The sequence below is a fragment of the Pseudomonas sp. Z003-0.4C(8344-21) genome (genome assembly GCF_900104975.1).
In the GTDB taxonomy this organism is placed as follows: Bacteria; Pseudomonadota; Gammaproteobacteria; order Pseudomonadales; family Pseudomonadaceae; genus Aquipseudomonas; species Aquipseudomonas granadensis.
This window is the reverse complement of sequence record NZ_LT629756.1, coordinates 4,043,587-4,156,449: the sequence shown is the minus strand read 5'-3', so window position 1 is coordinate 4,156,449 and position 112,863 is coordinate 4,043,587. Positions and strand designations below refer to the sequence as shown.

Sequence of the window (112,863 nt, the reverse complement as noted above, 5' to 3'; positions counted from 1 at the left end):
AGCGGTACCGCCAGCAGCAACAGCCAAGCCAGCAACCCGAGTTGCATCGTGACATCGAGTTCGCTGCCGAATTCCCGCGCCAGCGCCACCACCAGCAACGTCAGCAGCCCGGCCAGGAGACAGCCGAACACCAACACCTGAGCGAGCAACAAGCCCATCGGCCGCTGATTGGCCGCTTGATAACCGACCGCCGAATTCAGGCCGCCGCTGGTGGCCGCACTGATCAGATCCGGCAGGGTGCTGAGCAGGGCAAACAAGCCGCGTTCACTCGGCCCGAGAATCCGCGCCAGCAACACATTGCGCAGCAGGCGCAAGGCGATCATTGCCAGTTTGGTGCCCATGCTCAGGGCGAGGTGCTTGAGGTAGCTGCTGCGACTCATGGCCGTGCCCCGCGAAAGATCCGTAACGACAGCAGTTCCGGATTGCGCGCGGTGCGCTGGCTGACGCCGAAGCGTGGCAGGTTCAGCGGATCGCCGGCGCCGCGATAGAGTCCTGTGGTGGTGCCCAGAGCAAACGGATAGTCGTGATTGGCAACCTGCTCACGCACGCGCTCGTCGTTGTCGCCGTTGGGGTAGCAATACACCGGCAATGGCCGATTGCAGCCGTTTTGCAAGGCGCCACGGCTGCGGCTGATTTCTTCGTGCAGACGCACGTCGTCCAGCCCGGTGAGGATCGAGTGACTGGCGCCGTGCGGGCCGAAACGCACCAGGCCGGAGGCTTCCATGGCGCGCACCTGATGCCAGTCCAGCGCTTGCGGCAAGGAATCCGGCGGACACTCGTTGGTAAGACGTTCAAGTTCCTGCGGATCGAGGCTCTTCAACCCTTGCAAATAATGCAGCAGCGCCACGCTGCGCCGGTCGACATCGATATCGTCGAGCAGCACCGGCAACGGATGACCGGTGATGCGCAGGTGTTCAATCAGGTGCATGCGGGCCTTTTCGCCATGGCTGCCCCACAGCGTTTCGCCCACGCTTTCCCACCAGAAGCGTTGCCGGCTGCCAATGAAATCGGTGGAGAGAAAAATGCTCGCCGGCACCTGATGTTTTTGCAGCAGCGGATAGGCGTTCACCGCGTTGTCACGCCAGCCATCATCAAAGGTCAGCGCCACTCGCGGACGCTCGGTGCGCAGGGCGTTGGGCTGCAGTAACTCCATCAGCGGCACGCAATCGAAATGCTTGCGCAGCCATATCAGCAAGTGTTCGAACGCCTGCGGGCCGACGCACAGTTCATTGCGGTGCGGCAGGTTGGCGGCACGGTCGTTGCCCAGCACCCGGTGGAGCATCAGGATGACCCCGGCCCCGTGCAACTGGTTACGCCCCACTGACGAGTTGAGATAAAGCCAGCCGCTGGTGCGTTTGAGCAATTGTTTGATCGCCATGGCGTGCGTCCTCTCAACGATTCTGGTCAGGGTTCCACTGCGCGTACCGTTGCCCGCGCAGGAACTGCCACAGGCCGGCGCTCATGCCGGCCAGCGTCACCAGCAGGAATGCCGCGAGGCGGAACGGTTTCGGCAAACGGTGTTGCGAATCCAGCAGGCCGGCGATGGCAATCGAGTAACCGATCAGTTGCGCGACCAGACTCAGGCGATAGAAACCGTGTTCGTTCCACAGCCAGAAATTGCTCAGCAGCAGCGGCAGCAATAGCACCGGCGCCAGTCGCCGGATCAGTTTGTGGCTGATCAAAGCGATGGAATACAGCCCGTGCTTGAACGGATTGAGCAGTTCGCGGCGTTGCGCCAGGCTCTGCAGCCCACCGACCGTGACCCGCTGGCGGCGACGCCATTGCTTGTCCGCTTCGTCGACGCCCTGGTCGATCACCTGGGCCTCGGGCACGTAGACAATGCGTTTGCGCGCCACCGGTGCGCAGGTACTGATGAAGAAATCATCATTGACCTCGGCCGGCACGGGCTGGAACAACTCGCGGCGCAGCGCAAGCAGCGCGCCGTCGGCGGAGACCATGCAGCCGGTGCGATTCTCGACCCGACGCAACCAGCCTTCGTAATGCCGATAGAGGCTGTCGCCGAAGCTCAGGCCGCCACCGGTGACCGGGATCACCATGTGCCCGGCGCAGGCCCCGACTTGTAGATCGTTCAACGGCGCGAGCAAGTGGCCAAGGGTGTCGCGCGACCATTGGTTGTCGGCGTCGGTGAACACCAGAATCTCACCATTGCTCACGGCAACCCCGGCATTCAGCGTGGCGGCTTTGCCCTGGCGCGGCAGGTCGAGCACGGTAATGCGCGCATCCGTCACTTTGTGCGCGCAGGCCACGGTGTCATCGGTCGAACCGTCGCTGGCGAGAATGATCTGCAGCGTGGCCGGCTGATAATCCTGGGCCAGCAGCGTGCGCAACTTGTGCTCGATATGCCGCGCCTCATTGTGCGCGGCAATGACGATGCTGATGTTCAGCGGCGGCGCCGGGGCATGCCGCGAGGCCGGGAACAGCGGCGCCAGCAAGGTCAGCAGCAGCGGATAACCGATGTAGGCGTACACCGGCAGCAACAGGCACAGGCAAAAAATGAGTTCAGCCACGGGCGGGCCTCCTGGCGTTCCAATGACACAGACCGAGAATCAATGCCGCGCTGGCCAGGTGCAGGCGCACCCAGTGCAGGCCCCAGAGTTGCAACGTCAGGCCGAGGTTTTGCTGGCGAATGCTTTGTCGCACGCTGAGCAGCAGACTCGGTAGCAGGCCCAGCATCAGCAGCAGCAAGGCCTGATTCGCGTACCCCGTGAGCAACGCCAGGATCGCCAACGCATCGAGCAACCACACCAGCCCTGACAGCAACGGAAAACGCAGCAGGCGCAGGCTCATGCCATGGGCGCGGAGCAATTGCAGGTGACTGCCCTGACGCCACAGTTCCTTGCCGATCCATTCGCGCCAGGTCATTTCATAGCCCCAGTGCAGGGCGACGCTGCTACTGACCGACAGCAATCGCGCACCGTGTCTGTGCAGACGCAGGGTGTATTCCTTGTCCTCACCGGTGCGCAGGGTTTCGTTGAAACCGCCGGCATTATCGAACCACTGCTTGCGCATCAGCAGGTTGGCACTGGGCAGCCAGTGCACGGTGCGAGTGGCGCGGCCCGATGCAGACAAAGAGCGGCGCTGCCAGGCTGCGGCGAACCATGGCGCGGCGGCAGGGGTGTGCAGGTCCAGGCCGAAGACGTCGCCCTGGTCGCTCGCAGCCAGGGTAAACATCTGCTTGAGCCAGTCTTCGGGCATTTCGATATCGGCGTCGATGAACGCCAGCCAGTCGCCGCTGGCAACCGCTGCGCCACGGTTGCGCAAGGCGCCGATCAGCAGGCCGGGCAGCACCAGAACCCGTGCGTCGAATGCGCGGGCGATCTGTGGCCCGTCGTCGGTGGAGCCGTTGTCGACCACGATCAGTTCACAGTCGATGTCGGCGGCGTGCGCCGCCTTGCGTGCGGCCAGCAGGGTGCGGCCGATGTGGCGGGCCTCGTTGAACATCGGCATGACAATGCTGATCCGGCTCATGTTCTGGCCTCCGTCAGCGGTGCCTGCTCGGCTTTCAGGCGCAGTACCCAGGTCAGCGCCAGCATGATCCACAGGTATTTCAGGTTCGGCGCGCTGAGGAACATCAGGAACAACGTCAACGACAGAAAACTCATGCCCAGGTGGGTGACCAGATCCGCGTGCTGCCACTCGCGCCGCTCAAGCCACGCGCCCCGTGCGCGAATCAGGTTAAAGAAACCTTGCACGAGCATGCCGACAAACAGCAGGCCGGCGGGAATACCCAGTTCGCTGAAAATCTCCAGATAGGTATTGTGCGCCCGCCGATACAGGTCGCCGATCTTGCGGTTGGCCGAAAACGCCTTGGCATAACCGGTGGTTGCGTAGTGCAACGGGAAGGTGCCGGGGCCGGAGCCGAGCAGCGGATGCTCGCGGATGATCTGGCTGCCGACGACAATGTACGAGGCGCGACGGCCGAGGGACTCGTCCTGAGCCTTGGCGCCGGCGCTGAGGATACTCAGCGACTGAATGCGTGCCAGGTAACCGGCCGGCATCGCGTAGATCGCCAAGGGCAGAATGATCGCGGCGCCGAGCATGGCGAAGCCGAAGTGCCGTGGGCGAATGCGTGTCAGTTGCTGGCGGTAATGCCAGACACCGATTGCCAGACTCAAGGCCAGTACCACCAGGCCTGAGCGCGACTCGGTTTTGGTCATGCCGCCCAACAGCAGGAGGCAGCAGCCCGCCCAGAACAAACGGTGCAGCAGTTGCGGGCTGCGGATCACCAGCAGCAGACCCAGCGGCACGGCGAAGGCGATCAGCAAGGCAAAGGCGTTCGGGTCTTCGAGCAGGCCGGCGGCGCGGCCCTTGTCCTGGAATCTGCTGGAAAACATCGCCATGGCGCAGGTCGCGCTGACACTGAGCGTGACCAGCCGGGCAAACAGATCCAGATTCAGTTCGCGGCCGATCAACAAGGTGATCACAAACAGGAGCAGGCCCACGCTCAGCTCGCGCAGATGACTCTGTGACATGCCCATATTGTCGGTGGCGAGCAGGCTCAGCAGGTACAGCGCCATAAAGCCGATCAGGTAGCGCCACAGATTGCTGCGCAGGCGTTGCGATGGAATCTGATGCAGCGCCAGTTGCAGCATCACGATCACCGCCAGCGAAGCACCGAGCAACTTGCTGCCGGAAACTGAACTGTCCTTGAAGAAACCTTCGAACGGTACCAGCGCGGCAATGCCGAGCAGGCCCCAGGTCGGCTTGCGGTACAGGACGGTGAAGCCGACCAGGCCAATGACTGCCCCCGGTGCCAGATAGGGCCAGGGACTGGCCAGCAAACCCAGGCTGACCAGTGCGAACAGACTGACGATCGAGAGCGGGAAAATCATGCGCGTGCCTCCCGTGCCGTGTGGATGTACAGCTGCGACCAGCGTTCGGCCAGGGCCTTGAGGTCGTAGCGCTCCTGTTGTGTGCGTCTGGCGTTGTCGCGCAGCTGCGCGGCCAGTTTCGGTTCGGCCAGCAAGGTGTCGAGCTGGCGGGTGAGGGCGGCGGTATCGGTTGGCGGCGCGAGTAGCCCGTTCACGCCGTGCTGCAAGACATCGGGAATACCGCCGACCGCGAACGCTACCACCGGTACGCCGGCCTGCATCGCTTCAAGCAGAATCATCGGCGTGCCCTCGGTGCGCGAACTGATCACCAGCGCATCGAGTTGTTGCCACCAGCCTTGCATCGCCGTCTGATAGCCCGGCAGGCGAATCCGCCGCGGCAAACCGGCAGCGTTGATGCGCGCCTGCAAGCTCTCCCGTTCCGGGCCATCACCGAGCATCACGGCGTCCAGTTGCGGGTGCTGATGACACAAGGGAATCAGCGCATCGAGAAACAGATCCGGGCCTTTTTCACTGCTCAACCGACCGACGTAACCGGCCAGCCAGCGTTGCCGGTCTGCCACCGGCGGCATGGCGGGCGCCGCTGGCAAACCGTTGGGAATCACTTGTAATTTCTCCGCCCGCACGCGGGCCTCGAGGTGCAACTCGGCAATGCTTTGCGCCACGCAAACCACCCGTTTCACCGCTGCGGTGCGGCACAGTTGCAGGCTCAGCCAGGTGTAGAACTTTTGCTTGCGACTGCGCGGCGTGAACCCGTGCTGAGTGATCACCAGCGGCAGGCGCAACAGCGTTGCGCCGACCCAGCCGAACAACAGCCCTTTGAAGTTGTGCGTGTTGAGCAACGGCTTGTCGCTCCGGCGCTGCCGCAGGTGCCGCAACAATTCGCCCAGCCCGGCGCAGTAGCAAGCGTCCACCCCAGCCTCACGAAAGCGCGCGATCAGCTCTGGCGGCGCATCGAGAAACAGCACCTGATGCTGCCCCGGCGTGGCCAGGCAATGATCCAGCAACATTCGCTCGGCCCCATAGAAGCCGCCGCTGCTGAGCAAATGAATGATCGGCAGGGCGACGTAAGGGGTGGACACCGCGTTCAATTGCGCACCCAGTGAACCAGGCTTGGCATGGTCCAGTTCTTGTGCGGATTGCCCGCCTGTGGCGTTTCTTCGTTGAGCACCAACAGCACCGGAAGGCCCAGTTCGTGACTGATTTGCGCCGGATGCTTGAAGCGATGGTCGAAGAACTCACGTACGTAGACGAACGCGATTGCCAGCAACAGACCGGTGAACAGCCCGAACGGGATGATCAGCATCGGCTTGGGAAAAGCCGCCTCGGTCGGTTCATACGGCGGGCTGAGGACACGAGCGTTGGACAAGTCGTTGTCCAGCGCGCGGGTCGTGCTGCTTTCAGCAAAGCGTTGCGCATACGTAGAAAACGCTGCGTGCAACGCGCCGATCTCGGTGTCCATCTGGCGCAGCTTGCTTTGGGTTTGCTGCAATTGATGGATGCGATTCTTGAACTCGGCAATGCGCGCGGTTTTCTGCTCGATGACCTGGCTGACCACCGACAAGTCGATCGTGCGTTCCTGGATGCGGTTGTTGACCACTTTGAGGAACTGCTGGCGCGTGCGGGCAATCTGCTCGCGGGCCAGCAACATCGGCTCGCTGCCGGGCTGGAATACCGCCAGGTCATTCATATAGCGGCTGACTTGAGTGGTCAGCGCCTCGCCCATCTGGCGGATCTCGCGGTCCTCGAACGCGATGTTGTCCACCGTCGTGGTGAAGGTGAACGGAAAGGTGTAGTCATTGAGTTTGTTGGTGTTGGCGGCGGCCAGGCTGGTTTTCAGGTAATCGAGCCAGCGCTGGCTTTGCAGCAAGCGATCGCGATACAGGTTGAGTGCCTGCTCTTCGGTGTTGATCGCGTTGAGGCGGAAGGTGATTTCTTCTTTCGGATCGGACGAACCGACGCTCTCCAGCAGGCCCAGCCTCGCGCCTTCGAGGCCATCGAGCCGCACCTGATATTGATGCTTCTTGGTCTCGTAGAACGAGTGCGGCAGCTCGATCGATTGCAACGCCTGACGATCGACCAGATAGTTTTGCAGCAACGCGGCGACGAAAGTCGTGCCTTGGGCAGGATCAGGGAAGCTGTAGACGATCGAGATGACATTGGAACCCGGCAGGGTTTCGATCTTCAGATTGTCGATGGCTTCCTGGGTCAAGCCGTCCAGCGCCGTGTCGCGCACCGGATCGGTTTCCATGCCCAGTGCATCACGCAGCGGATTGATCACGTACTCGCGCAGTGGCGTGCTGACGTAACGCTTGAACGGCTCGCCGGCCAGCTTGCTGAGCATCCCCGGCGGCGGGTTGTACTGGCCGTTGTCGCGCAGTTCGCTGATGGTCTGACGGATCAGCGCCGGCGAACGGAGGATATTGCTCTCGGTTTCCATGTCCGCCAGCGATGGCGGAATGAAGGTGGCGTTGTCCTGGGTCAGCGAGGTGGTCGCATCGCCCTGAGAGAGTTTTTTCGACTGCACGATCACCTGCGCGGTGATATCGAAGCTCTGTTTGAGCAGCAATGGCAGGAGCAGGGCGATCACTGCAAAGGTCAGGAAGATGCGCTTCACCAGTTGCTTGTTGGCGAAGAAAATCCTGAAGAACTCGTGCAGGTAATTTTCTTTTGGGTTCATGTCGGTCACCTGAGAGTCAGTTGTCACTGCCTTTGTTGTCGACGCGGTAGCCGAAGCTGAAACCGACGCCCTGGAACAGCACCACATCGGCCAGTTGGCGGGCGAGTTCGCCGGCGCTGGCCAGTTTGGTTTTTGGCACGTAGAGCATGTCGTCCGGCTGCAGATAGGCGATTTGTGGGGCGTCGCCAGACAAGGCCTTTTCGACGTCGTAGTTCATCGCCTGCACCTGGTTGCCGTTGCGCCGCATGATCACGACCGAATCGAGCCGCGCCTTGACGTTGGTGCCCCGCGCCAGGGTCAGTGCCTCGAGTACCGACACCGGTCGCCGGATGGGGTAGGAGCCTGGCTGCGCGACTTCGCCGAGCACGTAGATCTCGTTGCCGGCGGTGGATTTGAGCAGCACGTCGACGGTCATTCGCCCCGGCAGTTGCGCGTACCTTTGATTGAGGAAGGTTTCGAGCTGGTTGACTGTCATGCCTTGCAGTGGCACGGCGCCGATTTCCGGGAAACTCGCATAGCCGTCGGTGCCGACGGTGATCTCGCGACTCATGCCGGTAGCCGGGTGGTTCAACGCGCTTTTAAGGTTCTGCTCGTTGCTCAGCGGGCTGAGAATCTGTACCGCGAGCTGATTGCGGTTGGGCTGGAACAGTTGCTTGCGCTCATACGCACGCTGGATTTCCTGACGCGCTTCTTCGCTGGTCAGCCCGGCGATTTTCACCGAAGTGTTGGCGCCCGGCAGTTCAATGGTGCCGTCGGGCAGCACCAGCTGCGTGCCGTTGAGCTGGCTGGCGGCGGTGAAGTTCAGGCCGATCTGGTCACCCGACTGCACGCGGTAAGCATCCGAGCCACTGGTGCTGATGTGAAAAATCACATCGAGCACGTCTTTCGGGCGCAGGGTCTGCTCGACTCGCGGCATGTCGGTGGCCTGGGCATTGGCCGGTGTGGCGGTGAGGATATTCACCGGCATGTTGCGGGTCTCGGAAGTGCTGGAGCAGCCCGCAAGCGGCAGCATCAGCAGGACAAGCATTTTGGCGTTCATGGCGTCATCCTTCGCGTTCGCTTACAGGTTTTTGTAAAGCCATTTGGGCATGTAGTACTTGCGCCGGTTGAACACGCTACCGACCACTTTCGCTCCGGCCTGGGTCAGGCGTTGCACGGCAGCCTGGGCGACTTCCCAGCGGGTGTCTTCGGCGCGGACGACAAACACCACGCCATCCACTTGCGTACTGATGACCAGCGTGTCGGCGGCGGAATACACCGCGTCGCCATCGATCACCACAAAGCGGTACTGGCTGCCCAACTGGTCGAGCAACGGGCTCAGGCGTTCGGCGGTCAGGTGTTCCAGCGTGCGGATCGGCCGGCCGTTGGGCAGCACATGGAAGGGCAGGCTGGAGGTGTGCACCACACAGTCCTGCAGCAGCGGCGGGTTGCCCGAGCTGAACAACAAGTCACGCAGGCCGCGTTCCTTGCTCAGGTTCAACTGCTGGGTGAGGTTGCTCGCCGACTGGCTGGCATCGACCAGCAGCACCTGGCCGCTGCTCATTTGTGCCAGTTGGCTGGCCAGCGCCATCGCACTGGTAGTGGTGCCCGCGCCGGGGTTGGCAGCGGTCAGCAACAGGATCCGCAGATCGAGATCCAGCACGGTCGACGTCAGGTTCGATTCGCTGGGATTGGCGATGCTCAGGCTTGTATTGGTTGAACCGTCCATTAGCTTGCTCCGTGGCCGCTGAATACTTTGAAGGGGGTTTTCAACAGAATCTTCAGATCAAGCAGAAGGCTCTGCTCGGCGATGTAGCTGAGGTCCAACTCAACGCGCTGGTCGAAGTCGATATTGCTGCGTCCGGAGATCTGCCACAGACCGGTCATGCCGGGGTAGATGCTCAGACGTGCGAGGTGATTGTCCTTGTAGCGATAGGCGTTGAACGAGGTCGGGCGAGGGCCGACCAGGCGCATGTCACCGGTCACCACGTTGATCAGGTTGGGCAGCTCGTCGAGGCTGGTGCGCCGCAGAAATGCGCCGATGCCGGTGACGCGCGGGTCCTTGTCGATCTTGAAATCGATGGCGTCGGCCCCGTGTTTGTTCAGGTGGCGTAGCGATTCCTTGAGTTCTTCGGCGTTGCTGACCATGGTGCGGAATTTGTACATGCCGAACTTGCGACCGCGATAACCCGTGCGCTTTTGCACGAACATCACCGGGCCCGGGCTGGTGAACTTGATCGCCAGCGCCAGGCCGAGCAGCAATGGCGAAATCAACAGCAGAATCAGCAGCGCGCCGAAGCACGCGACCACCCGATTGGTCCGCGACAATTGCCACGGTCGACCGCCGTCACGGCCGCTTAACCAGCCACGGCCCTGACGGTGAATCGCCGCGTCGAGGCGCATGCGATGTTCCGGGTCGACGCGCTTGTCAGGACGCATCTGCGCAATCGCCACACTTTTTTCATGTCCAGTCATGAGGTCCTCCGCATTCATTCAGCCGCAAGCGGCGCACGAGCCGTGGGGTAGTAGCCGCGAAACCAGGCGATGAATCGCCCCAGCCCTTCGTCCAGCTCGATCCGGGGCTGGAACCCGGTGGCCTGGGCCAGATCGCTGGCCTCGGCGCAGGTGTTGAGCACGTCGCCCGGTTGCAGTGGCAGCAGCTCGACAATGGCTTGTTGGCCGAGGTGTTTTTCCATCAGGGCCAGGTAGGTTTTCAGCGCGACCGGCTGCTGCCCGCCGATGTTGAACAGCCGCCACGGCGCCATGCTGCTGGCCGGGTCGGGCTGTTCGCGATCCCACTGCGGATTGGCCTGCGGGGGCTGATCGATGAGGCGCGCGATGCTCTCGATGATGTCGTCGATGTAGGTGAAGTCGCGCTGGTGCTCGCCGTAGTTGAACAACTTCAGCGGCGTACCTTCGCTGATCGCTTTGGCGAACTGGATCGGCGACATGTCCGGCCGTCCCCAAGGCCCGTAAACCGTGAAAAAGCGCAGGCCGGTGCAGGGAATGCCGAACAGATGGCTGTAGCTGTGCGCCATCAGCTCGTTGGCTTTCTTGGTCGCGGCGTACAGCGACAGCGGATGATTGACGCCGTCCTTCACCGAGTAGGGCGTGTGCTGGTTGGCGCCGTACACCGAACTCGACGAGGCGTAGATCAGATGCTCGACCGGGTGATGCCGGCAGCTCTCCAGAATGTTCAGAAAACCATTGAGGTTGCTGTCCAGATAGGCCCGTGGGTTGTCCAGCGAATAACGCACCCCGGCCTGCGCCGCCAGGTGAATCACCACTTGCGGTTGTTCGCGGGCGAACAGTGCATCGATCGCCGAGGCGTGCGCCAGATCGACCGTGGCCAGTTGGAAATCGCCAACTTCCTCGCGCACCCACTGCACGCGATCCTGTTTGAGCTGCGGATCGTAGTAGTGGTTGAAATTGTCCAGACCAACCACCGTGTGCCCGTCGCGCAGCAGGCGCAGCACGCAGTGGGCACCGATGAAACCGGCCGCGCCGGTGACCAGCACCTTCATGGCCGCAGCCCTTCAGGAGCGATGTGGCGCAGACCGATGCCGCTGTAATGCAGACCGGCAGCCGCCACCTGTTCCGGGTTGTACAGGTTGCGCCCGTCGATGATCACCTTGGAACGCAGCTTCTCGGCGAGCAGGTCGAAGTCGACCACACGGAAGTTTTTCCACTCGGTGCAGATCACCAGCGCGTCGGCGTCTTCCAGGGTGTCGTCGCGGGTCGCACACAGGTGCAGATCGTTGCGATAACCATAGAGGCGACGGCATTCGGACATCGCTTCCGGGTCGTAGGCCTGCACGCTGGCGCCCTCGGCCCACAGCGCGTCCATCAGGTAACGGCTGGGTGCCTCACGCATGTCATCGGTGTTCGGCTTGAATGCCAGGCCCCATACCGCGATCGACTTGCCGGCCAGACCTTGAGGAAATTGCGCCTGTAGTTTGCTGAAGAGAATGTGTCGCTGACTGTCGTTGACGTCGGTGACGCTGCGCAGCAGTTTCAGCGGCATGCCGTTGTGTTCGGCGGTGTGCAGCAGGGCGCGCAGGTCCTTGGGAAAACACGAACCGCCAAAGCCGCAACCGGGATAAATGAAGTGGTAGCCGATGCGCGGATCGGAGCCGATGCCTTTGCGCACCGCTTCGATGTCGGCGCCGAGCAGTTCGGTGAGGTTGGCCAGCTCGTTCATGAAGCTGATGCGCGTGGCGAGCATCGCATTGGCTGCGTACTTGGTCAGCTCGGCGCTGCGGTTGTCCATGAACATCAGTTTTTCGTGGTTGCGGCAGAACGGCGCGTACAGCTCGCTCATCTGCTCGCGGGCCGCGTCATCGTGGGTGCCAACGATGATCCGGTCGGGGCGCATGCAGTCGGCGAGAGCGCTGCCTTCCTTGAGAAATTCAGGATTGGACACCACGTGCACCGTCAGCTCGGTCTTGCCGCGGCGCAGCAACTCGCTATTGGCCGCGGCCAGGACCTGATCCGCCGTGCCGACCGGCACCGTCGACTTGATGATCAGGGTGCGATCGGCCTCCATGAAACCGGCGATCTGCCGAGCGACGTTGAGCACGTGGCTGAGATCGGCGGAACCGTCTTCATCGGCCGGGGTGCCGACGGCAATGAAAATCAGCTCGGCGTGCGCCACCGCATCGCTGGCCTGGGTGCTGAACAGCAGGCGCCCGGCCTTGATGTTCTCTTCCAGGGTGGCGGACAGCCCAGGCTCGCTGATAGGCGGCACCGCTTGTTGCAGTTGTCTGATCTTGTTGGGGTCAATATCGATGCATAAAACCCGATGACCCACATCTGCAAGAGCGGCGGCTTGTATAAGTCCAACATAGCCTGTGCCAAATACGCTCACGTCCATCTGCGCACCTCGATAAAACCAAAAAGTTAACTACGGAAAGAGATCGTTAAAGGGGTATAGCGCAGCGTTTGAAAAACGTGTCAGCAAAATGACATGTTGCAGTGATATAACACTTAAGTGTTTTTTGGCGATTGGCCATCAAGTCATTGCTGCGCTTGAAATTGTTGCGTTAGTGCAGATTTGTTCAGATTTCAAATAAGCGATAAACGGTCGTAAGCCGCTAATTTAAAGGTCTGTAGCGCCTCTCCTGTGTCAGATTTGAGTCACCGTTTTTTTGACACTAAATCCGGCTATCAGTCATTTCTTGCGCTTTTATGGTCGGGTGCTAGTGTCAGCTTCTGACTGACAAACCTTTGACTCCTAGCCGTTTCGTACGACCGGTATCGCCATGTTCCGATTTGCCAAAGAACTACTGTTAATTGCCTGGCTGTTACTTTTCTCCGGTTATTACATTGATCGGTTAAATGCTATCGGGTGGAGTTTTAATGTACTTATTTTTGGCGCGATGTTTTTGGCGCTGACATTTGCGTTGTATTTAACAGCCTATATACGACAGGCACTCATCCGCCATGCATTCGCATTGACGATGTTTGTTTCGGCGGTTTTCTTTGATGTGTATACCCGCGTCACCGCTGACTACCTGAGGTACAGCGATTTCGTCTCGCTGGTGTATTCCGGTGGCTTCATTCAGGAAGCGGCGTACCAGTATCGAGAGGCGATCCTGCGTAGCGTGCTCGGCGGGTTGTTGCTGCTGTTCGGCATCGGGCTCAAGCCACGGCATGCGCTGGTCATACCGAACGCCTGGCGAGTGACGGCGCCGTTCGCGGGTGTGCTGATGCTCAGTGCGCTGCTGTTTCTGCGTGCGGGTGAGGGCGCCCGCGGCTTGCCGATCATGTACACGCCGCTGGCCTACCTGAACCTGTTTGCCTACGAGGCGCTGCACAACAGCGTCGGCCCGCGTGAGCCGGTCACCCTTGCGCGCAGCGCGCCTGGCGTCGGCCATGACATCGTGCTGATCATCGACGAAAGCATTTCCGGCAATTACCTGGACATCAATGCGCCGTTCGGCGTGCACAGCAATCTGAAGCAGGCACCGGCCGGGGTCGACATTTTCAATTACGGTTACGCCGCCTCCATTGCCAATTGCAGCGCCGACACCAATGTCACCCTGCGCTACGGCGGCACCCGCAACGATTACATGCGCATCAACAGCACGCTGCCGTCGATCTGGCAGTACGCGAAAAGTGCCGGGCTGCGCACGGTGTATATCGACAGCCAACGCACCGGCGGCAGCCTGCAGAACCTGATGACAGCGAGCGAAAAAAACGACATCGATCTGTTCGTGCAGTTCGACCAGACCAGCGTGCGCGACCGCGACATGGCGGCGGCGGCGAAGCTCATTGAATTGCTCAACGATGACACGCCAGAGCTGGTGGTGATCAACAAGGTTGGTGCGCATTTTCCCGTGCATGACAAATACCCCGACGCGTTCATGGCTTACCGGCCGACATTGCCACGCGGGCAGTTCACCGAAGTCGCCGACACCGGAGAGCGCGCCGGTTTCAACGGTCAGCCGGACGACTGGGTGCTGTACCGCAACGCCTACAAGAACACGGTGCTGTGGAATGTCGGTGAGTTCTTTGCCCGAGTGTTTGCCCAGGCGAAGCTCGACAATGCGCTGCTGATCTATACGTCCGATCATGGCCAGGATCTGCACGAACGTGGCAATCCGGGACTGAACACCCATTGCGGCGGTGACCCGGTGGAAGAAGAGGGGCTGGTGCCGCTGGTGGTGATCTCCGGCAGCCAGCTGAAGACCCTCGATTGGTCGGCGCAACTGGCGGCGAACAAGGATCGCTCCAGCCACTACAACATCTTCCCGACGCTCTTGCAGTTGATGGGGTATGACCTGGCGGGGATCGAGGCGGTGTATGGCAAACCGCTGAGTGTACCGACGGCGGATGAATTCACCTTCAACTACCGGTTCAATGCGCGGTTGGGGGCTAAACCCGAGTGGAAACATATTGATCTGGGGAGCATTGTCACTCCGGCGCAGGCGCCTGCGAGTGTGGCGGTTGGGCAATGAGTTTTGGGTTGGCTGGGCTGGCCTCATCGCTTGCAGGCAAGCTCGTACAGGTAACGCGTGGACTACTGGGCCGGGAGTAGATGCCGCTTGGATTGCCAGGTGCGAATATCAAAAGCCCCTCACCCTAGCCCTCTCCCGGAGGGAGAGGGAACTGACCTAGGTGGATGCGAAAGGTGCGCCGACCTGAAATATCGAGTCGTACGCAGTTTCCGAAAAGCCCACAAATCGGCTCCCTCTCCCTCGGGAGAGGGCTGGGGTGAGGGGCGAATTCCCCGCAAATCCCAAGCCATGCGTCGCTTTACACCACTCAACAATGAGCGTTAGCTCGCGTGCTCTTGATCTTGCCTAACCAGCGACATCGGAAGGCTGAGTGGAGGGATTGATCCGGGCGTGGGAGCGCAGCGACCGTACGACGAAGTCGTACACAGCGGAAGGAGGTGCAGCGAAGCAAACCGTAGCCGCTGCGCCCGGATCGATCCCGCAGCGAAGGGACCCGAGCCTGCGAGGGCCGTACGTAGGAGCAAGCCTTTTGGGTTACCTTTTTGGCGTTTGAAAAAGGTGACCCGCTGTAAGAGCGGAACCGTAAGCAGCCGTTACCGCAGCAACGGATATGCACACAAACTCAGCGCCTACCCCACCGAGTACGATAAACCCCCGGCGCACACCCGAACCAGCGCAAACAGGCGCGGTTGAACCCCTGCACATCGCTGTACCCCAACCGATCCGACACCTCGACCAGCTCCAGCTCCCCGGCCCGTAACAAATCTTCAGCCCGATAGCTTCGGTAATCATCGAGCAATTCTGCAAATCCCCAGCCCAACGCCTTCAAACGCCGCGCCGCCGTGCGCTCAAGCAAATGCTGCGTCGCGCAGAACTGCTTCCAGTCGGCCGTCGCCAGGTTGTCGATCAGGTAGTCGCTGACTTGCTCCAGCAGCGTCGATTCGCTGTTGCGCAGGGTCTGTTCGAGCACCTCGACCAAGGTGTTTTCCAATGCGGGATGCTTGGGCGTCAGCAGCGTCTCGAACAGCTGCGCGTCGAGATGGATCGCGGCGTTCGGCTGTTTCCCGCGCACGGGTGAATTGAAAGCGCGTTGATGTTCATCACTGCCGGCTGAAGTCAGTGCCACGCCAACAATCGGATCAAGCTTGATGCCGCTGACGAGCAACTTGCGGCGTAGCATGCCGCAGAGGCTCACCAGAATGAAATCGGCGACGGGTACTGCGGCACGTAGTGCTCCGCGCTCGACCAGACGCAATTGCACACCACCGTTTTCGCGCACGACCTGCACATTGAAATGGCCGCTGAAGCGGCTGAAGAAACGCGCGAAATGATCACACGCACTTTCCAGAGACACCGCAACATCGAACAAATAAGTCAGGCCATTGCGGGTAGTGGACACGAAGCGTTGACCGGCCGCCAGACCGATCAGCGGATCACCGCTCTGCTCCACGGCAAACGCCCAGAAACTTCGCGACACCACCAGCGGCAGGCGCATGAACGGTGTGCGCAGGTCTGAAAGCTTTTTGTGAAATTGCGCTTCGAGAGCATCCTGCGCGATGCCTCGGGCCAGCAATTCTTCAATGACCGGCAGCACGGTCGCGGCATAAAAAGTATTGCCGGATTGCGCAGCGAAGGTGTTCATACAGGGCTTGTCACGGGGTTGCTGGCCGCCAGCAGTTGTTGGTCGACGCTCAGGATGGCCTCGATCATCGCCCGCGCTGCCGGGCTCAACGAATAGCCGGCGCGACTGACAATGCCGTAACTCAGTTGCAAGGCCGAATCGTTGCGCGGCACATCGATGAAATCGAGCAGATGGATCAGCCCTTGATCAATCTGTTCGCGCAAGGCTTCAAGAGTGGCCAGGCCTATCGCATCGGAACGCAGCACCACTCGCTGTATCGCATCGAATTGTGCGCATTCGACACTTGGATTGAAATCCGCCTCGCCCAGCAGATCGGCGAGCACCTTGCGAATCATCGGCGGAATGCGCGTGCCCACTACCGGATAGTCGAGCAGCGCGCGCAATTGCAGGCGTTGTTGCCCGGCCAATGGATGGCCGGCGCGGCAGAAGAAACCGCCTGGTCGGGTGCGCAGCAATTGCACTTCATATTGCGGATCGCTGACGAAATAGCGGGCGTCCGCAATCAGGAACTCAATCTGCTGTTCACGCAACCACAGCGCCAGTTGCTGCCAGTCGCCCTGATGAAACCGCGTGCGAACCGCCGGGTGCGCCTGAATGAATCGCGCCAGCGCGTCCGGTACCAGCACTTGCGCCGGGTACGGCCCGCAGCCGAATTGCAGTTCGCCGCCGGTGAGGCCGTTGTATTGCGTCAGTTCGTTGTGCAGCGCCTGACTGCCGGCGAGCAGACGCCGCGCATGTTGCAGCACCAGATCGCCCTGGCCGGTGAGGCGAAATTCGCGGCTGCTGCGTTCGACCAGTTCGCAATCGAGGTCACGTTCCAGCGTCTGGATACTGCGACTGAACGCCGGTTGGCTGAGACTGACCGCTTCGGCAGCGCGGCCGAAATTGCGGCAGTCGGCGAGGGCGACGAGGTGGCGAAGCTGGCGAAGATCCATCATGCGTCTCCTGCATTTTGCGGATACTTTTAATGCATTGGATCGATAGCACGTCGGCTGGCATAAGTACACGCCTGTCCTTCAGAAACTTCCGTCATGTCCCAGTCTTTATTCGTTTGCAGCGCTTACACCCGCGCCATCGTGGGCCATGCCGAACAGTCTGGCCTGGACTCGAAGCGGCTGTTGGCACGGGCGGGAATCTGTCCGTCCAGCCTGGTTGATCCGGCCCGGCGAATCGCTGCGCAAGCGGTTGAACGACTGTGGCGTGAATGCGAGCTGGCCGGTGCAGCGCCGACGTTTGGGTGTGAACTGGTCGACGGCCTGGCAACCACCAGCCTGCAAGGTCTGAATATCCTGCTGGACTCCGCCGCGACCTTGCGCGTGAGTCTCGACTGCTTTGTCAGCTTCGTGCCACGAATCAGCAATCATGTGCAGGTCGAATTGCTCGAGGCAGGGGATTTCGCGCGGTTGCAGTTGCGTCCGTTGCAGGGCCCGGTGCATTACTTCGGTCTCGACGCCGTCACCTCTACGCTGGTACGTAACATTGCTCGAAGGCTGGGCAACCCGGCGGACGCGGTTTTTGCCAACGTCACGTTGTGCCCGTCACAGTTTGCAAGGCGCTGGTTGCGCAATGCGGGCGTCGCTGTTGAACGGGGCGAATATCCGCAACTGACCTTGCACCGCGCCATGCTCGACGAGGCGCTGCCCGGTGCCAATCCGTTTTTGCATCAGAGCATGCTGCGGCACTGGCTGAGCGAAAGCGGCGAGCGCAATGACAGTCTGGCGCTGGCACGACACTGGCTGACCGCGGGCGATCAACCGATCGAGCGCATTGCCCGGCGCCTTGGCTATGGCCAGCCGAGCAATTTCATTCGCGCGTTTCGCAAACGGTTCGGGATCACGCCGAAGCAGTTACGGCTGCATTCGGGGCAGGGTTGTTGAGGATGGCTGGATTGGGGTGATTGATCGTTGTGTGGTGTGTGCGCGAGATTTCCCCCTCACCCCAGCCCTCTCCCGAGGGAGAGGGAGCCGAGTTGTGGACTGTTCAGAACTTGCGTTCGACTCCAAATTCCATGTCGGCGTGTCTCGCGCAAACAACCCGGTCAGTTCCCTCTCCCTCTCGGAGAGGGTGAGGGTAGGGCTTTCGTCTCAAGGCGTGACGATATTGAACTGTGGCCCGAACGTGTCGAGGCTGCCCATCAACTCGCCGAACTTCTTGCCGTTGCCCTGCAACTTGATCAAGCCCTGTTGCATCGCCGTCGGGAAATCCAGTTGCTTGAGGCTGATCTTTTCCAGGGTATCGCGGCTCAGGGTGACACCGGCATCCGCCGCAGGATTAAGCCCGGCGCGGTGGGTCAGCACGCCGTTGCGCAGCGTCAGATTGAAATCCTTCTGCACATCGTCGAACGTCCAGTTCAGCGTCAGGTCATGGGCCACGGCTTTTTCGCTGTCCAGACGTACCGCCAGATAGTCGAAGAACATCTCCGGGCTCATCGCCCGCACCATGTCCACTGACACAGTGTTGGCCGATTGCGGCGGCACACCGTTGCGCAGTTCCATGGCGCCGGTCAGGTACATGTTGCGCCAGGTGGCGTTCTCGCTTTGGTAACCCAGTTGTTCCAGGGTTTCGGCCTGCGCCTTGCGCGCGTCGGCGTTGTCCGGTTCGGCGAATAACAGTTGATTGCCCAGTTGTGCAGCCCAGCGATAATCCGCGCTGGCCATGGCCGTATGCATTTTTTCCAGCACCGCCGCCGCGCCGCCCATGGCTTCGACGCTGCGTTTGGCGGCGTCCACCGGCGGCAGCGGATTGAGGTTGGCCGGGTTGCCGTCATAAAAACCCATGTAGCGCTGATACACCGCGCGGGTGTTGAAGCTCAGCGAACCGTAGTAACCGCGGGTGTACCACTTCTGATCGAGCGAACCCGGGAGTTTCTTGATCGCTTCGGCGATCTCCAGCGGCGTCAGGCCCTGGTTGAGCAAGTGCAGGGTGCGGTCGTTGATAAAGGCATACATGTCGCGCTGGTCGGCGAGCAACGTGCGGATGCGTTCACCGCCCCAGGTCGGCCAGTTGTGTTGGGCAAACATCACTTCGGCCTTGTCGCCATAACGCGCCAGACTGTCGTCGAGGTACTGCGACCATGCCTTGGCGTCCCGCACTTGCGCGCCGCGCGGGGTGAGGATGTTGTGCATCATCTGCGTGGCGTTTTCGGCCATGCACAAGGCTTTCAGTTGCGGCAGATAAAGGTTCATTTCCGCCGGCGCTTCGGTGCCCGGCGTCAGCTGAAACTCGACTTGCAGCCCGGCGATGGTATGGCTTTGCAGAGGCTCGGTGATCAGGTCGGTGGGCGGGATCAGCGTGACCGTGCCACCACTGGGTGTGCTCTTGCCCAGGCCCGCATCGATCTGACCCTTTTCGCCGCGCGGCAACAGACTGCCGAACTGGTATTGCGCGCGACGGCTCATGGCGTTGCCGGCCATGACGTTTTCACTCATCACGTGTTCCATGAAGCCGGACGGTGCGTAAACTTTGACCTTGCCGGCCTTGACGTCGGCCTCATCGATCACCCCGCGCACGCCGCCGAAGTGATCGACGTGGGTGTGACTGTAGATCACCGCCACCACCGGTTTGCGCGGGCGGTTGGCGTAATACAGATCCAGCGCAGTCCTGGCGGTTTCGGCCATGGTCAGCGGGTCGATGATGATCAGCCCGTCATCGCCTTCGATGATGGTCATGTTGGCGAGGTCGAGGCCGCGCACCTGATACAGCCTTGGGCTGACTTCGAACAGACCGGCGTGGGCGTTGAGTTGCGCCAGCCGCCACAGGCTCGGGTTGACCGATTCCGGCGCTTTTTCATGGTCGAGAAAATTGTAGGCATTGGCGTTCCAGATAACCTTGCCGGCGGCGTCCTTGATCTGACCTTTGAAGGGCGCGATCAAGCCTTTGCTGACAGATTCGAAATCAGTGCGGTCGCTGAAGGGCAGCTGTTGCAGGACGGCGGCGTTGCTGGCGCGGGTCTGTGCGCTGGGCGCAGACGGGGTGTCGGCGGCAAACAGAGTCTGGCTGATGGCGGCGCTGATCAGGCAGGCCAGCAGGCCGCGCTTGCTGAAAATGAAACGTTGCATGGTGACTCCGGTTCTTATCGTTATCGGTGGACTGTCACGCAGGGTAGGGCGGACCGCTGCCACAGCGATGATCATCAACGGACAAAAACCATTCAGGGCCGCTATCCTTGGCCCAGACTCATTGATCAGGTTCAGCCATGCTTGAGGTTCGCAACGTCCACAAAAGTTACCCCACGCCACAGGGTTCGCTGCCGGTATTGCAGGGCGTCGACCTGACGCTGGCGGCCGGCAGCAGTCTGGCGCTGATGGGCGAATCGGGCAGCGGCAAAAGCACGTTGCTGCATCTGGTCGCCGGCCTCGACAAGGTCGACCGCGGCAGCATTCACAGCGGTGAACATCGGCTGGAGTCGATGAGCGAGGCGCAACTGGCTAACTGGCGGCGTACGGAAATCGGTCTGGTGTTCCAGCAGTTCAACCTGATCGGCAGTTTGCGCGTTGAGGACAATCTGGCGTTTCAGGCGCGGCTGGCCGGGCGCCATGAGCCGCGCTGGCAGGCGCATCTGGTGCAGCGTCTGGGCCTGGGCGATTTGCTCAAGCGTTATCCCGAACAACTTTCCGGTGGTCAGCAGCAGCGGGTCGCGCTGGGCCGGGCGCTGGCGTCGCAGCCGAAATTACTGCTGGCCGACGAACCCACCGGCAGCCTCGATGAAGCCACCAGCGATGAAGTGCTGCGCCTGCTGCTGGAACTGCTTGATGACACGCCGACCACGCTGTTGATGGTCACGCACAGTCCACGAGTCGCGGCGCGTCTGGCGCAGCAAGTGGTGCTGTCCAGCGGGCGCTTGACGTGATGGTTTTCCGGCAGACGCTGCGCGCACTGCTCAGCCATTGGCGGCGCCATCCGGTGCAGTTTTTCAGCGTGCTCACCGGCCTGTGGCTGGCGACCAGCCTGCTGACCGGCGTCGAGGCGCTGAACAGTCAGGCGCGCGACAGCTACGCGCGGGCCAGTCAACTGATCGGCGGCGAACCGCAGGCCAGCCTGAGCACACCCGGCGGGGCGACTTTTTCTCAGCAATGGTTCGTGGATTTGCGCCGCCAGGGCTGGCCGGTCTCGCCGCTGTTGCAGGGGCGCTTGTTGCTCAAGGGGCACGAAGACCAACGCCTGCAATTGATGGGCATCGAACCGGTTTCCTTGCCCGCCGATTCGGCCGTGGCCGGGCAGGCGCTGCCCATTGAACGGGTTGTCGAATTCTTCACGCCGCCGGGCAGCACGTGGATTTCCGCCGATACCTTGCAGGCGCTGAAACTGCGCGAAGGTGCTACGCCGCAAACAGTAAACGGCCAGGTTTTGCCACCGCTCGTGGTCCAGAAAGACATGGCGCCCGGCGTGTTGCTGGTGGACATCGGCGTGGCGCAAACCGTGCTCGAACAACCGGGGCAACTGTCACGAATGCTGCTGCCCAAGGATTTTCACGCTGAGTTGCCAGACTCGTTCAAAGGCCAGTTGCAACTCAAAAGCAGTGGCGAAGAAAACAACCTCGCGCGGCTGACCGAGAGCTTTCACCTGAATCTCGATGCCTTGGGCTTTCTGTCGTTTGTGGTCGGATTGTTCATCGTGCACGCGGCCATCGGTCTGGCGCTTGAACAGCGTCGTGGCCTGCTGCGCACGTTGCGCGCTTGCGGGGTCAGTGCGCGAATGCTGATCACCTGTCTGATCGTCGAGCTTGGTGTGCTGGCATTGCTCGGCGGCGTATTTGGCGTGATCAGCGGCTACTGGTTGGCCAGCGTATTGCTGCCGGATGTCGCCGCCAGCCTGCGCGGGCTGTATGGCGCGGAAGTGGCGGGGCAGTTGCGGTTAAGTCCCTGGTGGTGGTTCAGCGGCATCGGTTTGAGCCTGCTCGGCGCCTTGCTCGCTGGCGCCAGCAGCCTGTTGCGGGCGGCGCGTCTGCCATTGCTCGCGGTCGCCGATCCGCAGGCCTGGCACGAGCAATATTCCCGCTGGTTGCGTCGGCAAGGTTGGTTGGCGGCGGGCTTGCTGGCGATTGCGCTGGCGGCGCTGGTCTGGGGCGACAGCCTGAGCAGCGGCTTCGTCTTGATGGCCGGGCTGCTGCTCGGCGCGGCGCTGGCCTTGCCGGTGCTGCTCAGCGCACTGTTGACGCCGTTGCTGGGGCGCAGTCGTTCGGTGCTGGGGCAGTGGTTTCTCGCCGATTGCCGGCAGCAATTGCCAGCATTGAGTCTGGCGCTGATGGCGCTGCTGCTGGCGCTGGCCGCCAACATCGGCGCGGGCAGCATGACCGCCGGGTTTCGCCAGACCTTCAACGACTGGCTCGAACAACGCCTGAGCGCCGAGTTGTACATCAACCCAAGCAATCCGGCGCAGTCGCGGGAAATGTACAGTTGGCTCAAGCAGCAGCCGAATGTCCGCGCGGTGCTGCCCAACTGGGAGGTCACGGTGACACTGCAAGGCTGGCCGGCGGAGCTGTTCGGCATCGTCGATCATGCGCATTATCGCCAGCACTGGCCGCTGCTCGACAGCAATGGCAGCGACCCTTGGGCGCATCTGGCAACGGACGATGCGGTGATGCTCAGCGAGCAACTGGCGCGCCGGCTCAAGGTGCGCGCGGGCGATCGACTGACGATTCCCGCGCCGAATGGCACATGGTCGCCGCGCATCGTCGGCATCTACGCCGATTACGGCAATCCCAAGGGCCACTTGCTGGTCAACAGCAATCATCTGCTGCGCGGCTGGCCGCAACTGACGCCGAACCGTTTCAATTTGCGTATCGATCCGCAGCAGATCCCGTCGTTTCTGCATGCCTTGCAGACACGTTTTCAACTGGACGATAGCCGCATCATCGATCAGGCCCGACTCAAGGGCTGGTCGATGCAGGTTTTCGAACGCACCTTTGCCGCGACGGCGGCGTTGAACAGCCTGACCCTGGCGGTCGCGGGTGTCGCGTTGTTTATCAGCCTGCTGACGCAGAGCCAAAGCCGTCTCGGCCAGCTCGCGCCGTTGTGGGCGCTGGGCGTCACGCGGCGGCAACTGATGCTGCTCAACCTTGGCCAGACCTGGCTGCTGGCGGTGTTGACGCTGATTTTGGCGTTGCCGCTGGGCATCGCACTGGCGTGGTGCCTCGATGCGGTGATCAACGTGCAGGCGTTCGGCTGGCGCCTGCCGTTGCGCGTGTTCCCGTGGCAACTGCTGCAGCTGATGGGGTTGGCGCTGCTGGCGACCTTGCTCGCCTCGGCGTGGCCGCTGTATTCGCTGTACCGCACGCAACCGGCGGACCTGCTGAGGACGTTTGCCCATGAGGATTAAGCTCGTTGCGCTGCTGGCCGCGCTGTTGCTCACCGCTTGCGATCCGTCCGTGTCGGAACAGAAGGGCTTTGCCGGCATGGGCGCGCAGGCGCAGGCGTTCACCCCGGTAGTGCCGGGGCGGGTGTTCAGTTTTCCAGCCGATCACGGCGCGCATGATGGCTTTCGCATCGAATGGTGGTACGTCACGGCGAATCTCAAGGACCCGCAAGGCAGCGATTTCGGCGTGCAATGGACGTTGTTTCGCAGCGCCTTGAAACCTGAGGCGGAGCAGGCAGGGTGGGGCAACCAGACGGTGTGGCTGGGGCATGCGGCGGTGACATCAAGCACGGTGCATCACGCGGCCGAGCGCTACGCGCGCGGTGGCGTCGGGCAGGCCGGTGTGCGCCTGGCGCCGTTCGAGGCGTGGATCGATGACTGGATGTTTGCCGGCAAGGCGGCTGATCCGTTGAGCGACATGCAGCTGCGCGCTCGCGATAAAAATTTCGCTTACGACCTGCGGCTGACGTCCAGCCGGCCGCTGGTGCTGCAGGGTGACAAGGGGTTCAGTCAAAAGTCGGAGCAGGGGCAGGCGTCGTATTACTACAGTCAGCCGTTTTTTCAGGCCAGCGGGACGCTGCAGATCGATGGCCAGACTTACACGGTCAGCGGGCCGGCGTGGCTGGATCGGGAATGGAGCAGCCAGCCGCTGACAGCCAATCAGACCGGTTGGGACTGGTTTTCCCTGCATCTGGACAGCGGTGAGCATGTGATGCTTTATCGGATGCGGCAGAAGGAGGGGGCGGCTTATCTGACCGGTACGTGGATTGCTGCGGATGGGCAGATTCAGACGTTGCGTCGCGAGCAGATCAGTCTGGAGCCGCAGGACACGGCCGAGGTCGCTGGGCGGTCGATGCCGGTGAAGTGGTGGGTCCGCATTCCGGACAAGCACCTCGATATCAGTGTCGATGCGCTTAATCGCGATGCCTGGATGGATCTGCGTATTCCTTATTGGGAGGGACCGGTGGGGATTGGGGGGAGTCATGCTGGTCGGGGGTATCTGGAGATGACCGGGTATTGATCGGGTGTGATTTTTTGCAGGCAGCTTGATATCCCGTGTAGGCGTGAGCCTGCTCGCGATGGCTTTCTTTCAGGCGCTGAGTTTTGGGTACATATCCGTTGCTGCGGTAACGGCTGCTTAGGGTTCCGCCCTTACGGCGGGTCACCTTTTTCAAACGCCAAAAAGGTAACCGAAAAGGCTTGCTCCTACGTACGGCCCTCGCAGGCTCGGGTCCCTTCGCTCCGGGATCGATCCGGGCGCAGCGGCTACGGTTTGCTGCGCTGCACCTCCTTCCGCTGTGTCTGGCTGCGCCAGACGGTCGCTGCGCTCCCACGCCCGGATCGATCCCTCCACTCAGCCTTCCGATGTCGCCGGTGACGCAAGATCAAGAGCACTCGAGCTTGCGCTCATTGTTGAGTGGTGAGAAGCGGCGCTTGGCTTGGGATTTGTTTTGGATTCGCCCCTCACCCCCGCCCTCTCCCCTTGGAGAGGGAGCCGATTTGTGGGCTGTTCAAAAGCTGCATACGACGCGGTATCGCACGTCGGTGTAGCTCTCGCATCCACCACGGTCAGTTCCCTCTCCCTCCGGGAGAGGGCTAGGCGGGCGGCGTTCCGATGAGGGGCTTTTGATTTTCAGGCTGTTTCAAGCCTCAACAGCAATCACGATCCGCGCCCAGGCAAACTGCCCGGAACTCTCCCCGCTACTCGCCGCTCTACCCAGAAACCCGCAAATTTCCGGACTCACCATGAGCGACGACTTGCAACCTCCAGACCTCAATACCTGGCAACGCCTGTACGACGATCAGTCCTATTGGCAAAACTCCCCGGACGCTCACTACCTCGACCTGCAGCGCATCGCCGATGATTTGCTCGGTCAGGGTGCCATCGACCTGGAACAGTGGCAGCTGCTGCGTGCCAAGGCCGATGATATGCACAAGGACTCACCCGCGGTGAATGTCGCCCGCGAACTCGACGACCCCGAAGCCTGAGGACTCGCCCCATGAACACTACCGTCAGCCAGAACGACAATCCCGATGAGCCGCGCCCGGCCGGTGAAACCGAGCGTGACAATGATGCCCTGCGACCCACCGATCCCAAGCAACGGCAGAGCAGCAAAGGCACTCCGAGCGGCGAATCCACCGCTCAGGAGACCGCGAAGCCGCACACGCGTGGGCCACAAACGCAGGTCAAGCCCTGAACAGCGTCTATGCTCACTGGCACGCCCGCCGCTGAAGTCGATTCAGCGACGGGCGTCGCCATTTCATAACAGGGAAAGTCATGCATATGAAGCTCGACGCACTGGCCAAGGCCATTACTCTCGCAACGCTCCTGTCTGCCACCAGTTTCGGCGCCTGGGCTGCCGATATTCCGTTATCCGCCGTCGTCGAGGCCGATACCGTTACTACCAAAGTGCTCGCAGTTGACGCTGCCAACCACCAGGTAGTACTGGAAGGGCCCGAGGGCGCCAAGGTCCACGTTCAGCTCAGCGACAAAGCAAAAAATCTTGCCAACCTCAAGGTGGGCGATCTGGTGAAGATCGAGGTGCAGCGCTCGGTCGCCGCTTATCTCGACACCGATGTGGATAAAGGTCTGCCGGGCACCACCGAGCGTACCGGCGAATTGCGCAAGGCGCCGGGCAGCGATAACCCCGGTGGCGAGGCTTACCGGCAGGTACAGGTGCAGTTGAAAATCAGCAAAATTGATTTGAAGTCCAATCAGGTCACCCTCCAGAACCCGTCCGGACAATCGAAGACGCTTGATGTGAAAAAGCCGGAGATTCAAGCGAAACTCAAGGATTTGAAAGTAGGGCAGAGCGTTATTGTCACTTACACCGATATCCTGAAAGTGACCAGTCAGCACGATAGTTGAGTATTAACTCTACAAAATGATTGTTCTTGTACAGCTTTGTGTATGAGAACAATCATATAAAAACCGGATGTAGGAAGTTTCCCGGTAAATATCGACGAGACACAATTTTTAACTTACCAGTACAAAAATTTCATGTTTAAGCCTGACGACATATCCGCCGTCTTCAATTAAAATCCTCTCGGTTCGCCCAGTGTCAGGGCTCTTTACCGGTGCATGGATTGCCAGGCCATTACACTGGGCGGACACCTCTTTGGAGAGCTGTATACAATTTTCTGCAACAAAAAAGGGCGACTGCCAAGTCGCCCTTTTTTTGTTGCTTCGAATTACGCTGAGGCTCGAATATCCGTTTTGCCTTGCTGTCCCTGAAAGCGCTTCAGAGTGGCCTGATACATCTTTGTCCGTCGGTGGTTTTCCCCGTAGATACCTGCCGCAGCGACCGTGCCGGCCTGGATGTGATCCAGATAGCGGAAGATCTTGCGCGGCGAGAGGAATTTGATGCCATAGCCCAAGCCACTCATTCGATCTTGCAGGGCATAACCCGGAACTTGCTCGTCCATGCAGAAGTGCAGTCCCAACGTTTTCATTAGACGCGCATTCCACAGTGTGCAGAAGCTTTTCAAATGCGTTTCTTTATAAGGCCGCGGCTGTTTCGAACGCATGCCCAGATGCAGTTTTACCCGACGAACATGGTGCTTGCAGAATCGCGAAGTTAAACGCCACGTATCACGCAGTAGCCCGCGATTGAGTTGTTCGACACAACCCACTGCTGCCATATCCGGCGACCTGGCGCATTCGCGCATCATCATCGCAAACACTTCCTTGTCGTAGACGAAAGTGTCTGTGTGCAGCAGAAACAAATAATCGGTTTCAACTTTTTCCAAAGCCAGATCCAGCGCCTTGCCATGCGCAATATGCCCCGCTTCCTTGCCCGGCGACGGACGCTCGATCAGGTTGATCCAGTCCAGCGAGCGTAAATAATCGAGGCTGGCATCCGCTGAATCGTTATCCACCACCCACACCGGAATGCGCTGCGCCTGGACGTGCTCGCGCAGCAGCTCAAGGCACATCCGGGTGATGTCCGGGGTTTTGTAATTGACCAGGACAAGGCTGAAATTCGCTGGCGGCTGGCTGGGTAAATCAAAGGCTTTCATGTCGGAAGGATTCATTCACGGCTCATGACGACAGGGTTCATGAGCGCGATGCTAGCGAGGGAAGCTTAGGTGAAGCTTAATTTGCGGGTGGGACGGTTTTTGTGCGGTGCGGAGTAGGGCGCTGGGCGTCGAACGTGCGAGCGCTGACAATAGAAATGCATTGAGTGCTGCTGATGAATACCGGATAAAATGCGCGCCCTCTCATCCTGTCGTCATCTGGATATCGTCAAGCCACAAGGAAGTAACAATGAGTAAGCGTTTCAAAACTAGAGCTGTGAGTACTGCTTTTTTTTCATTGCTGATCACTTGCAATGCTTGGGCACAGGGACCGCGCGAGCTGTATGACGCCATGAAAGCCGGGAAATGCGTACCCAATTCTGAACAGCTTCATGAGCAAGCTGTCGCAGGCGATCCAGACGCGCAGACGCAATTTGGCAAAGCGATTCAGGAGAACCTCTGCGGCATCGTTGAACAGTGGTCCCCAGGTATGCCCGAAGAGTGGTTTCGCAAGCCTGCGGAACTAGGTAATGCCGAAGCGCAAGTCGGATTGGCTGAGGAACTTAGTTGGGATCGAAGTATTGAAGGGGAGGAGGCCGGTGTTTATTGGGACCTGAAAGCTGCAGAACAAGGGAACGCCAAAGCTCAATTCAGTCTGGCGCAGATTTACCATCGAGGCGGTCGCTCCATTAAGAACCTGAAGGATATGGAGAAGGCCTTGGCGTATTACAACCAGGCGGCTGAAGGCGGATATATCATGGCCTATATGTCGCTGGCGGACATCTACGACAAGGGTGACGAAGTCCCGAAGAATGATGAAGTCGCTGCGAAGTGGTTTCGAAAGGCCGCGGAGTCTGGGGATGCTTACGGTCAAAACAATTTTGCCGAAATGCTGGCTACCGGACGCGGTGTTGGAAAGGATGAGGGGCGTGCTGTTATGTGGTATCGCAAATCGGCCGAACAAGGGAACCAGTACTCTCAATATGAACTGGCAAAAATGTTGGAACAGGGACGTGGAGTTGCGCGCGACGAACGTGAAGCGGCCAGACTTTACCAGCAGTCAGCAGATGCAGACTTTGGTAACGCGCAGTTGGCATTAGGCAAAATGTACGCACAGGGCCGAGGCGGGCTGCCAAAGAGCAAATCCAAAGCTGAGTTCTGGATGCTCAAAGCTGTGGGGCGCTATGCGCCAGGGGCAAAAGAAGAACTGGAGAAGCTCTGATAAAAAACAAAATCCGAGATCGCTTTTTTGTGCTCAGGCGAGTCATCGGCGACTGATACACTGCTATCGCCAGCAGGCTGGCTCCCACAATGGATTTGTGTGCTGCCGCAGAGCTTGCGTCCAGCGCGAAACATGGGAGCGAGCTTGCTCGCGAAGGCGTCGGGTCAGGAAAATCCTTGGTGGCTGATACACCGCTATCGCGAGCAGGCTCACTCCTACAGGGGATTTGCGTGCTGCCGCAGAGTCTGTGTTCCCCGCGAGACCTGTAGGAGTGAGCCTGCTCGCGATGGCGTCGCTTCAGGCGAATCCTCGTTTACTGACCCACCGCTATCGCGAGCAGGCTCGCTCCACAGTGGATTTGTGGATTGCCTCAGAAGTCAGCGCAATTTGATCCGCAACACCGCGGCGCACTTCTCGATCGAGCGCTGTTGCGTCGCGGCATACAAACCCAGTTCGTCGATGGTCGCGCGCCCGAGCGCTTGTTCGAAGGCCTGGCGATTGGAATGTTCGCCATAGTGCGTCTGCGCCGCGTCGCCGAGGTTTGACTGAAAAATTCCCGCCGCACTCACCGGCAGGAAATCTTCGTACACCAGTGGCTCAGCTTTCACATAGCCCCTACGCAACAAATCTTCCAGCGACGACTCTCTGAGACCACTCGCCGCCATACCATTTTCCGTAGCGAAATAGCGAAAATACGCCAGCCCCTGTTCGTGCATGCCCTCGACGTTGTCAGGGAATTCGCCAAAATGCTGAGTCATCAGTGCGTTGTAGCGTACGGCGTTGCCTTCGTTGGGAAAATCGCCCAGCTCATCCCGCGCCGCATTCAGCAATCGGTCATACAGCGCTCGGCCTTTGGGTGTCAGCGCCGCACCGCGTTGTTCGATTTCGCCGAAGCGCGCGCTGTGACTGCCGCGGGTCTGCTGCTGATCGGTGAAGGCGACCGGCTCGTCCAGTGCCTTGAAACTGGTCTGGCGCAGCAGGATCGGACATTGCCGGCGCGGTGGGCCTTCAATCACTGCTTTGGGGGTGATGCCATGCTTCGGCATCTGTTCCTGCACGCGGTCGATGTCCAGCGTACGCGGGGTAAGGTGGTTGATATGCGGACCTTTGAAGGCGACGACGTCGGCGATCAAACGGTGCTGCGCGCTCAGCGTCTGGTATTGCGCGGCGGTGACGGTGGCGCTGTGGTGCCAGCGAAAGGTTTCCAGTGCCTGTAAGACGAATGCCTCGGCCTCGCTTTCATTCAGCCCGCCCGCCGTTTCAGCATGGGCGATCAGGCGCAATGCTTGCGGGGTAAAAATAGATCGCCGAGCCAGCACCGATTCGGCAAAGGCGCGCACGTCGGCATCTTCGATCAGCTCCAGGCGTAACAGCGAAGTGAACACTCGAAACGGGCTGACCTGTAAGGCGTCTTCATGCACCGCGCGAAACGCCGTGGAATGTACCGGCACCCCCGCCGGGGTCAGGTCGTAATAGCCCACCGGCTGCATGCCCATCACCGCAAACAGGCGGGCGAGGGTGGCCAGTTCGGTAGCGGTGCCGACGCGGATGGCGCCGTGGCGCTCCATGTCCAGGCGTTCGATTTCACCGCTGCTGTGCAGTTGCCGGGCGATGTCCGGTTGGCGAGCAAGCACGTCACGGTTGGTCTGCTCCACCAACTCCATCAATGCGCCGTACAGCGGCACTTCTTCGCGGTACATGTCCGACATCGCTTTGGAGAAGCGTTGGCGGATCAGGTCGGGGCTGACAAACGGCTGCACGGTCATGAAAAAAAATCCTGCCACGGTCACGGAATGGATAGCGGAAAAGATCGCAGCCTTCGCCCACCCGGGCAAACGAAGAATCCTACGAACTTCATTCTGCCAACGACTGATCCACCAGTTCGATCCAGTGCACCACGCGGGTACGCCCGGCGCTGGCCAGATGGCTTTGGCAACCGACGTTGGAGGTGACGATCAACTGCGGCCGGCCACTCTCCAGCGCGTTGAGGCGGTTATCGCGCAACTGCCGGGCCAGCAGCGGTTGCGTCAGCGAATAAGTGCCTGCCGAGCCGCAACACAAATGGCCGTCCGGCACGGCGGTGAGATTGAAACCGAGACGGGTCAACACCGACTCCACCGCGCCGCCGAGTTTCAGCGCGTGTTGCAAGGTGCACGGGCAATGCACGGCGATTCGTTGTTCGCTGGCAGCGCACACCTGTTCCAGCGGTTCCTGCGCGAGGATCTGCACCAGATCCAGCGTCCGCTCGCTGATATGCCGTGCCTTGGCCGCATAAGCCGGATCGTTTTCCAGCAAATGCCCATAATCCTTGATAAATGCGCCGCAGCCGCTGGCGGTTTGCACGATCGCTTCGGCGCCGTTCTGCAGGTGAGGCCACCACGCATCGATATTTTTCCGGGCTCGATCGAGGCCTTTGGCTTGGGCGTCGAGGTGATAATCCAGCGCGCCGCAACAACCGGCCTCCGCAACCGGGGTGACACTGATGCCGAGTCGATCCAGCACTCGCGCCGTCGCATCGTTGGTGTTCGGCGACAGCCCCGGTTGCACGCAGCCTTCCAGTAGCAACACGCGGCGCGCATGCCGAGGAGCGGGGCGCGAATCGTTGCCTGACACCGCGTGCGGCAGTTTGCTTTCCAGCAAACGCGGCAACAGCGGCCTGAATGTCGCGCCTACCCGCAACAAGCTTTTGAACACGCGTGGATTCGGCGCCAGGGCCCGCAGGCCCTCACGCAACAGCCGCTGAGCCGGTGTACGCGGCACGGCCTGATCGACCACCGCACGGCCAATGTCGAGCAGGTTGTGATAGTCGACGCCGGACGGACAGGTGGTTTCGCAATTGCGGCAGGACAGGCAACGATCCAGATGCAGTTGCGTCTGCGCGGTCGCCGGTGCGCCTTCGAGCACTTGCTTGATCAGATAGATGCGCCCACGCGGGCCATCGAGCTCATCGCCGAGCAGTTGATAGGTCGGGCAGGTCGCGTTGCAGAAGCCGCAATGCACGCAGGTGCGCAGAATCTTTTCCGCCTCGGCGGCTCGGGGCAGCTGTCGCGCTTGTTCGCTGAGCGTGGTTTGCATGGCTAGAACTCCGCGTACATCCGCCCGGGGTTGAACAGCCCTTGCGGATCGAGTTGCGCCTTGAGCTGGCGGTGATAGCGCAACAGCGTCGGCGCCAACGGCTGGAACGGTGTGTCACTGGCACCGTGGCTGAAACAAGTGGCATGGCCGCCAAGCGACTGGGCGAGGGCGTGAATCCCGGTGCTGTCGGACTTCAGCCAGCGTTGCGCGCCGGCCCAGTCGATCAATTGCTCGCCAGGCAGCTCCAGCGGGCTGAGATTGTTGGGTAGCGACAGGCGCCACAGCGGCAGGCCTTCATCGAAAAAGGCCAGGCGATGCTCGTTCAGATCGCTCCAGAAAATCGAGTCCAACGGTTCACCACCGAGGCGTTGATGCGCCGCGGTCACCGAACCTTCGCCGCCCTCAACGCGCAAATAAAGACTTGTGCCATCGTGACACGCCGCACTGATCGGCAGCGGTTGCTGACCCCACTCGGCAAGTTTGCTCAAGGCGCGGGTGCAGTCGATATCCAGGCGAATGCTCAGGCACTGGCGCGGTTTGGGCAGGACCTTCAGCGAGACTTCGGTGAGCACGCCAAGGCAACCAAAACTGCCGGCCATCAGCCGTGACAGGTCGTACCCGGCGACGTTTTTCATCACTTCGCCGCCAAAACGCAAGTGCTGACCGAGACCGGTGATGACTCGCGTGCCGAGCACGAAGTCGCGCACCGAGCCTGACCACGGCCGCCGCGGGCCCGATAAACCTGTCGCGGTCATGCCGCCGACAGTGGCGCTGTCGGTGAATGCCGGCGGTTCGCACGGCAGCATTTGCCCGGCGCTGTCCAGTGCTGAAAGCAGCTCTGATAACGGCGTCCCCGCGCGCGCGGTGATCACCAGTTCGGTCGGTTCATAGCGCACGATGCCACAGTGCGCACGAGTGTCGAGTATTTCGCCCGCCACCTCGCGACCGAGAAACGCCTTGCTGTTGCCCCCCTGGATTTTCAACGGTGTGCGATTGGCGCGGGCGGCGTTGACCTGATCGAGCAGGGCGCTGGCGCCGTCGAAATCGGCCATCAGAAACGCTCCAGCTCGGGGAATGGCAGTTGCCCAGCGTGAATGTGCATGGCACCAAATTCGGCGCAGCGGTGCAGGGTCGGGATGTTCTTGCCGGGATTGAGCAGGCCTTTGGGATCGAACGCCGCTTTTACTGCATGGAACAGGCTCAGTTCGTCACTGTTGAATTGCGCGCACATCTGATTGATTTTCTCGCGGCCGACACCGTGCTCGCCGGTAATGCTGCCGCCGACTTGCACACACAGTTCGAGGATCTTGCCGCCCAACGCTTCCGCGCGCTGCAGTTCGCCCGCTTGGTTGGCGTCGAACAGGATCAGCGGGTGCATGTTGCCGTCGCCGGCATGAAACACGTTGGCAACGCGCAAACCGTACTCTTCGGCAAGCATTGCGATGCCTTGCAGGACTCCGGGCAATTCCCGGCGGGGGATGGTGCCGTCCATGCAGTAATAGTCCGGCGACAAACGGCCAATCGCCGGGAAGGCATTCTTGCGTCCGGCCCAGAAACGCACGCGCTCGGCTTCGTCCTGCGCCTGACGCACTTCAGTCGCCCCCGCGGCGAGCATGACCTCGCGCACACGCTGGCAATCGTCATGCACATCGGCTTCGACGCCATCCAGTTCGCACAGCAGAATGGCTTCGGCCTCGACCGGGTAACCGGCGTGGATGAAGTCTTCGGCGGCGCGGATGGCGAGGTTGTCCATCATTTCCAGTCCGCCGGGAATGATCCCCGCCGCGATGATTTCGGCTACCGCGCGGCCAGCCTTTTCCACCGAATCGAAACTCGCCAGCAGGACTTTCGCCACTTGCGGTCTGGGCAGCAACTTGACCGTGACTTCGGTAATGATCCCCAGCAAGCCTTCGGAACCGGTGAACAGCGCGAGCAAATCGAAACCCGCCGAATCCAGCGCGTCGCAGCCCAGGGTCAGGCGTTCGCCTTCGATGGTCAGCACTTCGATTTTCAGCAGGTTGTGCACGGTCAGACCGTACTTGAGGCAATGCACGCCGCCAGCGTTTTCGGCGACATTGCCGCCGATCGAACAGGCGATCTGCGAGGAGGGATCCGGCGCGTAGTACAGACCAAACGGCGCAGCTGCCTGGGAAATCGCCAGATTGCGCACCCCCGGCTGAACCCGCGCGGTGCGGGCGGCGGGGTCGATATGCAGAATATTGTTGAACCGCGCCATCACCAGCAACACGCCCTGTTCCAGCGGCAAGGCGCCGCCGGACAAACCGGTGCCGGCACCACGCGCGACCACCGGGACGTTCTGTGCGTGGCAAAGTTTGAGCAGGCTCTGCACCTGATCGAGACGCCGGGGCAGGGCGACCAGCATCGGCGTGGTGCGGTAGGCGGAGAGGCCATCGCATTCGTAAGGTTTCAGTTCTTCCTCGCGCCACAGCAGGTCGAGGTCAGGCACGGCCCGTTGCAGTGCCTTGAGCAATTCGGCCTTGTTCACCTGCGGCAGCGGGCCGTCGAGGCGCTCGTCGTAGAGGATGTTCATCTCAGCTCCAGGCCCCGCCGCTGATCGTTCCCACGCAGAGTGTGGGAACGATCAGCGCCAGAACGATCACGGGAAATTGTCATCACTGGCTTCCAAGAAACGCCTGATACAGGCGTGCGCTATGCGTCGGTTGCTCGACCATCGGCATGTGCCCGACGTGGTCCCAGACCTCTACGCGCAAATTGGTGATGCCCTTGCTCCAGACCGGCACGCTGCTGACGTCGATCAGGCGATCCTTGCGTCCCCAAAGCAACAGCGCCGGGCAGCGAATTTGCGCCAGTATCGGCTCCATCGGCGGGCTGGCGCGGAAGTCGCGGAAGATTTCTTCCAGTTCATCGCGTTGCTGCACGTAGCGCTGGGCAATAGCGTCGAGCACCACCTTTGGCACCCAGGGCGGCGAGGCCATGGTCATTGCGTACAGATAGCGAAACTCTTCGCGGGAATTGACCAGAAACGGATTGTGCCCGCGCGCCAGATGCCGCTCCATGTCGCTGGCCTGCGGCGCGGTGACGCCCGCCGGGTCGATCAGCGCGAGCGAGGCGATTCGCTCGGGACAGGTTGCCGCCAGCCACGCCGCCAGATAGCCGCCCATCGAGTTGCCGATCACATGCACCTTTTCCACGCCGCAGACATCGAGCAACTGGATCATGCGCTTGGCCTGCAGCGGAATATCAAAACCGCCACCGGCCTTGAAGCCGGTTTCACCATGGCCGGGCAAGTCCGGAATGATCACTCGATACTGCCGTACAAAGTGCCGGGAGAAACGCAGCCACAGATTCTTGTCGGCGCTGAAACCGTGCAGCATCAGGATCGCACTGGCCGCTTCGTACGGCCCGCCCTGCCAGGTCGACACCGTCATTTCGGCGATCGGCACTTCGATCTTGTGCAACTTGTACAACCTGGCCTCGATGGCCATGCTCAGGTCGTACAGCCAGTGCCCGATTGCCGGATAACTCAACCAGCTCCAGGCCACGAAAACCGCGAGGGCGACAAACAGCAAAAGCATCGACGTCTTCCTTTTACGTGTTCAGGACAGAATGTGGTCGGCGGGTTTCAGCGCCCGGGTCAAACGGTAGTAGCTGAAACTGAAGCCGGGAAACATGGCGATCACATGACCGCTCTTGCTTTGATACCAGCTGTGGCAACCACCGGACTTCCACACCGTGCGCTGCATTTCCCGGTGGATCATTGCAGTGTAGGTACGTTCTGCGTCGCGGCGCACTTCGATGCTGCGCAACCCTTGATCGCGTACGGTGCGGATGCAATCGATGATGTAGTTCATCTGCGACTCGATGATGAACAGCGCCGAGGTATGGCCGATGCCGGTGTTCGGACCGGTGACAATAAACAGATTGGGAAAGTCCGGCAGGCTGGTGCCCAGATAGGCGCGCGGATATTCGGCCCAGACATCGCTGAGCTGAACGGCGTTTTTTCCGCTGACCGGGTAGGAAATCACCCCGTCGGTGGCGTCGTAACCGGTCGACCAGACAATCAGATCCGCGTCGACATGCTGGCCGTCCGTGGTGTTGATCCCGGTTTCGTCGATGGAAGCGATGCCTTGTTCGCGGCTGTGCAAGCTGACGTTCGGGCGGCTCAATGTCGGGTAGTAAGTACTTGAAACCAGCACGCGTTTGCAGCCGATGGTGAAGTCCGGAATGAGTTTTTCCCGCAACTTTGGGTCCGGCACCTGTCTTTTGAGAAAGCGCAGCGCGTGCTGCTGCACCATGTGGATCGCCGGTTTCGAATACTTGAAGGCAATCACGCGGGTTTCGAACTGCCAGTAGATCAGCCAGCGCAACAGTTTGTACGCAGGTTTACGGCCGAGCAGCCAGCGTTGAATCGGTCCGAATGGGCGATCGGCGCGGGGCAGTACCCAATGCGCTGTGCGCTGAAAAACGTGCAAATGTTCCACTTGCGGCGCTATCGCCGGAATCACCTGGACCGCGCTGGCACCGCTGCCGACGATGGCCACTCGTTTATCGCGATAGTCGTAGCTGTGGTCCCAGTTGTTTGTATGAAACGTCTTGCCCTTGAAGCGATCCCGGCCTGGGAAATGTGGGATTACCGGCTGGCTTAGCGGTCCGCTGGCGTTGATCAGGAATTGCGCGTAGTAGACGCCTTGGCGGCTGGTGTGGACGGCCCAGCGTTTTGCCGACTCGTCCCATTCGACGCGCTCGACATTGGTCTGCAGCTCCACGCGGTCACGCAAATGGAACTCGTCAATGACGTGCTCGGTGTAGCGCTGCAGTTCGGCCTGCCCGGCGAACATCTGCGACCAGCGGAAAGGCGCGAACGACAGGGAATACAGCGGCGACGGCACGTCCACAGCTGCGCCGGGGTAGGTGTTCTGGCACCAGGTGCCGCCGAAAAAGTCCCGTCGCTCCAGCAGTCGAAAATCGTCGATCCCGGCCTTGAGCAGGTTGACCGCCGCACACTGGCCGCCAAAGCCGCTGCCGATGATCAACACTTGGTAGGTGCGCATGGGCCTCCTTCTTATAGTTGTTTTTCCATTTTGCTCCTTTCATGTATAGCCAAAAATTCGCCCGGTGCGCGGCCTTGATGTCGCGCTATTCAGCCCGCTGACCGGTGATGGCGAATTAACGTCGCCCTGATAGACTCCCATCACATCCGCACAGCGGAGTGCGTGATCGAGGTCCTTATGGGAAATGCGGGAGGAAAGGGACTTTCAGTCGCCAGGAGGCTCTATACGTCGCGAATCCTCGGGCTGTTGCTTGGGCTGCTGTGTGTGTCCGTGGCGATGTATGCGCTCGATCCGCCGCTGTGGGTCTGGGCACTGATGTTCTTCAACGGCCTGGTCTGGCCACATCTGGCGTTTCAATGGGCGCGCCGCTCGCGTGTTCCCTATCATGCAGAACACCGGAATCTGTTGATCGATGCTTTTCTCGGTGGTTTCTGGGTCGCCGCGATGCATTTCAACCCATTGCCCACGGCGGTGACGATTTCGATGATGGCGATGAACAACGTCGCGATCGGCGGTGCACGCTTTCTGTTGGCAGGCTCTGCTGCGCAATTGCTTGGGGTGTTCGTCGGCCTGGCGGTATTTGCCCCGGCATTCATCCCGCAGACTTCGCCTGCGCAGATGTACGCCTGTTTCCCGTTATTGCTGCTGTATCCGTTGGCGCTGGGCTGGATCTGCTTTCGTCAGGCCTACAACCTCGGCCGGCATAAACGCGAACTGCTCGCCCTGAGCCGCACCGACAGCCTGACCGGGCTGCTCAACCACGGCGCCTGGAAAGACCAGCTGGAAATTGCCTTTCAACGCTGCAGACGCCAGCAGCAGGGCGCAGCAATTGCTTTGATCGACATCGACCATTTCAAGACGATCAACGACACCTACGGCCATGTCGCCGGCGATATCGTGTTGCGCCAGTTGAGCAAGTTGCTCAAGCACAACCTGCGCGCGACGGACATGGCCGGGCGCTATGGTGGTGACGAGTTCTGCGTGATCCTGCCCGAACTGCCGCTGTTCAACGCCGCCCAGGCCATGGAGGCGTTGCGCGAGCGTTTCGCGATTCTGGGTTATGAGCAGAATCCGGCGCTGAAGGTCAGTTTGAGCATTGGCCTGGCGGCTTACGATCCGATGCATGCCGACGCCACACGCTGGCTCAATGAGGCCGATCAGGCGCTGTACGAAGCCAAGGCGAGCGGGCGTAATCGAGTGATCTGCAATTGCGACGAGCAGCCTCGCCAGCCGGTGCTCGATTCGGTCTGATTGCCCTCTACAAATCCCTTGTAGGAGTGAGCCTGCTCGCGATGGCGTCGTGTCAGCCGACATTGATGCCAGCCGACACGACGCCATCGCGAGCAGGCTCACTCCTACAGGGGTTTTGGGTTGTTGGTTAGATCAGTGTCGCATCCGTTGTAGAGCCGCGCGCCGATGTCGGGTACGGTTAAAGGCCCCGTACGCGAAACAAGGACCGCTTCATGACGTTCTCATTTCCTCGCTCCCTGTTGGCCGCCAGCCTCGGCCTGTCTCTGACCCTCGCTGCCACCGGCGCCTTCGCCGAACCGCACAAGCAAGTGCTCGCCGATGCCGAGCAGTACCAGCCCGAAGCGCTGAAGTTGCTCGAGCGGCTGGTCAATATCGACTCGGGTTCCGGTTACGAACCCGGTCTCAAGCAAGTCAGCGACATCGCCATCGATGAGCTGAAAAAGCTCGGCGCGACGATTGAACTGGTACCGAATACACCGGAAAAGTCCAACCATGTATTGGCCACGCTGAAGGGCACCGGCAAGGCGAAGATCCTGCTGATGGCGCACATGGACACTGTTTTCAAGGAAGGCTCGGCGGCCGAGCGGCCGTTTCACATCAAGGACGGCCGCGCCTACGGGCCGGGGGTGATGGACGACAAGGGCGGTATCGTCGCCGGAATTTATGCGCTGAAAGTGCTGAAGAACCTTGATTTCAAGGACTACGCGCAAATCACCTTCCTGCTCGACGCCAGCGAAGAAACCGGATCGGACGTCGCCACCGACCTGATCAAGAAAACCGCCAAACAGCACGACGTGACCCTCAACCTCGAGCCGGGCCGCCCGGCCGATGGCCTGGTGGTGTGGCGCAAGGGCAGCGCAACGGCGCTGGTCGAGGTCAAGGGCAAAGCCGCGCACGCCGGTGTCGCGCCAGAACTGGGGCGCAACGCCGCCATGGAAGCGGCGCACCAGATTCTGCAACTGGGCAAGCTCGGCGATGAGGCGAAGAAGACCACTATCAACTTCACCGTGCTCAAGGCCGGCGATCGCACCAATGTGATTCCCGATCAAGCCACCGCCAAGGCTGACGTCCGCGCGGCGGTGCCCGAAGAGTTCGATCGGATCGAGAAGGACCTGGCGAGGGTCTCTCAGGACAAGCTGATTGCTGAAACCGAGGTGAAGACCTCGTTGCAGCGCGGCTTGCCGCCAATGCCGCAAACGGCCGAGTCGGATCGCCTGATGGCCATGGCCCAAGGCATCTACGGCGAGATCGGCCGCAAACTGACCGAGGAGGGCAGTGGTGGCGCGGCGGATGCGAGTTTGTCTGCCGGGGTTGGCACGCCGACGCTGGATGGTTTTGGCATTGTTGGCGGCAATATTCATACGCCCGAGGAATACGCCGAAGTGGCGAGCGTGGCGCCGCGGATTTATCTGTTGTCGCGGATGATCATGGAGTTGGCCAAGCCGCGGTGAGGTGATGGGTGGTGTGAGGGTGTCGAGTGGCGTGTCAGACGAATCGGCCCCTCAACCTAACCCTCCCGAAACGTCGGACCGCCCGAAGGGAGAGGGGACTGACCGCGTTGTTTGTAGTCCATGCGGCACCCGGTAGATCAACTTGAATGCAAGTTTGCATTCAACGCGGTCTCTCTCGTAGGCGCAGATCCAGAGCCTCCCCCAATCGGTTCCCTCTCCCTCTGGGAGAGGGCCAGGGTGAGGGGCTGTTGTTTCGGGCATCACTCCTTGACGCTCATGTACTCCTTGGCCCAGAGAATGTATTCCTCCGGCTGGGTATACGTGTGGGTCAATTCCGTTGCGCTGAGATCGGCAGCCTGGGTGAAGATCTGCCGTTGCTCGCGCAGGCTGTCGTAAGTCGCTTTGATCGCCGCAAAGTAAGCACCGTGCCCGTCGATGGTCACGCGCACACCCAGCTCGGCCAGGCGTTTGTCATCGCGCAACGCTGGGTTGCCGTAGGTCACCAACATTAGAGGTACGGTGAGGTGCTCGGCGATCTGCTCGAGCTGATCGAAATCCTGTACGCCAACCATGCAGATGCCATCGGCGCCCGCCGCTTGGTATTGGCGGGTGCGGCTGATGATTTCCTGGTTCGGCAGAATGCCGGCATTGGTGCGGGCAATGATGGCCATTTCCGTGTCGACGCGGGCTTCCAGCGCCGCGCGGATCTTGCCGACGCCTTCGGCGACGGTGATCAGATCGGTGGATTTACGGCCGAATTGCGCTGGCAGGAGGGTATCTTCGATGGTCAGTGCAGCGACGCCGGCACGTTCCAGTTCGACGATGGTGCGCATCACATTCAGGGCGTTGCCGTAGCCGTGGTCGGCGTCGGCGATCACTGGCAATTGGGCTACGCGGCCGATACGGGTGGCTTGTTCGGCGAACTCGCTGAGGGTGATCAGGGCAAAGTCCGGGGCGCCGAGGACCTGCAACGAGGCCACGGAGCCGCCGAGAATCCCCACTTCAAAGCCGAGATCGGCGGCGATGCGCGCCGACATCGGATCAAACACCGAAGCCGTGTGGTAGCAGGTGTCGGAGGCCAGCAACTGACGGAAGTCACGGCGCAAATCTTGATGAGAAAGCCTGGTCATTCGAGTTCCACCAATACAAAGGAATGGAACGGCTTGAACAAATGTGTCAACGCCGAAGAATGAAAAGGCTATCACGCGAATGGGTCAATGATCATGACGAATTTGCGCAGGCAGCCTGCGGGACCTGCTGTTTGCTGAAAGGATTTACCCTGACGGTAGCAACGCTCAGGCCGCCACCGCCTGTTGCTGTTGATTTGGCAGCATGACGGCCCGTACCGAATTGCCCGGTTGCAGTTGCAGGCGTTTGGCGGTGAGGCGGTCGATCATCAGGCTGCTACCGACGCGGCGAGCATGGGCCACGGTGATGCGGCAGTTCTCCAGCCGGCGGTTGTGAATCAGCCACAAGGGTGCCTGTTCGTCCGGGCTGCCCAGGCTCAAGGTCAGTTCTGCGCTGTCGCGCACGGTGCGGATATTGTGCAGCGGTGCTTCGATCACCGGGCCTGCGTCGAAGATATCGATGTAGCCCTTGTGGGCGAAACCTTCAGCCTGGAGGATTTTCAGCGCCGGCTCGGTGTTCGGGTGCGCCTGACCGATGGCGGCCTGGGCGGCTTCGGTGAGCATGCAGGCGTACAGCGGCTGGCGCGGCATCAGCTCGGCGATGAAGGCTTTGTTGCCAAGCCCGGACAAGTAATCGGCATGGCTGAAATCCATCTGAAAAAAATGCCGACCGAGACTGTCCCAGAACGGCGAACAGCCTTGTTCGTCGGCGCTGCCGCGCAACTCGGCAATCATCTTTTCGCCGAACAGGTGCGGAAATTCCGCAGCGAACAGCAAGCGACCGAGCGATAGCAGGCGACCGTTGCTGCCGTGGCGCTGGTCATGACTCAGAAACAGCGAGCACAACTCCGACTGGCCAGTCAGTTCATTGTTGAGGAACAGGGTCGGGATCTGCCGTTGAATGCCCAGATCGGGCGCCGAACTGACCGTCACCCCGACCCGATAGTTGTACCAGGGCTCGCGCATGCCGACCGCCCCGGCCATCGCGCTGACGCCGACCACGCGCATGTCGTCGTCTTCGAGTACAAAGAGATAGTCGGCATCGGCGCGTTCGACCTGTTCGGCAAACGCCCGTTGCGCCCAGCGTACGCGATGAGTCAGGCGCTCTTCATTGGCCGGCAGGGTGGTGAACCCCGGGCCAGCCTGTTGCACCAGAGCCATCAGGGCGGGCAGATCGCTGACTTTCACCGGGCGGACAATCATCCTGTAACTCCTTCTGTGCGCCTGTTCGGGCGTTGTCGTTGAATGTGCAACCGGGCGGGATTCACAGGGCAATCAGCCGGATCGGGTTGCCATCGGTCACGTTCAGCGCCGCGCACATGGCTGGAGTGAGGGAAAGCGGTTGATCGGGGTGGTAGTCGAGTTCGGCGACGATGGCGCGGAAGCCGTGCAGCGCTTCGTTGCTCAGTAGAAAACGGCCACGCGCATCGATGTGCGCCTCTTGCCGCACGCTGGCGATCTGGCTGTGGGTGATCGATCGAATGTTGGCTGTACGCGCGTAAAGGGTCGGGCCAGCATCGAACAGATCGATGTAGCTGTTGGTCTCGAAGCCTTCTCGTTCGAGAATATCGAACGCCTCCTGACCATCCGGGTGGACGCGACCGATACAGTCCTGCGCCGCGGGCGGCAGCATTGGCACGTAAATCGGGTATTGCGGCATCAGTTCGGCGAGAAACCGCCGGCTCTGCAGGCCACACAAGCGTTCGGCCTCGGCGTACGGCAGGTCGAAGAAGTGCTTGCCCAGCGCATCCCAGAATGGCGAGTGCCCGCCCTCGTCGCTGTAACCAACGATTTCGGTGATCACCGCTTCGGCAAAGCGCGGCGCATGGGCAGCGATGAACAGCAGTCGTGCCCGTGACAGCAACTCGGAAAATGGCGTACGCACCAGCGCCGCGTCGATGTGGAAGCCGCGCAGCAACGTATGGTCGTTAAGATCGTGGCACAGCGACAGCGCCGGCACACCGTGCTCGATGTTCAGCTCACGCGACGCGCTGGTGAAATGGCGGTTGCGCAGGCTGTAGAAGGGCTCGTCGTGGCCGGCGGTGGCGAGAATTTCCGAGCAGCCGCGCAAGCGCTGGCTGTCGAGGTCTTCGAGCACGAAGCAATAACTCTCCGGGCCATGCACTGCCGCAGCGCTGGCAAACGAGGCGATGGACGCGGCAATTTTCTCGCGCAGGCGTTCGCTGTCGTCCGGCAGCGAGGTCACGCCCAGCAGGCTGTCGCGGGCCAATCGTTGTAGCTGGGGCAGGTCAGTCTGCTCGACCGGGCGTAAGACCAGCATGGATGTACTCCTGTATCAAAAGGTTCGGCGATGGCGCCGAACCTGACTATCACTGTCGGTTTCCACGCAATAAATCGGCAGTCGCCTGATTCGTTGTCAGACGCTGCTCTTTTTCTTGTCAGCCGTTACTCGGATCCGGTAGCGCGGTGCTGGCCCCGAGTTTGTTGAGGAAGAACAGGTAAACCAGACCCAGGGCAATCCAGATCAGGCCGAGTTTCTGCGCATCGACGCCCATGTTGTACATGATGGCCGCGACGATGATGAAACCGACCACCGGGCAGAGCAGATGACGCACGATCTGACCGGACTTCTGCCGACGCCAGTAGTAGTTGATCACAGTCAGGTGCAGCAGCATGAAACCGCTCAGTGCGCCGAAGTTGACGAGCGAGGTCAGGGTGTCGACCGAATTGATGAACAGGTAGCAGATCACCAGCGACAGCACGGCCACCAGATAAATGCTCAGGTACGGCGTGTTGTGTTTCGGGTGCACCTTGGCCAGCACTTTCGGCAACTTGCCATCGCGGGCCATGCCGAACAGCAGACGCGATACGGCGGCTTGCGAGGTGATGGCGACCGCCACGCCCCAGGCCAGCGCCGTGGCGACTGCGGTGAGGGTCGCGAGCCAGCTGCCGGCGGCGATTTCGGCAATTTCATAGAACGCGGTGTCGGCGGATTTGAAACCCATGCCCGCCGCCAGGTCGGTGGCAATCCAGGTTTGCGCGACGAAAATCACCCCCATCACCACCAAGGTGATCAGCGCTGCCTTGCCGACGCTCTTGCCGGGATCGCCCTTGATTTCTTCGGCGAGGGTAGAAATTGCGTCAAAGCCGAGGAACGACAGCACGGCAATCGACACTGCTTGCATCAGCAGGGCGAAATTGAAGGTTTCCGGATGATACAGCGGCGCCAGCGTCAGCTCGCCGTTGCCGCCGCCGTTGTGCAAGGCATTCCATGCGTAGAACAGGAAAATCCCCAGCACTACCAGTTGCGCGAGCAGGAAGACGATGTTCATCCGCGCGGTGAAGGTGATGCCGCGCAGGTTGACGAACGTCGCGCTGACCAGGAATGCCAGAATGAAGCCGACTTTCGGAATGTCGGGATACAAATGGTTTAACGCCATGGCCGCGTAAACGTAGAGCAGCGGCGGAATCAGCAGGTAATCCAGCAGCATCAGCCAGCCGGCGAGGAAGCCGACGTGTTGATTCAGGCCGCGTTGCGCATAGGAATACACCGAGCCGGCGATCGGAAAGGCCTTGGCCATGCTGCCGTAGCTCAGCGCGGTGAAGAGCATCGCCACCATGCCGATGATGTAGGCCAGTGGCACCATGCCCGGCGCCTCGGCGTTGACGTAGCCATACACACCGAACGGGGCGATGGGGATCATGAAGATCATCCCGTACACCACCAGGTCGGTCAGCGTCAGGCTACGTTTCAACTCTTGTTTGTAGCCGAATTGTTCAATTTCCATGAAGCCTACCTCCTTGTCAGCCAATCGGTCGTTTCAGTTGTTGTCGGTCCGTCGTTTACAGCGCCAGCGGTGTTTCTCTACAGCAACATCGATTACAGCAAGGGTGTGAGGTAACCGGCCCAGCGCGACACGGCTTCCGGGCTGCGCAACAAGTCGTTGCGCACCTCGATCAGCACCGAGTCGAGGCCACGGGCGTCGCCATGCACCGGCACGGTCATGTCGCCCAGCGGGTCGATGCGGTACGGCTGATTGCCGGCCACTTTCAGCGGATGCGCCTCGAGCCCGTCGAGCAGGCGCTGTGCATAGGCCTTGGCCTGGCCGAACAGCACGCCGACTTCCAGCGGTCGTGGCTGGCCGTAATACACCGGGGTGAAACTGTGAATGCCGACCACGCGTACAGGTTGCCCGCGGGCGATGCGTTCGTCGATCAACGTTTGCAAACGCGCGTGAAACGGCTTGAACAGCATCTGCCGACGATATTCACGAGTGGCTTCGTCGAGTTCGCGGTTTCCCGGCACCTGATAGATCTCGCTTTGCGCCGGAATGCTGTCCGCGGCGTGCCGTGGCCGGTTCAGGTCGATCAGCAGCCGCGAATAGTTGGCGCTCAGCAAGGTGGCGCCAAGTTGTTCGGAAAGCTGTTCGGCCAGTTGCAGAGCGCCAATGTCCCAGGCGATATGTTCCTGCGCGGCGGCATCATCCAGGCCCAGATTGTTCAGGGCTGCGGGGATATAGCGGCTGGCGTGTTCGCACACCAGAATCAACGGGTGTGTCGAATCCTCGCGGATCAGGTTGTAAGCCGGGCGGGTGTACAACCCGTGCTCGGTGGATTCAGTACAGGCGTGCATAGTGCTCACACAAGTCAGCGGGCGAGAGCTGTTCCGTCAGCGCCAGTTCCTCGGTTTTCAGGGCGTAATAGGTGTCGAGCAATGGCTTGGGCAGCCACTCGGTTAAAGCGGGGCTGCTGCGCAGGCATTCCAGCGCCTGCGCCAGCGAGGCGGGGAGGGCGACGATGCCCCGCGCCTTGCGTTGCTCGTCGTTGAGTGAATCGGGGATTTCATCGGTGATCGCGTTCAGCGCCAGACGCTGTTCGATGCCCAGCCTTCCGGCAATCAGCAACGCGGCCATGGCCAGATGCGGCGAAGCGGTGGCGTCCATCGCGCGGAATTCAACATTGAACTGCTGGGCGACGGACTTGCCGCCGAGGCTCACCGTTGGGCAGATGCGCAGCGCCGCTTCGCGATTCTGATGACCCAGACACGCGTAGGACGCGCTCCAGTGATGCGGCTGCAAGCGCTGGTAAGACACCGGCGTCGGCGCGGTAAACGCACACAGCGCCGGCAAATAATGCAGGATCCCCGCCGCCCAGTGCTGGCCAATGCTCGACAGGCCGTTGCTGGTGCCGGCGTCGTAAAGCATTGGCTGGCCTGCCAGATCGAGCAGACTCACATGCAAATGCACGCCGTTGCACACTGCGTCGGCCTTGGTTTTCGGCGCGAAGGTCAAGTCGAGGCCCAGTTGCCGGGCGATCTCGCGGCTGATCTCGCGCACGTTCACCGCACGATCGGCCGCCGCCACGCCGAGGGCCGGGCGACAGGTGATTTCGTACTGGTGCTTGCCGTACTCGGGCAAAAACATCTCCGGCTCGACCCCGCCGGCGCGCAAGGCACTGAGCAGCCAGCCGCCGAACTCGGCGCCCTGACGCTGGGCCTGGAGGGAAAACGCCAGATGCTCGGCGGACCCGGCGTGCAGATTGAATTCGTGTTCGAACGCCGCGTTGACCTGCAGGCCCAGTTCATCGCGATAACGCTCGATTTCATCACGCAGCAACGTGCGAGGACAGGCGCCCCACGGGCGGCCATCGGTTTCGCGAATGTCGCCGTGGATGAAATCCAGGGCCGGGGCATTGGCGTCCGGGCCATTGCTGACGATGACCCGGCTGCTCAAATCGGGGATCAGCCGCAAGTCACCGTACGCACCCCACGGATTGGTCGAGGCGATGATGTCCTGTGGCGTCAACGCGCTGTTGGCAGGCACCCAGCCGCATCCGGTGGCTTGATAATGCTCAAGTTCATCGGTGGGAAACGAGCGGCCACGGGTGATGCCGATCAGGTCAGTAGTGACCAGCGTGGTCAGCGGCAGCGGTGTCAGGCGCGTGCTCATGCCTGCATCTCCTGCAAGCGGCCAAGCACTGTGTCGGTGTCGGTGATCCAGCAGTAACCCTTGATCGCGTTGAGACAGGCGTGATGGCGTTCGGCGCTATAGGTGGCGCAGGCGTCCTCCACCAGCGTGACCAGATAACCGCGGTCAGCAGCGTCGCGCACGGCCATGTCGACGCATTGGTCAGTGACGATGCCGGCGATGATCAAATGGCGGGTTTCGAGGTTGCGCAGGACGTAGTCGATGTTGGTCGAATTGAACACGCCGGAGGAGGTTTTCGGCAGGACGATTTCGTTTTCCGCCGGGGTCAGTTCAGCAATGATCTGCGCCTGCGCGCTGCCTTTGGGCAGGTGCATGTCTGACAGTTTGTGATCGAGCGAACGGTCGCGGCCGTCGGCGGTCAGGCTTTCGATGATCGTGTGCAGGACGTTCTGCCGGGCCTGCCGAAACGCTGCGAGCAAGCGTTGCTGGTTTGGCACTACCTGGGTGCGTGCGCGACTGAGGAAATACTCGGCATCAGGCCCCGTCAGGTGAGCATCGAACTGCGGTTCGAGCCAGGCACGCTGCATGTCCACCAGCAACAGCGCGGTGTGGTCGCTGGCATACGGCAAGTCACGCGGCGAGCGGTGGGGAAGGCTGAACATCCTTATTTATCCTCCAGCAAATGGGTGTTGAAGTCGTTGCGCAGGGCATCGATGCCTTCCAGGCGATCGGCGAGATTCTCGGTGCGCAACGTCAGACAGGCGATCAGCGCCTCGACCTGCGCCAGCGCCGGGACCATGGTGTCGAACGGCGAGGCCGACTCGACTGGGGCGCTGATGATCAGGTCAGCCAGCTCGCGCAGCGGCGAGGCATATATATCGGTGAACAACACCACCCGGGCATTGGTGTTTTTCGCGGCACTGGCGACGCGCAACGCCTGGGTCTGGTAGCGGCGATAGTCGAACAGCAGCACCACGTCCTGGCGTTGCAGATCGAACAGCCGATCAGGCAGTTGCGCGTTGTCCTCCAGCGCAAAGCAACCGGGGCGCAACAGCCGCAAGTGGTTGAGCAGATAAGTGGCCATCAGGCTGCTGAAGCGTCCGCCAAAGCAGTACACCTGATGACGCGCATCGAGCAGCCAGTCGGTAAGGATGCGCACGTCTTCCGGTTGCGTCAGCGACTGGGTCTCCACCAGCAGACGATGGCTGTCGCCCAGGTAGTGGCTCCAGGCGTCGTCCTTGTGTTGCTGGGCGCGTGGTTGCAACAGCGTGCGCGGCGAGCGCAGGCGATGGTCCATGTCGCTGAGCAGGGCGTCCTGAAATTCGGCATAACCGCCGAAACCGAGTTTTTTCACCAGACGTACGATGGTCGGATCACTGACACCCGCGTGTTCGGCCAGCCGCGCCATCGGGCCCAGGCCATTGCGCGGGTACTGATCGAGCAAGGCGCGAACGACTTTGCGCTCGGACGGCGTAAGATCCAGGCCGGGCTCGGTGATCAGGTCTCTGAGAGGGGGCATCCGGGCTCCTGCTGGATGAGGGGTGTTGAATCTGCTTCATAATCCGTTAAAACAGTATTTATGTAAGTGGCGCTACATGTCTAGCGAATTTTTCGGCGTGTTTAAACGGCACCAAAACAGGGCGAGACGCCCGTGTAACAAGGGCTTCACGAATGTCGACTGGTCTTGTAGTCCATTGCCCATGCCGGCGTCAGAAGTTGCCTTATGGGAATTCATTCCAGTTGGCCGCCGATGATCTGGCATCCACCCGGCAGCCCCGGTTTACGGCACAATTGCTGCCGGTTCAGAACCATGCCCTTGATTGCAGCAGTGACCGACCGGAGCGCTTCCCGTGCAGACAACGCGTTTGACATTGATGTGCCATGCACGAACCGTCGCACAGAAACTGGCGTGTTTTCCTACGAATGAGCCTGTTGAAAACACCGGGCTGGCGCCGACTGCACTGATTGCGCGTTTCAATACTGCGCCGCGTTTGCTCTGCGCGCCGGAATTGCGCACGCGCCAGACGGCGGCGTGGTTTGGTGCGGATGCGCAAATCGACGAAGCGCTGCGCGATTGTGATTGGGGGCACTGGAGTGGCGTATCGATCAAGGATCTGCAACGCAGCGAAGAGGCAGCCCTGAACAGCTGGCTGCGCGACACCCATGCGGCGCCGCATGGCGGCGAGTCGGTAGCACAACTCTGTAAGCGGGTGGCGGGATGGCTGGCCAGTGTGCAAGCGACTCCGGGTCATGTGCTGGCGGTGACTCATCCGTTTGTCATTCGCGCAGCGCTGACCGAAGTCATGCGCGGGTCGGCGTTTCATGACATCGATGTCGAACCGTTGTCGACGGTTGAATTGCGTTTTAGCGGCCGCTGGCGCTTGCTACTACCCGGCCTGGCGGTGGCAGGAGTTTGCTGATGAAACAATTGCTGGTGATCGGCATCGGTGCCGGAAATCCCGACTACATCACGATGCAGGCGGTCAAAGCGCTGAATCGGGTGGACGTGTTCTTTCTGATGGACAAAGGCCCGCGCAAGGACAAGCTGATCGATTTGCGCCGGGAAATCTGCGCGCAATACATCAGCGACGACCGCGATTATCGTTTCGTCGAAGCCCACAGCCCTGAGCGCGAGCGCGATGCAGTCGACTACACGGCCAGTGTCGATCACCTGAACAGAGCCAAGCAGCGCACCTTTCAACGGCTGATCAATGACGAATTGTCTGACGGCCAATGCGGCGGTTTTCTGGTTTGGGGCGACCCGGCGTTGTACGACAGCACGGTGCGCATTCTTCAGGCGATATTGGCGTCGGGTGCGTGCGCCTTTGAATTTCAAGTAATCCCCGGCATCACCAGCGTTCAGGCACTCGCGGCGCAGCACAAGCTGCCGCTGAACACGATTGGCCGCTCCATTGAAATCACCACCGGACGGCGTCTGGCGGCGGGGCAGGTGAGTAACACGGACAGTCTGGTGGTGATGCTCGATGCCGAGGATGCTTATCAGCGCGTGGCCGATGCGCAAACAGAGATCTATTGGGGCGCCTATCTGGGCACGCCGGACGAGATCCTGATCAGCGGGCGGCTGGCGGACGTGGCAGATGAGATCGAAAGGGTGCGCAAGGCGGCGCGGGCGGAGCATGGGTGGATCATGGATACGTATTTGTTGCGCAAACCTTAGGTGGGTGGTGTCTGAGCTGGCCTTATCGCGAGCAGGCTCACTCCTACACTTGATCGGGTTTGCAATTCCAATGTAGGAGTGAGCCTGCTCGCGATAGGGGCCAGAACAGCCAAACACGTTTTGGACAGGCAAAAAAACACCCGGTGCAACGCAAGTCACACCGGGTTTTTGTTGCCGGCAAACAGCGAATGTCGTGGATCCGTCGCCTGCCGCGAGCTCGTTTTCAGCCGCGTTCCAGCGCCAACGCCACGCCCTGGCCGCCGCCGATGCACAAGGTCGCCAGACCTTTTTTCGCATCACGCTTGAGCATTTCGTGGAGCAGGGTCACCAGTACCCGGCAGCCCGACGCACCAATCGGGTGACCCAGCGCAATGGCGCCGCCGTTGACGTTGACCTTGTCCAGATCCCATTGCAGATCCTTGGCCACCGCCAGCGATTGTGCGGCAAAGGCTTCGTTGGCCTCTATCAACTCGAGCTGCTCGATGCTCCAGCCAGCCTTTTCCAGGCAGCGGCGGGTCGCCGACACCGGGCCGATGCCCATGATCGCCGGGTCGACGCCAGCATTGGCGTAAGCGGCGATTTTTGCCAGCACCGGCAGGCCGAGGGCCTTGGCTTTTTCGGCACTCATCAGAATCACCGCCGCCGCGCCGTCGTTCAGCGACGAAGCGTTGCCCGCGGTGACGCTGCCGTCCTTTTTGAACGCCGCGCGCAGTTTCGCCAGGGATTCGGCGGTGGTGTCGCCGCGTGGCTGTTCGTCGACTTTGAACGCGAGCGGATCGCCTTTGCGCTGCGGAATCAGGATCGGGGTGATCTCGTCGACAAAACGACCCGCCTCGATGGCCGCGGCCGCTTTCTGTTGCGACGCGGCTGCGAAGGCGTCTTGCTGTTCACGAGTGATCTGGTATTTATCGACCAGGTTTTCGGCAGTGATGCCCATGTGGTAGTCGTTGAACGCGTCCCACAGGCCGTCGCTGATCATGGTGTCGACGATTTGCGCGTGGCCCATGCGCAGACCGGTGCGCGCGCCTGGCATCACATAGTTGGACAGGCTCATGTTTTCCTGCCCGCCAGCGATGATCACTTCGGCGTCGCCACAACGGATTGCCTGTGCGCCGAGGTGCAGGGCTTTCAGGCCCGAGCCGCAGACCTTGTTCAGGGTCATTGCCGGCACTGCGTGGGGCAGGCCGGCCTTGATCGCGGCCTGACGCGCCGGGTTCTGGCCGGCGCCGGCGGTGAGCACCTGGCCCATGATCACTTCATCGACCTGGGCACCGTCCAGACCGGTCTGCGCGAGCAACTGGCGGATCACCGCCGCGCCTAGATCGACTGCGGACACGCTGGCCAGCGAGCCTTGAAAACTGCCGATCGCGGTACGCGTGGCGGCAACAATGACGACGTCTTGCATTTTCGAATTCCTCACTCGGCAGCGAACTGCATTTCCGGTACGTGATCCGGGACGATCAGTTTACCAGCGGTTTTGGCGACGATTTCCTCGACGCTGACGCCAGGTGCGCGTTCCTTGAGGACAAAAGCGCCATTTTCGATTTCCAGGTAGGCAAGGTCAGTCAGCACACGCTTGATGCAACCGGCGCCAGTCAGCGGCAGGCTGCATTTGGCCAACAGCTTCGACTCACCGTCCTTCGATGCGTGGGTCATGATCACGATGATGTTGTCGGCGCCGGCCACCAGGTCCATCGCGCCGCCCATGCCCTTGACCAGTTTGCCGGGGATCATCCACGAAGCGATGTTGCCTTCGACATCGACTTCGAACGCGCCGAGCACGGTCAGATCGACATGGCCACCGCGGATCATCGCGAAGGATTCGGCGGAGTTGAAGATCGACGCGCCGATTCGCGCAGTCACCGTTTGTTTACCGGCGTTGATCATGTCGGCATCGATGGTTTCTTCGGTAGGAAAAGGCCCCATGCCGAGCAGGCCGTTTTCCGACTGCAGCATGACTTCCATGCCTTCGGGAATGTAGTTGGCGACCAGGGTCGGAATGCCGATGCCGAGGTTCACGTAGTAGCCGTCCTGCATTTCGCGGGCGACGCGCTGAGCCATTTGTTCGCGGGTAAGTGCCATGGTTTTATTCTCCGTCAGCCTGAATTATTTGCGGATGGTGCGCTGTTCGATGCGTTTTTCGAACGTGCCGCAAATGACCCGATCGACGTAGATGCCCGGGGTGTGGATCTGCGTGGGGTCGAGTTCGCCGGGTTCGACGATTTCTTCGACCTCGACCACCGTAATCTTGCCGGCAGTCGCCGCCAGCGGGTTGAAGTTCTGCGCGGTGTGACGGTAGACGACGTTACCGAAGTGGTCGGCTTTCCAGCCTTTGACGATAGCGAAGTCGCCGGTGATGGATTCTTCCATCAGGTATTTGCGCCCGTTGAACTCGCGCACTTCCTTGCCTTCGGCGACCGGCGTGCCGACGCCGGTGGCGGTGAAGAACGCCGGAATGCCAGCACCGCCGGCGCGCATCTTCTCGGCGAGGGTGCCTTGCGGGGTCAGGATGACTTCGATTTCGCCTTTAAGCAGTTGCTCTTCGAACAGCTTGTTTTCGCCAACGTAGGAGGCGATGACTTTGCTGATCTGGCGGTCGGACAGCAGCACGCCGAGGCCGAAGCCGTCGACGCCGCAGTTGTTGGAAACGACGGTGAGGTCGCGGGTCCCTTTGCGCTTGATCTCGGCGATCAGGTTCTCCGGAATGCCACACAGGCCGAAGCCGCCGGCGATGACGGTCATGCCGTCCTCAAGCCCGGCCAGGGCTTCCTCGTAGGAACTCACGCGCTTGTCGAAACCTGCCATATGCACCTCTTTTATTATTTGCGGGCGGCTGGCTAGCCGAATGACTGGAGTGTCGCGCCGCAGGATATATTTGTTAAGTTGATTTTTAAGGTTGATTGATTGATAAAGCTCAATAGTCGCGTTATGGCTTGCCGCTTAACGCTTGTAGCTTACAACTGGAGCGCATCGACCATGACCATCAAACAGATCCGTGCCTTTCTCGCCGTGGCTCAGAGCCTGAGTTTCGCCGTGGCCTGCGAGCGTTTGCACCTGTCGCAATCGGCGTTGAGCCTGACCATCAAGGCGCTGGAGGAGGGCCTGGGTGGCCGTTTGTTCAGCCGCAACACGCGTAATGTGGCGCTGACTGCTGAAGGCGAGTCGCTGCTGCCACTGGCCCGGCGCCTGATTGCCGATTGGGACAACGCCGAAGACGAGATGCGCCAGCGCTTCAGCCTGCAACGCGGGCGGGTGACGCTGGCGGCGATGCCGTCGTTTGCCGGCAACCTGCTGCCGCCGATCCTGAAAACCTTCCGCGCGCGTTATCCGAACGTCAACGTCACGGTAAACGACGTGATCAATGAGCAAGTGCTGGAAATGGTCCGTGACCGCCAGGTTGAACTGGGCGTGGCGTTTGAGCCGATGCAGAGCACGTCGCTGACGTTCACCCCTTTGTACATCGATCGCTTCGTTGCCGTGGTGCCGAAGGATTCAATCCTGGCCCAACGCACCGAGATCGACTGGCAGACGTTATTGCAGGAACCGTTCATCACCTTGCAGCGGCCATCGACGGTACGGGTGATGCTGGAGGAGCATTTGCAGGCGCGGGGCAAGAAGTTGCCGGTGGAATTCGAGAGCCATCAATTGGCGACGGTCGGGCGCATGGTCGCCAGCGGGCTGGGCGTCAGCGCGGTGCCAGCGTTGTGCGCTGAACAGATGCAGGAACTCGGCGCTCAGTGCCTGACGCTGGATGATTCGGTGGAACGCGCTATCGGCGTGCTGACTGAACCGGGCAATGAACTGTCGGCGGCGGCGCAGGCGTTGTTTGATATTTTCAAGGCTGAAGATCTCGCGTGACAGTGAGATCTTTCCCTCACCCCAGCCCTCTCCCGGAGGGAGAGGGATCCGATCGAGTCGTCTCGCGTCCTGCATCGATCTGCAAAACCGAGTCGATTACGGATCCATGTTGTACGTTTTCCAATTGCGGATTCCCAGCAAGACGTCCATGTCGCAACAGCACTCGAACATCCCCGGATCGGTCCCCTCTCCCTCGGGAGAGGGCTAGGGTGAGGGGGGCGGTTTCAAGTCGAACACCCAATCCAGAAGCTCACCGCTCCAGCGCCAACGCCAACAAAGGCAACAACCGCTCACACGAAGCCTCGATCTTCAAATCCAGCAACTCATCCGCCCGGGTCTTGCCCAGGTTGATCGCAATCAGCGGCCGGCCACGATCGGCCATCACCCGGCACAAACGAAACGCCGAGTAAGCCATCAACGAAGACCCGACCACCAGCATGCCCCCGGCAGTTTCCGCGGCGTTCATCGCCCGTGCCGCCGTGTGCTGCGCGACGTTTTCACCGAAAAACACCACGTCCGGCTTCATCCGTTCACCCGCGCAATGCGGGCAGTGGGGTACCTGAAAGCGTGCTTCGAAGGCGGGGTCGAGCAAGGTGTCGCCATCAGGCGCCTGCACCGCATCGACGCCGGCCAGATAGGGATTTTGCTGCTCCATCAACTGCTGAATCGCATCGCGCTCACTGCGTTGGCCGCAGTCCAGGCACAGCACCCGATGCAGGCTACCGTGCAGTTCGATCACATCATGACTGCCGGCCTGATCGTGCAGGGTGTCGACATTCTGCGTGATCAAGTCGCTGATCAACCCTTGGCGCTGCAAACCGGCGAGGGCCTCGTGCGCTGCATTCGGCCGCGCCTGGCGCACTCGCGGCCAGCCAAGCATCGCCCGCGCCCAATAACGTCGGCGTGATTCCGGGGCGGCAAGAAACTCCTGATACATCATCGGCTGCCGGCCACGCCTTACTCCTTCGCTGTCGCGGTAGTCGGGAATGCCCGACGGGGTGCTGATGCCGGCGCCGGTCAGCACCAGAAAATCGCCATCGGCCATCAGTTGTTGCAGGGTGTCGAGGTGTTCGCGGGTCGGGCTGTCGAGCATGGTCAGCGCTCCGGAGAAGACGATGCCAGCAGGTTAGCACGACCCGCGCGGGTTACTTGCGCGCCTCCAGAATCAGGTTGAACGGTGTCTGGCTGGCACGGCGGAATTGCTTGAACCCGGCTTCAGTGAAGACCTTGCGCAAGCGCATTTCCCCCGCCTGCGCACCGAGGCCCAGGCCGACTTCCTGCGACAGCGAGTTCGGCGTGCAGATAAAGGTCGACGCCGCATAAAACAGCCGCCCGACCGGATTGATATTGTCGTCCAGCGTGTCGTTGGCGAACGGCTCGACCAGCAATACCGTGCCGTCATCCTTCAGCGCTGCATGGGCGTGACGCGCGGCGCCGACCGGGTCGCCCATGTCGTGCAGGCAGTCGAAATAGCAGATCAGGTCGTAGTCATCGCCGGGGTAGCCTTTGGCCGAACCCTGAAAGAACTTCGCCCGGCTGCTGACGCCGCCTTCCTCGGCGCGCTGGGTGGCGACGCTGATGGATGGCGCGTGATAGTCGTAGCCGACGAAACGCGAGTTGGGAAACGCTTGCGCCATGATCACCGTCGAGGCGCCGTGACCGCAGCCGATGTCGGCGACTTTCGCGCCTTCTTCCAGCTTGGCCACCACGCCGTCCAGCGCCGGCAACCATTCTGCGATCAGATGGCCCTTGTAACCCGGACGAAAGAAACGTTCGGTGCCGCTGAACATGCACGGGTGATGATCGCCCCAGGGCAGGGCGCCATTGCCGCGCATGGCTTTGACCAGTTTGTCCTTGTCATGGAAAAACGACGCCACGACGCCGAGCCCGCCAGCCACGTAAACCGGCGAATCTTCTACAGCCAGGGCCAGCGCCTGTTCTTCCGGCAGGCGGAACTGTCCGTCCTGATGCTCCATGTAACCGGATGCCGCATGGGCGCTGAGCCATTCGCGGACGAGCCGGGGATTGCAGGTGGTTTTTGCGGCAAGGGCATCGGCACTGATCGGCTGACTGTCGGCCATCGCCCGGTACAGCCCGAGTTCTTCGCCGACGATGACATTGGCCAGCATCGCCGCGCCGCCCATGTCGCTGACCAGTTTGCCCATGAATTGGTTGAGCTTCGCCTCGTCCATCATGTGTGCTCCTGAAAACAGGATCACAGTCCGGCGGCGTCGAAGGTCGAGGCGTGCGCCACCGGGCGGTGGTCGCGGAAACGGGCAGGGCACGACTGAAGTCCTGCGTCCCCCTCGACTGGGTAATGAAACAGTCTAGCTGCCGTCCGGGCGTAATGCCGACTTTGTGAACAATGAAAAACCCTGTGGGAGCGGCGGGGCTGTATCGCTGTGTATCCCGGACACCAGTAGATACACACGCTTGCAAACCTGCGGTCCGTTGCACACAGCGGCGATACAGCCGGCGCTTCAACTGGGTAAAACCCACTTCAGAGGCATTCCCCGTGCAAACGCCGTTTTCATCACTGCCACCCAGCGTCGGCCTCGGCCTGCGCCGTGGTCTGCTCAACGATCTGCGAAACGCCCGCCCGGGCGATTTTGACTTTCTCGAAGTTGCGCCGGAAAACTGGATCGGCGTTGGCGGGGCGCATGGCGCGGCGCTGGGCGAACTGGCCGAGCGTTATCCGTTGTCCTGCCACGGCTTGTCGCTGTCGCTCGGTGGTCCGGCGCCGCTGGATGTCGGTTTCCTGCAGGAAGTGCGGGTGTTTCTCGACCATTACAACGTGCCACTGTACAGCGAACACTTGAGCTACTGCAGCGATGACGGTCACCTTTATGACCTGCTGCCGCTGCCCTTTACCGAAGAAGCGGTGTATCACGTCGCCGCGCGCATCCGTCAGGCGCAGGACATCCTCGGCCGGCGTCTGGCGGTGGAAAACGTCTCTTATTACGCCGCCCCGCGCCAGGACATGGACGAAGTAACCTTCACCAACGCCGTGTTGCGCGAGGCCGATTGCGATCTGCTGCTGGACGTGAATAACGTCTACGTCAACTCGGTCAATCACGGCTTCGATCCGCAGGCGTTTCTTGCGGGCATCGAGCCGGGGCGGGTAGTGGGCATGCACGTCGCGGGGCATTTCGATGAGTCCGACACGCTGAAAATCGACACCCACGGTGCCTCGGTCAAACCCGTTGTGTGGATATTACTGGCGCAGGCCTATTCGCGGTTTGGAGCCCAGCCGACCTTGCTGGAGCGGGATTTCAACTTTCCGGCGTTTGCCGAACTGGTTGCCGAGTTGCAGACCATTCGCCACCTGCAAGCAGGAGGGTGCCTGCATGGATAACCTGCAACGGCAACAACAGGCGCTGACCCACTACCTGCGTGATCCCGAACAGCAGACGCCGCCCAGCGATATGAACGCGGCACGGGTCGAGGTTTATCGTGAGCTGGTGTTCAACAACCTGTCGCAGTTGTTGAGCGCGACCTTCCCGGTGCTGATCCGGATCATCGGTGAACCACGCTGGCGCTTGCTGGTGCGTGGCTTTTTACGTGACTGGCGCGCGCAGACACCGAAGTTCGCTGAGATCGCCGGAGAGTTTGTCGATTATCTGGCGGCGCAACCGCAGGTTTTGCAACAAGGGCAGTGGCCGGCGTTTTTGCTGGAACTGGCGCATTACGAGTGGGTGGAGATGGTTCTGCAGCAATCAGAAGCGCCCGTGTTGCCGCTGACGGATCCGGCACTGTTGCTGCACCGCCCGTTGCAGGTTTCGGCATTGGCCTGGCCGTTGGCCTATGTCTGGCCGGTGCATGAACTTGACCCGCACAACCAGCCCGATGCGCCACCGGCGCAACCGACCCTGTTGCTGGTGCGGCGCACGGAGGATTTCAGCGTGAAGTTTTCCCTGCTGAGTCCGTTGGCCTTGCGCTTGTTGCAGCGCATTGGCGAGTTTGCGGCGCTGACGGGCCTTGAGCATTTGCAGGGTCTGGCACAGGAGGCCGGGCAAGCGGCCAGTGACGCGTTCGTCGACGACGGCCTGGCGTTGCTGCGACAGCTGCATGCGGATCGGGTGGTTGGCACCACTTGAGTGAAACACAAGTCATTGTAGGAGTGAGCCTGCTCGCGATAGCGGTGTGTCAGCCAATGCAAATATGTCTGACCGACCGCCATCGCGAGCAGGCTCACTCCTACAATTATGTGTGCGCTTATTGGTTGATGGGCAACTCGAGTTCAGCACACAGGCCACCACCTTCACGGTTACTCAAGGTCAGCGTGCCGCCCAGCGCCATCGCCAGTTGCTGAGCAATGGCCAGGCCCAGACCCGTACCCCCGGTATCGCGATTACGCGAATTCTCTACCCGGTAAAACGGCTGCAGCACCTGCGCCAGTTCGGCTTCGGCGATGCCCGGGCCGCGGTCGAGTACGCTGATCGACAGACTGGCGCCGTCCGCCGCGACGTGGACTTCAGCAGCGCCGGCGAACTTCAGGGCATTGTCGGTGAGGTTCACCAGCACCCGGCGCAAGGCGTGCGGGCGGGTGTCGATGACCGCTGCGCTGTGGCCGACCAGTTGCACCTGCTTGCCCATGTCCTGATAGTCGAACACCAGGCTTTCGAGGAAGGAATCCATGTTGGTGCGCCGGCTCTCTTCGGTCGAACCGTGGACGCTGCGCGCATAGGCCACGCCTTCGCGCACCAGATGCTCCATCTCGCTGAGGTCGTTGCACAGTTTGTCTTTCTCGGCGCAGTCGTCCATGAACTCGGCGCGCAATTTCATTCGGGTGATCGGCGTTTGCAGGTCGTGGGAAATCGCTGCCAGCAATTGCATGCGTTCTTTCAGGTAGGCGGCGATGCGCGCCTGCATGGTGTTGAAGGCACGCGCCGCGTAAACCACTTCGTTCGGACCTGATTCGTCAAGTTTGATCGGCTGAGCGTTGGGGTCGAGGGTTTCCACGGCGTTGGCCAGGCGGGTCAGCGGGCGGATCGCGATGCGCACCGCCAGCCAGGTGCAGGCGATCATCAACGCCAACTGGCCGAGCAGCACCCCCGGCAACCACGGCGACAGCGGGGCCATGGCCGGGCGCACGTCGATGGTCAGCGGGCTGCCGTCGCTCAGACGCAGGTGGCCCTGAAAGTGTTGGCGTGGCCCGGGTATGTCGGTGAAGGTCAGCGGATAGCGCTCACCGATGGCTTCGGTGATCGAAGTCACCGCCACTGGCACATCATGGGCATCGATCGGCGTGCCCGGATCGCCCTCGCTCAGCAGGTAACCGTAATTCTGGCGCGCCAGACGGGTGAGCCACGCCGGACGTTCTTCGACAGGCAGGCGATCAAGGATTGCAACCGAGGTGGAAACGTCGGTTTCCAGGTTGCCCAGCATGGTGTTCTTCGCGCTTTCGTAGCGCTCGTAATACTGCGCGCCAAACGACAGCGCCTGGGCGAGGATCAGCCCGATCAGGAAAATCAGCGACAGGCGCGACGCGAGGGTGCGTGGCCAGTGCAGCTTCAGGGTCATGCGGGTGCCCCGAGAATCTCCACCGGCAACGAAAACACATAACCCTCGCTGCGCACGGTCTTGATATACGCCGGTTCGCGCGCGTCATCGAGCAGGCGCTGGCGCAGGCGGCTGACCAGCAGATCGATCGAGCGGTCGAACAGGTCGGCATCGCGGCCCTGGGTCAGGTTGAGTAACTGATCGCGGCTGAGCACTCGTTGCGGATGATCGAGGAACACCCGCAACAAGCGATACTCGGCGCCGCTGAGGGCGACCATGGTGCCGTCGGTGTCCAGCAGGTGCCGGGCCGAGGTGTCCAGTTGCCAACGGCCAAAGGCGAGCAGCCGACCTGCTTCAGTGACCACCAGATTCGGCGGCAACATGCGCGTGCGGCGCAGGACGGCGTTGATCCGCGCCAGCAATTCCCGGGCGGCGAACGGTTTGGTCAAGTAGTCGTCGGCGCCCATTTCCAGACCGATGATGCGGTCGGTTTCATCGTTGCGCGCGGTCAGCATCAACACCGGCGTGGCTTTGTGTTTGCCCACGCGCAACTCCCGGCACAGCTGCAGGCCATCGTCGCCGGGCATCATGATGTCGAGCACGATCAGGTCGACAGTGTTGGCTTCGAGGAAGCTGCGCATCTGCCGGCCATCGGCGACGACTGTCGTGCGCAGACCGTTTTTCTTCAGGTAGTTGCCCACCAGCTCACGTATCTCGCGGTCGTCGTCGACGATGAGAATGTGATCGACATGTTCCATGGGTTCAAGCCTCTCGGAAAGGGAATGCCATGCAGTCTATAGCGCCTGCATCGGCGCGCCTGCCAGCCTTTGTATTGCAGTGTATCTGCCGTGTCGACAGATACACGGATACGCAAAAACAGGATTTTTCCGCGGTTTTGTATCGCTCTGTATCGCGCGGTGGCAGGGATACACAGCGAATGAAACGCGCCTGTTCCTGACACAGACGCGATACCTCGCAGGCTTTAAATAGGTTCCATCGAGGCAAATGCAGAACGCCTCGGCCCAAACCCAATGAAGCCTTGAGGAGTACCGCCATGAACAACAAATCCGTAGTCGCCGCCTGCCTGTTTGCCGCTTTGAACATCTGCACCCTGTCGGCCCGCGCCGAAGCGGCTGCCGCCCCGCAAACCTACACCTACGGCACCCACCTGGATATCCACAAAGTGATCTCGCTGGAGCAGGACAACTCGGTGGCCTGCGGCATCGTTGAAGCGCGCATGACTTACCTCGATTCGGCCGGCACCACCCGCGTACTCGATTACAGCAAATTCGCTGACAGCTGCAACAACGACAACTGATCAATCACTCATTTTCGAAAGGTAAACATCATGAACAACGTATCGCGCTTTCTGACTGCCATCGCTTTCTCCCTGGCCGGCGTAGCCGCCCATGCCAACGCTGCGGTTGAACAGCCTGGCTGCCACAGCAGCACCTGTTTCCAGCTCGCCCCGGTGGCCAGGCAAGGCACCGACGGCTTGCTCGCCGCGGACGGCGCCAGCCGCACACCGCAAGGCCAGATGTTCGCCGCGGACGGTTCCAGTCGCACACCGCTGGGCCAGATGTTTGCTGCGGACGGTTCGAGTCGCACGCCGCTGGGCCAGATGTTTGCTGCGGACGGTCCGAGTCGCACGCCGCTGGGCCAGATGTTCGCTGCGGACGGTTCGAGCCGCACACCGCTGGGCCAGATGTTCGCCGAGAACGGCGCCAGCCGCACGCCACAGGGTCAATGGCTGCAAAGCCAGAGCGCCTGATTGCTCATCACCGTCATATAGAAAAGGTGACTCACCATGTACCTCATCGCGTTTCTCGGCGGTCTGCTGACCGTGCTTAGCCCCTGCATCCTGCCGGTGGTGCCGTTTCTGTTTGCCGGTGCGCAGCGCAGCCGCACTTCGATCCTGCTCACCCTTAGCGGCATGGCCCTGACGTTTGCGCTGATCTCCAGCCTGGCGGTGGTCAGCAGCGAGTGGGTGATTCAGGCCAGCAACACCGGACGCCACGTCGCGCTGATCGTGATGAGCGTGTTCGCCCTGTCGCTGATCTCGGCGCGCATCGGTGACTGGCTGACCCGACCCTTTGTGATGCTCGGCAACCGTCTCGACCCGCAGGCACAAAACAAGGCCGGGCCGCTGGGCTCGATCATGCTCGGTGTCGCCACCGGGCTGCTGTGGGGCCCGTGCGCCGGGCCAATCCTGGGCGTGATTCTCACTGGCGCCATGCTGCAAGGGGCGAACGCGCAGACCAGCCTGCTGTTGCTCGCTTATGGCGCCGGCAGTGCCTTGTCGCTGGGCGTGCTGATCTTCGCCGGTCGTGGCCTGGTCAACCGCTTGAAACCATCGATCCCGTTTACCGGTTGGTTGCGTCGCGGTGCCGGTGTCGCGGTGCTGGGTGCGGCTGCGGTAATTGCCACGGGTTTCGATAAAACCTTGCTGGCGAACACCTCCTCTGAAGGCGTAGCCAGTGTGGAAAAAAACGTTCTGGAAAACGTGCCGAAAGTCGTCGACTACCTCGTCACCAAGGTCCGTGCGGACTCGCCGATGGAGGAGGGCAAAGGCTCGATGCCGCCGCTGACGGGTGCGGTGCAATGGCTGAATTCGCCCGAGCTGACCAGCGAATCCCTGCGCGGCAAAGTGGTGCTGGTGGACTTCTGGACCTACGACTGCATCAACTGTCAGCACACCTTGCCTTACGTGAAAGACTGGGCGAAAAAGTATGAAAAGGACGGCCTCGTGGTGATCGGGGTTCATACGCCGGAATACGGCTACGAGCGGATCATCGATAACGTCAAGGATCAGGTAAAGAAACTCGGCATCACCTACCCGGTGGCGATCGACAATAACTACGCGATCTGGCGCAACTTCGATAACCAGTACTGGCCGGCGCATTACCTGATCGACGCCAAGGGGCAGGTGCGTTACACCCACTTCGGTGAGGGGCGCTACGAGGCGCAGGAGCAGATGATCAGGCAACTGCTGGATGAGGCCAAAGCCCCGGCAGCCTGATCAGCGAAACCAATGGCTCAGAGGTCGCGGACCATGAGCCATTGCTCGTTTCCCCAGGCTTGAAAGGTTTCCAGTACTTGCCAGCCACGTTTGGCGTAGTAATCCCGCTGGGTTTGCGTATGCAGGTACAGACGTGGCCAACCGCGATCCTTCGCTTCCTCACAGATGGATTCAATCAAGCGTTCCGCCAACCCCTGGCCGCGAGCGTCGGGGCTGACGAAAACACAGGCCAGCCAAGGTCCGAGATCAGGCCGCTGGGCGAGGTCGGTACGAGCCAGGGCGGCGCCACCGATCAACTGCTGATCGTCGAGGACAACGAGGCAAGGCCAGTCACCATTGCTTTGCCCTTCAGCGAATTCGCTTTGCCAATCGGCGAGTGGCTGGTGAGCGTATTCGTAGGAGAACTGGCTGTGAATCCATTCGGCATAGCGGTCGCTGTGGTGCAGGTGATCGGCTAGCCAGACGAGGTGCGGTGACATCGGTCGAGTCCTTTCCTGAATTGAGCGTGCATGAAAGACCAATCTTTCCTTGCAGGCAATCGTCGAGGTGTTTCAAGCGCTTGACAGATTGCCACCATTCATCGGCAAACGCCTGATTTTCGGGGCTCGGCAGACGATTGGCAGGGACGCCGATCAGCCGTAGCGCGATAGTGAAACTGGCAGGGCGTTGCCAAGGATCCGCCCCCTGTTTGATGCCTCAGTCACTGTGTAGCGGAGCACCAAAGCATGAGTACCCCGATTGATCTGACTGCCCTCAAAGAACGCCAGAAAGTGGCGTGGGCCAGTGGCGATTACGCCTTGATCGGCACCACGTTGCAGATCGTCGGTGAGAACCTCGCCGAGGCCTGCGATCTGCGATGCGATGAGCAGGTGCTGGACGTCGCTGCCGGCAATGGCAATGCCACGCTGGCGGCAGCGCGGCGCGGTTGCCTGGTGACTTCGACTGATTATGTTCCAGCGTTGCTGGAGCGCGGACAGGATCGGGCCCGGGCCGAGAATCTGGACGTGACGTTTCAAGTGGCTGATGCCGAGGCGTTGCCATTCGCTGATGAGAGTTACGACGCGGTGTTGTCGACCTTCGGCGTAATGTTCGCGCCGGATCAGGCTCAGGCGGCGGCGGAGTTGGGCAGGGTTTGTCGGCGTGGCGGGCGGATTGGTCTGGCGAACTGGACGCCGGGTGGTTTCGTGGGGCAGATGTTCAAGGTGCTCGGTCGGCATCTGCCACCGCCCGCCGGTACGCAACCGCCGTCGAACTGGGGCACGGAGGCGTGGCTGCATACGCATTTTGCTGATCAGGATTTTGTGATTGAGGTGACGCGCCGGCATTTCAATTTTCGCTATCGTTCGGCGGCGCATTTCATTGACATTTTCCGCCATTGGTATGGGCCGGTGCACAAGGCTTTTGCGGTGTTGCCGCCGGAGGTCGGGGAGGCGCTGGAGGCGGATCTGACGGAGTTGCTTGAGCGCTTGAATCGGGCGGGGGAGGGATCGTTGGTGGTGCCGAGTGAGTATCTTGAGGTGGTGATTGGCAAGCGTTGATGCTGCTTTTGGGTGCATATCCGTTGCTGCGGTAACGGCTTCTTATGGTTTCGCCCTTACGGCGACTCACTTTTTTTCAAACGCCAAAAAAAGTAAGCAAAAAACGCTTGCTCCTGCGTTCGGCCCTCGCAGGCTCGGGTCCCTTCGCTCCGGGATCGCTCCGGGCGCAGCGGCTACGGTTTGCTGCGCTGCACCTCCTTCCGCTGTGTCTGGCTGCGCCAGACGGTCGCTGCGCTCCCACGCCCGGATCAATCCCTCCACTCAGCCTTCCGACGTCGCCGGTGGATCAAGATCAAAGGCACTCGAGCTAACGCTCATTGTTGAGTGGTTAGAAGCGCCGCATGGCTTGAGATCTTCGGTGGATTTGCCCCTCACCCCAGCCCTCTCCCTCTGGAGAGGGGGCCGATTTTGGTTGGATTTGAAATTTGTATTCGACTCGGTATCTCAAGTCGGCGTAGCCCTCGCATCCACCTCGGTCAGTCCCCTCTCCCTCCGGGAGAGGGTTAGGGTGAGGGGCTTTTGATTTTCAGGCTCAGTTCAAGCATGAAAACATGCGGTCAAACTGTGGGAGCTTGCCTGCAAGCGATGGCGGTCTTACACCCGACCAATTTCCAATCAATGCCGCCTATTTCACCTGCCCCCGATCAACCCACTCCAGCGCCGTGCGCCAGATGCAGATCCCCAGAAAGTAAGCCGACATCAGCAGCCACACCCCCATGACCATCGGGTTGATCTGCGGATGGTTAAGCACCAGTGACAGGCTGCACAGCAGCCAAATCGCAGTGACGGCTATGTTGATCGGCATGAACCGGCGTACGCGGAACGGATGCAGGAATTTCATCCGGGTGACGGTCAGCAGTGCCAGGCCGATCACGGTGAGGAAGGTGATCCACGGTCCCGGGCCGATGATGTACAGGCACAGCGCAACCACGTTCCAGGCGGCCGGGAAGCCGACGAAGTAGTTGTCTTTGCTTTTCATGTTGACGTTGCAGAAGCAGAACAGCGACGACACCAGAATCAGCGATACCGTCAGCAGCAAGGTGTAGTCGGGCAAGGGGATGTAGCGGTAGATGAACAGCGCCGGGATGAATACGTACGTCAGGTAATCGATCACCAGGTCGAGGATCGAGCCGTCGAAGCTGGGTAGCACCGATTGCACGTTGACCTTGCGCGCCAGCGCGCCGTCGAGGCCGTCGACGATCAGCGCCACGCCCAGCCACATCAGGCAGTGGGTCGGCTGGTTTTCCAGCAGGGCGAGGGTCGCCAGGAATGCGGTGACCACGCCAGTCGCGGTAAAACCATGGGCGCCCCATGCTTTGAGCCTGGCGATGTGTATGGTCGATATCACGGGAGCGTTCTCCAGAAAGTGCAGCTGGCCGGGTGTCGCCCTTGGAAGCAGGGCGCCGGCGAACCGGGTCGGGGTTGCAGCTATCGACCGGTTTGGCCGGGATAAGGTTCACGCACCATCAATCTTAGCCGGGCGGCGAAAAAATTCCTCGACTGGCGAGGCCAGACGTCGAGTGTCAGCCAAACGGTGCTGGCGTTGCGGCTGGCGGGGTCTATCGTTGCCTGACGCAGTCACGGCCAACGCCTGAGGATGACGTCATGAACACAAGAGATTTGCTTGAACAGTTGTTGCGGGGCCAGGCCTCGGGGCGACCCTCCACGGGCGCGTCCGCCGGGGATGGTCTGGGTGGGCTCGGTGGTTTGCTTGGCGGGCTGTTGGGCGGCGGTCAGGCCGGTGGCGCTGGCGCGGCGGCATCCGGCGGGCTCGGCGGGTTGCTCGGTGGCTTGCTTGGCGGTGGCGGTGGCGGATTGGGCGGTGCTTTGGGCGGGGCGCTGGGGGGCGGCAGTCGCAGTCGTTCTGGCGGCACTAATTACGCAGCATTGGCATCGCTGGGGATGATGGCGTATCAGGCTTATCAGGCCTGGCAACGCAGCCAGGCCAGTGCGGCGCCGCAACAGATTCCGCAAACCGCCGATCTGCTCGCCGGCCCGCAAATCGAAGAGCACAGCCACGCGGTGTTGCGTGCGTTGATCGCGGCGGCGAAAGCTGACGGCCGCATCGATGAAACCGAGAAACATTTGATCAGCAGCGAAATCGGCAAACACACCAGCGATCCGCAGCTGCAGCAATGGCTCGACGCCGAAGTCGCCAAGCCGCTGGTTCCTGCCGAAGTGGCGCAATCTGCGCAGGGTGACCCGGCGGTGGCGGCAGAGATGTATCTGGCCAGCGTCATGCTGGTAGACGACCAACAAAACGCCGAGCGCCGCTACCTCGACGAACTCGCCGCCGCCCTCAACATCGACCCCGATCTGCAAGTGCATCTGGAAGCGCAGGCCAAAGGTCAGGCCTGAGCCTAAAAGCTAAAACCCGCCGACAATCAAAGCCCTTGGCGCTCCATCCGTCAGGGGCTTTTTCAGCTCGATTGAATTTTTTTCACGGCGCATCGCTCTTCTGCATAACAGAGCCAGTCTGCAATCGGTGCGCCCATGAACAGGAATCTCGACGACTACAACCGCATGCGCGATTTTTCCGCGACTTCGGAACCGGCCGCGGTAAAACGCTCCGGCCGTAAAACCGCGAAGGATCACGCCTTGCAGTTCTGCATCCAGAAGCACGACGCTTCGCACCTGCATTACGATTTCCGCCTCGAACTCGACGGCGCGCTCAAGAGCTGGGCGGTGCCGAAGGGGCCGTCGCTCGACCCCAAGGTCAAGCGTCTGGCGGTGCACGTCGAAGATCATCCACTGGATTACGCGACCTTCGAGGGCAGCATTCCAGAGGGGCATTACGGCGCTGGCGATGTGATCGTCTGGGATCGCGGGGTGTGGATTCCCCTCGACGATCCGCAAAAGGCTTACGCCAAAGGCCGGCTCAAATTCGAATTGCAGGGAGAGAAGCTTGGCGGTGTCTGGAATCTGGTGCGCACGCACATGCCGGGCAAGAAAGAGCAGTGGTTTCTGATCAAACATCAGGACAACGCCGCGCGCCCCCAGGATGACTACGACGTATTGGTTGCCGAACCGGACAGTGTTTTAAGTGAACGCACGATCGTCGCCAGCCCGAAAAAAACCGCCGAACAGGCCAAACCGCTGAAAAAAGCTCCGGCGAAACCGCGCAAGCAGGCCACCGGAAAGCTCACCGGCGCACACAAGGCCAAGCTGCCGGCGCAACTCAAACCCGAGCTGGCGACGCTGGTCGACAGTGCACCGGAAGGGCAGTGGAGTTACGAAATCAAGTTCGACGGCTACCGGATCATGGCGCGCATCGAGGGCGATCAGGTGCAACTGTTTACGCGAAACGGCCACGACTGGACGCACAAACTGCCGCAACAGGCTGAAGCCTTGGCGGCATTAGGTCTGGAATCAGCCTGGCTCGACGGCGAGATGATCGTCGCCAACGAGCAGGGCGTGCCGGATTTTCAAGCGCTGCAAAACGCTTTCGAAGTCGGGCGCAGCGGCAACATCGTTTATTACCTGTTCGATTTGCCCTATCTCAACGGCGTCGATTTGCGCGAAGTCGCGGTCGAGGAACGACGTGCCGCATTGGCAACCATTCTCGGTTCGCAGAAAAGCGAGTTGCTGCGCTTTTCCGAAGCCTTCGAAGAGACCCCGGACGCGCTGCTCAACAGTGCCTGCCAGATGCAAATGGAAGGTTTGATCGGCAAGCGCCTCGGCTCGCCTTATGTATCTCGGCGCAGCAGCGACTGGATCAAGCTCAAGTGCAAACACCGGCAAGAGTTCGTGATCGTCGGCTACACCGATCCGAAAGGTGCGCGCAGTGCCTTCGGCGCCTTGCTGCTCGGCCTGCATGATCGCGACAGCGGTGAATTGCGCTACGCCGGCAAGGTCGGCACCGGGTTCAACGAAACCACGCTGAAAAGCATTCTGGCGCAACTCAAACCGTTGCAGGCCAAAAGCGCGGCGGTGGTCAATCCGCCCAGCGGCTTCGAGGCCAAAGGCGTGCATTGGCTCAAGCCCAAACTGCTGGCAGAAGTGGCGTTTGCGGAAATGACCAAGGACGGCTCGGTGCGCCACGCCGTGTTCCATGGCCTGCGCAACGACAAACCGGCCAAGGCCATCACCGAGGAGCTAGCGAAGCCTGTGAAGACTGTCGAAAGCAAAACTGCCGAGAAGAAACCCGCGAAGAAGACTGCTGCCAGCAAGGCTCCGAGCAAAAAAAACGCGGCGAGCAAAACCGAAAGCGCACCGTCGCAAGCCAACCTGGCCAACGGCAAGGTGCGCATCACCCACCCGGAGCGGGTGATCGACGCGGTCAGCGGCACCACGAAAATGCAGCTCGCCGAGTATTACGCCAGCGTCGCCGAATACATACTGCCGCACCTCAAGGATCGCCCGGTGGCGCTGGTTCGCGCCCCGGACGGGATCGCCGGCGAGCTGTTCTTCCAGAAGAACGCCGAGCGCCTGGCGATCCCCGGTATCAGCACGCTCGACAAAGACGTCACCGGGCAGCCGGTGATGATGATCAACAGTGCCGAAGCGCTGATTGGCGCGGTGCAGATGAGCACCGTCGAGCTACACACCTGGAATGCCACCCAGACCGATCTGGACAAGCCCGACCGCTTCGTCCTCGACCTCGACCCGGACCCGGCGTTGCCGTGGAAAAGCATGGTCGAAGCCACAGCGCTGACGCTGACCGTGCTCGATGAGCTGGGGCTCAAGGCATTCCTGAAAACCAGCGGCGGCAAGGGGATTCACCTCGTTGTGCCGCTGACTCGCAAGCACGGCTGGGACGAGGTCAAGGATTTCAGCCACGCCATCGTCAGCCACATGGCCAAGCTGTTGCCGGATCGTTTCTCAGCGGTGTCCGGGCCGAAAAACCGTGTCGGCAAGATCTTCATCGATTACCTGCGCAACGGTCTGGGCGCCACCACCATTTGCACCTATGCGGCGCGCGCGCGTGAAGGCATGCCGGTGTCCGTACCGGTTTTTCGTGAGGAAGTGGCGGAGATCAAGGGCGGCAATCACTGGAATATTCACAACGTCCATGAGCGCTTGGCCGAGGTTGGTGAAGAGCCGTGGGCGGACATGAAGAAAACCCGTCAGACCATCACCGCGCAAATGCGCAAACGCGTAGGCATGAAAAAATGATCAGGTGTCGCGCAGCAAGTCGTGGGCGTTGAGCAGTTCGAAGGCGATCGCCGGGTTGTTGTTCAAGCCTCGGCGAATCGCCGTCGGGATCGCTTTGCGGGTTTTGCGGCACAGCCCGGGCAGATCGTCGATGTCGATGTCGATGCCGAGCATGGTCCGCACCTCATGGAAGCCCGGTGAGACTTCGACTCGGATACCCAGTTGCTCATACATGCGTTTTTGCAGATGACGCAGATCGTCGAGGTCTTTGAGCTGTTCCAGACGCGCCAGCAGGACTTTTTCTTCGTTGCGGGTCAGGCGCAGGATGCGTAGATCCGCGCCGGGCGTGTCCAGCAACGGATCGCGCCCGCATACGCAGGCGCCGGGTGGGCAAGGGGAGCGCAAAGGCGCGGTGGTGGTCATGGCCTCCATCATAGAGGCCGTCGGACCATTTTGCCTATGTGAGTGAGGCAGCCGTCCATCGGCCGCCGTCTTCCTGAAAACTAAGGTTTCAGGCCTTCGTAATGCACCAGAATCGCGTTGGCGAGGTCTTCATCGCTGGCGTTGAGGCCTGGGTTGTCCTGGCGCACCTGCTGCAGCACCGATTCAAGATAAACCCCACGGATGGCCCCGCCACTGGCGACGAATGCAGACACGTCGTCGCGGGCTGGAATGACCATCTTGTCATCCTTGAAGGTCGAGTACAGCGACGCGGAAACACCGGCCGAGGTGGCGACATCGCCCGCGTCGACACGGGCCAGCGCCGAACCGACCGGCAGGCAAAGGAGTAGAGATGAAACGAGCACTAACTTGCGCATGACGGTGTTCCTCCGAAGGCGCGAAGCAAAAGGGAAGGGACTACATAACGTCAGAGATGATCGGCGCGCGGGAGTTCCGTGAGCGACGAAAACGCAGCGGCAAGGAACCGGGCAAAACGCCGAAGGGTCTACCGCTTGCCTGTATTGTTTGAGAGTCGATTTGATGCTCCTCAGAGTCAGCGACAACGTTGCCCGCCCCGCCGACACGCGAATCGAAGCCGCCTTGCTCGGTGGATTTGTCCTGCTGGCCATCGCTCTCGGCATAGCCCCGCGAAGCCGCGTCGACTGGCTGCTGGAAAATGTGCTGGCCGTGGCGCTGGTGTTGGCCCTGGTGCTGGCATATCGGCGGTTTCGCTTGTCGTCCTTTTCGCTGGTGATGATCTTCGCTTTTCTGTGCATCCATGAAGTCGGCTCGCATTACACCTACTCGCGGGTGCCCTACGATCAATGGAGCACGGTGCTGACCGGTGTCAGTGTCAACAAGGTGCTGGGTCTTGAGCGCAATCACTATGATCGGCTGGTGCACTTGAGCTACGGATTGCTGATGGTCTGGCCGATGCGCGAAGTGCTGCTGCGCCTGACCCCGTTGCGCGGCGTCTGGCTGGTGCTGATGACCTTGAACGTGGTGCTGGCGACTTCCGCGTTGTACGAATTGATCGAGTGGATCGGCGGCGCTTATCTGGGCGATGACACCGGACAGGCCTTCGTCGGCGCGCAGAACGATCCCTGGGATTCGCAGAAGGACATGGCCCTGGCGCTGGTCGGCGCCGGGCTGTCCTTGCTGGTGTTGGCAGGCGGGCGTCGGGCGCCGCGCTGAGCCGTCAGATCACGCCGCAGGCCATGCGATCGCCGCCACCCCCCAGTGGCTTGGGCATGTCGGCGTGGTTGTCGCCGCCGGCGTGAATCATCAGGGCGTGGCCCTTGATCTCGGAAATTTTCTTCAGGCGCGGGGCCAGCACTGGATAATTGGCGACACCGTCAGCCGTCACATACACCGCCGGCAGATCCCCCAGATGGCCATCGGCGTAGGGGCCAAGGTGCTTGCCGGTTTTCGCCGGATCGAAATGACCGCCAGCGGCCAGTGCCGCGCCTTTTACGCCATCCTTCACGCCCGCTTCGCAGCTGCCGTTTTCGTGAACGTGGAAACCGTGAATGCCGGCCGGCAGGGACTTCAGGTCGGGGGTAAACAGCAGGCCGTAAGGCGTTTCGCTGACGCTGACCGAGCCGATCGCCTGCGGCGCACCGTCGGCGCTGACCAGATTGATCGCGACTTTCTCCGTTGCTGCTTGTGCGGTACCCATCGCCAGAGTGCCGAGCAGACCAAACCATAATGCGCGTTTCATAAGCGTTTCCTTCAGCTGCATGAATGTTCGAAGCGATGGATTCATAGCCTGCCAGCGTTAACCGGCGATGAAGGTGCAATCCATCGGCGCTGCAGCGTGTGACTGGCTGCCCGATCGAAAAGTTTTGCCGGATTCAAGTCGCCGCTGACATCAGCCGATACGCTCTGTGTCGGCAGTTCCATGCAAATAGGCTTAACTGAAATCCGACAAGCGCAATCCAGCGTGCCCACGGGAGATTCCACGGTGTCGATCAAACTGCGTTTGGTGTTGCTGATTGCGACCAGCCTGCTGACAGCGCTGATCGTGAGTCTGGTCAGTTATGTCGGCAATCTGCGGATGGCCACGGCCGTCGGCGATAACACGGTGAGCATGAGCGCGCTGCGCAATCACATGGAAGCCGACATGATGCACGACGCCCTGCGCGCCGATGTCTATTCGGCGATGTTGGTCGGGTTGGGCAAAAGCAGCAGCACGGCGGCGCAGGTACGTGATTCGCTCACCGAGCACGCCGGGCATTTTCACCAGGTGCTCAACGACAATCTGAAGCTGCCGATCAACCCGACATTGCGCACGGCGCTGGAGCAGATCAAGCCGAGCCTCGACACCTACATCGACACCGGCGAACGGATTGTCGAGCTGGCGCTGGACAACCCCGAAGCCGCCCAGCAGCAACTCGGCACCTTCAACACGGCGTTCAGCCAGCTCGAAGAGCAGATGGCGGCGCTGAGCGAACTGATCGAGTCCAACACCCAACACACCGCCGAGGTCACGGAAGCAGCGATCCGCAGCGCCAATATCACCCTCGGCGTGGTGCTGCTTGCCAGTCTGCTGTTGCTGCTGGCGCAAGGTCGCTGGGTCATTCGCAGCATCACCGGGCCGTTGCAAACTGCCAGTCGCATCGCCGAAAGCATCGCTCACGGCAACCTCAGCGAGCCGATCGCCGAACCGTCCGGCAAGGACGAGGCCAGCGTGCTGATCCGCACGCTGGCGACCATGCAACGCGATCTGCGCAACATGATCGAGGTGGTTCGGCGCAACGCCCACGGCGTCAGCGGCATGAGCGAACAGCTCAGCCAGGGCTGCCACCAGGTCGCCGACAGCAGCCAGCAGCAAAGCGTCGCCGCCGGCACCATGGCTGCAGCCGCGAGCCAGATGACCGCCAGCATCGAAGAAATCACTCGCCACGCCGAGCGTGCGCTGAGCATGGCCAATCAGGCCGAAACCCTGGCGAAAGAGGGCGGTGGGGTGATCCATCAGGTGGTCAGCGATATGGATGACATTGCTCGCTCGGCGCAGCAATCGGCGCAGGTCATCCGCACGCTGGATCAGGAGTCGGAAGCCATCTTCAACATCATTCAGGTGATCAAGAGCATCGCTGACCAGACCAACTTGCTGGCGCTCAACGCCGCGATCGAAGCAGCGCGGGCCGGCGAACAGGGGCGCGGCTTTGCCGTGGTCGCGGACGAGGTACGCAGCCTGGCAGCGCGCACCAGCGCCTCGACCCAGGAAATCGCCGCGATGGTTGCACGGATTCAAAACAGCACGCGTGAGGCGGTCAGCAGCATGGAGGCGGGGGTGGCACAAGTTGATAAAGGAATGGCGGTAACCGCGGAGGTTGAACGGGCGATTCGCGAAATTCTCGACGCGACCTTGAGCACCACACAGCTGGTCAACGACATCACCCGCACGATCGGCGAACAGAGCCAGGCCAGTAACGAAATTGCCCATCAGGTGGAAATGATTGCCGGGATGTCGGAAGGCAACAGCCGGGTGATCGGCCAGACCGCGACGACCACGGACGAGTTGTCGAGCCTGGCGGGGCAGTTGGCGCAGTCGGTGGATCGGTTTCGGTTGTAGCCAGAAAATGGTGGCGTCCAGGCTATTGCTATCGCGAGCAGGCTCACTCCTGCAGGTGTGCGGTGTTGATGAGTTTTGCGTAGACGCCGCCGCTTTCTGTAGGAGTGAGCCTGCTCGCGATGAGGCCAGCCCGAGCAACATCAACTCGGGCTAAATAATCACGATCAGAACTTGAACGCCTGTCGCCCAATCAGCAACCACTTGCCCTGCTGCTTTTGCCAGATCTGAAAGTTCTCGATCTCGGTCGGCACCACCTCGGTCCCCTTCAACGCCTGCGCCGAAAAGTGGTTGCGCACCAGCGCGGTATCGCCGGACAGCGTGATGGTCTGCTTTTGCATTTCCAGAGTCTTGAACGCGCTTCGGCCAGTTTCGATGTCGGCAATGAATTCCTTCTTGTCCTGGACCTTGCCGCTGGAATGGCCGTAGGTCAGGTTGGGGGCGGTGAGGGCGTTCAGTTCGGCGATGTTCTTGTGCAGCATTGCCTGCGTCAGATGGTCCACGGCCTGGGCGACGTCTTTTTCCGCCGCAGCAGGCGCGGCCATGGCGTAACCATTGAAGGCGCAGAGAAAGCCGATCAGAAGTCGGGTCTTGGTCATTGCGGTATTTCCTTGTTGTTATGGGTTGATGACTGACTTGGCTTGTATTCATCAGTCATCGTACAACGTAGCAGAATACCCAGCGATCAGTCAGCACTTTGCGCCGCTTCATCGTCATCGGAAAAAGCCGTGAGGCGCAGAGTCATGTTCGGCCGCTGTCAGCCGATAAAGCGCTAGTGGTGCAAAACGACTTTCAAGTCGGGAACAGACGCGCGGGTTTGCCCTGACGTGATATTCTGCGCGCCAACTTGGTTTGACCTTATTCAGCCAGCATGCCTGCGGGCGTGCTGGCAGGATCCCTGTCGCTCAAGTAGCTGAAGCCAATAATGATAAGAAGTCAGTTCAGAAGGGACATCAACTGAGGTCGATGCGGCATGTCGGCCTTGTGTGCCCACCCGTCAAAATTGAAGTGTGCCGGAATCTGCGACGCCAGCCTGAGCGTCATCAAAGCGGATCGCATGCTGATAACAGCGGCGGGCGGAAGGCGTTTTATCATAGGTGCAACAGATGTTTAAGAAAGTGAACACAGCCTTGCTGGGTCTGGCTTTGGCAATGGGGATGACATCCGCCAATGCTGACGAAGCAAAGAAAGTCGACGTCCTGCTGATCGGCGGCGGCATCATGAGCACCACCCTGGGTGTGTGGATCAATGAGCTGGAGCCGAGCTGGTCGATGGAAATGGTCGAGCGCCTCGATGGCGTCGCCCAGGAAAGCTCCAACGGCTGGAACAACGCCGGTACCGGTCACTCGGCACTGGCCGAGCTGAACTACACCCCGGAAGACGACAAAGGCAACGTAACGATCCCGAAAGCCGTCGAGATCAACGAAGCGTTCCAGGTGTCCCGTCAGTTCTGGGCCTGGCAGGTTCAGCAGGGCGTTCTGAAGAACCCTCGCTCGTTCATCAACACCACACCGCACATGAGCTTCGTGTGGGGCGATGACAACATCAAGTTCCTCAAAAAGCGCTACGAAGCCCTGCAGGCGAGCCCGCTGTTCGCCGGTATGCAGTACTCGGAAGACCCGGCTGTGATCAAGAAGTGGGTCCCGCTGATGATGGAAGGGCGTGACCCGAACCAGAAAATCGCGGCCACCTGGAGCCCGCTGGGTACGGACATGAACTTCGGCGAAATCACCCGCCAGTTCGCCGCGCACCTGCAGACCAAGCCTAACTTCGATCTGAAACTGTCGAGCGAAGTCGAGGACATCACCAAGAACGCCGATGGCACCTGGCGCGTCAGCTACAAAAACCTCAAAGACGGCACCAAAACCGAAACCGACGCCAAGTTCGTGTTCATCGGCGCTGGTGGCGGTGCCCTGCACCTGTTGCAGAAGTCGGGCATTCCTGAAGCCAAGGAATACGGTGGCTTCCCGGTCGGTGGTTCGTTCCTCGTGACCGAAAACCCGACCATTGCTGAACAGCATCTGGCCAAGGCTTACGGTAAAGCTTCGGTGGGTTCGCCACCGATGTCGGTTCCGCACCTGGACACCCGTGTCCTGGACGGCAAGCGCGTGATCCTCTTTGGCCCATTCGCGACCTTCAGCACCAAGTTCCTCAAGGAAGGTTCGTACCTGGACCTGCTGACGAGCACCACCACGCACAACATCTGGCCGATGACCAAGGTTGGCATCAAGGAATACCCGCTGGTCGAGTACCTTGCCGGCCAACTGATGCTGTCGGATGAAGACCGCATGAACGCGCTCAAGGAATACTTCCCGAACGCCAAAGCCGAAGACTGGCGCCTGTGGCAAGCCGGCCAGCGCGTGCAGATCATCAAGCGTGATGAAGCTGCAGGCGGCGTGCTGAAACTGGGTACCGAAATCGTTGCTGCTCAGGACGGCTCAATCGCCGGCCTGCTGGGCGCATCGCCAGGCGCGTCGACCGCTGCACCGATCATGCTGAGCGTGCTGCAGAAAGTCTTCAAAGACAAAGTCGCCTCCCCTGAATGGCAAGCCAAGCTGCACCAGATCGTTCCAAGCTACGGCACTCAGCTGAACAGCGATCCGGCCAAAGTGGCCGCAGAATGGGCTTACACCGCCAAGATCCTCGAACTGCCGACGCCTCCGGTGATCGGTCAGGCCGCTGCTCCGGCAGCCGGCGCTGCGGCTGAAAAAGCTCCGGCTATGAAGGACAACGCTGCACGCGATATGGCGCTCTAAACACACGCCTGACGCACAAAGCCCACTGCACCGGTGACGGTCAGTGGGCTTTTTTGTGCCTGCGCTTCACGCCTTGGCTTTGGCCAGATAAGCCCCCAGCCGCTGGCCCATCTCTTCACCCAGCGCCTGCAAGCCGCTCAACGGCCGCACCATCACTTCAAACTCGACAATCTTGCCGTGCTCATCGAAGCGAATCATGTCGATGCCTTTGAGCTCTTTCGTACCGACCCTGGCACTGAATTCGAGAATCACATTGAGCCCATCAGCACTGGCCAGCTCGCGGTGATATTGAAAATCCTCGAAGACCTCGACCACGGTATTGAGGATCATCGACACTACCGGCGCGCCGGGATAGGGCGTGTGAGCCATCGGCGAGCGAAACACGGCCTGGGCATCAAGCAGCTCAGGCAGGGCGCGCAGATTACCGGTGCGGATCATCTCGTGCCAGTGCTGCAGGGATTGGGCGACGGGGGCTTGCAGGGTCAGCTCGGTCATGGGGGCTCCGGTTTTTTTTTGTTGGTCTTCAATGGCACTGACTGTAGATCACCCAGGCTGCAAGAACATCCTGATGTGCCGAGCTGAATACCCAACCATCGCCAATGCGGATCAGATGCGCGTCTGATCCGTATTTTTTCGCTTTATCTGACGCTGTAACCGGTTCAGTCAAGCGCTCACAATGCCCCGGCAGTGCGGGCACCCGCGACGTTCCTTCATCCCGAAGCGTCCAGTGCACCGCTAACCCGGCATTGAGGATAGCAAGATGAACAAGATGGCGATTTTCCTGGGTGGCTTCCTGACACTGACCATTCTGATCGGTTTGCTGGCGACGATTTCTCCGGTCTGACGCGCCCGCAGTTTTTTCGAACTCCGCCATGTTCGCGCTTTCAGTTGCAGTACAGGGCCATGCCAGCGGCCCCACGGACTGTAAAGAAGGAGCGAGACATGCGTTGCACAACCCCGCACGGACGATGGCTATCGATGGGCGCGCTGCTGACGGCATTGACCGGCTGCGCGATGAGCAACACCGAATCGCCGGTACAGACGCCCGGCAAAGCCAAGGCCTCCGACACGGAACTACTTGAGACCGGCGCACAGTGGCTGCAAGACAAACCGCCGATTCGCGCCTTGAACCTCTACCTCGACGGCTTCCACTTCTACAACGGGCACCCCGATGTGCAAATGGAGGCGCACCACTATTGTTCGGTGCTCAACGAAGAAGTCTTTCAATGCGTGATCTATGACGGCAACAGCGCCGACGCGAAATTGATGGGCGTCGAATACATCATCAGCCAGCGCCTGTTCGCCCAATTGCCGGCTAGGGAAAAAGCGCTATGGCACAGCCATGCGCACGAAGTCACGTCCGGCCAACTGGTCGCCCCGGGCATCGCGCAAGTCGCCGAAACCCGGCTGATGGAAAAGCTCGCCAACACCTACGGCAAGACCTGGCACACCTGGCACACCGATCAGGACAAGCAACTGCCGCTCGGCGTGCCGCAATTGATGATGGGCTTCACGGCCGACGGCCAGGCCGATCCGCAGATGGTGCAGCAACGCGACCAACGCCTGGGCGTCGACACCGCAAAAAACAAAACCGCCCGCGCCGCGATCAAACCGGCGCCCATCGAACAGGGCGCCGATGCCTGGAAAAAGGGCAATGCGGTGCAACTTCCCGACCCGACCGGGCACACGCACCTGATGCCGCGTCCGTCGACCGGCAGCGATGAGAATGCTCGGGGGACGCAGCCCAAACCTTGAGTAACCATCGGTAGGTACTGCGTTCGGTCGCTCCCACAGGGTTTTCAGCTGCGCACGAAATCTGTGCTCATCCTCAATCTCTGTGGGAGCGAGCCTGCTCGCGAAAGCGGAGGGTCAGCCACCGCCGCTGCGGCGGCTTTCCATCCCCTCCGGTTTGCCCATGTCCAGCAATCGTCTTTCCATCAAGACACTCTCAAGCGCCTGGCGCTCGACCAGGGCCATCTGGTGCTCGCGCTTTTTCAACTCCAGCAAAATGGGGCTGGACCAGGTGCGGTAAGTCTGTTCGATGTTGCGGCGGGACGTCATCAGTCTCTCCTTGATCAAGAGCCCGGTATTGCGAGCAGGGGCTCAATCCGATGAGGAGTTAACATTAGACGACATAACGGGCGGGTGCCTGGTTTCTGTGAAGGCCAGATCAATGATAGGGGCGATTGCTCGCGCGACCCCGGATCAGATGAATTGATGCATACTCCCACCGGCTGCGCGATAAAGCTCGATGCCACAGGTGTTTTGCCGGTTTCAAGCGGCCGCACGAACCCGAGCCGCTGCGGTCGTAGTCTTCACCGAGCCGCCTCACTGTGTGGAGATCCAATGAGCCAGGAAGTCCTGACCACCGAAACCAATCGTCGCCAGTTGCAGCAAATCATCGCCGGGCTGTCCGACGGGGTGATTTTGCTGGAGCTCGATCAAAGCATTCTGTGGGCCAACGAAGCGGCGCTGGCCATGCACGGCGTCAGCCGGATCGGCGAGCTGGGCAGCAATGCCGAGGAATACGCCAAGCGGTTCAGCCTGCGCTATCGCAACAATCACACCTTGCCACCGGAGAACTATCCGATCAGCCGCGTCGCGCGCTGCGAGATGTTCAGTGACGTGCTGATCGAAGTCTCGCCCGCCGATGACCCGGAGCGTATCTGGGTACACAGCGTGCGCAGCATGGTGCTCACCGACCGTTTGGGCCAGCCCGAGTCGCTGGTGCTGATCATGAGCGACGTCACCGACTGGGCCAACGCCGAGCAGCGCTTCGAAAAAACCTTCAATGCCAACCCGGCGCCCGCGGTGATTTGCCGCCTTAGCGATTTGCGCTATATCAAGGTCAACCCAGGTTTCCTCGAAATGACCGGCTACAGTCGCGAGCAGGTGATCGGCACCTCGGCGTACGAAATCGATATCTTCGAGCAGGCCGAGAAACGCGATCTGGCCATTCAGCGCCTGCGCGACGTCGCGACCATCCCGCAGATGCAGGCCGAACTGCGCCTGCCCGATGGCGGCAGTAAACAAGTGATCGTCGCTGGGCAACCGCTGTTGCTCAACGACGAAAACTGCATGCTGTTTTCCTTCGTCGACATGGAGCCACGGCGCAAGGTCGAACTCGCCTTGCGTCAGAGCGAGGAGCGTTTCGCCAAGGCGTTCCGCCTGACCCCGGTGCCGATTCTGATCTGCAGCGCCGACCAGCAAGAAGTCATCGACGTCAACCAGGCGTTTCTTGAAACGCTGGCCTATGAGGCTGATGACGTCCTCGGTAAAACCGTCACCCAGTTGAAATTCATCGATGATGAAGGCGAGCGCACGCGGCTGCTCGCGGCGCTGGCAAACAATGCTCGAGTAGACCGGGTGGACGTGCGGGTGCGCAAGCGCGACGACGAATTGCTTGAATGCGCGGTGTCGGCGGACACGGTGAAGATCCACGACACGTCGTGCTATCTGCTGGTATTGATGGACATGACCGAGCGCAAGCGCTCCGAGCTGGAGCTGGTCGCCGCGATTGAAGAGGTGATGAAGGATGCATCGTGGTTCAGCCGCACGCTGATCGAAAAACTGGCCAACGTGAAGAAGATCAATTCGCCGCAGTTGCCGAGCGCGTCGTTCACCGACTTGACCGCGCGCGAACGCGATGTGCTGGGGCTGATCTGCGAGGGTCTGGCAGACAAGGAAATCGCCGCACGGCTGAAGCTGGCGCCCAACACCGTGCGCAATCATGTTGCCACCGTCTACTCCAAGCTCGACGTGCACAGCCGCAGCGAGGCAATCGTCTGGGCCCGAGAACGCGGGTTGTTTTCCGGAGAGTGGGGTGCCAAGGGGCAACGCTAGGGGTGCAAATGCACTAGTGATTCGGGTGCAAATTCGTGTATTGGCCGTCGAGTTCAGTTCTTAGGCTTGTGGGGTGCGGTACGAGCCTTTTTCAGGCACGGGACCGCGTCCCCTCGATGCAGCCAAAGGAACGACCCAAATGATGAATCTTGCACAGTTGCGTGCGCAGCTTGAGCACAGTTTTCCGCCGCTGGCGTGTGAGTGCTCGGTGGATGGCGATCATTCGCTGACAGTGAAGCTCTATCACAAGGATTCGGGAGCGGTGGATCTGGTGATCAGTGGTCTGAAGCTGGATGAGTTGCGCACACCGGAGTCGGTGCAAGCGCTGGTCGATGAATTGCGCTATGAGCTGGAAAGCAATTCCTTGCGATCCTCGGCAGATTCGAGCTTCTGATCTCGATGCATTCCTGTGGGAGCGAGCCTGCTCGCGAAGGCGATCTACGTCGCTTTTCCCGCTTCACTAACCCGACCTCCAACGTAAAATCGACAGCCATGAACCGTTCAAACAGCCTGTTCACTGGCACTTGCAAGGGGCTCGGCTATAAATAATGAGTCGTCAGGTTTTCCGTGACCGGTTGGGTCGCGGGAATTCGTCTCTCATTCACCGCGGGTCGTCCTATGAACCATTCTGGGAATCGCGTGTTGCCGTTGGCTTTTCTGTTCGTGTTGCTGGCCGGTTGTGCCAGTCCGCCACCCCCAGCGCCAGTGGCGCCGCCGCCACCGCCCGAGCGCACCTGTCAGGTCATGGAAAACACCGAGGTTGCCGGTGACATGTACGTGGACGGGCAGGTCACTCGGCACATCACCACCACTCGTTGCATCACTCAGTAGCAGCGCCGCACAAACCCTGCGGGAATGAGCGCGCTCTTTTCCGCAGGGCTGGCACTTGTCTGAATAATCAGATCAGGACAGGAAACCGCCGTCCACGTTCAGCGCCACTCCGGTGGTGTAGCTCGACGCGTCGCTGGCCAGGTACAGCACGGCGCCAGCCATTTCGCTCGGGTCGGCCACGCGCTTGAGCGGGATCTGCGTCAGTGCCTGTTTGAGGATCGCATCGTTTTTCACCAGTGCCGAGGCGAACTTGGTGTCGGTCAGGCCCGGCAGCAGGGCGTTGCAGCGGATGCCGAATTGCGCGCATTCCTTGGCGAACACCTTGGTCATGTTGATCACGGCCGCTTTCGTCACCGAATAGATGCCCTGGAAAATCCCCGGCGAGATGCCGTTGATCGAGGCGACGTTGATGATGCTGCCGCCGCCGTTTTCGCGCATCAGCTTGCCGGCTTCGACCGACATGAAGAAATAGCCACGGATGTTTACGTCGACGGTCTTTTGAAACGCCCCCAGGTCGGTGTCCAGCACATTACAGAACTGCGGGTTGGTCGCGGCGTTGTTGACCAGAATGTCGAGGCGGCCGAACTGTTCCTTGATCCCGGCGAACACCTGAGCAATCTGCTCCATTTCACCAATGTGGCAGGCTACGGCCGTGGCTTTGCCGCCGGCGGCGACGATCGCGTCGGCGACATGCTGGCAGCCGTCGAGCTTGCGGCTTGAAACGATCACATGGGCGCCTTGCTGGGCCAGCAGTTTGGCGATGGCTTCACCGATACCACGGCTGGCGCCGGAGACGAAAGCGATCTTGCCGTCGAGGTCGAACAACTGAGTCTTGGACATAAGGGTTCCTTGGTGTGGGCCGTCAGAGGCTCGATTTGGCGATGACCTGCAGGCTCATCTGCTCCAGCAGTTTGTTCATGTGAATGAACTGCGCGAAGCGTTTGTCCTGGGTCTGGCCATGGTAGAAGCGGTAGTAGATCTGCTGCACGATACCGGCGAGGCGGAACAGGCCGTAGGTGTAGTAGAAGTCGAAATTATCGATCTGGATTCCAGAACGCTCGGCGTAGTAATCGACGAATTCACGGCGGGTAAGCATGCCCGGCGCGTGGCTCGGCTGGCGGCGCATCAGTTGCACCGGCGCCGGGTCGTCCGCCTGGATCCAGTAGGCGAGGGTGTTGCCCAGGTCCATCAGCGGATCGCCGAGGGTGGTCAGTTCCCAGTCGAGCACGCCGATGATCTGCATCGGGTTCTGCGGATCAAGAATGACGTTGTCGAAGCGGTAATCGTTGTGGACGATGCTTGACGTCGGATGGTCGGCGGGCATCTTGTCGTTGAGCCAGGCTTTGACCTGCTCCCAGTGCGGCGCATCCGGGGTCAGGGCTTTCTCGTAGCGCTCGCTCCAGCCTCTGATCTGGCGGGCGACATAGCCTTCAGGTTTGCCAAGATCGCCCAGCCCACATGCCCGGTAATCGACGCGATGCAGTTCAACGAAGCGGTCGATAAAGCTCTTGCACAGCGCTTCGGTCTTCGCAGAGTCGAGGCCCAGTTCCGGCGGCAGATCCGAGCGCAGGATGATTCCCTTGACCCGCTCCATCACGTAGAACTCGGCGCCGATCACCGACTCGTCGGTGCAGTGCACATAGGCTTTCGGGCAATACGGGAAACCGTCGCGCAATTGATTGAGGATGCGGAATTCGCGGCCCATGTCATGGGCGGATTTGGCCTTGTGGCCGAAGGGTGGGCGCCGCAGGACGAATTCCTGTTCCGGGTATTCCAACAGGTAGGTCAGGTTCGACGCACCACCGGGAAACTGGCTGATTGCAGGTGTGCCGGTCAGGCCTGGAATGTGCGCTTTGAGGTACGGATCGATCAGGCTGGCATCGAGTTCTTCGCCGGAGCGGATACGGGTGGACTGGTCAGTAAGCGCCATGCTTATCCCTTCTGCTTATTTTGGAGGCCAGACATCATTGGCTAATCTAATGGCACGCTCGTGCAGCGACAAGCGCGGGTCGGTCTTATAGGTTAGCGTGTTGCCCAATAATCACCTTTGGGAATGAGCCCTCCCTTCCGAGCGGAAGGGGGGTTGCAGGCGTGGGCTGTTGGCGATGCAGAATCCGGGTTGGCGATCTTCAGGAAACGCGCTGGTCGTTGAGTCGGGGCGGGAGGGAAACGGGGGTCAGCACCGCTTGCCCGGAGAAAAACGCCACAAGGTTTTTCCCGACTAGCTCCACGGTACCCTGCATGGCTTCCGGTGACAGACCGGCAACGTGCGGGGTCAGCAACACGTTATTGAGGGTTTTCAAGGCATCGGGCACTTGTGGCTCGTGGTCGAACACATCGAGGGCGGCACCGGCGATTCGCCGTTGTTCGAGAGCCGTCACCAGATCCGCAGTATCGATGACACTGGCACGGGCGATATTGACGATGAAGCCATTCGGGCCCAGTGCATCGAGTACCGAGCGAGTAACCAGGTGCTGCGTGCCAACGCCACCCGGCGTGGCGACAATCAGAAAATCCGCAGCCCGTGCCAGCTCGGTCGGGGTCGAGCAGAACGCGTAAGGCACATCGTTTCGCACCTGACGGTTGTGATAACTGATCGACATGTCGAAACCAAGATTGGCCCGTTTGGCGATCGCCATGCCCACTGCACCAAGCCCGAGAATGCCCAGACGTTTGCCGGCCAGCGACGGACGCATGATCTTCGGCCATTCACCACGGCGTACGGCGGCATCACAACGGGGTATATCGCGTACCAGCGCCAACAGCATCGCCATCGCATGGTCAGCCACTGACGAGGCGTTGACCCCGGCGCCATTGGTCACGGTAATCCCGCGGTCACTGGCCGCCTGCAAATCCACTTGCTCGTAACCGGCGCCGATCACGGTGATGATCCTCAGCGCGGGCAGGGCGGCGATTTCCTCGGCGGTGAGGCCCAGCGGACCACGGGTCAGCACTGCGTCAATGCGGCTGCCGTGGCTGGCAATGGCTTGTGCACGTTCGGCAGGTGTGGGCGCGAGAATCAGGTGAAAACCCTGATGTTCGAGAATCGGCAGATAGTCATTGATGGTTTCAACCAGTACCAGAACGGTTGCGGGCATTGCACGGCTCCTGAGATCAATGGCGGGTGGGTCGCGAAAATCGTTTCAGCGTGCTGAATCCGCCGCGTTTTGGCAATCATGATCATTCGCGCAGTCGTGCATTGATTCTGGACGGCTTCGGGCAAGAAGCAAGGCGTAGCAGCACAGCGGTGAACCGCTGTGCTGCCGGTCTCATTGGGCTGTCTGGGCTTTGGCTTGTTCGGCCAGCGCGATCGGCTTGAAATCGTAGGTTGGATAAAACTCGGTGCGATAACTGCCCCAGGCAGTATTTTCCACAGCAAGGTTCACTTCCGCCAGCCGGGAGGCGGGGAAGCGCACGGTGACCACTTGGCCGATGCCCATCATGATGTTCCAGCTCACCACTTCGACGCCGGCCGGCGGGAAGGTCTTGTAGAAGCCCTGTTGCGCGAGCTGGGCCTTGAGTTCGCTCAGCGGGCGGGTCTGATCATGCTTCAGAAAAACCGTCAGCATCATCGCATTGTCAGTAGTGGCGACGGCATTTTTTGCCGGTTGGCTGGCGGCTTGCGCGTACACCCCGGCGCAATATACCGAAGAGGCCAGTAGCGTCGACATAAACAGGGTTTTAAGTGCCTTTTGCATATTCATTCCTTGTCTTGTTGTGTAATGGCGGACCTGGTTTGTACGGTTCCGGTATAAGGTGCGTGGACGACATGAATACGTACAGGCGGATTGGTTTCAATCATGTCGCGAGGTACTTCCCGGGAGTAAGTGAATTCCTGGTCATTCAATGTTTCCAGGCGTCTGACAATAGTTTTGATCGGCCCCATGTCGGGTACAAGAACGTGCTGTTTCTGATCGCCAGTGACAAAGAAATAACCACCGCCACCGTTGTTGTACTTTGACTCACCTGTATCGGTGTAAAAGAATTCGTATCGATTGCGTTCGGGATCCCACGTCGATATACCCACAACGCCGGGATACTTCGCTTTGACGTCGGTTTCAGGGGCGCCGTCGATATAGACCTTGGTGGTCAGCCATCGCGGCGAGGATGCCAGTTGGCGTATGACTGTCGTTTGGGCAGCACTGATGTTCGGAATAAACAGCGCTGCAAGTAGCAGCCACAGAATCGTTTTGTTGTGCATGCGCATATCCTTACTGAGCACTTCAAATCATGTGCGATTGGTAACTGACTTCCAAGCGTGAAAAATATAGCCCTCGTCCTGGAGGTTGTTCAATGGCCAAGTAGTTGCTTGTAACAAATGGGCCGTTTTTTATTGTTTGGTAATTTTTTGTTTTAATTATTAAGGATGGCGCGAGTTGTAGGATTATTCTTGAATAATTATAGGCTGAGTCCTGTTTGCAGATATTTTTCGTAATTAGCTGCGCTTTTACGGATAACCGTTCTCTCAATATTGTAGGACGACGGATGCGCTTACAAATAGCTGATTGACGCAACCTGAGGAGGTCAGAATGCGTCAACTCGCGATCGCTTCTTTAGAACGTCACTTCATCGCTGCTGACCAAACGCGCGAAGGCGGCTCCGAGCGTCGCGTTGTGATGCTGGATGATCGCTGCGGCCGGCAGTGCGTCGGTGTCCATGCAAGTGTGGGCGTCGGCGACGAGCAAGGTTTTGAAGCCCAGATCGGCGGCGGCGCGGCAGGTACTGTCGATGCAGAACTGACTTTTCATGCCGACGATATAAAGTTCATCGACGTTCGCCACGGCTAGCTGCCGTGCCAGTCGGGTCGCATGGAAGGCGTTGGGTCGGGATTTATTGAAAACGGTGTCGATGTCAGCGTCCAGTTCAAGCGCCGGCAACAGTTGCCAGAATGGACTGCCGGCGGCAATCGGCGAGCCTTCCGGGCCAGTGTGCCGTGCAGCGAAGATCGGCACCTGACGGGCCCGGGCCTGAGTGATCAGACGCCGGATGTTGATCAGAACCCGCTCGCTGTCGTGTGGTTTTTCCGGGCCTTGGAACAAGCCGACCTGCATATCGATAATCAACAATGCTGCGGACATGGTGTTTCTCCTTGAGTGTTGCAGATGCCGCATGGACGGGAGAAACAACAAGGCCCCGTCCATTGCTGGCGGGGCCTTGGGTTTGCTGCGCTGGATTTACCTCAGGCAAAAACACCACGACCCGCCGATGGCGGTCGTGGTGGTGGTGCGGGTGAGGTGCAGCGCGCAAAGGTTCATGCCGCCGATCATGCTGGCGCCGGTGCCGCACTGTCAATCAGCCGCTCAGGTAACGTATTGCGCGATGCCGTTCCCGAATGACCAGTTCTCCTTCTTCACCTCGATCAGATTGATGAACACGTCTTCCAGACGCACCGCCAGTTCAGCGTGCAGGTTATCGGCGATGGTTTTGAACAGCAGTTGCTTCTTCTCCACCGACCGTCCCTCGCTGATGGTGATCTGAATGAACACCACGCCGTCGCTGCGCTGAATCCCGAGGTATTGAGGGTCATAAACGAGGTGCTGGGCGTCGTGCTCGGTGAGGATCTGGAAATTGTCATGTTCCGGCACATCGATGCAGCTGCGCAGGGCGGCGTAGATCTGTTCGCCGACGCGTTTGCCGAACGTGACGTCGGGGTTCTGTTTGATGTCGATGCGGACGAGGGGCATGAGGTGGTTCCTGAGAGGGGGGACTACTTCACACTAGATGACGTCGGCCAAAATGAAAGTATCGATGGGTGTCGGGCGACTGACGAAACTCGCAGATTTTGCCTACGCATTCGGCAGATCGATCTGCTATCCGCATATGGGTAACGGAGACATCATGAGCGCACAAAGCAGCCAAGGCAGTCACTGCCAGCAGCCAGGGAAGGCGAATGCTCAGGAACGATCGTGAAAATATCGAACTCGACAGGCTGGAGAATGAGTCGCGCAAGCTCGTGGCCGAATGGAAAAAGCTTCAGGCTGAGGAGAAAAAGCTGCTCAGGGAAGCGAAACTCTATCCGATTGCGGTATTGGGTGCAGTGCTGACAGCCATCACTGCGGTCGCAGGCGTTTTCTTGAAATTTTGACTATTCAAGTTCTTGTGCGGCCTGGCCCATCGCCAAAAGGTAAATCAATTTTGAGTACATATGACCGCAAGGCCAGGCTTGAGCAAATTGAGCGAGAGTTCGCAGAGTATGAAGAAACGCTGCGCACCAAAGAAAAAAGCGAAAGTCGCAGGCTCTGGTTGCTCTTTGGTTTCGGGCTCTATTGCGTGGCGCTGGGCTTCATTATGGGTATATCGGTTTGAGTCATTCTTCGATGTTTGAATGTCTGAAAAAAGCGTCTAAAAACGACGTGTTACATGTCTGTTCGCGACTGCTTTATAGCCTGAAACGACACCGACCTGATCTGCACCGCACAACCATTCCTCAGCTAAGTCTTTGCTTCTGTTGATTTATCACGGAGAATCCCGCCCCTGTTTCGGCCGGAGCATGTGTGTCGGTTTTTTCCGACGCGTCCTGACCGAGTGGCAAGTGACCGGAATGCGGAGATCCGACCGGATGAATGATCAGGCCAATAGCGTCGAAGAGCGCTTTGATGCAGCAGCACCCGCTGAACTTTCGAGCTGGAATCGCCAGGACACCACCTGGATGTTGGGACTGTTCGGGACGGCCATTGGCGCCGGCACCCTGTTCCTGCCGATCAATGCGGGGTTGGGGGGCTTCTGGCCGCTGGTGATCCTCGCGCTGCTGGCGTTCCCGATGACGTTTTATGCGCACCGTGGCCTGACGCGGTTCGTGTTGTCCGGTCGTGAAGGCGCCGACATCACCGAGGTGGTCGAGCAGCATTTCGGCATCAAGGCCGGCGCACTGATCACGTTGCTGTACTTCTTCGCCATCTTCCCCATCCTGCTGATCTACAGCGTTGGCCTGACCAACACGGTCGCCAGTTTCCTCGAACACCAACTGCACATCACGCCGCCGCCACGGGCACTGCTGTCGTTCGTGCTGATCCTCGGTTTGCTGGCAGTCGTACGTTGCGGTGAGCAAGCGATCGTCAAGGCGATGAGCCTGATGGTCTACCCGTTTATCGTTGCGCTGCTGTTTCTCGCGGTGTACCTGATCCCGCACTGGAACGGCGGCATTCTCGCCACCGCATCGCACGTACCGGCACCGTCTGAGCTGTTGCTTACGCTGTGGCTGGCGATTACGGTGATGGTGTTCTCATTCAACCATTCGCCGATCATCTCGGCCTTTGCGGTCGACCAGAAACGCCGCTACGGCCAGCACGCAGAGGAGCGCAGTTCGCAGATCCTGTCGCGCGCCCATGCATTGATGGTGTTGATGGTGATGTTCTTCGTGTTCAGTTGCGTGCTGACACTGTCGCCGGAGCAACTGGCTGAGGCCAAGGCGCAGAACCTGTCGATCCTGTCGTACCTGGCCAACCACTTCAGTAACCCGACCATCGCTTTTGCAGCGCCGTTGATTGCCTTTGTGGCGATCTCCAAGTCGTTCCTCGGCCACTACATCGGTGCCAGCGAAGGTCTGAAAGGTTTGATCGTCAAGAGCGGCAAGCGTCCCGGGGCCAAGGCACTGGATCGCATCGTCGCGGCGCTCATGCTGGTGATCTGCTGGATCGTGGCGACGCTGAACCCAAGCATTCTGGGGATGATCGAGACGATTGGCGGCCCGGTGATCGCGGCGATTCTGTTCCTCATGCCGATGTATGCGATTCGCAAAGTGCCGGCCATGGCGCGTTATCGTGGGCAGGCGTCGAATGTGTTTGTAACGGCTGTTGGTCTGGTGGCGATTTCGGCGCTGGTTTACAAACTGGCGATGTAACGCGGCTTCAATCGATAAGAACCGCTGTGCCTGCCCGGGTACAGCGGTTTTTTTTGGCTCGGGAGCTGAGCATGCTCGCGAGCGGAGAGTCATCAACAATGATGTCGACGGACACTCCGCCATCGCTGGCAAGCCAGCTCCCACAGGGTCATGTGTAAAACTCACCCTCTTGGAACGCCATAAACCTGTGTGGGAGCTGGCTTGCCAGCGATGAGGCCCGAACAGGCAACCACCCTCGATCAGGCATAAAAAAACGCCGCTCATCTCACGATGGGCGGCGTTTTTTATTGCCTTGCAGCGTTAGGCTTGAACGACCGGGATCTTGGCGTTCGCAGCGGCTTCGCGGAACTCGGCGATCTGGTCGAAGGACAGGTAGCGGTAGACATCGGCCGCCATGCTGTCGATCTTGCCAGCGTATTCCATGTACTCCTCGACGGTCGGCAGGCGACCCAGGATCGAAGCAACGGACGCCAGCTCGGCCGAGGCCAGGTAGACGTTCGCGCCGTCGCCCAGACGGTTCGGGAAGTTACGCGTGGAAGTCGAGACCACAGTGCTGTTCGGCTCAACGCGTGCCTGGTTACCCATGCACAGCGAGCAGCCTGGCATTTCCATGCGTGCGCCGGCCTTGCCGTAGATGCCGTAGTAGCCTTCTTCGGTCAGTTGGTGAGCGTCCATCTTGGTCGGCGGCGACAGCCACAGACGGGTTGGCAGCTGACCCTTGACCTGCTCCAGCAGTTTACCGGCAGCGCGGAAGTGACCGATGTTGGTCATGCACGAACCGATGAACACTTCGTCGATCTTCTCGCCAGCAACGCTGGACAGCAGACGGGCGTCGTCCGGATCGTTTGGCGCGCAGAGTACAGGCTCGTTGATCTCGGCCAGATCGATTTCGATGACTTCGGCGTATTCGGCGTCGGCATCGGCTTCCATCAGTTCAGGGTTGGCGATCCAGGCTTCCATCGCTTGAGCGCGACGTTCCAGGGTACGCGCATCGCCGTAGCCTTCGCCGATCATCCAGCGCAGCAGGGTGATGTTGGACTGCAGGTACTCGGTGATCGACTCTTTCGACAGCTTGATGGTGCAACCGGCAGCCGAACGTTCGGCCGAGGCGTCGGACAGTTCGAACGCCTGCTCCAGGGTCAGACCTTCCAGGCCTTCGATTTCCAGGATGCGGCCGGAGAAGGCGTTTTTCTTGCCTTTCTTCTCGACGGTCAGCAGACCGTTCTGGATGGCGAAGTAAGGAATGGCATGAACCAGGTCACGCAGGGTGATGCCAGGTTTCATCTTGCCTTTGAAGCGCACCAGGATCGATTCCGGCATGTCCAGCGGCATGACGCCGGTGGCTGCAGCAAACGCCACCAGACCGGAACCGGCCGGGAACGAAATGCCCATCGGGAAACGGGTGTGCGAGTCACCACCGGTACCAACGGTGTCCGGCAGCAGCATGCGGTTCAGCCACGAGTGGATGATGCCGTCGCCCGGACGCAGGGAAACGCCGCCGCGGGTCATGATGAAGTCAGGCAGGGTGTGGTGGGTGGTCACGTCGATCGGCTTTGGATAGGCCGCGGTGTGGCAGAACGACTGCATCACCAGATCAGCGGAGAAGCCCAGGCACGCCAGGTCTTTCAGTTCGTCACGGGTCATCGGACCGGTGGTGTCCTGAGAACCCACGGTGGTCATTTTCGGTTCGCAGTAGGTGCCAGGACGCACGCCCTGGCCTTCTGCCAGGCCGCAGGCCTTGCCGACCATTTTCTGCGCCAGGGTGAAACCCTTGGTGCTTTCAGCCGGAGCTTCTGGCTTTTTGAACAGATCGAACGCTGGCAGACCCAGTTCGGCGCGAGCCTTCTCGGTCAGGCCACGGCCGATGATCAACGGGATACGACCGCCGGCACGAACTTCGTCCAGCAGCACCGGGGTTTTCATTTCGAAGGTGGTGATGACTTCGTCGGTACCGTGCTTGCAGACTTTGCCAGCGTGCGGGTACAGGTCGATCACGTCGCCCATGTTCATGTTCGACACGTCGAATTCGATTGGCAGTGCGCCGGCATCTTCCATGGTGTTGTAGAAGATCGGAGCGATCTTGCTGCCGAAGCAGAAACCGCCAGCGCGCTTGTTCGGCACGTACGGGATGTCGTCGCCGAAGAACCACAGCACCGAGTTGGTGGCCGATTTACGCGAAGAACCGGTACCGACCACGTCACCGACGTAGGCGATCGGGAAGCCCTGGCCGCGCATTTCTTCGATCTGCTTCATCGGACCGGTCTTGCCTTGCTCGTCCGGAACGATGCCGTCACGGGCCATTTTCAGCATGGCCAGGGCGTGCAGCGGGATGTCTGGACGCGACCAGGCGTCTGGCGCAGGGGAGAGGTCGTCGGTGTTGGTTTCGCCGGTGACCTTGAATACGCGCAGGCTGATCTTGTCGGCCAGCACCGGGCGCTTCTTGAACCACTCGCCATCAGCCCAGGATTGCAGCACGGCCTTGGCGTGAACGTTGCCGTTCTTGGCTTTTTCAGCCACATCGTGGAAGGCGTCGAACATCAGCAGGGTGTGCTTGAGTTCTTCGGCGGCGACTGGCGCCAGCGTGGCGTCGTCCAGCAGTTCAACGAGGGTGACGATGTTGTAGCCGCCCTGCATGGTGCCGAGCAGTTCGACAGCGCGTTTCTTGTCCAGCAGAGGGGAGGAGGCTTCGCCCTTGGCCAGTGCAGACAGGAAGCCGGCCTTGACGTAGGCGGCTTCGTCCACTCCAGGCGGTACGCGGTTGGTGATCAGGTCAACGAGGAAAGCTTCTTCGCCAGCCGGAGGGTTTTTCAGCAGCTCGATCAGGCCTGCTGTTTGTTCGGCGTTAAGCGGCTGGGGAACGATACCCAGGGCTGCACGCTCTTCGATATGTTTGCGGTAGGCTTCAAGCACAGTTATTACCCTCATCAGTGGTCCCAAATGGGTGTCCGGGACGCTCGTCGCGAAATGCTCGTACTCATGCGCTGCGTGGCGTTGTGGGCCACTTGGCCAGAATTACCGGGCATTCCTTACAGAAGCTGCTTTCAAAGTTTTACGCCTGCAGAACGGGGAGCTGATGAGGGTTGGCGTTGGGCTTTTCCCCGCTGGAAAAACCCTTCGCCAACACCGCTCTGAAGGAACGACTGTGCTCGTGACGCTTTGAAAACAGCTTCTAACGGACATTGGCGCCTTAAAAGGCTGGCTGATTCTACGGCAAAAAAAATTTAAAGGTAAGTCGCGCTCTATTGGACTTTCGTGGCAATGGGCGCGCTTGCGGCGAAGTTCCAGCGTGGCTGTAACCCTGACGTCTGAGGGGTGATCAATGGACGACAAAGGGCTAACATGCCGGTCTGTTCCGCGTTTCAGTGCCTTGCCTACCTTATGCCCAATCAGACCATCAAGACTCCCTGCGTCGGCCTTTGCTCCACTGTTTACGGTGACTTGGTCTGCCGTGGCTGCAAGCGTTTCCACCACGAAGTGATCCACTGGAATGGTTATGACGAAGAGCAGAAGCGCGCGGTGTGGCTGCGTCTGGAGCAATTGCTGTCTCAAGTGATGGCAAGCAAGGTCGAGATCTTCGACCCGGCGCGCCTGCGCGAGCAGCTGGAACAGCGCAAGATCCGCTTCGTGCCGCATCAGTCGGAATATTGCTGGGCCTATCAGCTGATTGCCCGCGGCGCGCGGGTGATCGTTAATCTGGAAGCGTACGGGATGGTTTTGCTGCCGGAGTTTCGCGACTGGAACCTGCCGGAACTGCGCGATGCCATTGATCGGGAATTCTTCCTGCTGTCGGAAGCGCATTATCAGCGCTACATCGCCCCCGGGTTCCTCAAGGACGCCTTCGGCGCCTGAACATCAAAAGCTTCGCGAGCAGGCTCACTCCCACAGTAATTGGGGGTGGAATACAGATCCGAGGTATCAGCTGATCCTGTGGGAGCTGGCTTGCCAGCGATGAGGTCGGCCCATCCAGTATCAATGTGACTGACACACCGCCATCGCTGGCAAGCCAGCTCCCACAGGGGAATGCATTTCAAATGTGGGAGCGAGCCCGCTCGCGAAGGCGCCAGTCCAGGCACCGCCATCCTTAATGTTTCACTGCCAGCTCCACCAGATGATCCTCAACCTCCTGCGGCTTGAGCACCAGCACGTCGCTTTCGAGCGCATCGAGTACCGCTTCGGCGGTATTGCCGATCAACGCGCCTGACAAGCCGCTGCGCGCCACGGTGCCAATCACCGTCACCGCCGCCTGCAGCTTGTGCGCCAGATACGGGATCAAGACGTCCGCCGGGCCTTCTTCGATGTGCAAGTGTTCGTCGTCGACATCGAACTCGGCCTGAAACGCCCGACACTGTTCGCGATATTTGGCTTCTATCGTCGATTTGAGCTGAAAGGTCGGGTCTGCCGCCGAGAGCATCGGCGACGGATGCGCGGTGATTACATGCAGGTGCGCCTTGGCCAGGCTGGCGATGTCGTAGCCGTGATCAATGATCGTGGTGTGCAGATGGCGATGTTCGCCATCGGCATTGCCGACGTCGATTGCCGCCAGAATCACCCGGTCTTTCCATGAGCCCGTGGTTTTCACCAGCAGCACCGGGGTAGGGCAGTGGCGCAGCAGTCTCCAGTCCGCCGGGGTCAGCAGAGCCTTTTTCAACGAGCTGTCGGGGAAATGCTGTTTGATCACCAGCCCGCAACCCTCGGCCTGCTGCACATCGATGATGGTTTCGTGCAGGCTTTCATTCCATGCCTGTTCGGTGGTCACGCTGTAGCCTTCGGCCAATAGCGCAGCCTTGAGCACGCTGAGCAGGCCGGCGTGGTCATGTTTCTTGTCGCACACCAGCAGATGCAAATGGGCCTGGGTGACACCGGCGATCAGCTTGGCGCGTTTGAGCGCCAGGCTTTCCGCGTGTTCGGGTTCGATGACCACCAGAATGCTGCGAATGGCTTGCATGAGCGGAGTCTCCAGCAAAGAAAAGGCACGACGTTGCACAACTATAGTTGCTGCGCGATCGTCTGCGACTTGATGCATATCAACGCCAGCCGCTGGTGGTCTGCGGGCAGGCCGGTATAATCGGCGCCCTTCGCTCGTAGACCTTTTGCCGTGAGCCCCATGATCCTTCCCGAAATCCACGAATTCCTTGGCTGCCGCACCCCCGACGCCTGGGTTCAGGCCGCCCTTGCCGATCAGGAAACCTTGCTGATCGACCACAAGAACTGCGAGTTCAAGGCCGCCAGCACCGCCCTGAGCCTGATTGCCAAGTACCATTCCCACGTCGACCTGATCAACATGATGTCGCGTCTGGCCCGGGAAGAGCTGGTGCACCACGAGCAAGTGATGCGCATCATGAAACGGCGCAAGATCGAACTGCGTCAGCTGCACGCCGGTCGTTACGCCTCGGGTCTGCGCAAAGTCGTGCGCAGCCATGAACCAGTGAAACTGGTCGATACGCTGGTGGTCGGCGCGTTTATCGAAGCGCGCAGTTGCGAGCGTTTCGAGGCGCTGATGCCGCATCTGGACGAAGAACTCGGCAAGTTCTACTTCGGCCTGCTGAAAAGCGAAGCGCGGCATTTTCAGGGTTATCTGAAACTGGCCTATCAATACGGCGAGGCGAAAGACGTCGCGCAAGTGATTGAAAAAGTCCGCGCCGCCGAGCAGGAATTGATCGAGTCGCCGGACGAAGAATTCCGCTTCCACAGCGGTGTGCCCGCCGCCGTTTGTTAAAAACTCTTAAAAACATGAAACATCAGCGAAAACCGGCCCCAGCGGCCGGTTTTTGCTGCCTGCGCCAATCGCTTGCCTGGTGATTGCCGCCATAATGCCGGCCACTTTCGACAAGGGTCAGATGGGCGTTATGGATAACCTTGGTTTTGGCAAAGTGCTGCTGGTGGAAGACGATGAGCGTCTGGCGGCGCTGATCGCGCACTTCCTCGAACAACATGGCTACGAGGTCCGCGTGGTGCATCGCGGCGATCTGGCCGTGGCGGCTTTTCTCGAATTCAAGCCCAGGGTGCTGGTGCTCGACCTGATGCTGCCGGGGCAGAGCGGGCTGCAGGTGTGCCGCGAGATCCGCAGCGTGTCGGACACGCCGATCGTGATGCTGACCGCCAAGGAAGACGACCTCGACCATATTCTCGGCCTCGAATCCGGCGCCGACGATTACCTGATCAAACCGATCAAGCCGCCAGTGCTGCTCGCGCGGCTGCGCGCATTGCAGCGGCGGCAGGTGCCGGACAACAGCGTAGTGAGCTTTCTCGAGTTCGGTCTGTTGAGCATCGACCGCAGTTGCCGTGAGGTCCGGCTGAACGGCGAGCTCATCGAGTTGACCACCATGGAGTTCGAACTGCTGTGGTTGCTGGCCAGCGCGGCGGGCAAGATTCTTTCACGCGATGACATTCTCAATCGCATGCGCGGGATTGCCTTTGATGGGCTCAACCGCAGCGTCGACGTGTACATCAGCAAATTACGCAACAAGCTCAAGGACAACCCGCGCGAACCCGTGTGCATCAAGACCGTGTGGGGCAAGGGTTATCTGTTCAATCCGTTCGCGTGGGAGCTGTAAATGCTGCGCTTGTTTCTCGGTTTGTTTCTGGTCATGACCCTCGGCCTGGTGGCGGCGTTGCAGACCGTCGAACATACGTTCAACGCGTTGCTCGACAATCAGATGCAGGCTTACAACCGCGAAGCGGTGCGTGGACAGGCGTGGTCGCTGGTCGATCATTTGCGCGGCACGCAGGGGGCGCAGCGTGAGCAGAAACTCGACAGCTTACGCAAGCACTATGGGCTTTCGCTCAGCCTGGTCGAGGCTGCGCAACTGGCGCTGACGGCGCAGGAAAAAGCCGAGCTGGCGCAGAATCTGCTGGTGATTCGCGACGATTACACCCAGTTCATCAGCTACATCGACGGCGGCTCGCAATTGCTCAGCATCAAGCTGCCGCCGGAGCCGAGCCTGATGCCGTTCTACATCAGTGCCGCCTACGTCATGCTCGCGGTGCTGATCGGCATCGTGCTGTTTTTCTGGGTTCGCCCGCACTGGCGCGATCTGGAAAAGCTGCGCATGGCCGCCGAGCGTTTTGGCGCTAACGATCTGTCGGTGCGTATTCAATTGTCCAGGCGCTCGAACATTCGTGATCTGGCCGAACACTTCAACTTGATGGCGGCGCGCATCGAGGGCCTGATTGCCAATCAGCGTGAGTTGACCAATGCGGTATCCCACGAACTGCGCACGCCGATCGCACGGTTGTCGTTTGAACTCGATCAGCTCAGACAGCAACCCGGCGCCAGCCAGAATCGCGAGTTGATTGCCGACATGTACGCCGACCTGGGCGAGCTGGAGGAAATGGTTTCGGAGCTGCTGACCTACGCCAGCCTCGAGCACGGCGCCACGGTGATCAAACGGGAAAATATCCAGGCAGCCAACTGGCTCGACAGCGTGGTCGGCAGCGTCGCACTGGAGGCGGAGGCGGCCGGCATCGAGTTGTTGATTGGTGATTGCCTTGTCGACACCGTGCGCATCGAGCCGCGCTTCATGGCGCGGGCGGTGATCAACCTGCTGCGCAATGCCATTCGTTATGCCGAGCAGCGCGTTGAAGTGACGTTGGTGCGCAGCGGCGACGTGTACGAAGTGCGGGTCAGCGATGACGGGCCGGGCGTGCCGATCGATGGCCGGGAGAAAATCTTCGAGCCGTTCTCGCGACTGGATGCCAGCCGGGATCGGCGCACCGGTGGTTTTGGTTTGGGCCTGGCGTTGGTGCGGCGGGTGTCGCAGTCCCATGGCGGGCAGGTTGAAGTGGGGGATTCGACGTGGGGTGGGGCGGTGTTTCGGATGACCTGGGCGCATCTGGATTGAAGACTGTCAGCTTCCTGTCTGCAATACCCCCCCTGTAGGAGTGAGCCTGCTCGCGATAGCGGTGGATCAGTCAGTAATGGTGTGTCTGACCCACCGCTATCGCGAGCAGGCTCGCTCCCACAGGGGGCGCGGTTCAGCGGGTCACACCGAGGCGCTCATGCCACTGGGCAATCGATTCTTCGGGGTATTCAGCAAATTGCTGATCCTTGGCTTTCGCCTCGATTTCGACCCACGACGCTTTCGACCCGAGCATCAAATGCGTGTGTTCCGGCGGCACCGGCAGCGCTGTATCGATAGCCGAGGCAAATGGATGGATCAGCTCTGGCCACTCCGGACTGAACAGCCACAAGCCGCTGCCGCACAGTGAGCAGAAGTGCCGTTCGGCGCTGCTGCGATGGGCGCGCTGATCGCCGGGGTTTTTCATTTTCGCGTGGTAGATGCTGATGTGCTTGCGCCCGCGCACCTTGAGGCTGGTCGCATCGCCGCCAAGATTGATTGCGTAACCGCCGCCGCCCTGGGTCTTGCGGCAGATCGAGCAATAGCAGCGTTGATAAGGGTAGGGGTGGGCGCTGTCGAGGCTGAACGTGACCTCGCCGCAATGGCAGGAGCCTTCGAGGTGCATGGTCTTCTCCTGAAGATGAATGTTTGCTCAAGCCTAGATCATTGCGCGCGGTGTGATGCGCCGTCCGCGCGCAGCGTCTAGCCCCAGTGTCCCCGCGATCCCTTGGGGCGAGACTTCGAGACCCGGCATGCAAGCGCTGTTGAACGAGATCCTTGACGCTGTCCGCCCGTTGATCGGGCAGGGCAAAGTGGCTGATTACATCCCCGCCCTCGGCACCGTGCCGGCCAATCAGCTGGGCATCGCCGTGTACGGGAATGACGGCGAGATGTACTGCGCCGGCGACGCCGAAACGCCGTTCTCGGTGCAGAGTATTTCCAAGGTGTTCAGCCTGGTACAGGCGATCGATCATTCCGGCGAAGCGATCTGGGAGCGCCTCGGCCACGAGCCTTCCGGGCAGCCGTTCAACTCGCTGGTGCAACTGGAGTTCGAACGCGGCCGACCACGCAATCCGTTCATCAATGCCGGTGCATTGGTGATTTGCGACATCAATCAGTCACGCTTCGCCGCGCCGACCTTGTCGATGCGCGACTTCGTTCGGCGCCTGTCGGGCAATCCGCAAATCATGATCGACGGCAAAGTCGCCGATTCCGAATACCAGCACCGCGCGCGCAATGCGGCGATGGCGTACCTGATGCAGTCGTTCGGCAATTTCCACAACGATGTCGAAGCGGTGCTGCGCAGTTATTTCAGCCACTGTGCACTGCGCATGAACTGCATCGATCTGGCCCGGGCCTTCTGCTTTCTGGCCAACGACGGTTTCTGCAAACACAGCGGTGAACGTATCCTCACGGCGCGGCAGACCCAGCAAGTCAACTCGATCATGGCCACCAGCGGGCTGTATGACGAGGCCGGCAACTTCGCCTACCGCGTCGGTTTGCCGGGCAAAAGCGGCGTCGGTGGCGGGATCGTCGCGGTGGTGCCGGGGCAGTTCACGGTCTGCGTGTGGTCGCCGGAACTCAACGCCGCCGGTAATTCGCTGGCGGGGATGGCGGCGCTGGAATTGCTCAGCTCACGGATAGGCTGGTCGGTTTTCTGAAACTCACACAATTCCCTTGTAGGAGTGAGCCTGCTCGCGATTGCGCCGAATCAGTCGCCATTGGTGTATCCGACCCACCGCTATCGCGAGCAGGCTCACTCCTACAAGGGTTTATTGGTGGATTGAAGAGGTGTATTTCGGCAGGTAATCCGCTACATTTTCCGGCCGCCCCCTGCATGGTGAATCCGCTTCATGTCTCTTGCGCTCGAACATCTAGTCGCTGGCACGCCGATCCCTTTTGCTGGTAACCGCGTCACCGTGGTCAGCCCTGAACTGGCCGCGCGCTTTCAGCCCGGTGATCATCTGCTGGTCGAGCAGGTCAGTGGCGAGTTGCTGCTGATCCCCGTGGCGGATCAGCAAGCGGCGTCGGTTGCGATCGAGCGCGCGGCTGCGGCATTCACGGCGTTGTCGGCGGTGAGCGACGAGGCGATCAGCGAGTTCTTCGATCTGTTTGCCCAGCGTCTGGAAGACCCGCAATGTTGGGCCCACATCGAAACCGCCAACCGCGCAGACATTGAGCGCGCCAAGGCCCGTGGCCGCTCGACCACCCGACTGCTCGCCGACGAACGCATGCGCCGCGACATGATCGCCGGCCTGCGTGCATGGTGCGATGCCACGGCAACCCGTGGCAAAGTCATCAGCAGCGTCGAGCACGACGGCTGGAAGGTCGAGCAAGTGGTCGCGCCGCTGGGCATCGTTGCGTTTGTCTTTGAAGGGCGACCGAACGTGTTCGCCGATGCCGCTGGCGTGTTGCGCACCGGCAACACCGCGGTGCTGCGTATCGGCAGCGATGCGCTGGGCACCGCGCAAGCGATCGTCGCCCACGCCTTGAACCCGGCACTGGCCGCAGCCGGCCTTCCGGACGGCGCGGTGTCGCTGGTGGAAAGTGTCAATCACGCCGCCGGTTGGGCGATGTTCGCTGACCGACGCTTGTCGCTGGCGGTAGCGCGGGGTTCGGGTCGTGCGGTCAGTCAACTCGGCAGCATCGCCCAGCAGGCCGGTACCGCGGTCAGCCTGCACGGCACTGGTGGGGCATGGCTGATCGCCGATCAGGCCGCCGATGCCGAGCGCTTTGCTGCGGTTGTGCGCAACTCGCTGGACCGCAAAGTCTGCAACACCCTCAACGTTTGCCTGATCCAGCGTGAGCGCGCCGCTGAGCTGGTACCGCTATTCCTCAATGCCTTGAAACAGGCAGGCACCGCGCGCGGGCAGGGTTGCAAACTGCACATCGTTGAAGGCAGCGAAAGTTGCTTGCCGAGTGAATGGCAGAACGCAACGGTCGAGGTTTACCGCGCCGAGGGTTACCAGACTGAAGCGCTCGCCGAACCGCTGGCGGAATTGGAACTGGGCCGCGAGTGGGAGTGGGAGGAAACCCCGGAAGTCAGCCTGATGATCGTCGACGATCTGGACCAGGCGATCGCCTTGTTCAACCGCTACAGCCCGCAATTCACCGTGTCGTTGATCAGCGAGGATGCCGCCGTCCATGAGCGTTTCTACAACGCGGTCAACGCGCCGTTCGTGGGCAATGGCATCACCCGCTGGGTCGACGGGCAGTACGCGCTGAACAAGCCGGAGCTGGGCCTTTCCAACTGGGAAAGCGGGCGCTTGTTTGCGCGCAGTGCGATTCTTTCCGGGGATGGGGTTTTTACCGTGCGCAGCCGCATGACGCAGGTTGATCTCACGGTAAAGCGCTGATTCTGTAGTCGGTGATCGTTCCCACGCAGAGCGTGGGAACGATCAGTCGACGATCCGTTCAGGCGGCGTCAGCGGTTTTTGCGTGGATCGCACAGGTCGCCGGTTGCTCGGCCAGTGGCACAAAGGTGCGGCGGTCCGAAGACAGCGCATTGATCGAGCCGGTCTCGATGTCGTACACCCAGCCATGCAGATTCAACAGGCCTTTTTCCTGCGCCAGGCGCACGCTCGGGTGGGTCTGGATATTGGCCAGTTGCGCAATGACGTTCTCGCGCACCATCGAACTCAACTTCGCCGCATCGTTGGCATGCGCTCGCGCTTCGTTGACCACTTTTGCAGATTCGGCATGCTGCAGCCAGCCACTGACCGCCGGCAGGTGGTCCATGCATTTGCACTGGGCAATCGCGGTCATTGCGCCGCAATCGGAATGCCCGCAAATCACGATATCACTCACGCCGAGCACGGCCACCGCATATTCCACCGTCGCCGAAACCCCGCCTGGATGCGGGCTGTAGGACGGCACGATGTTGCCGGCATTGCGGATCACGAACAGCTCGCCGGGTTCTTGCTGGGTCAGCAGTTCTGGCACCACACGGCTGTCGGAACAGGTGATGAACAAGGTGCCGGGCTGCTGCGTGGTGGCCAGGTGACGAAACAGTTCGCTGCGTTGCGGAAAGGCTTCGTTCTGAAATTTCAGGAAGCCGTCGATCAGGGATTGCATGGGCGTGTCCTCTATAAGGTGATCGAGTGGCCCGCATCCGGGATGCGGGCCGGAGCAATCAGAACGGACGCAGCGGCAGGAACTTGCCATCGAGGGTGACCACGGCGCGGGAGCCGCCTTCTGGATCGTCAACTTTCTTGATGTCGAGTTTGAAGTTGATCGCGCTGATGATGCCGTCGCCGAACTGCTCGTGGACCAGCGCTTTGAGCGTGGTGCCATAGATCTGGATCATCTCGTGAAAGCGGTAGATGGTCGGGTCGGTCGGTACGCCGTTGAGGCTGCCGCGCAACGGGATGATCTGCATCGCCGCGACGTCTGCAACGCTCAGCTCCAGCTTGTCGCCGACCACTTTCGCAGCGGTTTCCGGCAGTGGGTGCTGGCCGAGCAGGGCGGCGGTGACGTAGGCCAGGCTCAGGCCGGTGTCATCGGCGAGATCCTGCCACGACAGATCCTTGCGTGCCTTGGCGTCGAGGATGCGGGTAGTCAGGGCCAGGCTGGTGTCGTTGCAGGCGTGGGACTGTTGCATGGTGTCACTCCTTTCAGGGTTGGCTTGCTGTGTGGGAGAGATCTTCGGCCGATTGATCCATAGCGTCCAAGACCGATATACAATGCCGGGCATTAGTCCTGCCTATAGATGGTGTGCCCCATGCTGTTGCGACATTTGCGGTATCTGCTGGCCGTTGCCGATCACGGCGGTTTCACCCGTGCCGCCGAAGCGCTGCACGTGTCGCAGCCGACCCTGTCGCAGCAGATCCGTCAGCTGGAAGAAACCCTCGGCGTAACGCTGTTCGATCGCACCTCGCGCACCGTGAAACCCACCGATGCCGGCGAGGCGTACATCGAATGTGCGCGGCGAGTCCTGGTAGAGCTGGAAGCGGGCAAGCGCGCCTTGCATGACGTGAAGGATCTGTCGCGCGGGACGTTGCGTCTGGCCATGACGCCGACGTTCATGGCGTACCTGGTCGGGCCGCTGGTGCGGGATTTCGCGGCGCGGTATCCGGGGATTCATCTGCAGATTTTCGAGTTGTCGATGGACGACATCGAGGCGGGGCTGGCGGATGACTCGCTGGACATCGCCATTGCGTTCACCCCGGTGCGCAATGCGGAGATCGAATGCATTCCGGCCTTTACCGAAACGTTGGCGATCATGGTCGGCCGTGAGCATCCGCTGTATGCCAGTGACTCGCGGTTACTGGCAGAGGATATTGCTCAGCTGGATTTCGCCTTGCTGGCGCCTGAGTTCATTACACGGTTATCGGTGGACGAGTATTTTCGACAGCAGGGGATCACGCCGAAGGTGCACATCGAGGTGAATTCGGTGAGCACGTTGCTGGAAGTGGTGCGCTGTTCGCCGATGGCAACGATGTTGCCGCAGGCTATTGCTACAGAGGACCGGGCGTTGCGTCGGTTGCGTGTCGAAGCGGAAGCGCCGCAGCGTGGGGCAGCGATTTTGCGACGGTGCAATAACTACCACAGTGCCGCGGCGCTGGCGTTTGTGGAGTTGGTGCTGGGCCTGAAAAGCCCCTCACCCTAACCCTCTCCCCGGGGGAGAGGGGACTGACCGCGGCGTTTGGACGAGTTACATCGACCTGAAAGTCCTGAGCCGAACGCGAATTTTGAATCCATCATAGATCGGCTCCCTCTCCCTCGGGAGAGGGCTGGGGTGAGGGGCTACAATTTCAATCACGCCAAATCAATGCAAGCGAACAAAAAAGGCCTGCTTCCGTTAAGGAAGCAGGCCTTTCGATTAAATAATTGCTAACTCAATACAACCGATCAATCACCCGAACTTCATTATTGTTCTGCATCGAATCCCACGCCTGTTTCAGCGTCTGCAGAACATTGCCAATAAAGTCCCTGTCGGCCGCTGCCTTCTTGCCGACATAACCGTGGCCGCGTCGATACATCTTCAGGCGGGCCGCCAGGTTCTGGTGGTTACGGTCGAATTCTTCTTCACCAGCATGGGGCGACAGGCAGTCGATATGTACCTGGCCCGATTTGCTGATCCACAGAATATGGCTGTCGTGGCTGTCTTTTTGCGCAGCGAACATACGAGCCAGTTCTTCGACAGTAGGTTGATTGTTCAGATTCATGATTATTGCCCCTTGACCAGTCTGGTGATCTTTCAAAGTTGATTCGCTAATACAGGTAGCCCATCGGTTAGTTGATCCCTGGCACCGAAACCAGGACGTCAGCGCTCGCCCGTGTTGAGTACGGGGTCGTGCATCTGTTGCATGTAGTCGTGTTGAATAACTGCTACGCAATAGCGTCACAACGAGGAGAAGCAGCGAAAACCGGGAGGCGCATTGGCGACGCTTTCAGCGTCGACCACAAGCATCTTGAGAATTTTCGCCAGCGCTTCTCGTCCTTGTACTGGACGTTCAGGCCAGGTCAGCTTCTTCAATCTGCCTTATGGGCAGCGTGTATCCGGAAAAAACAACTCGGCGGTCAGACGAGTTTGCTCAAGCGTGTTACCAGCGCTCCCGATCGGGGAACGTCTTCATCATGCAAAAGCAAAACGATGCCGTCAACGGTTTTGTAGTGATTATTTTCAAGCACTACATATTGTCGGACAAAGCGCTTTTGGAATGAGAAAAGATCCGGGATGCGTAGGAAATCAGGGAACCGTGAGGGGCTTAACGGGTCGCCGGGCGGGCCGTGCGTTTGCGTGTGGCGGTGGTTTTGCTGGCGGTCGATTTGCGTTTTTTCTTCCATGGCGCCGCGGCTTTACCGGCGAGTGGCGGGCCGCTGATGGTCAGGCTCAGGCCAGAGCAACGGGTAACCTGCTTGCTCATCCATGCCGCTTGTTTGGTGACAAATTCTTCCAGGCTCATCTCGCCGCTCTGCACCATGTCCAGCGCCTGCTCCCAGATCGCCGTGGTGCCGGGATCGGCAATTGCGCGAGGCACCGCATCGATCAGGCTGAACGCGGCCGGCGTGGCGGCGAGCGCCTTGCCGTTTTTCACCAGATAACCCCGATCAATCAAACCCTGAATGATCGAGGCGCGGGTGGCTTCGGTGCCGATCCCGGTGGTGTCCTTGAGTTTCTGCTTGAGCAGCGGATCTTCCACCAGTCTGGCGACGTTTTTCATCGCCTTGATCAGGTCGCCTTCGGTGTAGGGTTTCGGCGGTTGCGTCCACAGGTCCTTGAACTTGACCTCGGCGACGGCGCATTCGACGCCCTGGCCAAGTGCCGGCAAGGTCTGCGGCGCCGCAGCCTCGCGGCCCTTGGCCGGTGCCAGCGCTTCGGGCAACGCGCGTTTCCAGCCCGGCTCAATGATCTGCTTGCCGACTGCGCGGAGCGCTTGCCCAGCGCAATCGAAATCGGCCTGGGTGCGGTCGTATTCATGGTTGGGCAGAAATTGCGCCAGATAGCGTGCGCGGATCAGCGTATACACTGCGCGATGCTTGCCGGTCAGGCGCTCGAGGTTTTTCGCTGCTGCGGTGGGGATGATGCCATGGTGAGCGCTGACCTTGGCGTCGTTCCATGCGCGTGAACGGCGCTGTGGTTCGAGATGGCCTCGCAGCGCTTCGAGGCCGGGATCGGCCTGACGCAGCGCCGCAAGAATGCCCGGCGCTTCGCTGTGCTGGCTCAGCGGCAGGTAACCGCAATCGCTGCGCGGGTACGTGATGACTTTGTAGGTTTCGTACAGCGCCTGGGCGATGTCGAGGGTTTCCTGCGCGCCGAGGCCGAGTTTCTTTGAGCAGACTTCCTGCAGAGTGCCGAGATCGAAGGGCAGGGGTGCCACTTCGCGCATGCGCTCGGTTTTCAGCTTGACCACCCGCGCGCTGGCCGCATTGCCGATCGCCGCCGCTGCCTGCTGGGCCAGCGGCTGATTCAGGCAGCGCTCCTGATCGTCACAGGCGTCCGTCGGCGCGCGCCACTGCGCGGTAAACCGCGTGCCGTCGTGCAGCAGATCGACATCGATCGCCCAGAACGGCACAGGCACGAAATCGGCGATGCTGCGGTCGCGATCCACCACCAGCCGCAAGGTCGGCGTTTGCACCCGGCCTACCGGCAGCACACCTTGATAACCCGACTGGCGGCCGAGCAGGGTGAACAGACGGCTCATGTTCATGCCGATCAGCCAGTCCGCTCGCGAACGCCCCAAAGCCGAGTGGTACAGGCTGAAGGTCTCCGCGCCCGGCTTGAGTGCGGCCAGGGCCTTGCGGATCGAGGCCTCATCCAGCGCCGACAGCCACAAGCGGCGGATCGGCCCGCGATACCGGCAATGCTCGACCAGTTCCCGGGCGATCATCTCGCCCTCACGGTCGGCGTCGGTGGCAATGATCAGTTCGCTGGCCTCGCCGAGCAGGCGTTTCACCGCTTTGAACTGGCTGGCCGTGCGCGGCTTGACGGTCATTTTCCATTTGTCCGGAATGATCGGCAGGTCCGCCAGCACCCAGCGCTTGTAGCGTGCGTCGTAGGCATCCGGCGGCGCGGTTTCGAGCAGATGGCCGATGCACCAGGTCACCGTGACGTCCGTTCCCAACCAGCAGCCGTCGCCCCGACGCCGGGCGCCGAGCACGGCCGCAATGTCTTTGGCCTGGGAGGGTTTTTCACAGAGGTACAGCCGCATAGCCACCATCGTCGATCAGGGTCGGAACAGGTGCACAGAATGGCCGGACTTGGCGGTGGGGGCAACTTTTATCTGTATGGATATACATGTAAAAGTTATCGGCCCTTGCCCTCACCCTAACCCTTTCCCGGAGGGAGAGGGGACTGATTGGGGGGTGAGAGGCTTCGCCGTTCGGCTGCAATCCTGTCTCGATCAGGCGTCATCAGCTATACCTGAACCGTCTCTTCGCCGTATTCAGGAGAACCCCATGAAAAGCCCCAGCCCCGTGATCAACCTCGAACAACTCGCCGGCTGCCTGGTGGTGAAATTCCACGGCATCCAGGTGGCCGCGTCCTCCCACGTGCTGGTCCTCAAAGAAGCCAATTACCCGCCGGTGTATTACCTGCCGCGCGAAGACATCGACGAGAAATATTTCGCCCGCACCGATCACACCAGCTATTGCCCGTACAAGGGCGATGCCAACTACTTCAGTTTGCAGGTGCCGGGGCATGAGCAGGCGAATGCCGTGTGGACGTACGAGAACCCGAAAGTGTCGGTGGCACCGATCCGCGACTACGTGGCGTTCTATCCGGATCAGGTGAAGTTCGAGGTGATCAAGGCCGATGCCTGAGCAAAGAAACGGCGAGCGCGCGAACGCTCTCGCCGGCAGCGGTTTCAGTTCTTGTCGAGGTCGATGTTCTTCGTCTCACGCAGGCAGATCATGCCCACCACCAGGCTGACCCCGGTAATCAATACCGGATACCACAGCCCGTAAAAGATATCGCCGGTGTACACCACCAGGGCAAACGACACCGTCGGCAGGAAACCGCCGAACCAGCCATTGCCGATGTGGTAGGGCAGCGACATCGAGGTGTAGCGGATGCGCGTCGGGAACAGCTCGACCATCAGCGCCGCCAGTGGGCCGTAGCACATCGCCGAGATGATGATCAGCGCCACGATCAGGGCGACGATCATTGGCTTGTTGATCTGCTGCATGTCGGCCTGTTGCGGGTAGCCGGCGAGGGTGATCGCGCCGCGCAGGGCGGCTTCATCGAAGCCATCGAGTTTGACGTCGCCGACGCTGACCTGCACGCCGCTGCCCGCCGGGGCGGCGACGCTGGAGTAGGGCAGGCCTTGTTTGACCAGGAAGGTCTTGACCTTGTCGCACGGGCTGTCGAATTTGGCTTTGCCCACCGGGTCGAACTGGAAGGTGCAGGTCGCCGGATCGGCAGTCACGGTGATCGGCGCCTGACGGCTGGCCAGGTCGATCGCCGGGTTGGCGTAATGCGCGAGGGATTTGAAGATCGGAAAGTACAGCGCGGTCGCCAGCAGCAAGCCCAGCATCAACACTGGTTTGCGCCCGACCTTGTCCGACAGCCAGCCAAAGAAAATGAAGAACGGCGCGCCGATGACCACGCTGACGATCAGCAGGCTGTTGGCCACCGCCGGGTCCATTTTCAGGAACTGGGTGAGGAAAAACAGCACGTAGAACTGCGCCGCATAAAATGTCACCGCTTGCCCGGCGTTGATGCTGAACAGGGCGATCAGCACGACTTTGAGGTTTTCCCATTTGCCGAAGGATTCGCGGATCGGCGCTTTCGAGGTTTTGCCTTCCTCCTTCATTTTCAGGTAGGCCGGCGACTCGTGCAGGCTCAGGCGAATCCAGGTGGAAATGCCCAGCAGCACGATCGACAGCAGAAACGGAATACGCCAGCCCCAGACTTCAAACTGGTCGCCGGTGAAATAACGGCAACCGAGCACCACCAGCAGTGACAGCAACAGGCCGAGGGTCGCGGTGGACTGAATCCAGCTGGTGTGGAAACCGCGCTTGCCGATCGGCGCATGCTCGGCCACGTAAGTCGCCGCGCCGCCGTATTCGCCGCCGAGCGCCAGGCCCTGGAGCATCCGCAGCACCACCAGGATGATCGGTGCGGCAATGCCGATGCTCGCGTAGGTCGGCAGCAGGCCGACGCAAAATGTCGCCACGCCCATCAGGATGATCGTTGCCAGAAACGTGTATTTGCGCCCGATCATGTCGCCCAGTCGCCCGAACACCAGCGCACCGAACGGCCGCACGATGAAGCCGGCGGCGAACGCCATCAGCGCGAAAATGAACGCGGTGGTGTCGTTGACCCCGGCAAAAAATTGCTTGCTGATCACTGCCGCGAGGGCACCGTAAAGAAAGAAGTCATACCACTCGAACACCGTCCCGAGGGACGAGGCGAAGATGACTTTTTGCGTGGCATTGCTGGTCTCGGCGCTGCTCGCAGCGTCCAGCGGCTGAGCGTGTTCTGACATGTCGGTATCCCTCACAGTGATTGTTTTTGTTGTTCCACTGGTGTTGCGTGTCCCGGTGTTGCGCGAATGTGTTGCAAAACCCTGTGGGAGCCAGCCTGCTGGCGATGGCGGTGGGTCAGCCACAGGGATATTGAAGGTCAGTCCGTCATCGCCAGCAGGCTGGCTCCCACAGGTACAGTGTTTACAGCTTTGGAATTGAGAATGAGCTGCGCTGCCTTTTCGCCAATCATCAGCGTAGGCGAACAGGTGTTGCCGGAGATGATCTGCGGCATGATCGACGCATCGGCCACGCGCAGACCCGGCACGCCGTGCACGCGTAGTTGCGCATCGACCACCGCATCGCCGTCATTGCCCATGCGACACGTGCCGACCGGATGGAAAATCGTCGTGCCGATTTTCGCTGCGGCTTCGTGCAGTTGCTCCTCGGTTTGCAGGCTGTCGCCCGGCAGATACTCGACCGGTTTGAAAGCACGCAGAGCAGGGGCGCTGACGATGCGTCGGGTCAACCGAATCGCATCTGCAGCTACGCGCAGATCTTCAGGATGGCTCAGATAATTGGGATTGATCAGCGGCGCCTGCTGCGGGTCTGCTGAGCGGATTTCGATGCGCCCACGGCTTTGCGGACGCAGATCGCACACCGAGGCGGTGAATGCCGGAAAGCTGTGCAACGGCTCGCCAAAACGCTCCAGCGACAGCGGCTGAACGTGGTATTCGAGATTCGCCGAAGTCTGTTCCGGCCCCGAGCGCGCAAAGGCGCCCAGCTGACTCGGCGCCATCGACAGCGGTCCGCTGCGGTCATACAGATAACGCAGGCCCATGCCCATCTTGCCCCAGACGCTGCCGGCGATCTGGTTCAGTGTGCGGGCATTTTCCAGTTGATAGATCAGCCGCAGCTGCAGGTGATCCTGCAGGTTGCCACCGACGCCCGGCAGTTCATGAATCACGCCGATGCCCAACCGTTCGAGCAGTGGTCGAGGGCCGACCCCGGAGCGCTGCAGAATGCTCGGCGAACCGACCGACCCAGCGCACAGGACAATCTCCTTGCGCGCCTTGAACTGTTTGATCTGGCCTTCATGTCGCGCACTGACCTTCGAAGCGCGGCCATTCTCCAGCAACACGCGGTCGACCTCGACGCCGGTCAGTACGGTCAGATTCGCGCGGCTGCGCAGCGGTTTCAAAAACGCCTTGGCGGCGTTCCAGCGCACCCCGGCTTTCTGGTTGACCTGAAAGTAGCCACAACCCTCGTTGTCGCCCTGATTGAAGTCGCTAACGCTGGCAATGCCGCTCTGCTCGGCGGCACTGCGAAAGGCATCGAGAATCGGCCACGACAAGCGCTGTTGCTCGACCCGCCATTCGCCGTGGGCGCCATGAAAATCAGCGGTGCCGGCAAAGTGGTTTTCGCTCTGTTTGAACAACGGCAGGACATCATTCCACGCCCAACCGGGATTGCCCTCGGCGGCCCAGCCGTCGTAGTCGCTGGCCTGGCCGCGCATGTAGATCATGCCGTTGATCGACGAGCAACCGCCGAGCACTTTGCCGCGCGGATAGCTCAGCGCACGGCCGTTGAGCCCGGTCTGTTCTTCAGTTTTGAAACACCAGTCTGTGCGTGGGTTACCGATGCAGAACAGGTAACCGACCGGAATGTGAATCCACGCATAGTTGTCGCGCCCGCCGGCTTCGAGCAACAGTACGCGGTGCTGCGGGTCCGCTGACAGTCGATTTGCCAGCACGCAGCCGGCCGGACCGGCGCCGACCACGATGTAGTCGTATTCATCGAGGGAAGTCTGCATTCCCTGACCTCGCTTTTTGTTTTTATTGTCGGACACTCTAGTTGTTAGCTTTCGTTAAAAGAATGTTAGTTTTTGCGCAGCCGCTGTGCGTTTTCAAACAGCTCGCATCGACCTTAGCTGACAAGGACACGCCATGTTCGACTGGAACGACTTGCGGTTTTTTCTCGAACTGCAACGCAGCGGCCGCCTGCTCACCGCCGCCCGCCGGCTCAACACCACCCATGCCACCGTCGCCCGCCACATCGAAGCCATCGAGAAAAGCCTCGGCACCGCGCTGTTCGTCCAGCACGCTCAAGGGTACGAAATGACCCCGGCCGGCGAAGCGCTGCTCAAGCATGCCGAAGCGATGGAAAACGTCGCGCTGCTGGCTCAGGAAGAAATCACCCAGTCCACGGCGCCGCTGGGCAAGATCCGCGTCGGCGTGACGGAGGGCCTCGGCGTCAAATTTCTCGCCAGCCGCATGATCGGCCTGTTCGAGCGTTATCCGGGGCTGGAAGTGGAACTGGTCGCGGTGCCGCGCTTTGTCAGCATCCTCAACCGTGAGGCGGAAATCAGCATCCATCTCGAACGCCCGGCGGCTGACATGCTGGTCACGCGCAAACTCACCGACTACCGATTGGCGCTGTATGCCAGCCAGGCTTACCTCGACAAAGCACCGCCCTTGCATAGCCGCGAAGACCTGGGACGGCATGCGTGGATCGGTTATGTCGACGATCTGCTGTTCAGCCAGGAACTGATGTTCCTCAACAGCTTCTGCCGCAGCCCGCGCGTGGTGTTTCACAGCACCAGCGTCATCGCCCAGCAGGAAGCCGCACGCTCCGGACTGGGCATTGCGGTTCTGCCTTGCTACATGGCCGCGTCTGACCCGGAACTGGTGCCGTTGTTGGCGGACGAAAGTATCGAACGCAGCTACTGGATCAGCACTCGCCGCGAGCTGCACAAGTCGGTGCGCTTGCGTGTGGTCTGGGATTATGTGGTGGGATTGTGCGAGGCGGAGCAGGCGTTGCTGCTCGGTTAGCCGGTTCACAGAAATCCCCTGTAGGAGTGAGCCTGCTCGCGATAGCGGTGTGTCAGTCATTAATGATGTTGAGTGAAAGACCGCTATCGCGAGCAGGCTCACTCCTACAGGGGCAGCATTTCAGGTTGCGAAATATATGGATATCCGTATATTCGATTTCCCGTATATCCCGTGCTCACCCCCATGCTCACGCCCACCGAAGTCTTCAAAAGTCTCGCTGACGAAACCCGCGTCCGCGCCATGCTGCTGATCGCCGCACAGGGAGAACTGTGTGTGTGCGAACTGATGTGCGCGCTCAACGACAGCCAACCGAAGATCAGCCGCCACCTCGCGCAATTGCGCAGCAACGGCCTGCTGCTCGATCGGCGTCAGGGCCAGTGGGTCTATTACCGCCTCAACCCGGATCTGCCGGCGTGGATCGCGCAAATCCTGCAAATGACGTCCGACGCCAACACCACTTGGCTGCAGGACAATGCCGCCCGCCTGCAGAACATGCACGGGCGTCCGGTTCGTGAAGCCGCGTGTTGCTGATGGAGAAAAAAACCATGCGAGTCCTGTTCATGTGCACGGCCAACAGTTGCCGCAGCATCCTTTCTGAAGCGATGTTCAATCATCTGGCGCCGGCAGGCTTCGAGGCGGTGAGTGCCGGCAGTTGCCCCAAGGGCCAGGTATTGCCACGCAGTCTGCAGACGCTGCAAAAGGCCGGAATTGCCATCGACGGTTTGTACAGCAAAGGCAACGACGCGTTCGCAGGCAATCCGCCGGATGTCGTTATCACGGTGTGCGGCAACGCCGCGGGCGAACCTTGTCCGGTGTACTTCGGCCCGGCGCTGAAAAGCCATTGGGGGCTCGAAGATCCTTCCGGCCTCAGCGGTGACGAAGCCAGCATCGACGCGGCCTTCCACGCCACACTGATGCGCATCGGACGACGCTGCCAGGCTTTCCTCGATTTGCCGTTTGAGCAACTCAGCCGCGATCGGCTGCAAGTCGAGCTCAATCGAATCGGTACGCTTTAAGGACGCCCCATGTCAGACCATTTGCCCAATCTTGATGCCACCCTGTTCGACGCCGCCAAACCGACGACCCCTGATACGCACAAGCCGCGCATCCTGCTGCTCTACGGTTCGACCCGCGAACGCTCGTTCAGCCGTTTGCTGGTCGAAGAGGCGGCGCGCCTGCTTGAGCACTTCGGTGCTCAAACGCGCATTTTCAACCCGTCCGGTTTGCCACTGCCCGACGACGTTCCGGTCGACCATCCGAAAGTGCAGGAACTGCGCGAGCTGGTGCTGTGGTCGGAAGGCCAGGTCTGGTGTTCACCGGAACGCCACGGTGCGATGTCCGCCGTGTTCAAGGCGCAGATCGACTGGATCCCGCTGGAACTCGGCGCCGTGCGCCCGACCCAAGGCAAAACCCTCGCGGTGATGCAGGTGTGCGGCGGTTCGCAGTCGTTCAACGTGGTCAATCAATTGCGCGTGCTCGGCCGCTGGATGCGCATGTTCACCATCCCCAACCAGTCCTCGGTGCCCAAGGCGTACATGGAATTCGACGACGCGGGACGAATGAAACCCTCGCCGTTCTACGACCGCGTGGTCGATGTAATGGAGGAACTGGTGAAGTTCACCGTGCTGCTGCGCGAGCACCAGACGCATCTGGTCGACCGCTATTCCGAACGCAAGGAAAGCGCCGAGCAATTGATGGCGCGGGTCAATCAGCGTTCGATCTGACAATCGCCGACTCGCCCTGAAGACTTTTGGAGCGAGTCAGCTAAACCGTCACACCCCGGCCAAACCGCTCCCGATAAACTGAGGGCGGTACCCCCACCACCCCACGAAACGCCACCCGAAAGCTCTCCACCGAGCGATACCCGCAGCGCTCGGCAATCTGTTCAGTCTGCTGATCGGTGCTCTCCAGCAACTCCCGCGCCCGTGCCAGTCGTTCATGCTGCAACCACGCCTTGGGCGACTGTCCGCTGGCCTCGGTAAACCGTCGTAGAAACGTGCGCTCGCTCATCGCCGCTTCGCTGGCCAGATCGCGCACCTCCAGCGGTTGATGCAGCCGCTCGCGGGCCCATTGCATGACTCGCGACAGATCATTGCGCGGGGTGGCGCTGACCGGCGTCGGAATGAACTGCGCCTGGCCGCCGGTGCGTTGGGGCGACATCACCAGCCGCCGCGCGACGCTGTTGGCGACCTGAGTACCGAAGTCGCGGGCAACCAGGTGCAGGCAGGCGTCGATGCCGGCGGCGCTGCCGGCCGAGGTGATCAGTTGGCCGGCGTCGACGTAGAGCACGTCCGGGTCGACTGCGATGGCAGGAAAGCGTTGCGCCAGCTCGTCGCTGTAGCGCCAGTGCGTCGTGGCGCGGTGGCCGTCGAGCAAGCCGCTGGCCGCGAGGACGAAGACACCGGAGCAGATCGACAGCAAGCGCGCGCCGCGAGCGTGAGCCTGGCGCAGTGCAGCGAGCAATGCTTCCGGCACCGCCGCGTTACGGTCGCGCCAGCCGGGAATGATGATGGTGCGTGCTTCGGTCAGCATTTCCAGGCCACCGTCGGCGAGAATTTGAATGCCGCCCATGGCGCGCATTGGGCCTTGATCGACTGCCGCAATCGCATGTTCATACCAAGGGAAATCGAACTCCGGTCGGGCGAGGCCGAAGATCTCCACGGCAATGCCGAACTCGAAGGTGCAGAGGCCGTCGTAGGCGAGGATCGCCACCAGATTGGAGGAAGTCGGCATTTGGCGGAAAGTTCCCGGTAGGTGTCTTGTCCGCCACTGTAGCCGCAAGCGGGCCAACGATAAAGTCTGTTCACCCCAGAACAGAAGCAAGGAGCCACACCCATGACCAGCCTGGTTCGCGACATTCCTGCCGCTCCCTCGGCGATCGCCCTGATGCACTTCAGCAATCGCCTGACCTTCGAAACCGATTGTTCCGACGTATTCAGCAGCTACGAGGCCGGCGACGTCGACTTTGTCCTGGTCGACGTACGAGGGCCGCTGGCCTTTGAGCGCGGACACGTCCCCGGCGCGATCAATATCCCGACGCGCCTGCTCACCGCGACCGAGCTGGCAAGTTATCCGAAAAGCACGTTGTTCGTGGTCTATTGCGCCGGCCCGCATTGCAACGGCGCGAACAAGGCCGCGGTGAAGCTGGCGGCGCTTGGTTACCCGGTCAAGGAGATGATCGGCGGTGTCAGCGGTTGGCTCGACGAAGGGTTTGCGCTGAGCGTGGCGCAACTGGCCAAGGCGCCGATCGCCTGCGAATGCTGAGAAATTTTAGAAGAATTTGAG

At 60.5% G+C, this 112,863-nt stretch carries 108 protein-coding genes and 1 pseudogene (1 of these 109 only partly in view); 46 read left to right on the top strand and 63 right to left on the bottom strand.

The window, feature by feature from the left end; translation table 11 throughout:
* The 12 genes in view from BLU24_RS18805 to BLU24_RS18750 are tightly spaced (at most 21 nt apart) and all read right to left on the bottom strand, a layout consistent with a single transcriptional unit that may run on beyond the window.
* A protein-coding gene (locus BLU24_RS18805) for an oligosaccharide flippase family protein (protein WP_093102693.1) crosses the window boundary here: on the bottom strand, positions 1-380 show its start. 928 nt of this gene lie to the left of the window's left edge; only the first 380 of its 1,308 coding nucleotides appear in the window; the start codon lies at positions 378-380; its stop codon lies off the left edge, out of view.
* Positions 377-1,378 (bottom strand): polysaccharide deacetylase family protein, encoded by a 1,002-nt coding sequence (locus tag BLU24_RS18800; protein WP_093102691.1) that lies wholly within the window; start codon positions 1,376-1,378, stop codon positions 377-379. The genes BLU24_RS18805 and BLU24_RS18800 overlap by 4 nt, the downstream gene beginning before the upstream one ends.
* A gap of 13 nt (positions 1,379-1,391) precedes the next feature.
* Positions 1,392-2,528, bottom strand: a complete 1,137-nt coding sequence (locus tag BLU24_RS18795) for a glycosyltransferase (protein WP_093102688.1) — start codon at positions 2,526-2,528, stop codon at positions 1,392-1,394.
* Positions 2,521-3,489: a glycosyltransferase gene (locus BLU24_RS18790; RefSeq protein ID WP_093102685.1), complete on the bottom strand. Its 969-nt coding sequence runs from the start codon at positions 3,487-3,489 to the stop codon at positions 2,521-2,523. The genes BLU24_RS18795 and BLU24_RS18790 overlap by 8 nt, the downstream gene beginning before the upstream one ends.
* Positions 3,486-4,853, bottom strand: a complete 1,368-nt coding sequence (locus BLU24_RS18785; RefSeq protein WP_093102682.1) for an O-antigen ligase family protein — start codon at positions 4,851-4,853, stop codon at positions 3,486-3,488. Before BLU24_RS18785 ends, BLU24_RS18790 begins: the two co-directional genes overlap by 4 nt.
* Positions 4,850-5,941 carry a glycosyltransferase family 4 protein gene (locus BLU24_RS18780; protein ID WP_093102679.1) on the bottom strand — a complete coding sequence of 364 codons (1,092 nt, stop codon included), beginning with the start codon at positions 5,939-5,941 and terminating at the stop codon, positions 4,850-4,852. Before BLU24_RS18780 ends, BLU24_RS18785 begins: the two co-directional genes overlap by 4 nt.
* Positions 5,938-7,530, bottom strand: a complete 1,593-nt coding sequence (locus BLU24_RS18775) for a GumC family protein (RefSeq protein WP_090282721.1) — start codon at positions 7,528-7,530, stop codon at positions 5,938-5,940. The genes BLU24_RS18780 and BLU24_RS18775 overlap by 4 nt, the downstream gene beginning before the upstream one ends.
* 16 nt (positions 7,531-7,546) lie before the next feature.
* Positions 7,547-8,569, bottom strand: a complete 1,023-nt coding sequence (locus tag BLU24_RS18770) for a polysaccharide biosynthesis/export family protein (protein WP_090282722.1) — start codon at positions 8,567-8,569, stop codon at positions 7,547-7,549.
* Positions 8,570-8,590: 21 nt separating this feature from the next.
* On the bottom strand, positions 8,591-9,238 hold the full coding sequence (locus tag BLU24_RS18765; protein ID WP_090282723.1) for a CpsD/CapB family tyrosine-protein kinase: 648 nt from the start codon (positions 9,236-9,238) through the stop codon (positions 8,591-8,593).
* Positions 9,238-9,984 (bottom strand): sugar transferase, encoded by a 747-nt coding sequence (locus BLU24_RS18760; protein ID WP_093102676.1) that lies wholly within the window; start codon positions 9,982-9,984, stop codon positions 9,238-9,240. The genes BLU24_RS18765 and BLU24_RS18760 overlap by 1 nt, the downstream gene beginning before the upstream one ends.
* A 14-nt stretch (positions 9,985-9,998) precedes the next feature.
* On the bottom strand, positions 9,999-11,033 hold the full coding sequence (locus tag BLU24_RS18755) for an NAD-dependent epimerase (protein WP_093102673.1): 1,035 nt from the start codon (positions 11,031-11,033) through the stop codon (positions 9,999-10,001).
* The gene (locus BLU24_RS18750; RefSeq protein ID WP_093102670.1) at positions 11,030-12,382 is read right to left on the bottom strand and encodes a UDP-glucose dehydrogenase family protein; all 1,353 of its coding nucleotides are present in this window, start codon (positions 12,380-12,382) and stop codon (positions 11,030-11,032) included. The genes BLU24_RS18755 and BLU24_RS18750 overlap by 4 nt, the downstream gene beginning before the upstream one ends.
* A 388-nt stretch (positions 12,383-12,770) precedes the next feature.
* Between BLU24_RS18750 and BLU24_RS18745 the strand changes: the two genes are divergently transcribed.
* Positions 12,771-14,468 carry a sulfatase-like hydrolase/transferase gene (locus BLU24_RS18745; RefSeq protein WP_093102667.1) on the top strand — a complete coding sequence of 566 codons (1,698 nt, stop codon included), beginning with the start codon at positions 12,771-12,773 and terminating at the stop codon, positions 14,466-14,468.
* A gap of 622 nt (positions 14,469-15,090) precedes the next feature.
* Here BLU24_RS18745 and BLU24_RS18740 read toward each other — a convergent pair.
* Positions 15,091-16,110, bottom strand: a complete 1,020-nt coding sequence (locus BLU24_RS18740) for a helix-turn-helix transcriptional regulator (RefSeq protein ID WP_093102664.1) — start codon at positions 16,108-16,110, stop codon at positions 15,091-15,093.
* Complete coding sequence (locus tag BLU24_RS18735; RefSeq protein ID WP_093102661.1) at positions 16,107-17,045, bottom strand: LysR family transcriptional regulator; 939 nt, start codon at positions 17,043-17,045, stop codon at positions 16,107-16,109. The genes BLU24_RS18740 and BLU24_RS18735 overlap by 4 nt, the downstream gene beginning before the upstream one ends.
* 96 nt (positions 17,046-17,141) lie before the next feature.
* Here BLU24_RS18735 and BLU24_RS18730 point away from each other — a divergent pair, with 96 nt between their 5' ends.
* Positions 17,142-17,987 (top strand): AraC family transcriptional regulator ligand-binding domain-containing protein, encoded by an 846-nt coding sequence (locus BLU24_RS18730; protein ID WP_093102658.1) that lies wholly within the window; start codon positions 17,142-17,144, stop codon positions 17,985-17,987.
* 207 nt (positions 17,988-18,194) lie between these two features.
* On the opposite strand, the gene BLU24_RS18725 is transcribed toward BLU24_RS18730, so the two are convergent.
* Positions 18,195-20,168, bottom strand: a complete 1,974-nt coding sequence (locus BLU24_RS18725; protein WP_093102655.1) for an alkyl/aryl-sulfatase — start codon at positions 20,166-20,168, stop codon at positions 18,195-18,197.
* A 137-nt stretch (positions 20,169-20,305) separates the two neighbouring features.
* On the opposite strand from BLU24_RS18725, the gene BLU24_RS18720 reads away from it, so the two are divergent.
* From BLU24_RS18720 to BLU24_RS18695, 6 genes are all read left to right on the top strand, one after another.
* Positions 20,306-20,959, top strand: coding sequence for an ABC transporter ATP-binding protein (locus BLU24_RS18720; RefSeq protein ID WP_093102652.1), 654 nt, complete (start codon positions 20,306-20,308; stop codon positions 20,957-20,959).
* Positions 20,956-23,427 (top strand): ABC transporter permease, encoded by a 2,472-nt coding sequence (locus BLU24_RS18715; RefSeq protein WP_093102649.1) that lies wholly within the window; start codon positions 20,956-20,958, stop codon positions 23,425-23,427. The genes BLU24_RS18720 and BLU24_RS18715 overlap by 4 nt, the downstream gene beginning before the upstream one ends.
* Entirely contained in the window at positions 23,417-24,484 is a 1,068-nt protein-coding gene (locus tag BLU24_RS18710) for a lipocalin-like domain-containing protein (protein ID WP_093102647.1), read from the top strand. Before BLU24_RS18715 ends, BLU24_RS18710 begins: the two co-directional genes overlap by 11 nt.
* Positions 24,485-25,209: 725 nt before the next feature.
* Entirely contained in the window at positions 25,210-25,452 is a 243-nt protein-coding gene (locus BLU24_RS18705; RefSeq protein WP_093102644.1) for a hypothetical protein, read from the top strand.
* Between the two features lie 11 nt (positions 25,453-25,463).
* On the top strand, positions 25,464-25,661 hold the full coding sequence (locus BLU24_RS18700; protein WP_090282736.1) for a hypothetical protein: 198 nt from the start codon (positions 25,464-25,466) through the stop codon (positions 25,659-25,661).
* 86 nt (positions 25,662-25,747) lie between these two features.
* Entirely contained in the window at positions 25,748-26,332 is a 585-nt protein-coding gene (locus BLU24_RS18695) for a hypothetical protein (protein ID WP_093102641.1), read from the top strand.
* Positions 26,333-26,655: 323 nt separating this feature from the next.
* Here BLU24_RS18695 and BLU24_RS18690 read toward each other — a convergent pair whose 3' ends face one another.
* Positions 26,656-27,483, bottom strand: coding sequence for a glycosyltransferase (locus BLU24_RS18690; RefSeq protein WP_093106845.1), 828 nt, complete (start codon positions 27,481-27,483; stop codon positions 26,656-26,658).
* A gap of 247 nt (positions 27,484-27,730) precedes the next feature.
* Between BLU24_RS18690 and BLU24_RS18685 the strand changes: the two genes are divergently transcribed.
* Entirely contained in the window at positions 27,731-28,702 is a 972-nt protein-coding gene (locus tag BLU24_RS18685) for a tetratricopeptide repeat protein (RefSeq protein ID WP_093102638.1), read from the top strand.
* Positions 28,703-29,079: 377 nt separating this feature from the next.
* On the opposite strand, the gene hglS is transcribed toward BLU24_RS18685, so the two are convergent.
* The 6 genes from hglS to BLU24_RS18655 form a co-directional block, all read right to left on the bottom strand.
* Positions 29,080-30,468, bottom strand: a complete 1,389-nt coding sequence (gene hglS, locus BLU24_RS18680; RefSeq protein WP_093102635.1) for a 2-oxoadipate dioxygenase/decarboxylase HglS — start codon at positions 30,466-30,468, stop codon at positions 29,080-29,082.
* Between the two features lie 88 nt (positions 30,469-30,556).
* Positions 30,557-31,777, bottom strand: coding sequence for a glycolate oxidase subunit GlcF (gene glcF, locus BLU24_RS18675; RefSeq protein WP_093102632.1), 1,221 nt, complete (start codon positions 31,775-31,777; stop codon positions 30,557-30,559).
* A 2-nt stretch (positions 31,778-31,779) separates the two neighbouring features.
* Positions 31,780-32,829 (bottom strand): glycolate oxidase subunit GlcE, encoded by a 1,050-nt coding sequence (gene glcE / locus BLU24_RS18670; protein ID WP_093102629.1) that lies wholly within the window; start codon positions 32,827-32,829, stop codon positions 31,780-31,782.
* The gene (gene glcD, locus BLU24_RS18665; RefSeq protein WP_093102626.1) at positions 32,829-34,328 is read right to left on the bottom strand and encodes a glycolate oxidase subunit GlcD; all 1,500 of its coding nucleotides are present in this window, start codon (positions 34,326-34,328) and stop codon (positions 32,829-32,831) included. Before glcD ends, glcE begins: the two co-directional genes overlap by 1 nt.
* A gap of 82 nt (positions 34,329-34,410) precedes the next feature.
* The gene (locus BLU24_RS18660; RefSeq protein WP_093102623.1) at positions 34,411-35,334 is read right to left on the bottom strand and encodes an alpha/beta fold hydrolase; all 924 of its coding nucleotides are present in this window, start codon (positions 35,332-35,334) and stop codon (positions 34,411-34,413) included.
* A gap of 21 nt (positions 35,335-35,355) precedes the next feature.
* Positions 35,356-36,810: a flavin-containing monooxygenase gene (locus tag BLU24_RS18655; protein WP_093102620.1), complete on the bottom strand. Its 1,455-nt coding sequence runs from the start codon at positions 36,808-36,810 to the stop codon at positions 35,356-35,358.
* 177 nt (positions 36,811-36,987) lie between these two features.
* Between BLU24_RS18655 and BLU24_RS18650 the strand changes: the two genes are divergently transcribed.
* Together BLU24_RS18650 and BLU24_RS18645 are read left to right on the top strand one after the other, a co-directional pair.
* A complete protein-coding gene (locus BLU24_RS18650) occupies positions 36,988-38,061 on the top strand; it encodes a diguanylate cyclase (RefSeq protein ID WP_093102617.1) in 1,074 nt (357 codons plus the stop codon).
* Between the two features lie 212 nt (positions 38,062-38,273).
* A complete protein-coding gene (locus tag BLU24_RS18645) occupies positions 38,274-39,512 on the top strand; it encodes a M20/M25/M40 family metallo-hydrolase (RefSeq protein WP_093102615.1) in 1,239 nt (412 codons plus the stop codon).
* A gap of 260 nt (positions 39,513-39,772) precedes the next feature.
* On the opposite strand, the gene BLU24_RS18640 is transcribed toward BLU24_RS18645, so the two are convergent.
* The 8 genes from BLU24_RS18640 to BLU24_RS18605 all read right to left on the bottom strand — a co-directional run bounded on the left by BLU24_RS18640 (position 39,773) and on the right by BLU24_RS18605 (position 48,046).
* A complete protein-coding gene (locus tag BLU24_RS18640; protein ID WP_093102613.1) occupies positions 39,773-40,642 on the bottom strand; it encodes an isocitrate lyase/PEP mutase family protein in 870 nt (289 codons plus the stop codon).
* 165 nt (positions 40,643-40,807) lie between these two features.
* Positions 40,808-41,842, bottom strand: coding sequence for an arginine N-succinyltransferase (gene astA / locus BLU24_RS18635; protein WP_093102610.1), 1,035 nt, complete (start codon positions 41,840-41,842; stop codon positions 40,808-40,810).
* A 61-nt stretch (positions 41,843-41,903) separates the two neighbouring features.
* Positions 41,904-42,920 (bottom strand): arginine N-succinyltransferase, encoded by a 1,017-nt coding sequence (locus tag BLU24_RS18630; RefSeq protein WP_093102607.1) that lies wholly within the window; start codon positions 42,918-42,920, stop codon positions 41,904-41,906.
* A gap of 118 nt (positions 42,921-43,038) precedes the next feature.
* Entirely contained in the window at positions 43,039-44,388 is a 1,350-nt protein-coding gene (locus BLU24_RS18625; protein WP_093102604.1) for an APC family permease, read from the bottom strand.
* A gap of 92 nt (positions 44,389-44,480) precedes the next feature.
* Positions 44,481-45,233, bottom strand: a complete 753-nt coding sequence (locus BLU24_RS18620) for an N-formylglutamate amidohydrolase (RefSeq protein WP_093102601.1) — start codon at positions 45,231-45,233, stop codon at positions 44,481-44,483.
* Positions 45,217-46,548 (bottom strand): glutamine synthetase family protein, encoded by a 1,332-nt coding sequence (locus BLU24_RS18615; protein ID WP_093102598.1) that lies wholly within the window; start codon positions 46,546-46,548, stop codon positions 45,217-45,219. The genes BLU24_RS18620 and BLU24_RS18615 overlap by 17 nt, the downstream gene beginning before the upstream one ends.
* Entirely contained in the window at positions 46,545-47,189 is a 645-nt protein-coding gene (locus tag BLU24_RS18610) for an isochorismatase family cysteine hydrolase (protein WP_093102596.1), read from the bottom strand. Before BLU24_RS18610 ends, BLU24_RS18615 begins: the two co-directional genes overlap by 4 nt.
* Before the next feature lie 2 nt (positions 47,190-47,191).
* Positions 47,192-48,046: a MurR/RpiR family transcriptional regulator gene (locus BLU24_RS18605; protein WP_090282752.1), complete on the bottom strand. Its 855-nt coding sequence runs from the start codon at positions 48,044-48,046 to the stop codon at positions 47,192-47,194.
* A 331-nt stretch (positions 48,047-48,377) separates the two neighbouring features.
* On the opposite strand from BLU24_RS18605, the gene BLU24_RS18600 reads away from it, so the two are divergent.
* Together BLU24_RS18600 and cobF are read left to right on the top strand one after the other, a co-directional pair.
* Positions 48,378-48,947, top strand: a complete 570-nt coding sequence (locus tag BLU24_RS18600) for a histidine phosphatase family protein (RefSeq protein ID WP_093102594.1) — start codon at positions 48,378-48,380, stop codon at positions 48,945-48,947.
* A complete protein-coding gene (gene cobF / locus BLU24_RS18595) occupies positions 48,947-49,705 on the top strand; it encodes a precorrin-6A synthase (deacetylating) (protein WP_093102592.1) in 759 nt (252 codons plus the stop codon). The genes BLU24_RS18600 and cobF overlap by 1 nt, the downstream gene beginning before the upstream one ends.
* Positions 49,706-49,928: 223 nt before the next feature.
* Here the strand turns inward: cobF and BLU24_RS18590 are convergent, their stop codons facing one another.
* The 3 genes from BLU24_RS18590 to BLU24_RS18580 are packed head-to-tail and all read right to left on the bottom strand — an operon-like array spanning position 49,929 to position 52,510.
* Positions 49,929-51,110, bottom strand: coding sequence for an acetyl-CoA C-acetyltransferase (locus BLU24_RS18590; RefSeq protein ID WP_093102590.1), 1,182 nt, complete (start codon positions 51,108-51,110; stop codon positions 49,929-49,931).
* Positions 51,111-51,121: 11 nt separating this feature from the next.
* On the bottom strand, positions 51,122-51,787 hold the full coding sequence (locus BLU24_RS18585; RefSeq protein ID WP_039762320.1) for a CoA transferase subunit B: 666 nt from the start codon (positions 51,785-51,787) through the stop codon (positions 51,122-51,124).
* Positions 51,788-51,811: 24 nt separating this feature from the next.
* Positions 51,812-52,510 carry a CoA transferase subunit A gene (locus tag BLU24_RS18580; protein WP_090282756.1) on the bottom strand — a complete coding sequence of 233 codons (699 nt, stop codon included), beginning with the start codon at positions 52,508-52,510 and terminating at the stop codon, positions 51,812-51,814.
* 171 nt (positions 52,511-52,681) lie between these two features.
* Here BLU24_RS18580 and BLU24_RS18575 point away from each other — a divergent pair, with 171 nt between their 5' ends.
* On the top strand, positions 52,682-53,563 hold the full coding sequence (locus BLU24_RS18575) for a LysR family transcriptional regulator (protein ID WP_093102587.1): 882 nt from the start codon (positions 52,682-52,684) through the stop codon (positions 53,561-53,563).
* A gap of 250 nt (positions 53,564-53,813) precedes the next feature.
* Here the strand turns inward: BLU24_RS18575 and BLU24_RS18570 are convergent, their stop codons facing one another.
* Positions 53,814-54,656 carry an NAD-dependent protein deacetylase gene (locus BLU24_RS18570; protein ID WP_093102585.1) on the bottom strand — a complete coding sequence of 281 codons (843 nt, stop codon included), beginning with the start codon at positions 54,654-54,656 and terminating at the stop codon, positions 53,814-53,816.
* A gap of 52 nt (positions 54,657-54,708) precedes the next feature.
* Positions 54,709-55,755: a class I SAM-dependent methyltransferase gene (locus BLU24_RS18565; protein ID WP_093106841.1), complete on the bottom strand. Its 1,047-nt coding sequence runs from the start codon at positions 55,753-55,755 to the stop codon at positions 54,709-54,711.
* 323 nt (positions 55,756-56,078) lie between these two features.
* On the opposite strand from BLU24_RS18565, the gene BLU24_RS18560 reads away from it, so the two are divergent.
* Complete coding sequence (locus BLU24_RS18560; RefSeq protein WP_093102583.1) at positions 56,079-56,918, top strand: HvfB family MNIO-type RiPP peptide maturase; 840 nt, start codon at positions 56,079-56,081, stop codon at positions 56,916-56,918.
* Positions 56,911-57,660: an HvfC family RiPP maturation protein gene (locus BLU24_RS18555; protein ID WP_093102581.1), complete on the top strand. Its 750-nt coding sequence runs from the start codon at positions 56,911-56,913 to the stop codon at positions 57,658-57,660. Before BLU24_RS18560 ends, BLU24_RS18555 begins: the two co-directional genes overlap by 8 nt.
* Before the next feature lie 118 nt (positions 57,661-57,778).
* Here the strand turns inward: BLU24_RS18555 and BLU24_RS18550 are convergent, their stop codons facing one another.
* Together BLU24_RS18550 and BLU24_RS18545 are read right to left on the bottom strand one after the other, a co-directional pair.
* A complete protein-coding gene (locus BLU24_RS18550) occupies positions 57,779-59,086 on the bottom strand; it encodes an ATP-binding protein (protein WP_093102579.1) in 1,308 nt (435 codons plus the stop codon).
* Positions 59,083-59,823, bottom strand: coding sequence for a response regulator (locus BLU24_RS18545; protein ID WP_090282763.1), 741 nt, complete (start codon positions 59,821-59,823; stop codon positions 59,083-59,085). Before BLU24_RS18545 ends, BLU24_RS18550 begins: the two co-directional genes overlap by 4 nt.
* A gap of 296 nt (positions 59,824-60,119) precedes the next feature.
* Between BLU24_RS18545 and BLU24_RS18540 the strand changes: the two genes are divergently transcribed.
* Genes BLU24_RS18540 through BLU24_RS18530 form a run of 3 tightly spaced genes read left to right on the top strand, consistent with a single transcriptional unit; the run spans position 60,120 to position 62,084 of the window.
* Positions 60,120-60,383 (top strand): DUF2790 domain-containing protein, encoded by a 264-nt coding sequence (locus BLU24_RS18540; RefSeq protein ID WP_093102576.1) that lies wholly within the window; start codon positions 60,120-60,122, stop codon positions 60,381-60,383.
* Between the two features lie 30 nt (positions 60,384-60,413).
* A complete protein-coding gene (locus BLU24_RS18535) occupies positions 60,414-60,836 on the top strand; it encodes a hypothetical protein (RefSeq protein WP_093102574.1) in 423 nt (140 codons plus the stop codon).
* Positions 60,837-60,872: 36 nt separating this feature from the next.
* The gene (locus BLU24_RS18530; protein WP_093102572.1) at positions 60,873-62,084 is read left to right on the top strand and encodes a cytochrome c biogenesis protein DipZ; all 1,212 of its coding nucleotides are present in this window, start codon (positions 60,873-60,875) and stop codon (positions 62,082-62,084) included.
* A gap of 17 nt (positions 62,085-62,101) precedes the next feature.
* On the opposite strand, the gene BLU24_RS18525 is transcribed toward BLU24_RS18530, so the two are convergent.
* Positions 62,102-62,563, bottom strand: a complete 462-nt coding sequence (locus tag BLU24_RS18525) for a GNAT family N-acetyltransferase (RefSeq protein WP_093102570.1) — start codon at positions 62,561-62,563, stop codon at positions 62,102-62,104.
* Positions 62,564-62,809: 246 nt separating this feature from the next.
* Between BLU24_RS18525 and BLU24_RS18520 the strand changes: the two genes are divergently transcribed.
* Complete coding sequence (locus tag BLU24_RS18520; protein ID WP_093102568.1) at positions 62,810-63,622, top strand: class I SAM-dependent methyltransferase; 813 nt, start codon at positions 62,810-62,812, stop codon at positions 63,620-63,622.
* Positions 63,623-64,247: 625 nt separating this feature from the next.
* On the opposite strand, the gene pcsA is transcribed toward BLU24_RS18520, so the two are convergent.
* Complete coding sequence (gene pcsA / locus BLU24_RS18515) at positions 64,248-64,970, bottom strand: phosphatidylcholine synthase (protein ID WP_093102565.1); 723 nt, start codon at positions 64,968-64,970, stop codon at positions 64,248-64,250.
* A gap of 257 nt (positions 64,971-65,227) precedes the next feature.
* Here pcsA and BLU24_RS18510 point away from each other — a divergent pair, with 257 nt between their 5' ends.
* Positions 65,228-65,980, top strand: coding sequence for a tellurite resistance TerB family protein (locus BLU24_RS18510; protein WP_093102563.1), 753 nt, complete (start codon positions 65,228-65,230; stop codon positions 65,978-65,980).
* A 135-nt stretch (positions 65,981-66,115) separates the two neighbouring features.
* Positions 66,116-68,737 carry a DNA ligase D gene (gene ligD, locus BLU24_RS18505; protein WP_093102561.1) on the top strand — a complete coding sequence of 874 codons (2,622 nt, stop codon included), beginning with the start codon at positions 66,116-66,118 and terminating at the stop codon, positions 68,735-68,737.
* Here ligD and BLU24_RS18500 read toward each other — a convergent pair whose 3' ends face one another.
* On the bottom strand, positions 68,738-69,139 hold the full coding sequence (locus tag BLU24_RS18500) for a hypothetical protein (protein ID WP_172833287.1): 402 nt from the start codon (positions 69,137-69,139) through the stop codon (positions 68,738-68,740).
* A gap of 80 nt (positions 69,140-69,219) precedes the next feature.
* Positions 69,220-69,534 (bottom strand): DUF2388 domain-containing protein, encoded by a 315-nt coding sequence (locus tag BLU24_RS18495; RefSeq protein WP_090282773.1) that lies wholly within the window; start codon positions 69,532-69,534, stop codon positions 69,220-69,222.
* A 163-nt stretch (positions 69,535-69,697) separates the two neighbouring features.
* Between BLU24_RS18495 and BLU24_RS18490 the strand changes: the two genes are divergently transcribed.
* Positions 69,698-70,351 carry a DUF2238 domain-containing protein gene (locus tag BLU24_RS18490; protein ID WP_093102557.1) on the top strand — a complete coding sequence of 218 codons (654 nt, stop codon included), beginning with the start codon at positions 69,698-69,700 and terminating at the stop codon, positions 70,349-70,351.
* Positions 70,352-70,355: 4 nt separating this feature from the next.
* Here the strand turns inward: BLU24_RS18490 and sodC are convergent, their stop codons facing one another.
* Complete coding sequence (gene sodC, locus BLU24_RS18485; protein WP_093102555.1) at positions 70,356-70,877, bottom strand: superoxide dismutase family protein; 522 nt, start codon at positions 70,875-70,877, stop codon at positions 70,356-70,358.
* Positions 70,878-71,057: 180 nt separating this feature from the next.
* Between sodC and BLU24_RS28265 the strand changes: the two are divergent.
* Together BLU24_RS28265 and BLU24_RS28260 are read left to right on the top strand one after the other, a co-directional pair.
* Positions 71,058-71,828 (top strand): annotated as a pseudogene (locus BLU24_RS28265) (MCP four helix bundle domain-containing protein); the annotation flags it as partial.
* Between the two features lie 42 nt (positions 71,829-71,870).
* Positions 71,871-72,734 carry a methyl-accepting chemotaxis protein gene (locus BLU24_RS28260; protein ID WP_442965788.1) on the top strand — a complete coding sequence of 288 codons (864 nt, stop codon included), beginning with the start codon at positions 71,871-71,873 and terminating at the stop codon, positions 72,732-72,734.
* A 164-nt stretch (positions 72,735-72,898) separates the two neighbouring features.
* Here the strand turns inward: BLU24_RS28260 and BLU24_RS18475 are convergent, their stop codons facing one another.
* Positions 72,899-73,330 carry a nuclear transport factor 2 family protein gene (locus tag BLU24_RS18475; RefSeq protein WP_093102550.1) on the bottom strand — a complete coding sequence of 144 codons (432 nt, stop codon included), beginning with the start codon at positions 73,328-73,330 and terminating at the stop codon, positions 72,899-72,901.
* A 507-nt stretch (positions 73,331-73,837) separates the two neighbouring features.
* Between BLU24_RS18475 and mqo the strand changes: the two genes are divergently transcribed.
* Positions 73,838-75,487 (top strand): malate dehydrogenase (quinone), encoded by a 1,650-nt coding sequence (gene mqo / locus BLU24_RS18470; protein ID WP_093106836.1) that lies wholly within the window; start codon positions 73,838-73,840, stop codon positions 75,485-75,487.
* 66 nt (positions 75,488-75,553) lie between these two features.
* Here the strand turns inward: mqo and BLU24_RS18465 are convergent, their stop codons facing one another.
* Complete coding sequence (locus tag BLU24_RS18465) at positions 75,554-75,982, bottom strand: nuclear transport factor 2 family protein (RefSeq protein ID WP_093102548.1); 429 nt, start codon at positions 75,980-75,982, stop codon at positions 75,554-75,556.
* Between the two features lie 28 nt (positions 75,983-76,010).
* Entirely contained in the window at positions 76,011-76,361 is a 351-nt protein-coding gene (locus BLU24_RS27680) for a hypothetical protein (protein WP_157720861.1), read from the bottom strand.
* A gap of 68 nt (positions 76,362-76,429) precedes the next feature.
* Here BLU24_RS27680 and BLU24_RS18455 point away from each other — a divergent pair, with 68 nt between their 5' ends.
* Positions 76,430-77,242, top strand: coding sequence for an OBAP family protein (locus BLU24_RS18455; RefSeq protein WP_093102546.1), 813 nt, complete (start codon positions 76,430-76,432; stop codon positions 77,240-77,242).
* Positions 77,243-77,356: 114 nt separating this feature from the next.
* Here BLU24_RS18455 and BLU24_RS18450 read toward each other — a convergent pair whose 3' ends face one another.
* Positions 77,357-77,548: a hypothetical protein gene (locus BLU24_RS18450; RefSeq protein WP_090282781.1), complete on the bottom strand. Its 192-nt coding sequence runs from the start codon at positions 77,546-77,548 to the stop codon at positions 77,357-77,359.
* Positions 77,549-77,833: 285 nt separating this feature from the next.
* Here BLU24_RS18450 and BLU24_RS18445 point away from each other — a divergent pair, with 285 nt between their 5' ends.
* From BLU24_RS18445 to BLU24_RS18435, 3 genes are all read left to right on the top strand, one after another.
* The gene (locus tag BLU24_RS18445; RefSeq protein ID WP_093102544.1) at positions 77,834-79,330 is read left to right on the top strand and encodes a helix-turn-helix transcriptional regulator; all 1,497 of its coding nucleotides are present in this window, start codon (positions 77,834-77,836) and stop codon (positions 79,328-79,330) included.
* Positions 79,331-79,469: 139 nt separating this feature from the next.
* Entirely contained in the window at positions 79,470-79,724 is a 255-nt protein-coding gene (locus tag BLU24_RS18440; protein ID WP_093102542.1) for a DUF1652 domain-containing protein, read from the top strand.
* 224 nt (positions 79,725-79,948) lie between these two features.
* Positions 79,949-80,161 (top strand): hypothetical protein, encoded by a 213-nt coding sequence (locus tag BLU24_RS18435; protein ID WP_090282785.1) that lies wholly within the window; start codon positions 79,949-79,951, stop codon positions 80,159-80,161.
* 72 nt (positions 80,162-80,233) lie between these two features.
* Here BLU24_RS18435 and BLU24_RS18430 read toward each other — a convergent pair whose 3' ends face one another.
* The 7 genes from BLU24_RS18430 to BLU24_RS18400 all read right to left on the bottom strand — a co-directional run bounded on the left by BLU24_RS18430 (position 80,234) and on the right by BLU24_RS18400 (position 85,845).
* Positions 80,234-81,001, bottom strand: a complete 768-nt coding sequence (locus BLU24_RS18430; protein WP_093102539.1) for an SDR family oxidoreductase — start codon at positions 80,999-81,001, stop codon at positions 80,234-80,236.
* A 22-nt stretch (positions 81,002-81,023) separates the two neighbouring features.
* Positions 81,024-82,091, bottom strand: a complete 1,068-nt coding sequence (locus BLU24_RS18425) for a phosphotransferase family protein (RefSeq protein WP_093102537.1) — start codon at positions 82,089-82,091, stop codon at positions 81,024-81,026.
* 199 nt (positions 82,092-82,290) lie between these two features.
* Entirely contained in the window at positions 82,291-83,259 is a 969-nt protein-coding gene (locus tag BLU24_RS18420) for a 2-hydroxyacid dehydrogenase (protein ID WP_093102535.1), read from the bottom strand.
* 171 nt (positions 83,260-83,430) lie between these two features.
* Positions 83,431-83,859 carry a hypothetical protein gene (locus BLU24_RS18415; RefSeq protein WP_093102532.1) on the bottom strand — a complete coding sequence of 143 codons (429 nt, stop codon included), beginning with the start codon at positions 83,857-83,859 and terminating at the stop codon, positions 83,431-83,433.
* A 2-nt stretch (positions 83,860-83,861) separates the two neighbouring features.
* Positions 83,862-84,368: a DUF4822 domain-containing protein gene (locus tag BLU24_RS18410; RefSeq protein ID WP_093102529.1), complete on the bottom strand. Its 507-nt coding sequence runs from the start codon at positions 84,366-84,368 to the stop codon at positions 83,862-83,864.
* A gap of 346 nt (positions 84,369-84,714) precedes the next feature.
* On the bottom strand, positions 84,715-85,239 hold the full coding sequence (locus BLU24_RS18405; RefSeq protein WP_093102527.1) for a cysteine hydrolase family protein: 525 nt from the start codon (positions 85,237-85,239) through the stop codon (positions 84,715-84,717).
* A gap of 222 nt (positions 85,240-85,461) precedes the next feature.
* Positions 85,462-85,845, bottom strand: a complete 384-nt coding sequence (locus BLU24_RS18400; protein ID WP_093102524.1) for a tautomerase family protein — start codon at positions 85,843-85,845, stop codon at positions 85,462-85,464.
* Between the two features lie 206 nt (positions 85,846-86,051).
* Here BLU24_RS18400 and BLU24_RS18395 point away from each other — a divergent pair, with 206 nt between their 5' ends.
* From BLU24_RS18395 to BLU24_RS18390, 3 genes are all read left to right on the top strand, one after another.
* On the top strand, positions 86,052-86,246 hold the full coding sequence (locus tag BLU24_RS18395; RefSeq protein WP_093102522.1) for a hypothetical protein: 195 nt from the start codon (positions 86,052-86,054) through the stop codon (positions 86,244-86,246).
* Positions 86,247-86,296: 50 nt separating this feature from the next.
* A complete protein-coding gene (locus tag BLU24_RS27820; RefSeq protein WP_172833286.1) occupies positions 86,297-86,467 on the top strand; it encodes a hypothetical protein in 171 nt (56 codons plus the stop codon).
* A 253-nt stretch (positions 86,468-86,720) separates the two neighbouring features.
* A complete protein-coding gene (locus tag BLU24_RS18390; protein WP_093102520.1) occupies positions 86,721-88,001 on the top strand; it encodes an HAAAP family serine/threonine permease in 1,281 nt (426 codons plus the stop codon).
* 300 nt (positions 88,002-88,301) lie between these two features.
* Here the strand turns inward: BLU24_RS18390 and acnB are convergent, their stop codons facing one another.
* Positions 88,302-90,911 (bottom strand): bifunctional aconitate hydratase 2/2-methylisocitrate dehydratase, encoded by a 2,610-nt coding sequence (acnB, locus tag BLU24_RS18385; RefSeq protein ID WP_093102518.1) that lies wholly within the window; start codon positions 90,909-90,911, stop codon positions 88,302-88,304.
* A gap of 468 nt (positions 90,912-91,379) precedes the next feature.
* On the opposite strand from acnB, the gene BLU24_RS18380 reads away from it, so the two are divergent.
* Positions 91,380-91,850: a DUF1289 domain-containing protein gene (locus tag BLU24_RS18380; protein ID WP_093106831.1), complete on the top strand. Its 471-nt coding sequence runs from the start codon at positions 91,380-91,382 to the stop codon at positions 91,848-91,850.
* Positions 91,851-92,082: 232 nt separating this feature from the next.
* Here the strand turns inward: BLU24_RS18380 and BLU24_RS18375 are convergent, their stop codons facing one another.
* Entirely contained in the window at positions 92,083-92,946 is an 864-nt protein-coding gene (locus BLU24_RS18375; protein WP_093102515.1) for a universal stress protein, read from the bottom strand.
* Positions 92,947-93,105: 159 nt separating this feature from the next.
* Between BLU24_RS18375 and BLU24_RS18370 the strand changes: the two genes are divergently transcribed.
* The 3 genes from BLU24_RS18370 to BLU24_RS18360 all read left to right on the top strand — a co-directional run bounded on the left by BLU24_RS18370 (position 93,106) and on the right by BLU24_RS18360 (position 95,842).
* Positions 93,106-93,717 carry a tRNA-(ms[2]io[6]A)-hydroxylase gene (locus BLU24_RS18370; RefSeq protein ID WP_093102512.1) on the top strand — a complete coding sequence of 204 codons (612 nt, stop codon included), beginning with the start codon at positions 93,106-93,108 and terminating at the stop codon, positions 93,715-93,717.
* Positions 93,718-93,847: 130 nt separating this feature from the next.
* Positions 93,848-94,555 carry a winged helix-turn-helix domain-containing protein gene (locus tag BLU24_RS18365; protein WP_093106827.1) on the top strand — a complete coding sequence of 236 codons (708 nt, stop codon included), beginning with the start codon at positions 93,848-93,850 and terminating at the stop codon, positions 94,553-94,555.
* Positions 94,556-95,842, top strand: a complete 1,287-nt coding sequence (locus tag BLU24_RS18360; RefSeq protein WP_093102509.1) for an ATP-binding protein — start codon at positions 94,556-94,558, stop codon at positions 95,840-95,842.
* A 133-nt stretch (positions 95,843-95,975) separates the two neighbouring features.
* Here BLU24_RS18360 and BLU24_RS18355 read toward each other — a convergent pair whose 3' ends face one another.
* Entirely contained in the window at positions 95,976-96,464 is a 489-nt protein-coding gene (locus BLU24_RS18355) for a GFA family protein (protein WP_093102506.1), read from the bottom strand.
* Between the two features lie 127 nt (positions 96,465-96,591).
* Between BLU24_RS18355 and glsB the strand changes: the two genes are divergently transcribed.
* Together glsB and BLU24_RS18345 are read left to right on the top strand one after the other, a co-directional pair.
* A complete protein-coding gene (gene glsB, locus BLU24_RS18350) occupies positions 96,592-97,500 on the top strand; it encodes a glutaminase B (protein WP_093102503.1) in 909 nt (302 codons plus the stop codon).
* A 192-nt stretch (positions 97,501-97,692) separates the two neighbouring features.
* Positions 97,693-99,195 (top strand): aldehyde dehydrogenase family protein, encoded by a 1,503-nt coding sequence (locus BLU24_RS18345; RefSeq protein WP_093102501.1) that lies wholly within the window; start codon positions 97,693-97,695, stop codon positions 99,193-99,195.
* A 58-nt stretch (positions 99,196-99,253) separates the two neighbouring features.
* Here the strand turns inward: BLU24_RS18345 and BLU24_RS18340 are convergent, their stop codons facing one another.
* Both BLU24_RS18340 and cynS read right to left on the bottom strand, forming a co-directional pair.
* Positions 99,254-99,913 (bottom strand): carbonic anhydrase, encoded by a 660-nt coding sequence (locus BLU24_RS18340; protein ID WP_093102499.1) that lies wholly within the window; start codon positions 99,911-99,913, stop codon positions 99,254-99,256.
* A gap of 58 nt (positions 99,914-99,971) precedes the next feature.
* Positions 99,972-100,439 carry a cyanase gene (cynS, locus tag BLU24_RS18335; RefSeq protein WP_093102497.1) on the bottom strand — a complete coding sequence of 156 codons (468 nt, stop codon included), beginning with the start codon at positions 100,437-100,439 and terminating at the stop codon, positions 99,972-99,974.
* Positions 100,440-100,559: 120 nt separating this feature from the next.
* Here cynS and cynR point away from each other — a divergent pair, with 120 nt between their 5' ends.
* Positions 100,560-101,447 carry a transcriptional regulator CynR gene (gene cynR / locus BLU24_RS18330; protein WP_093102495.1) on the top strand — a complete coding sequence of 296 codons (888 nt, stop codon included), beginning with the start codon at positions 100,560-100,562 and terminating at the stop codon, positions 101,445-101,447.
* A gap of 229 nt (positions 101,448-101,676) precedes the next feature.
* Here cynR and BLU24_RS18325 read toward each other — a convergent pair whose 3' ends face one another.
* Positions 101,677-102,006, bottom strand: coding sequence for a hypothetical protein (locus BLU24_RS18325; RefSeq protein ID WP_090282804.1), 330 nt, complete (start codon positions 102,004-102,006; stop codon positions 101,677-101,679).
* A gap of 543 nt (positions 102,007-102,549) precedes the next feature.
* Positions 102,550-104,493 (bottom strand): DNA topoisomerase III, encoded by a 1,944-nt coding sequence (locus BLU24_RS18320; protein WP_093102493.1) that lies wholly within the window; start codon positions 104,491-104,493, stop codon positions 102,550-102,552.
* Between the two features lie 247 nt (positions 104,494-104,740).
* Here BLU24_RS18320 and BLU24_RS18315 point away from each other — a divergent pair, with 247 nt between their 5' ends.
* The gene (locus BLU24_RS18315; RefSeq protein WP_090282806.1) at positions 104,741-105,103 is read left to right on the top strand and encodes a DUF427 domain-containing protein; all 363 of its coding nucleotides are present in this window, start codon (positions 104,741-104,743) and stop codon (positions 105,101-105,103) included.
* Positions 105,104-105,147: 44 nt separating this feature from the next.
* On the opposite strand, the gene BLU24_RS18310 is transcribed toward BLU24_RS18315, so the two are convergent.
* Positions 105,148-106,770, bottom strand: coding sequence for an MFS transporter (locus BLU24_RS18310; RefSeq protein WP_093102491.1), 1,623 nt, complete (start codon positions 106,768-106,770; stop codon positions 105,148-105,150).
* Positions 106,771-106,907: 137 nt separating this feature from the next.
* Positions 106,908-108,560, bottom strand: a complete 1,653-nt coding sequence (locus BLU24_RS18305; protein ID WP_093102489.1) for a GMC family oxidoreductase — start codon at positions 108,558-108,560, stop codon at positions 106,908-106,910.
* 133 nt (positions 108,561-108,693) lie between these two features.
* Between BLU24_RS18305 and BLU24_RS18300 the strand changes: the two genes are divergently transcribed.
* The 4 genes from BLU24_RS18300 to arsH all read left to right on the top strand — a co-directional run bounded on the left by BLU24_RS18300 (position 108,694) and on the right by arsH (position 111,302).
* On the top strand, positions 108,694-109,578 hold the full coding sequence (locus BLU24_RS18300; RefSeq protein ID WP_090282809.1) for a LysR family transcriptional regulator: 885 nt from the start codon (positions 108,694-108,696) through the stop codon (positions 109,576-109,578).
* Between the two features lie 183 nt (positions 109,579-109,761).
* On the top strand, positions 109,762-110,109 hold the full coding sequence (locus tag BLU24_RS18295; RefSeq protein WP_090288469.1) for a metalloregulator ArsR/SmtB family transcription factor: 348 nt from the start codon (positions 109,762-109,764) through the stop codon (positions 110,107-110,109).
* Between the two features lie 14 nt (positions 110,110-110,123).
* Complete coding sequence (locus BLU24_RS18290; RefSeq protein WP_093102487.1) at positions 110,124-110,594, top strand: arsenate reductase ArsC; 471 nt, start codon at positions 110,124-110,126, stop codon at positions 110,592-110,594.
* Positions 110,595-110,603: 9 nt separating this feature from the next.
* Positions 110,604-111,302, top strand: a complete 699-nt coding sequence (arsH, locus tag BLU24_RS18285) for an arsenical resistance protein ArsH (protein WP_093102485.1) — start codon at positions 110,604-110,606, stop codon at positions 111,300-111,302.
* Positions 111,303-111,342: 40 nt separating this feature from the next.
* Here arsH and ftrA read toward each other — a convergent pair whose 3' ends face one another.
* Entirely contained in the window at positions 111,343-112,311 is a 969-nt protein-coding gene (gene ftrA / locus BLU24_RS18280) for a transcriptional regulator FtrA (protein ID WP_093102483.1), read from the bottom strand.
* Positions 112,312-112,413: 102 nt separating this feature from the next.
* Here ftrA and BLU24_RS18275 point away from each other — a divergent pair, with 102 nt between their 5' ends.
* Positions 112,414-112,842, top strand: coding sequence for a rhodanese-like domain-containing protein (locus tag BLU24_RS18275; RefSeq protein WP_093102481.1), 429 nt, complete (start codon positions 112,414-112,416; stop codon positions 112,840-112,842).
* Positions 112,843-112,863 lie beyond the last annotated feature (21 nt).

Bases quoted from the DNA above. Each gene is read 5' to 3' on its own strand.
- BLU24_RS18800 (WP_093102691.1), bottom strand. From the start codon at position 1,378: ATGGCGATCAAACAATTGCTCAAACGCACCAGCGGCTGGCTTTATCTC.
- BLU24_RS18790 (WP_093102685.1), bottom strand. From the start codon at position 3,489: ATGAGCCGGATCAGCATTGTCATGCCGATGTTCAACGAGGCCCGCCAC.
- BLU24_RS18785 (WP_093102682.1), bottom strand. From the start codon at position 4,853: ATGATTTTCCCGCTCTCGATCGTCAGTCTGTTCGCACTGGTCAGCCTG.
- BLU24_RS18775 (WP_090282721.1), bottom strand. From the start codon at position 7,530: ATGAACCCAAAAGAAAATTACCTGCACGAGTTCTTCAGGATTTTCTTC.
- BLU24_RS18770 (WP_090282722.1), bottom strand. From the start codon at position 8,569: ATGAACGCCAAAATGCTTGTCCTGCTGATGCTGCCGCTTGCGGGCTGC.
- BLU24_RS18765 (WP_090282723.1), bottom strand. From the start codon at position 9,238: ATGGACGGTTCAACCAATACAAGCCTGAGCATCGCCAATCCCAGCGAA.
- BLU24_RS18760 (WP_093102676.1), bottom strand. From the start codon at position 9,984: ATGACTGGACATGAAAAAAGTGTGGCGATTGCGCAGATGCGTCCTGAC.
- BLU24_RS18755 (WP_093102673.1), bottom strand. From the start codon at position 11,033: ATGAAGGTGCTGGTCACCGGCGCGGCCGGTTTCATCGGTGCCCACTGC.
- BLU24_RS18750 (WP_093102670.1), bottom strand. From the start codon at position 12,382: ATGGACGTGAGCGTATTTGGCACAGGCTATGTTGGACTTATACAAGCC.
- BLU24_RS18745 (WP_093102667.1), top strand. From the start codon at position 12,771: ATGTTCCGATTTGCCAAAGAACTACTGTTAATTGCCTGGCTGTTACTT.
- BLU24_RS18740 (WP_093102664.1), bottom strand. From the start codon at position 16,110: ATGAACACCTTCGCTGCGCAATCCGGCAATACTTTTTATGCCGCGACC.
- BLU24_RS18735 (WP_093102661.1), bottom strand. From the start codon at position 17,045: ATGGATCTTCGCCAGCTTCGCCACCTCGTCGCCCTCGCCGACTGCCGC.
- BLU24_RS18730 (WP_093102658.1), top strand. From the start codon at position 17,142: ATGTCCCAGTCTTTATTCGTTTGCAGCGCTTACACCCGCGCCATCGTG.
- BLU24_RS18725 (WP_093102655.1), bottom strand. From the start codon at position 20,168: ATGCAACGTTTCATTTTCAGCAAGCGCGGCCTGCTGGCCTGCCTGATC.
- BLU24_RS18720 (WP_093102652.1), top strand. From the start codon at position 20,306: ATGCTTGAGGTTCGCAACGTCCACAAAAGTTACCCCACGCCACAGGGT.
- BLU24_RS18710 (WP_093102647.1), top strand. From the start codon at position 23,417: ATGAGGATTAAGCTCGTTGCGCTGCTGGCCGCGCTGTTGCTCACCGCT.
- BLU24_RS18705 (WP_093102644.1), top strand. From the start codon at position 25,210: ATGAGCGACGACTTGCAACCTCCAGACCTCAATACCTGGCAACGCCTG.
- BLU24_RS18700 (WP_090282736.1), top strand. From the start codon at position 25,464: ATGAACACTACCGTCAGCCAGAACGACAATCCCGATGAGCCGCGCCCG.
- BLU24_RS18695 (WP_093102641.1), top strand. From the start codon at position 25,748: ATGAAGCTCGACGCACTGGCCAAGGCCATTACTCTCGCAACGCTCCTG.
- BLU24_RS18690 (WP_093106845.1), bottom strand. From the start codon at position 27,483: ATGAAAGCCTTTGATTTACCCAGCCAGCCGCCAGCGAATTTCAGCCTT.
- BLU24_RS18685 (WP_093102638.1), top strand. From the start codon at position 27,731: ATGAGTAAGCGTTTCAAAACTAGAGCTGTGAGTACTGCTTTTTTTTCA.
- hglS (WP_093102635.1), bottom strand. From the start codon at position 30,468: ATGACCGTGCAGCCGTTTGTCAGCCCCGACCTGATCCGCCAACGCTTC.
- glcF (WP_093102632.1), bottom strand. From the start codon at position 31,777: ATGCAAACCACGCTCAGCGAACAAGCGCGACAGCTGCCCCGAGCCGCC.
- glcE (WP_093102629.1), bottom strand. From the start codon at position 32,829: ATGGCCGATTTCGACGGCGCCAGCGCCCTGCTCGATCAGGTCAACGCC.
- glcD (WP_093102626.1), bottom strand. From the start codon at position 34,328: ATGAACATCCTCTACGACGAGCGCCTCGACGGCCCGCTGCCGCAGGTG.
- BLU24_RS18660 (WP_093102623.1), bottom strand. From the start codon at position 35,334: ATGCTTTTGCTGTTTGTCGCCCTCGCGGTTTTCGTGGCCTGGAGCTGG.
- BLU24_RS18655 (WP_093102620.1), bottom strand. From the start codon at position 36,810: ATGCGCACCTACCAAGTGTTGATCATCGGCAGCGGCTTTGGCGGCCAG.
- BLU24_RS18650 (WP_093102617.1), top strand. From the start codon at position 36,988: ATGGGAAATGCGGGAGGAAAGGGACTTTCAGTCGCCAGGAGGCTCTAT.
- BLU24_RS18645 (WP_093102615.1), top strand. From the start codon at position 38,274: ATGACGTTCTCATTTCCTCGCTCCCTGTTGGCCGCCAGCCTCGGCCTG.
- BLU24_RS18640 (WP_093102613.1), bottom strand. From the start codon at position 40,642: ATGACCAGGCTTTCTCATCAAGATTTGCGCCGTGACTTCCGTCAGTTG.
- astA (WP_093102610.1), bottom strand. From the start codon at position 41,842: ATGATTGTCCGCCCGGTGAAAGTCAGCGATCTGCCCGCCCTGATGGCT.
- BLU24_RS18630 (WP_093102607.1), bottom strand. From the start codon at position 42,920: ATGCTGGTCTTACGCCCGGTCGAGCAGACTGACCTGCCCCAGCTACAA.
- BLU24_RS18625 (WP_093102604.1), bottom strand. From the start codon at position 44,388: ATGGAAATTGAACAATTCGGCTACAAACAAGAGTTGAAACGTAGCCTG.
- BLU24_RS18620 (WP_093102601.1), bottom strand. From the start codon at position 45,233: ATGCACGCCTGTACTGAATCCACCGAGCACGGGTTGTACACCCGCCCG.
- BLU24_RS18615 (WP_093102598.1), bottom strand. From the start codon at position 46,548: ATGAGCACGCGCCTGACACCGCTGCCGCTGACCACGCTGGTCACTACT.
- BLU24_RS18610 (WP_093102596.1), bottom strand. From the start codon at position 47,189: ATGTTCAGCCTTCCCCACCGCTCGCCGCGTGACTTGCCGTATGCCAGC.
- BLU24_RS18605 (WP_090282752.1), bottom strand. From the start codon at position 48,046: ATGCCCCCTCTCAGAGACCTGATCACCGAGCCCGGCCTGGATCTTACG.
- cobF (WP_093102592.1), top strand. From the start codon at position 48,947: ATGAAACAATTGCTGGTGATCGGCATCGGTGCCGGAAATCCCGACTAC.
- BLU24_RS18590 (WP_093102590.1), bottom strand. From the start codon at position 51,110: ATGCAAGACGTCGTCATTGTTGCCGCCACGCGTACCGCGATCGGCAGT.
- BLU24_RS18585 (WP_039762320.1), bottom strand. From the start codon at position 51,787: ATGGCACTTACCCGCGAACAAATGGCTCAGCGCGTCGCCCGCGAAATG.
- BLU24_RS18580 (WP_090282756.1), bottom strand. From the start codon at position 52,510: ATGGCAGGTTTCGACAAGCGCGTGAGTTCCTACGAGGAAGCCCTGGCC.
- BLU24_RS18575 (WP_093102587.1), top strand. From the start codon at position 52,682: ATGACCATCAAACAGATCCGTGCCTTTCTCGCCGTGGCTCAGAGCCTG.
- BLU24_RS18570 (WP_093102585.1), bottom strand. From the start codon at position 54,656: ATGCTCGACAGCCCGACCCGCGAACACCTCGACACCCTGCAACAACTG.
- BLU24_RS18565 (WP_093106841.1), bottom strand. From the start codon at position 55,755: ATGGACGAGGCGAAGCTCAACCAATTCATGGGCAAACTGGTCAGCGAC.
- BLU24_RS18555 (WP_093102581.1), top strand. From the start codon at position 56,911: ATGGATAACCTGCAACGGCAACAACAGGCGCTGACCCACTACCTGCGT.
- BLU24_RS18550 (WP_093102579.1), bottom strand. From the start codon at position 59,086: ATGACCCTGAAGCTGCACTGGCCACGCACCCTCGCGTCGCGCCTGTCG.
- BLU24_RS18545 (WP_090282763.1), bottom strand. From the start codon at position 59,823: ATGGAACATGTCGATCACATTCTCATCGTCGACGACGACCGCGAGATA.
- BLU24_RS18540 (WP_093102576.1), top strand. From the start codon at position 60,120: ATGAACAACAAATCCGTAGTCGCCGCCTGCCTGTTTGCCGCTTTGAAC.
- BLU24_RS18535 (WP_093102574.1), top strand. From the start codon at position 60,414: ATGAACAACGTATCGCGCTTTCTGACTGCCATCGCTTTCTCCCTGGCC.
- BLU24_RS18530 (WP_093102572.1), top strand. From the start codon at position 60,873: ATGTACCTCATCGCGTTTCTCGGCGGTCTGCTGACCGTGCTTAGCCCC.
- BLU24_RS18525 (WP_093102570.1), bottom strand. From the start codon at position 62,563: ATGTCACCGCACCTCGTCTGGCTAGCCGATCACCTGCACCACAGCGAC.
- BLU24_RS18520 (WP_093102568.1), top strand. From the start codon at position 62,810: ATGAGTACCCCGATTGATCTGACTGCCCTCAAAGAACGCCAGAAAGTG.
- BLU24_RS18510 (WP_093102563.1), top strand. From the start codon at position 65,228: ATGAACACAAGAGATTTGCTTGAACAGTTGTTGCGGGGCCAGGCCTCG.
- ligD (WP_093102561.1), top strand. From the start codon at position 66,116: ATGAACAGGAATCTCGACGACTACAACCGCATGCGCGATTTTTCCGCG.
- BLU24_RS18500 (WP_172833287.1), bottom strand. From the start codon at position 69,139: ATGACCACCACCGCGCCTTTGCGCTCCCCTTGCCCACCCGGCGCCTGC.
- BLU24_RS18495 (WP_090282773.1), bottom strand. From the start codon at position 69,534: ATGCGCAAGTTAGTGCTCGTTTCATCTCTACTCCTTTGCCTGCCGGTC.
- BLU24_RS18490 (WP_093102557.1), top strand. From the start codon at position 69,698: ATGCTCCTCAGAGTCAGCGACAACGTTGCCCGCCCCGCCGACACGCGA.
- sodC (WP_093102555.1), bottom strand. From the start codon at position 70,877: ATGAAACGCGCATTATGGTTTGGTCTGCTCGGCACTCTGGCGATGGGT.
- BLU24_RS28260 (WP_442965788.1), top strand. From the start codon at position 71,871: ATGCAACGCGATCTGCGCAACATGATCGAGGTGGTTCGGCGCAACGCC.
- BLU24_RS18475 (WP_093102550.1), bottom strand. From the start codon at position 73,330: ATGACCAAGACCCGACTTCTGATCGGCTTTCTCTGCGCCTTCAATGGT.
- mqo (WP_093106836.1), top strand. From the start codon at position 73,838: ATGTTTAAGAAAGTGAACACAGCCTTGCTGGGTCTGGCTTTGGCAATG.
- BLU24_RS18465 (WP_093102548.1), bottom strand. From the start codon at position 75,982: ATGACCGAGCTGACCCTGCAAGCCCCCGTCGCCCAATCCCTGCAGCAC.
- BLU24_RS27680 (WP_157720861.1), bottom strand. From the start codon at position 76,361: ATGGCGGAGTTCGAAAAAACTGCGGGCGCGTCAGACCGGAGAAATCGT.
- BLU24_RS18455 (WP_093102546.1), top strand. From the start codon at position 76,430: ATGCGTTGCACAACCCCGCACGGACGATGGCTATCGATGGGCGCGCTG.
- BLU24_RS18450 (WP_090282781.1), bottom strand. From the start codon at position 77,548: ATGACGTCCCGCCGCAACATCGAACAGACTTACCGCACCTGGTCCAGC.
- BLU24_RS18445 (WP_093102544.1), top strand. From the start codon at position 77,834: ATGAGCCAGGAAGTCCTGACCACCGAAACCAATCGTCGCCAGTTGCAG.
- BLU24_RS18440 (WP_093102542.1), top strand. From the start codon at position 79,470: ATGATGAATCTTGCACAGTTGCGTGCGCAGCTTGAGCACAGTTTTCCG.
- BLU24_RS18435 (WP_090282785.1), top strand. From the start codon at position 79,949: ATGAACCATTCTGGGAATCGCGTGTTGCCGTTGGCTTTTCTGTTCGTG.
- BLU24_RS18430 (WP_093102539.1), bottom strand. From the start codon at position 81,001: ATGTCCAAGACTCAGTTGTTCGACCTCGACGGCAAGATCGCTTTCGTC.
- BLU24_RS18425 (WP_093102537.1), bottom strand. From the start codon at position 82,091: ATGGCGCTTACTGACCAGTCCACCCGTATCCGCTCCGGCGAAGAACTC.
- BLU24_RS18420 (WP_093102535.1), bottom strand. From the start codon at position 83,259: ATGCCCGCAACCGTTCTGGTACTGGTTGAAACCATCAATGACTATCTG.
- BLU24_RS18415 (WP_093102532.1), bottom strand. From the start codon at position 83,859: ATGCAAAAGGCACTTAAAACCCTGTTTATGTCGACGCTACTGGCCTCT.
- BLU24_RS18410 (WP_093102529.1), bottom strand. From the start codon at position 84,368: ATGCGCATGCACAACAAAACGATTCTGTGGCTGCTACTTGCAGCGCTG.
- BLU24_RS18405 (WP_093102527.1), bottom strand. From the start codon at position 85,239: ATGTCCGCAGCATTGTTGATTATCGATATGCAGGTCGGCTTGTTCCAA.
- BLU24_RS18400 (WP_093102524.1), bottom strand. From the start codon at position 85,845: ATGCCCCTCGTCCGCATCGACATCAAACAGAACCCCGACGTCACGTTC.
- BLU24_RS18395 (WP_093102522.1), top strand. From the start codon at position 86,052: ATGCTCAGGAACGATCGTGAAAATATCGAACTCGACAGGCTGGAGAAT.
- BLU24_RS18390 (WP_093102520.1), top strand. From the start codon at position 86,721: ATGAATGATCAGGCCAATAGCGTCGAAGAGCGCTTTGATGCAGCAGCA.
- BLU24_RS18380 (WP_093106831.1), top strand. From the start codon at position 91,380: ATGCCCAATCAGACCATCAAGACTCCCTGCGTCGGCCTTTGCTCCACT.
- BLU24_RS18375 (WP_093102515.1), bottom strand. From the start codon at position 92,946: ATGCAAGCCATTCGCAGCATTCTGGTGGTCATCGAACCCGAACACGCG.
- BLU24_RS18370 (WP_093102512.1), top strand. From the start codon at position 93,106: ATGATCCTTCCCGAAATCCACGAATTCCTTGGCTGCCGCACCCCCGAC.
- BLU24_RS18365 (WP_093106827.1), top strand. From the start codon at position 93,848: ATGGATAACCTTGGTTTTGGCAAAGTGCTGCTGGTGGAAGACGATGAG.
- BLU24_RS18360 (WP_093102509.1), top strand. From the start codon at position 94,556: ATGCTGCGCTTGTTTCTCGGTTTGTTTCTGGTCATGACCCTCGGCCTG.
- BLU24_RS18355 (WP_093102506.1), bottom strand. From the start codon at position 96,464: ATGCACCTCGAAGGCTCCTGCCATTGCGGCGAGGTCACGTTCAGCCTC.
- glsB (WP_093102503.1), top strand. From the start codon at position 96,592: ATGCAAGCGCTGTTGAACGAGATCCTTGACGCTGTCCGCCCGTTGATC.
- BLU24_RS18345 (WP_093102501.1), top strand. From the start codon at position 97,693: ATGTCTCTTGCGCTCGAACATCTAGTCGCTGGCACGCCGATCCCTTTT.
- BLU24_RS18340 (WP_093102499.1), bottom strand. From the start codon at position 99,913: ATGCAATCCCTGATCGACGGCTTCCTGAAATTTCAGAACGAAGCCTTT.
- cynS (WP_093102497.1), bottom strand. From the start codon at position 100,439: ATGCAACAGTCCCACGCCTGCAACGACACCAGCCTGGCCCTGACTACC.
- cynR (WP_093102495.1), top strand. From the start codon at position 100,560: ATGCTGTTGCGACATTTGCGGTATCTGCTGGCCGTTGCCGATCACGGC.
- BLU24_RS18325 (WP_090282804.1), bottom strand. From the start codon at position 102,006: ATGAATCTGAACAATCAACCTACTGTCGAAGAACTGGCTCGTATGTTC.
- BLU24_RS18320 (WP_093102493.1), bottom strand. From the start codon at position 104,493: ATGCGGCTGTACCTCTGTGAAAAACCCTCCCAGGCCAAAGACATTGCG.
- BLU24_RS18315 (WP_090282806.1), top strand. From the start codon at position 104,741: ATGAAAAGCCCCAGCCCCGTGATCAACCTCGAACAACTCGCCGGCTGC.
- BLU24_RS18310 (WP_093102491.1), bottom strand. From the start codon at position 106,770: ATGTCAGAACACGCTCAGCCGCTGGACGCTGCGAGCAGCGCCGAGACC.
- BLU24_RS18305 (WP_093102489.1), bottom strand. From the start codon at position 108,560: ATGCAGACTTCCCTCGATGAATACGACTACATCGTGGTCGGCGCCGGT.
- BLU24_RS18300 (WP_090282809.1), top strand. From the start codon at position 108,694: ATGTTCGACTGGAACGACTTGCGGTTTTTTCTCGAACTGCAACGCAGC.
- BLU24_RS18295 (WP_090288469.1), top strand. From the start codon at position 109,762: ATGCTCACGCCCACCGAAGTCTTCAAAAGTCTCGCTGACGAAACCCGC.
- BLU24_RS18290 (WP_093102487.1), top strand. From the start codon at position 110,124: ATGCGAGTCCTGTTCATGTGCACGGCCAACAGTTGCCGCAGCATCCTT.
- arsH (WP_093102485.1), top strand. From the start codon at position 110,604: ATGTCAGACCATTTGCCCAATCTTGATGCCACCCTGTTCGACGCCGCC.
- ftrA (WP_093102483.1), bottom strand. From the start codon at position 112,311: ATGCCGACTTCCTCCAATCTGGTGGCGATCCTCGCCTACGACGGCCTC.
- BLU24_RS18275 (WP_093102481.1), top strand. From the start codon at position 112,414: ATGACCAGCCTGGTTCGCGACATTCCTGCCGCTCCCTCGGCGATCGCC.